The sequence below is a fragment of the Endozoicomonas sp. G2_2 genome (genome assembly GCF_017744135.1).
Taxonomy (GTDB): Bacteria; Pseudomonadota; Gammaproteobacteria; order Nevskiales; family Salinisphaeraceae; genus Salinisphaera.
The window spans coordinates 1-115,343 of sequence record NZ_JAGHQU010000003.1; the positions used below are offsets into that span (position 1 = coordinate 1).

Annotated in this window: 98 protein-coding genes and 1 pseudogene (1 of these 99 running past the window's edge); 60 read left to right on the forward strand and 39 right to left on the reverse strand. The window is 65.3% G+C overall.

The window, feature by feature from the left end; all coding sequences use genetic code 11:
• Positions 1–76: 76 nt before the first annotated feature.
• The 3 genes and pseudogenes from J7355_RS17650 to J7355_RS04100 form a co-directional block, all read right to left on the reverse strand.
• A pseudogene (locus tag J7355_RS17650) lies at positions 77–715 on the reverse strand (SDR family NAD(P)-dependent oxidoreductase).
• Between the two features lie 185 nt (positions 716–900).
• On the reverse strand, positions 901–1,737 hold the full coding sequence (locus J7355_RS04095; protein ID WP_209060181.1) for a methyltransferase domain-containing protein: 837 nt from the start codon (positions 1,735–1,737) through the stop codon (positions 901–903).
• A gap of 13 nt (positions 1,738–1,750) precedes the next feature.
• Entirely contained in the window at positions 1,751–2,614 is an 864-nt protein-coding gene (locus J7355_RS04100; protein ID WP_209060182.1) for a class I SAM-dependent methyltransferase, read from the reverse strand.
• 281 nt (positions 2,615–2,895) lie between these two features.
• On the opposite strand from J7355_RS04100, the gene J7355_RS04105 reads away from it, so the two are divergent.
• The 5 genes from J7355_RS04105 to J7355_RS04125 all read left to right on the forward strand — a co-directional run bounded on the left by J7355_RS04105 (position 2,896) and on the right by J7355_RS04125 (position 9,798).
• A complete protein-coding gene (locus J7355_RS04105) occupies positions 2,896–4,530 on the forward strand; it encodes an ATP-dependent DNA ligase (protein ID WP_209060183.1) in 1,635 nt (544 codons plus the stop codon).
• Positions 4,527–4,850: a hypothetical protein gene (locus J7355_RS04110; protein WP_209060184.1), complete on the forward strand. Its 324-nt coding sequence runs from the start codon at positions 4,527–4,529 to the stop codon at positions 4,848–4,850. The genes J7355_RS04105 and J7355_RS04110 overlap by 4 nt, the downstream gene beginning before the upstream one ends.
• A gap of 25 nt (positions 4,851–4,875) precedes the next feature.
• On the forward strand, positions 4,876–7,401 hold the full coding sequence (locus tag J7355_RS04115; protein WP_209060185.1) for a ligase-associated DNA damage response DEXH box helicase: 2,526 nt from the start codon (positions 4,876–4,878) through the stop codon (positions 7,399–7,401).
• Between the two features lie 340 nt (positions 7,402–7,741).
• Entirely contained in the window at positions 7,742–8,446 is a 705-nt protein-coding gene (gene pdeM / locus J7355_RS04120; protein ID WP_209060186.1) for a ligase-associated DNA damage response endonuclease PdeM, read from the forward strand.
• A complete protein-coding gene (locus J7355_RS04125) occupies positions 8,443–9,798 on the forward strand; it encodes an MATE family efflux transporter (RefSeq protein ID WP_209060187.1) in 1,356 nt (451 codons plus the stop codon). The genes pdeM and J7355_RS04125 overlap by 4 nt, the downstream gene beginning before the upstream one ends.
• 2 nt (positions 9,799–9,800) lie before the next feature.
• Here the strand turns inward: J7355_RS04125 and J7355_RS04130 are convergent, their stop codons facing one another.
• Positions 9,801–10,490: a DUF2057 family protein gene (locus J7355_RS04130; protein WP_209060188.1), complete on the reverse strand. Its 690-nt coding sequence runs from the start codon at positions 10,488–10,490 to the stop codon at positions 9,801–9,803.
• Between the two features lie 176 nt (positions 10,491–10,666).
• On the opposite strand from J7355_RS04130, the gene djlA reads away from it, so the two are divergent.
• Together djlA and J7355_RS04140 are read left to right on the forward strand one after the other, a co-directional pair.
• A complete protein-coding gene (gene djlA / locus J7355_RS04135) occupies positions 10,667–11,464 on the forward strand; it encodes a co-chaperone DjlA (RefSeq protein WP_209060189.1) in 798 nt (265 codons plus the stop codon).
• Between the two features lie 81 nt (positions 11,465–11,545).
• A complete protein-coding gene (locus J7355_RS04140) occupies positions 11,546–11,941 on the forward strand; it encodes an MAPEG family protein (RefSeq protein ID WP_209060190.1) in 396 nt (131 codons plus the stop codon).
• Between the two features lie 15 nt (positions 11,942–11,956).
• On the opposite strand, the gene J7355_RS04145 is transcribed toward J7355_RS04140, so the two are convergent.
• Positions 11,957–12,844: a LysR substrate-binding domain-containing protein gene (locus J7355_RS04145; protein ID WP_209060191.1), complete on the reverse strand. Its 888-nt coding sequence runs from the start codon at positions 12,842–12,844 to the stop codon at positions 11,957–11,959.
• 118 nt (positions 12,845–12,962) lie between these two features.
• Here J7355_RS04145 and J7355_RS04150 point away from each other — a divergent pair, with 118 nt between their 5' ends.
• From J7355_RS04150 to J7355_RS04170, 5 genes are all read left to right on the forward strand, one after another.
• Positions 12,963–13,667, forward strand: a complete 705-nt coding sequence (locus J7355_RS04150; protein ID WP_209060192.1) for a pirin family protein — start codon at positions 12,963–12,965, stop codon at positions 13,665–13,667.
• A gap of 85 nt (positions 13,668–13,752) precedes the next feature.
• Positions 13,753–14,355 carry an NAD(P)H:quinone oxidoreductase gene (gene wrbA, locus J7355_RS04155; RefSeq protein WP_209060193.1) on the forward strand — a complete coding sequence of 201 codons (603 nt, stop codon included), beginning with the start codon at positions 13,753–13,755 and terminating at the stop codon, positions 14,353–14,355.
• Between the two features lie 40 nt (positions 14,356–14,395).
• A complete protein-coding gene (locus tag J7355_RS04160) occupies positions 14,396–14,992 on the forward strand; it encodes a nitroreductase family protein (protein WP_209060195.1) in 597 nt (198 codons plus the stop codon).
• A 113-nt stretch (positions 14,993–15,105) separates the two neighbouring features.
• Positions 15,106–17,100: a choline BCCT transporter BetT gene (gene betT, locus J7355_RS04165; protein WP_209060196.1), complete on the forward strand. Its 1,995-nt coding sequence runs from the start codon at positions 15,106–15,108 to the stop codon at positions 17,098–17,100.
• Between the two features lie 223 nt (positions 17,101–17,323).
• Positions 17,324–17,944: a rhomboid family intramembrane serine protease gene (locus J7355_RS04170; protein ID WP_247739773.1), complete on the forward strand. Its 621-nt coding sequence runs from the start codon at positions 17,324–17,326 to the stop codon at positions 17,942–17,944.
• Between the two features lie 58 nt (positions 17,945–18,002).
• Here the strand turns inward: J7355_RS04170 and J7355_RS04175 are convergent, their stop codons facing one another.
• Positions 18,003–18,431 (reverse strand): organic hydroperoxide resistance protein, encoded by a 429-nt coding sequence (locus tag J7355_RS04175; protein WP_209060198.1) that lies wholly within the window; start codon positions 18,429–18,431, stop codon positions 18,003–18,005.
• A 248-nt stretch (positions 18,432–18,679) separates the two neighbouring features.
• On the opposite strand from J7355_RS04175, the gene dctP reads away from it, so the two are divergent.
• Positions 18,680–19,765 (forward strand): TRAP transporter substrate-binding protein DctP, encoded by a 1,086-nt coding sequence (gene dctP, locus J7355_RS04180; protein ID WP_209060199.1) that lies wholly within the window; start codon positions 18,680–18,682, stop codon positions 19,763–19,765.
• 74 nt (positions 19,766–19,839) lie between these two features.
• Here the strand turns inward: dctP and J7355_RS04185 are convergent, their stop codons facing one another.
• Positions 19,840–21,213, reverse strand: coding sequence for a TRAP transporter large permease subunit (locus tag J7355_RS04185; RefSeq protein WP_348522995.1), 1,374 nt, complete (start codon positions 21,211–21,213; stop codon positions 19,840–19,842).
• A gap of 3 nt (positions 21,214–21,216) precedes the next feature.
• Complete coding sequence (locus J7355_RS04190; protein ID WP_209060200.1) at positions 21,217–21,789, reverse strand: TRAP transporter small permease subunit; 573 nt, start codon at positions 21,787–21,789, stop codon at positions 21,217–21,219.
• Positions 21,790–21,991: 202 nt separating this feature from the next.
• On the opposite strand from J7355_RS04190, the gene J7355_RS04195 reads away from it, so the two are divergent.
• The gene (locus J7355_RS04195) at positions 21,992–23,941 is read left to right on the forward strand and encodes a DUF87 domain-containing protein (RefSeq protein ID WP_209060201.1); all 1,950 of its coding nucleotides are present in this window, start codon (positions 21,992–21,994) and stop codon (positions 23,939–23,941) included.
• Positions 23,942–24,515: 574 nt separating this feature from the next.
• Here the strand turns inward: J7355_RS04195 and J7355_RS04200 are convergent.
• Complete coding sequence (locus tag J7355_RS04200; protein ID WP_209060202.1) at positions 24,516–27,233, reverse strand: penicillin acylase family protein; 2,718 nt, start codon at positions 27,231–27,233, stop codon at positions 24,516–24,518.
• A gap of 201 nt (positions 27,234–27,434) precedes the next feature.
• Between J7355_RS04200 and J7355_RS04205 the strand changes: the two genes are divergently transcribed.
• Positions 27,435–27,932 carry a hypothetical protein gene (locus tag J7355_RS04205; protein ID WP_209060203.1) on the forward strand — a complete coding sequence of 166 codons (498 nt, stop codon included), beginning with the start codon at positions 27,435–27,437 and terminating at the stop codon, positions 27,930–27,932.
• Positions 27,933–28,369: 437 nt separating this feature from the next.
• On the opposite strand, the gene J7355_RS04210 is transcribed toward J7355_RS04205, so the two are convergent.
• From J7355_RS04210 to J7355_RS04225, 4 genes are read right to left on the reverse strand one after another with little or no spacing between them, the layout of a single operon-like run.
• Complete coding sequence (locus tag J7355_RS04210) at positions 28,370–29,254, reverse strand: energy transducer TonB (protein ID WP_209060204.1); 885 nt, start codon at positions 29,252–29,254, stop codon at positions 28,370–28,372.
• Entirely contained in the window at positions 29,251–29,652 is a 402-nt protein-coding gene (locus J7355_RS04215; protein ID WP_209060205.1) for a biopolymer transporter ExbD, read from the reverse strand. The genes J7355_RS04210 and J7355_RS04215 overlap by 4 nt, the downstream gene beginning before the upstream one ends.
• On the reverse strand, positions 29,649–30,059 hold the full coding sequence (locus J7355_RS04220; RefSeq protein ID WP_209060209.1) for a biopolymer transporter ExbD: 411 nt from the start codon (positions 30,057–30,059) through the stop codon (positions 29,649–29,651). The genes J7355_RS04215 and J7355_RS04220 overlap by 4 nt, the downstream gene beginning before the upstream one ends.
• A gap of 35 nt (positions 30,060–30,094) precedes the next feature.
• Positions 30,095–30,817: a MotA/TolQ/ExbB proton channel family protein gene (locus J7355_RS04225; RefSeq protein ID WP_209060212.1), complete on the reverse strand. Its 723-nt coding sequence runs from the start codon at positions 30,815–30,817 to the stop codon at positions 30,095–30,097.
• Positions 30,818–31,064: 247 nt separating this feature from the next.
• Between J7355_RS04225 and acs the strand changes: the two genes are divergently transcribed.
• On the forward strand, positions 31,065–33,020 hold the full coding sequence (gene acs, locus J7355_RS04230; RefSeq protein WP_209060213.1) for an acetate--CoA ligase: 1,956 nt from the start codon (positions 31,065–31,067) through the stop codon (positions 33,018–33,020).
• 237 nt (positions 33,021–33,257) lie between these two features.
• Positions 33,258–34,439, forward strand: coding sequence for an acetyl-CoA C-acetyltransferase (locus J7355_RS04235; protein ID WP_348522996.1), 1,182 nt, complete (start codon positions 33,258–33,260; stop codon positions 34,437–34,439).
• Positions 34,440–34,713: 274 nt separating this feature from the next.
• Here J7355_RS04235 and J7355_RS04240 read toward each other — a convergent pair whose 3' ends face one another.
• Genes J7355_RS04240 through J7355_RS04250 form a run of 3 tightly spaced genes read right to left on the reverse strand, consistent with a single transcriptional unit; the run spans position 34,714 to position 40,651 of the window.
• Positions 34,714–36,369, reverse strand: coding sequence for a TolC family protein (locus J7355_RS04240; protein ID WP_209060215.1), 1,656 nt, complete (start codon positions 36,367–36,369; stop codon positions 34,714–34,716).
• Positions 36,369–39,461, reverse strand: a complete 3,093-nt coding sequence (locus J7355_RS04245) for an efflux RND transporter permease subunit (RefSeq protein WP_209060220.1) — start codon at positions 39,459–39,461, stop codon at positions 36,369–36,371. Before J7355_RS04245 ends, J7355_RS04240 begins: the two co-directional genes overlap by 1 nt.
• Entirely contained in the window at positions 39,458–40,651 is a 1,194-nt protein-coding gene (locus J7355_RS04250; protein WP_209060222.1) for an efflux RND transporter periplasmic adaptor subunit, read from the reverse strand. The genes J7355_RS04245 and J7355_RS04250 overlap by 4 nt, the downstream gene beginning before the upstream one ends.
• A 213-nt stretch (positions 40,652–40,864) precedes the next feature.
• Here J7355_RS04250 and J7355_RS04255 point away from each other — a divergent pair, with 213 nt between their 5' ends.
• On the forward strand, positions 40,865–41,434 hold the full coding sequence (locus tag J7355_RS04255; protein ID WP_209060224.1) for an HNH endonuclease: 570 nt from the start codon (positions 40,865–40,867) through the stop codon (positions 41,432–41,434).
• Between the two features lie 218 nt (positions 41,435–41,652).
• Here J7355_RS04255 and J7355_RS04260 read toward each other — a convergent pair whose 3' ends face one another.
• On the reverse strand, positions 41,653–42,408 hold the full coding sequence (locus tag J7355_RS04260) for a DUF4197 domain-containing protein (RefSeq protein ID WP_209060226.1): 756 nt from the start codon (positions 42,406–42,408) through the stop codon (positions 41,653–41,655).
• A gap of 110 nt (positions 42,409–42,518) precedes the next feature.
• On the opposite strand from J7355_RS04260, the gene mobA reads away from it, so the two are divergent.
• From mobA to J7355_RS04285, 6 genes are all read left to right on the forward strand, one after another.
• A complete protein-coding gene (gene mobA, locus J7355_RS04265) occupies positions 42,519–43,115 on the forward strand; it encodes a molybdenum cofactor guanylyltransferase MobA (protein ID WP_209060229.1) in 597 nt (198 codons plus the stop codon).
• Positions 43,116–43,165: 50 nt separating this feature from the next.
• Positions 43,166–44,449 carry a gephyrin-like molybdotransferase Glp gene (glp, locus tag J7355_RS04270; protein WP_209060230.1) on the forward strand — a complete coding sequence of 428 codons (1,284 nt, stop codon included), beginning with the start codon at positions 43,166–43,168 and terminating at the stop codon, positions 44,447–44,449.
• 139 nt (positions 44,450–44,588) lie between these two features.
• Positions 44,589–45,950, forward strand: coding sequence for an OFA family MFS transporter (locus J7355_RS04275; protein WP_209060232.1), 1,362 nt, complete (start codon positions 44,589–44,591; stop codon positions 45,948–45,950).
• An 85-nt stretch (positions 45,951–46,035) separates the two neighbouring features.
• Positions 46,036–46,170, forward strand: a complete 135-nt coding sequence (locus tag J7355_RS17870; RefSeq protein ID WP_280637565.1) for a hypothetical protein — start codon at positions 46,036–46,038, stop codon at positions 46,168–46,170.
• A gap of 181 nt (positions 46,171–46,351) precedes the next feature.
• A complete protein-coding gene (gene fdhF, locus J7355_RS04280) occupies positions 46,352–49,348 on the forward strand; it encodes a formate dehydrogenase subunit alpha (RefSeq protein WP_209060234.1) in 2,997 nt (998 codons plus the stop codon).
• Positions 49,349–49,380: 32 nt separating this feature from the next.
• Positions 49,381–49,884 carry a hypothetical protein gene (locus tag J7355_RS04285; protein ID WP_209060236.1) on the forward strand — a complete coding sequence of 168 codons (504 nt, stop codon included), beginning with the start codon at positions 49,381–49,383 and terminating at the stop codon, positions 49,882–49,884.
• Between the two features lie 25 nt (positions 49,885–49,909).
• On the opposite strand, the gene J7355_RS04290 is transcribed toward J7355_RS04285, so the two are convergent.
• Positions 49,910–50,857, reverse strand: coding sequence for an AEC family transporter (locus J7355_RS04290; protein WP_209060238.1), 948 nt, complete (start codon positions 50,855–50,857; stop codon positions 49,910–49,912).
• 160 nt (positions 50,858–51,017) lie between these two features.
• On the opposite strand from J7355_RS04290, the gene fdhD reads away from it, so the two are divergent.
• The 6 genes from fdhD (at position 51,018) to J7355_RS04320 (ending at position 57,224) form a co-directional block, all read left to right on the forward strand.
• A complete protein-coding gene (fdhD, locus tag J7355_RS04295) occupies positions 51,018–51,905 on the forward strand; it encodes a formate dehydrogenase accessory sulfurtransferase FdhD (RefSeq protein WP_209060240.1) in 888 nt (295 codons plus the stop codon).
• 146 nt (positions 51,906–52,051) lie between these two features.
• Positions 52,052–53,119: a TAXI family TRAP transporter solute-binding subunit gene (locus J7355_RS04300; protein WP_247739774.1), complete on the forward strand. Its 1,068-nt coding sequence runs from the start codon at positions 52,052–52,054 to the stop codon at positions 53,117–53,119.
• 21 nt (positions 53,120–53,140) lie between these two features.
• Positions 53,141–53,674, forward strand: coding sequence for a DUF1850 domain-containing protein (locus tag J7355_RS04305; RefSeq protein ID WP_209060242.1), 534 nt, complete (start codon positions 53,141–53,143; stop codon positions 53,672–53,674).
• Complete coding sequence (locus tag J7355_RS04310) at positions 53,671–55,866, forward strand: TRAP transporter permease (protein ID WP_209060248.1); 2,196 nt, start codon at positions 53,671–53,673, stop codon at positions 55,864–55,866. Before J7355_RS04305 ends, J7355_RS04310 begins: the two co-directional genes overlap by 4 nt.
• Positions 55,867–55,938: 72 nt before the next feature.
• The gene (locus tag J7355_RS04315) at positions 55,939–56,139 is read left to right on the forward strand and encodes a hypothetical protein (protein WP_209060250.1); all 201 of its coding nucleotides are present in this window, start codon (positions 55,939–55,941) and stop codon (positions 56,137–56,139) included.
• A gap of 194 nt (positions 56,140–56,333) precedes the next feature.
• Entirely contained in the window at positions 56,334–57,224 is an 891-nt protein-coding gene (locus tag J7355_RS04320) for a metal-dependent hydrolase (protein WP_209060252.1), read from the forward strand.
• 815 nt (positions 57,225–58,039) lie between these two features.
• Here J7355_RS04320 and J7355_RS04325 read toward each other — a convergent pair.
• Positions 58,040–59,005 carry a DMT family transporter gene (locus J7355_RS04325; RefSeq protein ID WP_247739775.1) on the reverse strand — a complete coding sequence of 322 codons (966 nt, stop codon included), beginning with the start codon at positions 59,003–59,005 and terminating at the stop codon, positions 58,040–58,042.
• 103 nt (positions 59,006–59,108) lie between these two features.
• Between J7355_RS04325 and J7355_RS04330 the strand changes: the two genes are divergently transcribed.
• Positions 59,109–60,044 (forward strand): LysR substrate-binding domain-containing protein, encoded by a 936-nt coding sequence (locus J7355_RS04330; protein ID WP_209060256.1) that lies wholly within the window; start codon positions 59,109–59,111, stop codon positions 60,042–60,044.
• 130 nt (positions 60,045–60,174) lie between these two features.
• Positions 60,175–60,807: a uracil phosphoribosyltransferase gene (gene upp, locus J7355_RS04335; protein WP_209060258.1), complete on the forward strand. Its 633-nt coding sequence runs from the start codon at positions 60,175–60,177 to the stop codon at positions 60,805–60,807.
• 115 nt (positions 60,808–60,922) lie between these two features.
• Here upp and J7355_RS04340 read toward each other — a convergent pair whose 3' ends face one another.
• A complete protein-coding gene (locus J7355_RS04340) occupies positions 60,923–61,135 on the reverse strand; it encodes a hypothetical protein (RefSeq protein WP_209060259.1) in 213 nt (70 codons plus the stop codon).
• A gap of 228 nt (positions 61,136–61,363) precedes the next feature.
• Between J7355_RS04340 and J7355_RS04345 the strand changes: the two genes are divergently transcribed.
• Both J7355_RS04345 and J7355_RS04350 read left to right on the forward strand, forming a co-directional pair.
• A complete protein-coding gene (locus J7355_RS04345) occupies positions 61,364–62,593 on the forward strand; it encodes a uracil-xanthine permease family protein (RefSeq protein ID WP_209060261.1) in 1,230 nt (409 codons plus the stop codon).
• Positions 62,594–62,675: 82 nt separating this feature from the next.
• Positions 62,676–64,181: an NAD(P)/FAD-dependent oxidoreductase gene (locus J7355_RS04350; RefSeq protein WP_209060264.1), complete on the forward strand. Its 1,506-nt coding sequence runs from the start codon at positions 62,676–62,678 to the stop codon at positions 64,179–64,181.
• Positions 64,182–64,291: 110 nt separating this feature from the next.
• On the opposite strand, the gene J7355_RS04355 is transcribed toward J7355_RS04350, so the two are convergent.
• Both J7355_RS04355 and J7355_RS04360 read right to left on the reverse strand, forming a co-directional pair.
• Positions 64,292–65,482, reverse strand: coding sequence for an amino acid aminotransferase (locus tag J7355_RS04355; RefSeq protein ID WP_209060265.1), 1,191 nt, complete (start codon positions 65,480–65,482; stop codon positions 64,292–64,294).
• Between the two features lie 46 nt (positions 65,483–65,528).
• Positions 65,529–67,226 carry a methyl-accepting chemotaxis protein gene (locus J7355_RS04360; RefSeq protein WP_247739776.1) on the reverse strand — a complete coding sequence of 566 codons (1,698 nt, stop codon included), beginning with the start codon at positions 67,224–67,226 and terminating at the stop codon, positions 65,529–65,531.
• A gap of 157 nt (positions 67,227–67,383) precedes the next feature.
• Between J7355_RS04360 and J7355_RS04365 the strand changes: the two genes are divergently transcribed.
• Positions 67,384–69,468, forward strand: coding sequence for an ATP-dependent helicase (locus J7355_RS04365; protein WP_209060267.1), 2,085 nt, complete (start codon positions 67,384–67,386; stop codon positions 69,466–69,468).
• 10 nt (positions 69,469–69,478) lie between these two features.
• Here the strand turns inward: J7355_RS04365 and J7355_RS04370 are convergent, their stop codons facing one another.
• Together J7355_RS04370 and J7355_RS04375 are read right to left on the reverse strand one after the other, a co-directional pair.
• Entirely contained in the window at positions 69,479–70,486 is a 1,008-nt protein-coding gene (locus J7355_RS04370; RefSeq protein WP_209060269.1) for a glycosyltransferase, read from the reverse strand.
• Positions 70,487–70,706: 220 nt separating this feature from the next.
• Positions 70,707–71,150: a nucleoside deaminase gene (locus J7355_RS04375; RefSeq protein WP_209060271.1), complete on the reverse strand. Its 444-nt coding sequence runs from the start codon at positions 71,148–71,150 to the stop codon at positions 70,707–70,709.
• 182 nt (positions 71,151–71,332) lie between these two features.
• Between J7355_RS04375 and J7355_RS04380 the strand changes: the two genes are divergently transcribed.
• Genes J7355_RS04380 through ligD (J7355_RS04390) form a run of 3 tightly spaced genes read left to right on the forward strand, consistent with a single transcriptional unit; the run spans position 71,333 to position 73,834 of the window.
• Positions 71,333–71,965, forward strand: a complete 633-nt coding sequence (locus tag J7355_RS04380; protein WP_209060272.1) for a DNA polymerase ligase N-terminal domain-containing protein — start codon at positions 71,333–71,335, stop codon at positions 71,963–71,965.
• A complete protein-coding gene (gene ligD, locus J7355_RS04385) occupies positions 71,958–72,965 on the forward strand; it encodes a non-homologous end-joining DNA ligase (RefSeq protein WP_209060279.1) in 1,008 nt (335 codons plus the stop codon). The genes J7355_RS04380 and ligD (J7355_RS04385) overlap by 8 nt, the downstream gene beginning before the upstream one ends.
• Positions 72,962–73,834 (forward strand): non-homologous end-joining DNA ligase, encoded by an 873-nt coding sequence (ligD, locus tag J7355_RS04390; RefSeq protein ID WP_209060281.1) that lies wholly within the window; start codon positions 72,962–72,964, stop codon positions 73,832–73,834. Before ligD (J7355_RS04385) ends, ligD (J7355_RS04390) begins: the two co-directional genes overlap by 4 nt.
• Before the next feature lie 876 nt (positions 73,835–74,710).
• On the opposite strand, the gene J7355_RS04395 is transcribed toward ligD (J7355_RS04390), so the two are convergent.
• The 3 genes from J7355_RS04395 to moaA all read right to left on the reverse strand — a co-directional run bounded on the left by J7355_RS04395 (position 74,711) and on the right by moaA (position 77,915).
• A complete protein-coding gene (locus tag J7355_RS04395) occupies positions 74,711–76,141 on the reverse strand; it encodes a sodium:glutamate symporter (RefSeq protein WP_209060284.1) in 1,431 nt (476 codons plus the stop codon).
• 265 nt (positions 76,142–76,406) lie between these two features.
• Complete coding sequence (ybaK, locus tag J7355_RS04400; protein ID WP_209060286.1) at positions 76,407–76,880, reverse strand: Cys-tRNA(Pro) deacylase; 474 nt, start codon at positions 76,878–76,880, stop codon at positions 76,407–76,409.
• 6 nt (positions 76,881–76,886) lie between these two features.
• Positions 76,887–77,915 (reverse strand): GTP 3',8-cyclase MoaA, encoded by a 1,029-nt coding sequence (gene moaA, locus J7355_RS04405; protein WP_209060287.1) that lies wholly within the window; start codon positions 77,913–77,915, stop codon positions 76,887–76,889.
• A gap of 296 nt (positions 77,916–78,211) precedes the next feature.
• Between moaA and J7355_RS04410 the strand changes: the two genes are divergently transcribed.
• The 4 genes from J7355_RS04410 (at position 78,212) to J7355_RS04425 (ending at position 83,974) form a co-directional block, all read left to right on the forward strand.
• Positions 78,212–79,606, forward strand: coding sequence for a cytochrome ubiquinol oxidase subunit I (locus J7355_RS04410; protein ID WP_209060288.1), 1,395 nt, complete (start codon positions 78,212–78,214; stop codon positions 79,604–79,606).
• Positions 79,603–80,610, forward strand: coding sequence for a cytochrome d ubiquinol oxidase subunit II (cydB, locus tag J7355_RS04415; protein ID WP_280637566.1), 1,008 nt, complete (start codon positions 79,603–79,605; stop codon positions 80,608–80,610). The genes J7355_RS04410 and cydB overlap by 4 nt, the downstream gene beginning before the upstream one ends.
• Before the next feature lie 423 nt (positions 80,611–81,033).
• Positions 81,034–82,479 (forward strand): DUF2868 domain-containing protein, encoded by a 1,446-nt coding sequence (locus J7355_RS04420; RefSeq protein ID WP_209060289.1) that lies wholly within the window; start codon positions 81,034–81,036, stop codon positions 82,477–82,479.
• A 7-nt stretch (positions 82,480–82,486) separates the two neighbouring features.
• Positions 82,487–83,974 (forward strand): GTPase/DUF3482 domain-containing protein, encoded by a 1,488-nt coding sequence (locus tag J7355_RS04425; RefSeq protein WP_209060290.1) that lies wholly within the window; start codon positions 82,487–82,489, stop codon positions 83,972–83,974.
• Positions 83,975–84,270: 296 nt separating this feature from the next.
• Here J7355_RS04425 and J7355_RS04430 read toward each other — a convergent pair whose 3' ends face one another.
• From J7355_RS04430 to J7355_RS04440, 3 genes are all read right to left on the reverse strand, one after another.
• The gene (locus tag J7355_RS04430) at positions 84,271–84,996 is read right to left on the reverse strand and encodes a thioredoxin domain-containing protein (RefSeq protein ID WP_209060291.1); all 726 of its coding nucleotides are present in this window, start codon (positions 84,994–84,996) and stop codon (positions 84,271–84,273) included.
• 186 nt (positions 84,997–85,182) lie between these two features.
• Complete coding sequence (locus J7355_RS04435; protein ID WP_209060292.1) at positions 85,183–85,770, reverse strand: PRC-barrel domain-containing protein; 588 nt, start codon at positions 85,768–85,770, stop codon at positions 85,183–85,185.
• 91 nt (positions 85,771–85,861) lie between these two features.
• Positions 85,862–86,764 (reverse strand): LysR substrate-binding domain-containing protein, encoded by a 903-nt coding sequence (locus tag J7355_RS04440; RefSeq protein ID WP_209060295.1) that lies wholly within the window; start codon positions 86,762–86,764, stop codon positions 85,862–85,864.
• Between the two features lie 103 nt (positions 86,765–86,867).
• Here J7355_RS04440 and J7355_RS04445 point away from each other — a divergent pair, with 103 nt between their 5' ends.
• The 5 genes from J7355_RS04445 (at position 86,868) to cyoD (ending at position 92,317) form a co-directional block, all read left to right on the forward strand.
• Positions 86,868–87,923 (forward strand): YeiH family protein, encoded by a 1,056-nt coding sequence (locus tag J7355_RS04445; RefSeq protein WP_209060297.1) that lies wholly within the window; start codon positions 86,868–86,870, stop codon positions 87,921–87,923.
• A gap of 352 nt (positions 87,924–88,275) precedes the next feature.
• Complete coding sequence (gene cyoA / locus J7355_RS04450; protein WP_209060299.1) at positions 88,276–89,217, forward strand: ubiquinol oxidase subunit II; 942 nt, start codon at positions 88,276–88,278, stop codon at positions 89,215–89,217.
• Between the two features lie 24 nt (positions 89,218–89,241).
• On the forward strand, positions 89,242–91,320 hold the full coding sequence (locus J7355_RS04455; protein WP_209060301.1) for a cbb3-type cytochrome c oxidase subunit I: 2,079 nt from the start codon (positions 89,242–89,244) through the stop codon (positions 91,318–91,320).
• 44 nt (positions 91,321–91,364) lie between these two features.
• On the forward strand, positions 91,365–91,985 hold the full coding sequence (gene cyoC / locus J7355_RS04460) for a cytochrome o ubiquinol oxidase subunit III (protein ID WP_209060303.1): 621 nt from the start codon (positions 91,365–91,367) through the stop codon (positions 91,983–91,985).
• On the forward strand, positions 91,982–92,317 hold the full coding sequence (gene cyoD, locus J7355_RS04465) for a cytochrome o ubiquinol oxidase subunit IV (protein WP_209060305.1): 336 nt from the start codon (positions 91,982–91,984) through the stop codon (positions 92,315–92,317). The genes cyoC and cyoD overlap by 4 nt, the downstream gene beginning before the upstream one ends.
• Before the next feature lie 91 nt (positions 92,318–92,408).
• On the opposite strand, the gene J7355_RS04470 is transcribed toward cyoD, so the two are convergent.
• Complete coding sequence (locus J7355_RS04470) at positions 92,409–92,816, reverse strand: hypothetical protein (RefSeq protein WP_209060307.1); 408 nt, start codon at positions 92,814–92,816, stop codon at positions 92,409–92,411.
• Positions 92,817–92,982: 166 nt separating this feature from the next.
• Here J7355_RS04470 and crcB point away from each other — a divergent pair, with 166 nt between their 5' ends.
• On the forward strand, positions 92,983–93,387 hold the full coding sequence (gene crcB, locus J7355_RS04475) for a fluoride efflux transporter CrcB (RefSeq protein ID WP_247739777.1): 405 nt from the start codon (positions 92,983–92,985) through the stop codon (positions 93,385–93,387).
• A 15-nt stretch (positions 93,388–93,402) separates the two neighbouring features.
• Entirely contained in the window at positions 93,403–93,729 is a 327-nt protein-coding gene (locus J7355_RS04480) for a hypothetical protein (protein WP_209060309.1), read from the forward strand.
• On the opposite strand, the gene arsH is transcribed toward J7355_RS04480, so the two are convergent.
• From arsH to J7355_RS04510, 6 genes are all read right to left on the reverse strand, one after another.
• A complete protein-coding gene (gene arsH / locus J7355_RS04485) occupies positions 93,726–94,418 on the reverse strand; it encodes an arsenical resistance protein ArsH (RefSeq protein WP_209060311.1) in 693 nt (230 codons plus the stop codon). The two genes, J7355_RS04480 and arsH, sit on opposite strands and share 4 nt — an antisense overlap.
• A gap of 19 nt (positions 94,419–94,437) precedes the next feature.
• Positions 94,438–95,730 (reverse strand): arsenic transporter, encoded by a 1,293-nt coding sequence (locus J7355_RS04490; protein WP_209060313.1) that lies wholly within the window; start codon positions 95,728–95,730, stop codon positions 94,438–94,440.
• Positions 95,731–95,786: 56 nt separating this feature from the next.
• The gene (locus tag J7355_RS04495) at positions 95,787–96,212 is read right to left on the reverse strand and encodes an arsenate reductase ArsC (protein ID WP_209060315.1); all 426 of its coding nucleotides are present in this window, start codon (positions 96,210–96,212) and stop codon (positions 95,787–95,789) included.
• Between the two features lie 31 nt (positions 96,213–96,243).
• Positions 96,244–96,624: a metalloregulator ArsR/SmtB family transcription factor gene (locus J7355_RS04500; RefSeq protein ID WP_209060317.1), complete on the reverse strand. Its 381-nt coding sequence runs from the start codon at positions 96,622–96,624 to the stop codon at positions 96,244–96,246.
• Complete coding sequence (locus J7355_RS04505) at positions 96,621–97,151, reverse strand: arsenate reductase ArsC (protein WP_209060319.1); 531 nt, start codon at positions 97,149–97,151, stop codon at positions 96,621–96,623. The genes J7355_RS04500 and J7355_RS04505 overlap by 4 nt, the downstream gene beginning before the upstream one ends.
• 99 nt (positions 97,152–97,250) lie before the next feature.
• Positions 97,251–97,925 carry an HAD-IA family hydrolase gene (locus J7355_RS04510; protein WP_209060321.1) on the reverse strand — a complete coding sequence of 225 codons (675 nt, stop codon included), beginning with the start codon at positions 97,923–97,925 and terminating at the stop codon, positions 97,251–97,253.
• Between the two features lie 212 nt (positions 97,926–98,137).
• On the opposite strand from J7355_RS04510, the gene J7355_RS04515 reads away from it, so the two are divergent.
• The 7 genes from J7355_RS04515 to J7355_RS04545 all read left to right on the forward strand — a co-directional run bounded on the left by J7355_RS04515 (position 98,138) and on the right by J7355_RS04545 (position 108,546).
• Positions 98,138–98,611: a MarR family transcriptional regulator gene (locus J7355_RS04515; protein ID WP_209060323.1), complete on the forward strand. Its 474-nt coding sequence runs from the start codon at positions 98,138–98,140 to the stop codon at positions 98,609–98,611.
• The gene (locus J7355_RS04520) at positions 98,604–99,785 is read left to right on the forward strand and encodes an efflux RND transporter periplasmic adaptor subunit (RefSeq protein WP_209060324.1); all 1,182 of its coding nucleotides are present in this window, start codon (positions 98,604–98,606) and stop codon (positions 99,783–99,785) included. The genes J7355_RS04515 and J7355_RS04520 overlap by 8 nt, the downstream gene beginning before the upstream one ends.
• 13 nt (positions 99,786–99,798) lie before the next feature.
• Complete coding sequence (locus tag J7355_RS04525) at positions 99,799–102,924, forward strand: efflux RND transporter permease subunit (RefSeq protein WP_209060326.1); 3,126 nt, start codon at positions 99,799–99,801, stop codon at positions 102,922–102,924.
• A complete protein-coding gene (locus J7355_RS04530; protein ID WP_209060327.1) occupies positions 102,921–104,348 on the forward strand; it encodes a TolC family outer membrane protein in 1,428 nt (475 codons plus the stop codon). Before J7355_RS04525 ends, J7355_RS04530 begins: the two co-directional genes overlap by 4 nt.
• Before the next feature lie 152 nt (positions 104,349–104,500).
• A complete protein-coding gene (locus J7355_RS04535) occupies positions 104,501–105,790 on the forward strand; it encodes a DUF445 family protein (protein WP_348522997.1) in 1,290 nt (429 codons plus the stop codon).
• A 90-nt stretch (positions 105,791–105,880) separates the two neighbouring features.
• Positions 105,881–106,633 (forward strand): hypothetical protein, encoded by a 753-nt coding sequence (locus J7355_RS04540; protein WP_209060328.1) that lies wholly within the window; start codon positions 105,881–105,883, stop codon positions 106,631–106,633.
• Between the two features lie 89 nt (positions 106,634–106,722).
• On the forward strand, positions 106,723–108,546 hold the full coding sequence (locus J7355_RS04545; RefSeq protein WP_209060330.1) for a long-chain-acyl-CoA synthetase: 1,824 nt from the start codon (positions 106,723–106,725) through the stop codon (positions 108,544–108,546).
• A gap of 51 nt (positions 108,547–108,597) precedes the next feature.
• Here J7355_RS04545 and J7355_RS04550 read toward each other — a convergent pair whose 3' ends face one another.
• The gene (locus J7355_RS04550) at positions 108,598–109,320 is read right to left on the reverse strand and encodes a TetR/AcrR family transcriptional regulator (protein ID WP_209060331.1); all 723 of its coding nucleotides are present in this window, start codon (positions 109,318–109,320) and stop codon (positions 108,598–108,600) included.
• A gap of 139 nt (positions 109,321–109,459) precedes the next feature.
• Here J7355_RS04550 and J7355_RS04555 point away from each other — a divergent pair, with 139 nt between their 5' ends.
• Genes J7355_RS04555 through J7355_RS04570 form a run of 4 tightly spaced genes read left to right on the forward strand, consistent with a single transcriptional unit; the run spans position 109,460 to position 114,847 of the window.
• Positions 109,460–111,958, forward strand: coding sequence for an acyl-CoA dehydrogenase (locus tag J7355_RS04555; RefSeq protein ID WP_209060332.1), 2,499 nt, complete (start codon positions 109,460–109,462; stop codon positions 111,956–111,958).
• Positions 111,955–113,217 carry a serine hydrolase domain-containing protein gene (locus J7355_RS04560; protein WP_209060333.1) on the forward strand — a complete coding sequence of 421 codons (1,263 nt, stop codon included), beginning with the start codon at positions 111,955–111,957 and terminating at the stop codon, positions 113,215–113,217. The genes J7355_RS04555 and J7355_RS04560 overlap by 4 nt, the downstream gene beginning before the upstream one ends.
• A 4-nt stretch (positions 113,218–113,221) precedes the next feature.
• Positions 113,222–114,523 carry an alpha/beta fold hydrolase gene (locus J7355_RS04565; RefSeq protein ID WP_209060334.1) on the forward strand — a complete coding sequence of 434 codons (1,302 nt, stop codon included), beginning with the start codon at positions 113,222–113,224 and terminating at the stop codon, positions 114,521–114,523.
• Positions 114,524–114,568: 45 nt separating this feature from the next.
• The gene (locus J7355_RS04570) at positions 114,569–114,847 is read left to right on the forward strand and encodes an acyl-CoA-binding protein (RefSeq protein WP_209060338.1); all 279 of its coding nucleotides are present in this window, start codon (positions 114,569–114,571) and stop codon (positions 114,845–114,847) included.
• Between the two features lie 57 nt (positions 114,848–114,904).
• On the opposite strand, the gene J7355_RS04575 is transcribed toward J7355_RS04570, so the two are convergent.
• Positions 114,905–115,343 carry the final stretch of a hypothetical protein gene (locus J7355_RS04575; RefSeq protein WP_209060343.1) on the reverse strand. 686 nt of this gene lie beyond the right edge of the window, so only the last 439 of its 1,125 coding nucleotides appear in the window; the start codon falls outside the window, past its right edge; the stop codon is at positions 114,905–114,907.

Consider the following 115,343-nt stretch of genomic DNA (forward strand, 5'->3'; position numbering starts at 1 on the left):
AAGAACGACCGAAGAAAGAACTCAGCGGGCTGACGCCCGCTGACTACGCTGCGCGGATGGCCGCAGAAGCGGCCATTTAAACCCTGGGGCTCTGGATCGAAACGCTACTGAAACCGGGGTATGGTCGCAGATGCGGCAGGGCGGCGCGGCAGCAGTAGAACACGCCGTCGACGTTGATGCGCATGACGCGCGACCAGTCGTCGTCGCTGGCGTCCGGAATGCGCTTCTGCACCGCCACGCCGGCATTGTTGACCAACACGTCGATCTGGCCGAAGCGCTCGACCGTGGCGTCCATGAGAGCGCGGACCTAGGCGTCGTCGGACACATCGGCCGGGTGAACCAGCACCTTGTCCTTGTTCGGCAGCTGGGCGGCGAGCTGCTCCAGCTTGTCCTGGGTGCGGCCAACGAGCACGACGTTGGCCTGTTCGGGGGCGAAGCGTTTCGCGGTCGCGGCGCCGATACCGGAGCCGGCACCGGTGATGATCACGGCCTTGTCCGTGAAGCGTTCCATGCGTTGTCCCCGGTGGTTGGAATGACCAAAAAAAGCCGCGACGAACGGCCGCGGCGAGGGCGTGTTGTCGTGTGGCGCGGCCCCGCGTTGTGGCCCAAATAGTGCCAGACAAGGCGCGTGGCGCCGGCCCTGGTCATTCCAGGGGCAAGCCGCGCAACGCCATATGGCGCTATTTGGGCCGCAACCCTCGGGGCCAGCGTCCATTTTCCCGCGATACGGCGTTGCAGCACGCTCATGTAGCACAGCTACACAACGCGCACTGCGCCTTGTCTTGCGGAAAAATGGCCGCTGGCGCGGCGTCGGGCCACACGGCAACACGCCCAATGGCTGTTACAACTACCAAGTTGTCGACGGATCGGGCCAAATCAAGCCCGATCCGTCGTGCTGGGCTACTGCTTGTCGAAGATCATGATGCCCCAGGCCAGGTGGCCGGCCTTGCCGGCATCGACCCAGTGTTGCAGGCCCTTCTTCATGTTGGCGATATAGTCGTTTGAAATCGCCGAATCGCGCAGATCGTCCTCCCGCGCTTCTAGCGTTTCACGAATCCCGCCGTAATGACGCGGCACCTGTTCGGTGTGATCCTCGAACTGGCGCAGCGCGAAGCCGAGCCGTTCGAGCTCGCGCCGGTAGAAACCGGGTGAACCCATGGTTTCCAGCTGGATGCGATCCAGCACCGGCCCGAGCACCCCGTCGGGGCAATCGTCCGACTGCATCGGGTCGGTGAAGATGAAGCTGCCGCCGGGTTTGAGCACCCGCGCGACTTCCTCGAGCACGCGGGTGCGGTTACCGGAATGCAGCATCGCGTCCTGCGACCAGACGATATCGAAGGTGTCGTTTTCATACGGCACGTTTTCGAAATCGCCATCGACGATGGTCACGAGCTCGTCCAGGCCGCGCTCGACGTTCTGTTTGCGGCCGCGCTCGTTTTGCACTTCCGACAGGTTCAGCGACACCACTTCGGCGCCGTAATGCTCGGCCATGTAGCGTGCCGAGCCGCCATAGCCGCCGCCGATGTCGAGCACTTTCGCGTCCTTGAGCTTGTCGCCGAGCTTGTCGCACATGCGTGCGACGGTCCGGTGGCTGGCGTCCACCACCGGCTCCTCGTCAGACTGGTACAGCCCGATGTGGATATCCTCGCCGCCCCAAAGACGGGAGTAGAAGTTCTCGGCGTCGTCGCTGTTGTAGTACGCCTGGGCGGTTTGTACTGCCTCGGAATACTGCGTCATGTTGCCTCCGCGATTACTTGGATGCCTTGGCTTCGTCTGCGTCCTCGTCCTGAGGCCGATAGGCCTTTTCGGCCACGTGGATGAAGAAGTCCGGATCCTCTTCGCGGTAGCTGCTCTGGAAGTCCCCGTAGGTGGTCACCGACTGGAAGCCCACCTGGTGCATCAGATCGTGCACATAGTTCTTGCGCAGCGGAAACATGTTGAGGTGGTAGACCGAGCCGTCGTCCGAGAACTCGTAGCGAAAGCGCGCCAGGCCTTCGTCGATGTGCTCGGGCGCGGCGGATACGCCTTCGCCGCAGTAGTAGTACTTGTGGCCGGGCTTGGATTTGCCTTCGAGCAGCGCGTCGTAGTTGCGCTGGTCGAGGATCAGAATCCCGTCGTGCTTGAGCATGGAATAGAACTCGGCCAGCGTGCGACGCCGATCGTGTTCGTTGAAAATATGGGTGAAGGAATTGCCCAGACAGATGATGGCGTCGTAGCGCCCCACCACGTCGCGCGACATCCAGCGCCAGTCGCTGTGCACCGTGGACAGGATCATGCCGCGGTCGCGGGCGTTGTCGAACGCCTTGGCGAGCATTTGCGGGCTGCCGTCGACGCTGGCGACCTCGAAACCGGCCTTCAGTAGTTGCACGGAGTGAAATCCGGTGCCTGTTGCTGCATCAATAACGGAAGTGCAGCCGTACTTCTTCAGAACGTCGATGAAGAAGCTGCCTTCGCTGGCGGCCCGACCGTCCCAGTCGATGAGGTCGTCCCAGCGTTCCACGAAGTCGTGGACATATTCGTGTTGATAGTGGTCGGTTTCGCGCACTTCGGTTGGCTGCTGGCCGAACTCCTGAGTGCGTTTGAACATCACGTTGTCGGTTGCTGCGTTTGTCATACACGAAATTCCCCGTCGCGGTGCGGTCGCGCCTCGACCCCTTGCCGCAATCTTTCAAATGGTCACTACTACCGTATGCAACCGATGCGCCAGACTTCAATTCAGTTCGGCCATGTCGCTGTTCGGTCACGAGAACAGCCTGCCGGACGGTTGTGATCGGGACATGACCCGATCGGCTCATGAGCGCATTCGGGCGCCTTCGGTGCACGCATACCGTGCAATGCCAACGTTTTTGGGACGTCGTGGTGCAAAGCGGTCACAGGGCTCGGGGCTGCGCTGATATGCGATCGTTCACTGCGCTCTACACACGTCTGGATGCCAGCACGGCGACCAACGACAAGGTCGCGGCCATGCGCGATTACTTCGCGAGCGCCCCGGCGGCGGATGCGGCCTGGGCCGTGTCGTTCTTGTGCGGCCGGCGTATCAAGCGCCTCATTCCGTCGGCACGACTGCGTGAATGGACGGCCGAAGCCATCGACATGCCGCTCTGGCTGGTCGAGGAAAGCTATTCGGCGGTCGGGGACCTCGCTGAAACCGTGACCCTGCTGCTCGACGAGATCGAAACCGGCAGCGCGGGCCTGGATATCGCCCTGCATGACTGGGTGGAGCAGCGCATCCTGCCGCTGCGTAACATGGACGACGATGCCCGTCAGGCGCATATCGTCGACTACTGGCGCGAGCTGCCCACCGATGCGCGCTTCACCCTCAACAAACTGCTGACCGGCGCCTTTCGGGTCGGCGTATCGCGGCGTCTGGTCACGCGTGCGCTCGCCGAGACCGCTAATATCGAGCCGGCGCGTATCGCCCATCGGCTAATGGGCCGCTGGCAGCCCACGCCGGACTTCTTCGAGCGGCTCGTTGATCCCGAAGACCGCGGCGAGGATGCCGCTCAGCCCTATCCCTTCTTCCTCGCCTCGCCGATCGAACAGGCGCCCATCGCAACGATGGCCGACCTCGGCGAACCCGCCGACTGGCATGCGGAATGGAAATGGGACGGTATCCGTGCCCAGCTCATTCGTCGCCAGGGCCAGTGCCATATCTGGTCGCGCGGCGAGGACCTGATGGAAGGCCGCTTTCCCGAGATCGAACAGGCAGCCGCCGAGCTGCCGGACGGCTGCGTGCTCGACGGCGAGATTCTGGCCTGGGTCGCGGGCGAACCACGGGCGCTGCCGTTCGCGCGCCTGCAGCGGCGCATCGGCCGGCTCAAGCCGTCGGCGAAGATGCAGGCCAATCATCCGGTACGGTTTCTGGCCTACGACCTCATGGAAGCCGGCGGGCACGATATTCGCGATACGCCGATCGAAGCGCGCCGCTCGCGGTTGCGCGACATTGTGGGCGAGCACGACGACAACGCGCGGATCACCCTGTCGGCGGACGTGGCGGCGGCAAGCTGGGACGAGCTCGCCGAACTGCGCGAACGCAGCCGTGAGTTCGCCACCGAGGGCTTCGTGCTCAAGCGCGCCGGCTCGCCTTACCGCGTGGGGCGTACCCGCGGCGACTGGTGGAAATGGAAGGTCGACCCGTATTCCGTCGACGCGGTGCTGCTCTATGCCCAGCCGGGCAGCGGTCGGCGTTCGAATCTGTTGACCGACTATACGTTCGCGGTTTGGGACGGCGACGATCTGGTGCCCTTCGCCAAGGCCTATTCGGGGCTCACCGACGAGGAAATCGGCCAGGTCGACCACTGGATCCGTCGGCATACGAAGGAACGCTTCGGGCCGGTCCGCTCGGTCGAACCGACCCACGTTTTCGAACTGCACTTCGAGGGTATTCAGGCGTCCAACCGGCACAAGTCCGGCATCGCGGTACGCTTTCCGCGCATCGCACGCTGGCGTCACGACAAGCGTATTCAGGACGCCGACAGTCTCGACGGCGTAAAAGCGCTGCTTCCGGCCGAGGAAAAGGTAACGCCATGAACGCCCACAGCGAACACGATCAAACCGCGCCGCACGCCGCCACGCGGCGCCACGTACGCTGGCAGGACATGACCTGGAAGGATTATGTTCGCATCGCGGCGGGCGTCGTGATGTTCGTGCTCGGCATCGTCGGCCTGGTGCTGCCGGTGCTTCAGGGCGTGCTGTTCTTGATCATCTCGGCGATTCTGCTCGCGCCATACTCGCGCTGGGTGTCCAAACAGCTGGACCGCGGCGAGCGGCGCTTTCCCTGGGTCGCCGCCAAGGCGCGTTCGATCACCCAGCGCTGGCGACGCAAGGCCGATCGGCATGATCCGTCCTGACGCTGCACTCTGATGATCGGCTCGGATGAATAGGCTGGCGCGGCAGCCGGCTGCGCCGTCGGCCACCACCCGAATCGAAGACTGGTTCGCCGCGCGCGATTGGCAGGTCTTCGACTTCCAGCGCGAGGCCTGGGCAGCCTACGCGAACGGCGAATCGGGCCTGATCCATGCGCCGACCGGCACCGGCAAGACGCTGGCCGCCTGGTTTGGCGCGCTCGACCACTGGCTCACGACAACCGATGACGTCGACGCCACGCCGGGCCTGACCGTGCTCTGGATCACGCCGCTCCGGGCGCTGGCCGCCGATACCACGGCGCATCTGGAAGCCAGTGCCGCCGAACTGGGGCTGAACTGGACCGTGGAGCGGCGCACCGGCGATACCAAGAGCCATATCAAGGCACGCCAGCGCAAGAAGCTGCCGAGCGCGCTGGTCACCACGCCGGAAAGCCTGTGCCTGCTGCTGTCCTATGCCGAGCACGAAAAGCTGTTCGCTACCCTGGAAGTCGTGGTCGTCGACGAATGGCATGAGCTGCTCTCGACCAAGCGCGGGGTGCAGCTGGAGCTGGCGCTTGCGCGTCTGCGGGGTTTACGGCCGGCGCTGCGCACCTGGGGGCTGTCGGCCACGCTGGCCAATCTCGACGAAGCCGCGGATGCGCTGACCGGCGGCGCGACGGCACGCTCGATTCGCGGCCTGGTTCCAGCCGAGACCCGGATCGAGGCGCTCGTTCCCGAGACCATCGAGCGCTTTCCCTGGGCCGGGCATCTGGGCACGCGCCTGGTCGAGCCGGTGATCGCCGCGCTCGAAGCCGCCGAGACCACGCTGTTGTTCACCAACACCCGGTCGCAGGCCGAGCTCTGGCATCAGGCGCTGCTGCGCGCGCGACCCGACTGGCTCGAATACATCGCGCTGCATCACGGTTCGCTGGATCGCGACCTGCGCGATCGGGTGGAAGCGATGATCGCCGACGGGCGGCTGCGTTGCGTGGTGGCCACGAGCAGCCTCGATCTGGGCGTGGATTTCTCGCCGGTCGACCAGGTGATCCAGATCGGCAGCCCCAAGGGTGTGGCGCGCCTGCTCCAGCGCGCCGGGCGTTCCGGCCATCGGCCCGGTGTGGCCAGCCGGATTCTGTGTGTGCCGACCCATGCCTTCGAGCTGGTCGAGATCGCGGCCGCGCGGCGCAAGGCGCTGGCCGGCGAGGTCGAGGCGCGCGAGCCGCTGGCCGGCGCGCTGGACGTGCTCGCCCAGCATATCGTCACCCGCGCGCTGGGCAGCACGCGCGACGGCGGGGTGGACCAGACCTCTCTGCTTGCCGAGGTGCGCAGCAGCCGCGCCTACCGCGACTTGAGCGATGCCGAGTGGCGCTGGACGCTGGATTTCGTCACCCGCGGCGGCGCGGCGCTTTCGGCCTATCCGGAGTTCCGGCGCGTCGAGGAGAACGACGGCCGCCTGCGGGTCACCGATCGGCGTATCGCCCGTCGGCATCGCATGACCATGGGCACGATCACCTCCGACGCGGCGATGAGCGTGCAGTTCGTTAAGGGCGGGCGGCTCGGCACGGTGGAGGAGCGCTTCATCGCCCAGCTCAAGCCCGGTGACGTATTCCTGTTCTCCGGGCGGCTGCTGGAACTCGCGCGTGTGCGTGATCTGACCGCCTATGTGAAAACCGCCACGCGCAAGAACCGCCAGGTACCGCGCTGGGCCGGTGGACGCATGGCGATATCGGGCACGCTGGCGGACGCGATCCGCGCGCTGCTCGAAGCAGCCCGCGATAACGACTACCGCGAACCCGAGCTGGCCGCGATTCGTGATCTGCTGGAAATCCAGCGTCGCTGGTCGGCGCTGCCGGCCGCGCATGAGCTGCTCGTCGAGCACGTCACCAGCCGCGAGGGCCGGCACTGGTTCTTCTATCCGTTTGCGGGCCGGCTCGCCCATGAGGGGCTGTCGGCGTTGGTGGCCTGGCGGCTGGCGCGTATCCACAAGGCGTCGTTCCGGTTCTCGGTGAACGACTACGGCTTCGAACTGGTCACCCGTAATAAGGTCGACTTCAGCGAAACCGAGTTAAGGGCCGCGCTATCGCCGGACAATCTCGTCGAAGACCTCATGGCCTGTCTGAACGCCGCCGAGCTGTCCAAGCGGGCGTTTCGCGATATCGCGCGCATTGCCGGTCTGGTATTTTCCGGCTACCCCGGCGCGCACAAGAGCGCACGCCAGGTCCAGGCCTCCAGCGGACTGGTGTTCGACGTGCTCACCCGCTACGACGCCGACAACCTGCTGCTCGACCAGGCCCGGCGCGAAGTGCTCGAACGCGAACTGGAGTTCAACCGCGTGCATGCCGCGCTCGAACGCATCGCGCAGCAGTCGTTATGCGTCGCGAACCCGCCGCGGCTCACGCCGCTGGGTTTTCCGCTCTGGGTCGAGCGCGTGGCCAGCCAGGTATCGAACGAGTCCTGGCGTGACCGCGTCGAGCGCATGACGGTGCAGCTGGAAAAAGCCGCGGACAAAAAGCCGCGTAAGTCGACCGCAAGCGAACGCAAATGGGAAGGCAGATAGAAGACAGGTTGTTGGCAGCGCGGGTTAGCGGCGTTGCCCACTTTCAACCGATGTGGCGTTAATCGAGTGGGGCCCCGAGTACGTATGGGTTCAGCCAGCGCGTGCATTCGGTCGAAAGCACGTTTGCCTCACGCAAAGGCGCGAAGACGCAAAGAACGACAGCCGGCTTTTCGATCGCGCGGGTCTGACTTGTTTTGGTGTCTTCGCGGCTTTGCGTGAAACCATCGCAAGCGCACGCATACCGGTGGAGTGGCCCGTCTAACCGGGGCGTCGGGCAACATCACGATCCTTTCTTTTTTATTTGCGCTCTTCGCGTTCAGTTGCGGACTATCAAAAAGCAATGACTCTCAGCGCGGAACACATTTCAAGCACGAGCCACGCAGCGCTGGAACTCGCCGGCGAGCGCTTGCTGCTGCGCGCGGATCACAGCGTCTACTGGCCGGCCGCACGCACGCTGTTGGTCGCCGATACCCATTTCGGCAAGGCCGGCGTGTTTCGACAACAAGGCCTGGGGGTGCCGCGCGGCACGACCGATGCGGACCTGAACCGGCTGGGTGCTGCGTTGACCGAGACCGGCGCCGCGCGGCTGATCGTTCTCGGCGATTTCGTCCATGCGCCGCCGAGCGCTGATGCGCCCTGGCTGGCGCGCTTCGCGGCCTGGCGCGAGCGTTTTGCGGCTGTCGAGATGATCGTCACCCGCGGCAACCACGATCGCGCCGATCGACTGCCGATTGACTGCGATATCGGCTGGCATGCCGGCAGCCTGCTGGAAGCGCCGTTCGTGTTGCGCCACGAACCCGCGGCAGATGCCCGCGGGCCGGTACTCGCCGGGCATGTCCATCCGGTCGTGCGCCTGGGCGATGGCAGCGAAAGCCTGCGCGTGCCGGTGTTCTGGCGTCATGCCGACGGGCTGATGCTGCCGGCGTTCTGCAGCTTTGCCGGTGGCGGGCGGGTGTCGCCGCGTGCAGGCGATCGCGTGTTCGTGGTCGGCGAGGGCGAGGTCGTGGAAGCGATGACGCCGGGCGGCCGGACGCGCGCTCAGTGAGCCGGGCCGCAGCCGCACGCGGCGGCGCCAGACTGGATGAAGGCCCGATCGCGCGCCACCTGATCGCGCTGTCGCTGCCCATGGTCTGGGGCATTCTCGCGATGATCGCCTTCAACGTGGCGGATACCTTCTTCGTCGCGCGGCTGGGCACCGCGCCGCTGGCCGCGCTGTCGTTCACTTTTCCCGTGGTGATGACGGTTTTCTCACTCGCGCTGGGGCTGGGCATCGGCGCGGCATCGGTGATCTCGCGCACGGTCGGCCGCGGCGATCACGACGAGGTGCGGCGTCTGACCACCGACAGCATGTGGCTCGCGATGGCCATCGTGCTGGTGTTCATGGCCGCCGGGCTTGCAACCATCGAGCCCCTGTTTTCGCTGCTCGGCGCCGGCCCCGAGACGCTGCCGCTGATCGTGGCGTATATGCAGATCTGGTATCTCGGCGCGCCGTTCGTGATCGTGCCCATGATCGCCAACAACGCCATGCGCGCCTGCGGCAATGCCCGTCTGCCGAGCGCGATCATGGTGGGCAGCGCGGCGCTGAATTTCGTGCTCGATCCGCTGCTGATCTTCGGACTCGGACCGGTGCCCGCGCTCGGCCTCCAGGGCGCGGCGATCGCGTCGCTGGCCGCCCGCGCGGCGGCTTTTGTATTGGCGGTTGCGGCGTTGCACTACCGCATGCGGCTCATCGTCTGGGCGCTGCCGCGCTGGCAGCACCTGCGCGTGTCGGCGCGGCGCGTTGCCGTTATCGCGCTGCCGGCCGCCGCGACCAACATGGTCAACCCGATCGCGGTGGCTGTCGTGACCGCCGTGGTGGCGAGCTTCGGCCCGGCCGCGGTGGCCGGCTTCGGCGTGGCCACCCGCATCGAGGCGATCGCGGTGGTGCCGCTGCTCGCGCTCACGGCCGGCCTCGGCCCGTTGATAGGCCAGAACTGGGGCGCGTCCGAAGCCGGGCGCGTGCGCGCGGCGATGCGTATCAGCGCGCTGTTCTGCCTTGCCTGGGGGTTGGCGATCGCCGTGCTGCTGTTCGTGTTCGCCCCGCAGATCGCCGGCCTGTTCGAGGCGGATGCCGAAACCCGCGCCGCGGCGGTGACCTATCTGCGCTGGGTGCCGCCCACCTTTGCCGCCTACGGCGTGCTGATCTGCGTGAATGCGGCGTTCAATGCGGTGGGCCAGCCCATGCGGGCAACCGCGCTCATGCTCGGACGCACCTTCGGGTTGTTCGTGCCGCTGGCCGCACTTGGCGGCTGGCTGATCGGCCTTTGGGCGGTGTTTGCGGCCGCGGCCGTGGCCAACCTCGCGATGGGGCTCGTCGGCTACGCGCTGGCGCGTCGCCGACTCACCGCATCGGTCTGACGCTACGGTGCGTCCTGTCCGCGCCAGGCCTCGAAACGATCGCGCTCGTCCTGGCTGGCGCTATTCCACCAGTACTTGAGCATCTGCAGCGACTGCGGCGGGGCGTTGTCCGGCGCCGGCTGCGGCCCGGGCGCCGCGCTGGCGTTGGCCGCCCCTTGTGCGACCGGCGCATACACCGTATTGCCGCGGCGGATGGTTTCGACTTCCGGCTCGGCCACGCTGACCTGGCCGCTGACCGTTTCGCCGTTGCCGCGATTCTCGATCGCGAGCGTGGGCTCGGCCGCGAACGCTTCGCCGGCGGCCGGTGTTTCCGGGCGCTCGCCGACGACCGCGTAACGGCTGTTCGCGCTGGCCTGGAACGTCACCGTAATGGGTTCGGAGAGCACGCGCGTGTAGTCGTCCGTGCGGTCTGTGGTGTTTTCGATGAGATCGAAGTAGCGCAGGACCAACTCGTGCTTGCCGGGGGCCACCCGCAGGTTCTGGTCGCGCCCATCGAAGCTGTTGAAGCTGTCGCGCAGCACCGTGCCGTCGATCGCCTGGACCTGGAACTGATAGGGCACGAACAGTTCGGCGCTGGCCTGGTCGGCGCGCGCGCCGCTGTCGAGTTGCCGTACGCTGGCGCAACCGCTGGCCAGTAGAAGCAGAGCGCCGAACAGCAGGCAGGCAGACAGGCGTGAATCGATACGTGGCATGGCCGGTTCCCGAGAAGAGCGTGAATCGTGGCAGGCCGGCGCGTGTCGCAACGCGCGGCTGATGCACACGATGCGCACGCAACATGACATTTGCATGACAGTTGCGTGACGCGGGACACGGCCGCGCTCGTCGCCTGGCTCGGCAGCCTTCGCACGCGGCAGGTAGAATCCCGCGCATGCTTATCGCCATCGTTATCGGCGCCATTGCCGGCGCTACGTTCATGGGTCTGCCGGGCGCACTGCTCGGCGGCGTTCTCGGTTACTGGGCCGCGCAACTGATCGCCATGACCCTGCTCAAGGGCGCGCTCGGCACGATCCGCACCCAGTTCCTGAATTCGACGTTCGCCGTTATGGGCGCGCTGTGCAAGGCCGACGGCCAGGTCACGCGCGACGAGATTCGTGTCGCCGAGGAGCTGTTTTCCAAGCTGCGTCTGTCCGACGACCAGAAGGCGCAGGCCCGGGCGTCGTTCAATCGCGGCAAGGCCGCAGAGTTCGATCTCGACGCCGAAGTCGAGCGTTTCCGCAAGGTCGCGCGAGGCCAGCGCGCGCTGCACCAGATGTTCCTGCAGGTGCAGATCGCGGCGATCGCCGCCGACGGCAAGATCAGCAGCGCCGAGCACGACATGATCCTGCGGGTAGCGCGCGGGCTGGGTCTGTCGGATATGGAAATCCGCCAGCTCGAGGCGATGCTGTCCGGTCGCGGCGCGAGTGGGGCGTCTGGCGACGGCATGGGGTCCAAGGCCGGTGTCGATCCCAAGGAACAACTCGAGCAGGCCTATGCGGTGCTCGGCGTGGAATCGTCGGCCAGCGACGGCGAGGTGAAGAAAGCCTATCGTCGCCAGATGAGTCAGAACCATCCCGACAAGCTGGCATCCAAGGGCATGCCGGAAAGCATGCGCGAGATGGCCGAAGAGAAGACCCGTGAGATCGGCGCCGCCTACGAGCGCATCTGCGAGGCACGCGGCATCAACTGAACCGGGCGGCTCGCCCGGGTGATCGGCGGTATACGAGAACAATAACGAAGGAGAAAAGATATGGGTCCATCGCTATGGGCATTGACCGGCTTTGCCGGCTGGACGCTGTTGCTGATCGGCGCCATGATCGCTTACCGCATCCCGCTCGTGCTGTCGATGCGCAAGCGGGCCGACGCCTGGACGCGCGGTCGCGAGGTCGATCAAGCGGCGGTCATGACGCGCCTCGAGGGCGCGTATGCCAATTGCCTGGAAATGCTGCCGATATTCGCGTCGGTCGTGCTCGTGGCCGCGGTCGCGGACGCCGAGGCGATTACTGCCGGCCTGGCAGGCTGGTTTCTCGCAGCCCGCATCGGCCAGTCCGTCGCGCACATTATTTCCGTGCATCACCTGGTGATCTTTTTCGCTCGATTTCCATTCTTTCTGGTCCAGGTGCTGATCCTAGCCTACTGGATCATCGCGCTCCTTCAACTGGGCTGACCGACCGGCGCAGGCTCAGGTTGCCGTAGACTCCAGCCGCTCGAGAAACCATTGCAGTGCGCGGCCCGGCGCCGCGGTGCGCCAGAGCAGATGGGTACGCTGGCTATCGCGCGGTGTGGCCAACGGGCGTTCGACCAGGCGGCCCGCGGCAAGCGCTGTCTGGACCCAGGCCGCGGGGCAGTGGCCGATGCCCAGTCCCTGTTCGATCGCCTCGATCTTGCTGTGCATGGTGGTCACCGTCAGGCGCGGCTGGCCGTCGAGCAGTCCGGCGCTGCGTGCGGACAGATGGCGCGCGCTGTCGGCGACGACGACCGCCCGCCAGGCCCGCAGTTCGTCTTCGGTGAGCGGGTGTTCGATGGCGGCCAGAGGATGATCGGGCGCGCAGCAGAACAAGAACGTCACCTGCGTGAATGGCGCCCGGCGGATACCGGCGCCGGCCGGGGGTTCGGCCACGCCAATCGCCAGATCCACGCGGTCCTCGATCAACGCCTCCCAGGTGCCGCCGAGCACTTCGCCGCAAACGCGCAGGTTGATGGCCGGGTGCGCACGCTGCAAGGCGCCGATTGCGGGCCATAGCTGTTGCGGTGCGATCAACCCGTCCACGGCGAGTCGCAGTTCCGGTTCCCAGTGGTCCGCCAAGCGTTGTGCCGCGGCGCCCAGTTCGCGGCTTGCGGTGAGAATACGACGGCCTTCGTCGAGCAGCAGTCGTCCGGCCGGTGTGAGCACCGCGCGATGGCCGCTGCGGTCGAACACCGCGATGCCGAGATCGGATTCAAGCTGGCTGACCGTGTAGGAGACTGCCGAAGGCACGCGGTAGAGCGCGGCCGCCGCGGCGGCGAAGCTGCCGTGGCGTTCGATGGCGTCCAGCGTTTCCAGTGCTTCGAGTCTGACGGGATCGTTCATGGGAAAGCGCCGGGGGTTTAGGGTTCAATTAATTTGAATGAGTATGCCAAAACGCTTCGCTTTTCTCGGTCGCGAGGGCGTCGTAACGTTTCGGTATTGGGTTATCGAGGTATAGATCATGATTCAGGTCAGACCCGCAGAAGAACGTGGCCGCATCGACGCCGGCTGGCTGAAGGGGCGCTACAGCTTTTCCTTCGGCGATTATCACGACCCGGCGCATATGGGCGTATCCGATCTGCGTGTGATCAACGATGATCATGTCGCGGCGAACGCGGGTTTTCCGACCCACGGCCATCGCGACATGGAGATCGTCACCGTGGTGCTCGACGGCGAAATGGCACACGAGGATTCGATGGGCAACGGGTCGACCATTCGTGCCGGCGACGTGCAGGTGATGAGCGCCGGGCGCGGCGTGCGGCACAGCGAGTTCAATGCATCCGGCGAGCGCGAATCACATTCGCTACAGATTTGGCTGTTTCCGCGCGAGCGCGGTATCGAACCGCGCTACGACCAGGCCCGGTTCGACGGCGAGCGCCTGCACAATCGCCTGCAACCGGTGGTATCCGGCGACGGCCACGACGGGTCGCTGAGCATCTGCCAGGACGCGATCATCTACCGCTGCCAGCTCGACGCCGGCGCACAGGTGGGCCATGCGGTCGATGCACCTCGCCAGTTCTGGGTCCAGGTCACGCGCGGTTCGGTGGAGGTGGCCGGCACGCAGCTGCACGAAGGCGACGGCGCGCGAATCGAGGGCGAGTTCAATCTCGTGTTCGACGGGTTGTCGGACGCCGATTTCCTACTGTTCGATCTGCGCGATATCTAGTTCCCGGGCCGGGGCGGCAAGCTCTTGGTTCGATTTCATGTCCACGGTGGCCCGATCGGGGCCGCTCGTTACAACGGAGCATTCCATGAAGAAGATTCTCGTTCTCTATTATTCGATGTACGGCCATATCGAGACGCTGGCCAACGCGGTCGTCGAAGGCGCTCGGAGCGTCGACGGCGTGGAAGTCACGCTCAAGCGCGTGCCCGAGACCATGAGCGCCGAAGCGCTGAAGGCGGCCGGCGCCAAGACCGATCAGACCGCGGCCGTGGCCGAGCCGGGCGAGATCGCCGAGTACGACGCGATCGTATTCGGCACGCCCACCCGCTTCGGCAACATGGCGGGCCAGATGCGCACCTTCCTCGACCAGACCGGCGGGCTGTGGGCCAACGGCAAGCTGGTCAACAAGATCGGCAGCGTTTTCACCTCCAGCGCTACCGGTGCCGGCAACGAAACCACCATCACGTCGTTCTGGAACACGCTGGCACATCACGGCATGCTGATCGCGCCGGTCGACTATGCGGGCGCACAGGCGTTGTTCGACATCTCCGAACTGCGGGGCGGTTCGCCCTACGGCGCATCGACCTACGCCGGTGGCGACGGCTCCCGTCAGCCGAGTGACAAGGAGCTTTCCATCGCCCGTTATCAAGGCGAAAAGGTCGCAACCCTGGCCACCGCCCTGAACCTCTGACACAGTTCGACGAGCCGAGACAGCGTCAAGCGGAGCGACCATGAGCAAGAATGCGGCGACCGATCACCGGATCCACAACACGCTGGCGGTGCGCTGGAGCCCCTACGCGTTCAGCGACCGGCCGGTGCCGGCGGCGGATCTCGCCTCCCTGTTCGAGGCCGCCCGCTGGGCGCCTTCGTCCTATAACGAACAGCCGTGGCGCTATATCGTCGGGGTGAAGGGCGCCGGCAGTACCCACGAGCGCATCGTGGAATGTCTGGCCGAAGGCAACCGGGCGTGGGCGCAGAATGCGCCTGTTCTGGCGCTCGGCGTGGTGGTTCGCAACTTCGTGAAGAACGGCAAGCCCAACAAGGCGGCCGAGCACGATCTGGGGCTTGCCTCGGCCAACCTGGTCACGGAAGCGACGACCCGCAAGCTGCACGTGCACCAGATGATCGGCCTCGATCCCGAGGCTGCGCGTGCGGCCTTCGGCGTACCGGAAGAAGCCGAGGTATTCACGGCACTTGCGATCGGTTACCGGGAAATTTCGGCGCAGATGAACGAGGCGCTGACGGAACGCGATACCAAGCCACGCAGCCGCCGTCCGCTGGACGAGTTCGTCTTTACAGAACACTTCGGTACGCCGCTCCGATTCTAGTCGCGCATACCAGATAAAACCGTTCCGGCACGCGCTGTCGGGGTCTGCGGCTGTCGTTAATAAGCGACAGCCATGTTACAGATAAAAAGGGAATTCAAGATCAAAGCAACCGCATGAGCGATAGCGAACCGGTAAAGGCGGGTATTAATCCGCCTGTGTTCTTTCCATCCGTCGTCCTGATCGGAGTGCTCGTCGTGTTCGGCGCGCTGTTTCCGGACATGGCGAATTCCTTCTTCAGCGGCATGCAGAGCTGGCTGATTGATACCTTCGGATGGCTCTATCTCGGCGCGGTCGGTGTATACCTGATCTTCTGCATCATGCTGGGGGTCTCCCGGTACGGGCAGTTTCGACTGGGGCCGGATCACAGCGAGCCGGATTTCAGCTATATCTCTTGGTTCGCGATGCTGTTCTCGGCGGGCATGGGCATCGGCCTGATGTTCTATGGTGTCGCCGAGCCGGTGCTGCACTACGCCAATCCGCCGCAGGGCACGGGCGAGACGGCAGAAGCCGCGCGCGAGTCCATGCGGATCACCTTTTTCCACTGGGGCATGCACGCCTGGGCGATTTATGCGGTCGTCGGTCTGTGCCTGGCCTACTTCAGCTTTCGTCGCAATCTGCCGCTGCGCCTGAGTTCGGCGCTGTACCCGCTGATCGGCAAGCGTATCTCCGGGCCGATTGGTAATGCGGTGGATATTCTGGCCGTGTTCGGCACGCTCTTCGGCGTGGCGACCTCGCTCGGTTTCGGTGCTCAGCAAGTCAATTCGGGTCTGAATTTCCTGTTCGACGTACCGGAAGGCCTGGGCACGCAGATCGTGCTCATCAGCATCATTACCGTCATGGCCACCACGTCCGTGGTGCTTGGTCTCGATGGCGGTATCCGTCGCGTGTCGGAGCTCAACCTGTGGCTGGCTGCGGCGCTGCTGCTGTTCGTGATCGTGATGGGCCCGACGCTGTTCATCTTTGAGTCGCTGACCCAGAACATCGGCAACTACATGTCCTCGATCGTGGACATGACGTTCAATTCCTACGTCTACACCGGAGACGAGGGCACCGACGGCTTCATGAGCGGCTGGACGCTGTTCTACTGGGCCTGGTGGATTTCCTGGTCGCCGTTCGTGGGCATGTTCGTTGCCCGTGTCTCGCGCGGTCGCACGATCCGCGAGTTCGTAATGGGGGTTCTGCTGGTGCCGGTGGGCGCCACCTTCCTGTGGCTGACCGCCTTCGGCGACGGCGCGCTGAACATGATCATGAACGAGGGCGCGAGCAACCTGCTCGAGGCCGTGAACGCAAATACGTCCACGGCGCTGTTCGTCTTTCTCGAGCAGTTCCCGTTCACCTGGGTGACCTCGATCATCGGCACGCTGTTGGTTATCACCTTCTTCGTAACCTCATCGGACTCCGGTTCGCTGGTCATCGATATCCTCACCGCCAAGGATGGGGACGAGCCGCCGGTGTGGCAGCGCATTTTCTGGGCTGTGCTCGAAGGTGTGGTCGCAATCGTGCTGCTGGCCGCCGGTGGCATCGGCGCCCTGCAAGCTGCGTCGCTTGCATCGGCCTTGCCGATCACGGTGCTTCTGCTGGTGATGGCGTACTGCCTGTACAAGTCGCTGAGCATCGAGGCGGTCAAGCAGGAGAGCATGCGCCACATGATGAACACGCCGTCCAACGTGGCCGGCTTCGGTGGCGGCAGCTGGCAAACCCGGCTGCAGACACTGGTGACGTCGCCGCGGCGCAAGCAGATCGACGCGTTCCTCGTCGACGTGGTCAAGCCGGCAATGGATGCGGTCTCGAAGCAGTTCGAAGACAGCGGCATGAGCACCAAGATCAGCGTGGAGGATGACCGCTGCTATCTGGACGTCGACCACGGCGCCGAGATCGACTTCGTCTACGGCGTGCGTGCCCGCCGCTTCACAGCGCCGTCGTTCTACATGGGCGCGTTTGGCCGCAGCGAAGAGCAGGGCAAGAACCGCGAGCACTACCGTGCCGAGGTCTTCCTGCGCGAAGGCGGCCAGCAGTACAACGTCGTGGGCTACACGAAGGATCAGCTCATCGGCGATATTCTCGACCAGTACGAAAAGCATCTGCATTTCCTGTATCTGGTCCGCTAGACCGCGCGAATTCATTTGCGCAGATTGGCCCGGCGTTGCACGCAACGCCGGGCTTTTTCATGCGCGCCATGCAGCCTTCGAGGGCCGGTCGATCCCTGTCGGCGATGCGACGCCTGCGTGTCGGCGCTGCGGACAGGCGATGGGTTATGCTGGGCGCTTATTTGCCCGCGAGCTCTGCCTGCCGATGAGACAGGATCCGTTTGCCGTGTCCAGCGTGCCGCCCATGATCAAGTGGCTCTTGATCGCCAACGGCCTGGGTTTTCTGTTCCTGCTGTATGCCCAGGAACCGGCCATGCAGTACTTCGCGCTGTGGCCGTTCGGGGATTATCCGGTACGCACGTCCGCGGGTACCGGCAGCGTGGGGTTCGAGGTCTGGCAGCTGCTTTCCTACGGCTTTCTGCACGGCAGTTTCGGCCATCTGTTCTTCAACATGTTCGGTTTGTGGATGTTCGGCCGGGTGATCGAACAGGTCTGGGGCGGGCAGCGTTTTCTGCTGTTCTATCTCGTCTGTGTCGTGGGTGCGGGGATCACTCAGGTTTTAACGCTCGCGCTGTTGTCGCCGGGTGAAGTGGTGCCGACCGTGGGCGCCTCCGGCGGCCTGTTCGGGGTACTGCTGGCGTTCGGTATGATGTTCCCCAACGCGCGCGTGATGCTTCTCATTCCGCCGATACCGATGACAGCCAAGTGGCTGGTCATCGGCTACGGCGCGCTGGAGCTGTTCTTCGGTGTGACCGGCACCCAGGCTGGCGTGGCGCATTTCGCCCACCTGGGCGGTATGGCGTTTGGCTTCGGCCTGATCATGTACTGGCGCAAGCAGGGCGGCGGCCGCGGGCCGATGGCCTGAACGAAAAACGCCCGCTGACCCATCGGCCAGCGGGCGTGCCGTCGCCTGTCCGAAGGCGCTAGACCTCGACGTTGAGCGTGACGTCGATATTGCCGCGGGTCGCGTTGGAATAAGGGCACACCTGGTGCGCCTTGGCGACGAGGTCGTCGGCTTCGCTCTGCTTCATGCCGGGCAGAGCGATGTTGAGTGTCACCTCGATACCGAACGCGTCGCCCATCGGGCCGATGCCGACTTCGCCGTCGATCTTCGTGTCTTGCGGAAGCTGGATCTTCTCGTGACCGGCGACGACGGTCATGGCGCCGAGAAAGCATGCCGAGTAACCGGCGGCGAACAGCTGTTCCGGATTGGTGCCATCGCCACCTGCGCCACCCAGCGCCTTCGGGGCGCTCAGCGAAACGTCGAGTGCCTTGTCCGACGAGGTGGCGCGGCCATCGCGCCCGCCGGTCGCGGTGGCTTTCGCGGTATAGAGGACTTTATCCACGGACATCGTGTGCTCCTGATCGGTTGGGTTCTGGCTCACTATGGATCGCCAATTGATTGCGCGCAATCTAAAAGCGCGGCAGGTGTTGGCGCGCCGGTGACGGCGACCTTGGCATTACAGACCCCATCCGCCCGACGTGGTAGAAAGGCCGGTGCGTCCGATGCGTTCGGGGCCGCGATAGAGGAACAACGATTCGACAGGGAGAGGGCCGATGCCGCGCCGGCGTCGCGCCGATCATCAGGAGTGAATAACGCATGAAACGACGTCAATTCTTGGCCGGGGCTGCGGGGGCGGCTGCAGCCGCCAGCACCGTGTTTTCGCCGATGACCATCGCGCGCAACAAGAAATACAAGCTGGGCATGGTCACGTCCTGGCCGTCATCGATCGACACGCTGTTCGGTACCGCCGAGTTCATCGGCCGTTCGATCGAATACGCCACCGATGGCGATGTCGAGGTCGAGGTGTTCGCCGCCGGCGAACAGGTTGGCGGGCTGGAGGTGTACGACACGGTCTCCAGCGGCGCCTTTGCGATGGGACATACCGCCTCGTACTACTACATCGGCCAGGATCCGACCCATGCCTTCTTCACCGCCATGCCGTTCGGTCTCACCGGGCAGCAGCAGAACGCCTGGATCGAAGAAGGCGGTGGCGGCGATCTCTGGAACGAGCTCAACGGCCGCAGCAACCTCGTCGCCTTCCTGGCCGGTAATACGGGCGGCCAGACCGGCGGCTGGTTCAACAAGGAGATCAACTCGCCCGACGATCTCAAGGGCCTCAAGATGCGCTTCCCCGGCGTGGGCGGCCAGGTCATGGCGCGCGCCGGCGTGAACATTCAGAACCTGCCCGGCGGCCAGGTCTATTTCGCGCTGGAGCGTGGCGTGATCGACGCGGCGGACTGGGTCAGCCCCTACGACGACGAGATCCTGCAGCTGCACAAGGCCGCGAAGTACTACTACATGCCCAGCTGGGCCGAGCCGGGCGCCACCCTGGGGCTGTACGTCAACAACGACATCTTCAAGGATCTGCCCAAGGACATTCGGGAGACGATTCCGGTCGCCGCCAAGGCCGCGAACGAGCGCATGTTCGCGCAGTACATGGCGCGCAACGGCCCGGCGCTCAAGCGTCTGATCGACGGCGGCGCCCAGGTGCGTACCTTCCCGTCGGAAGTGCTCGACCTGCTCAAGCGCTATACCGACGAGATCCAGCAGGAACACGCGGACAAGAACAAGCTCTACGCCAAGGTCTACGAGCAGTGGCAGGGTTTTCGCGACGACGTCCGGGCATGGACCGACGTGAGCGAATACAACTTCCTGCGCTATATCAATGGCGATCTGAGTTAGAGCCGGTCGCGATCCGGGCGAACGGCTCGCGCGATCAAGCCGCGGTCATGTCAGTGGCCGCGGCTTTTTCGTGTCTATTGCTGTACGGCGTCGCTGAGATGCGGCAGCCACAGCACGAGCTGCGGGAACTGCCAGAGCAGAATCAGCGCGAACAACTGCAGGCCGATGAAAGGCACCACGCCGCGATAGATGTCGGCCGTGCGAACCGACGGCGGCGCGACCCCCTTGAGATAGAACAGCGCGAAGCCGAACGGCGGGGTCAGGAACGACGCCTGCAGATTGACCGCGATCAGTACCGCGAACCAGAGCGGATCGACCCCCAGCTGGATCGCGATCGGCGTGATGACCGGCACCACGATGAAGCTGATCTCGATGAAATCGACGAAAAATCCGAGCACGAAGATCGTGAGCATCGTGAAGAACAGGAACGCCAGGGTGCCGCCCGGCAGGTTCAGCAGGATCTCCTCGACCAGCTGCGGGCCGCCGAGCGAGGCGAACACCATGGTGAAGGCGGTGGCGCCGAGCAGGATGACGAACACCATGGCGGTGAGCTTGACGGTCTGGTCCATCACCGCGCGCAGTGCATCCCAGTCGAGGCGCCGGTTGATGATGGCAAGCAGGGTGGCGCCCAGGGCGCCCATGGCGCCGGCCTCGGTCGGCGTGGCGATGCCGGCGAAGATGGTGCCGAGCACGATCAGGATCAGCGCCAGTGGCGGCGCCATCGTCCCCAGCACCCGCAGCAGCAGGCGCCCGCGGCTGATATCGCGTTCGCTGGCCGGCAGCGCCGGCGCGCGTTCGGGATGGCGCAGCGCGACGTAGACGATCCACAGCACGAACAGGCCCGACAGCATCACGCCCGGGATGAAGGCGCCGAGAAACAGGTCGCCCACTGAAACCTGCATCTGATCGCCGAGGATGATGAGCACGATGCTCGGCGGCACGATCTGGCCGAGCGTGCCGGATGCCGCGACGGTACCCGAGGCCAGGCCCTTGTCGTAGTTGTATTTCAGCATCACCGGCAGCGCAAGAACGCCCATGGTGACCACCGAGGCCCCGACCACGCCGGTGGAGGCGGCCAGCAGGGTGCCCACGACCACCACCGAGATCGCCAGGCCGCCGCGTACGCGCCCGAACAGCAGGCCCATGGTCTGAAGCAGGTCGGAGGCCAGGCGCGACTTCTCCAGCATCACGCCCATGAACACGAAGAACGGCACGGCGACCAGTTCGTAGTTGTCCATGATGTTGCCGAAGATGCGCCCCGGCAAGATGTTGAGCCGCGCCATGCGGAACGCGGGTTCCCAGGGCAGGGCGATGCCCATGTCCGGGAGCATGTCGCTGCCGATGAGCGTGAACAGCACCGCCGTGCCGCCGAGCGTGAAGGCGACCGGGTAGCCGATCAGCAACATGCCGATCGCGGCCGCGAACATCCATAGCGCGAGGTAATCCACGGCCTACAAGCCTTCCGTTTCCTGGGTGGCGCGATGGGCTTCGTTATCGGTGAAACCCGGCTCCTGGACCAGATAGGCCACGTTCTTGATGATCTCGCTGATGCCCTGGAGAATGAGCATGGCGAACGCCACCAGCATCACGGTCTTGATCGGATAGCGCGGCAGTCCGCCGGGGTTCGGGCTCTGCTCCATCACCGCCCACGAGCGCTCGACGTAGCCGATGCAGAAATACAGCCCGAAGATGCAGAAGGGCACCAGAAACACCAGCGTGCCGAAGATATCGATCCAGGCCCGGGTGCGCGGGCCCAGCCGGCTGTAGATGATGTCCACGCGCACATGCCCGTCGGCGCGCAGCAGATATGCGGCACCGAGCAGAAAGATCAGGTCGAAGGCGTAGGTCTGCAGCTCGAGATAGACGTTGGCCGACAGCTGCACGCCGAGATACTGGCCCAGGTAACGGGTGATTACGTTGTAGGCGCCGATCAGCACCATGGCCACGGTGAGCCACCACATCGTGCGGCCCACCAGGGTCGACAGGCCGTCGATCGCGCGCGCCGCGCCCAGCAGAATATTCATCAATTTCCTCCGGGCGCGTCGTCGGGCCGAGGGGCAGCCAGGCTGCACAAGCCGGCGATTCTAGCTGACCGCGCGGCGCGACCCCAAGCTGGCGGCTCGGCGCCGTGTCCGATTGATGCGGCCCCGGCGACGCGCGCTGCGGTCATCGCCGACGATCTGCGGCATATTGGACAGCGCAAGTGAACCGGCAGGGGATGCAGCGGTGCAGGACTACGAAAAACTCGGGGCCTTCTATCTGGGCCGGGAGCACGATCTCGCCTCGGGAAAAACCGGCACGGCGCCACTGCTCTACGACGCCAAGGATCTGACCACCCACGCCGTGATCATCGGCATGACGGGCAGCGGCAAGACTGGCCTCGGCGTCGGTTTGATCGAGGAGGCCGCGATCGACGGCGTGCCCGTCATCGCGATCGACCCGAAAGGCGATCTTGGCAATCTGTTGCTCACGTTTCCCGATCTCGCGGCGGCGGATTTCGAACCCTGGGTCGATCCGGCTGCCGCCAGCACTCGCGGCAAAACGATCGCGGCTCACGCCAGCGCACAGGCCGAACTTTGGCGAAAAGGGCTGGCGAGCTGGAATCAGGACGGTGCACGGATCCGCCGGCTCAAGGAGGCGGCGGAGTTCGGCATCTTCACGCCGGGTAGCACCGCGGGTATTCCCATTTCGGTGCTCAGTTCCTTCGATGCGCCGAGCGCCGCGCTACGCGACGACGCGGAAGCCTTTGCCGAGCGGATCCAGGCGACCGCGATCTCGATTCTCACCCTGCTGGGTATCGATGCCGACCCGCTGTCGAGCCGCGAATACATCCTCATCTCCAATATCCTGCAGCACAGCTGGCAGGCAGGGCGCTCGCTCGACTTGCCGGGCCTGATCGGCGCGATTCAGTCGCCGCCGATTAAGCGTATCGGGGTGATGGACCTGGAAGCCATGTTTCCCGCCCAGGATCGCTTCGCGCTGGCCATGCAGCTGAACAACCTGCTCGCTTCGCCGGGGTTCGCAACCTGGATGCAGGGCCAGGCGCTGTCCGCACGCTCGCTGTTCTATACCGATGAAGGTCGGCCGCGCGTTTCGGTGCTGTCGATCGCGCATCTCACCGACGCGGAGCGCATGTTCTTCGTCACGCTGCTGCTCGGCGAGATCATCGCCTGGATGCGCGCCCAGCCGGGCACATCGAGCCTGCGGGCCGTGCTCTACATGGACGAGCTGTTCGGTTACATGCCGCCGACCGCCAATCCGCCGTCCAAGACCCTGTTCCTGACGCTGCTCAAGCAGGCGCGGGCCTACGGGCTGGGGCTGGTGCTGTCGACCCAGAACCCGGTCGATCTCGACTACAAGGGCCTGTCCAATACCGGGACCTGGTTCATTGGCCGGCTGCAGACCGAGCGCGACAAGAACCGCGTGCTCGATGGCCTGGAAGGTGCAGGCGCGGGCGGCGGACCGTTCGACCGCGGCGCCATGGCGCAGACGCTTGCCGGCCTCGGCAAGCGCGTGTTCCTGCTGCACAACGTGCACGAGACCGAGCCGGTGGTCTTTCATACCCGCTGGGCGCTGTCGTATCTGCCGGGTCCGCTCACGCGCGAGCAGATTCGCCGGCTGACCCGGGCGAGCGCTCCGGCCGTGCCGGTCGAGCCGCCGCCAGCCGCCGCCAGCCGCCGATCCGACGCCCCGGGCCGCTGTCGACCAGGCGGCGACGACCACCACGGCGCGCCCGGTACTCGACCCCGGTATCCGCCAGTATTTTCTGCCGGTCACCACGCCGGGCGACGGGCCGCTGACCTATTACGCGCAGGTGGTTGGAGCCGCCGAGGTCTTCTTTGTCAGCCGTACCCACGATATCGACGTGCAGCGGGCTTTCGTGTTCGGCGCGGAGCCTGTCGACGGGCCGGTGGCACTCGACTGGGATTGGGCGGAGCCGATCGCCATCGATATCGCCGCTCTCGAGGATCAGCCACCGGCGGATGCGGCATTCGGGCCGCTTGCTGCGCCGGCGCGCCGAGCGTCCGCCTATCGTGGCTGGGTGCGCGACTACAAGACCTGGCTGCGCACCGCTCAGGCGCTCACGCTCTATCGCAGCAAGACATTCAAACAGGTCTCTGCGCCCGGCGAGAGCGAAGCGGATTTTCGCATCCGGCTGCAGCAGTTCGCGCGTGAGCGCCGGGACCTGGAAGTCGGCAAGCTGCGGGCCCGCTACGAGAAGAGCGCCGGCCGGCTGCGCGAGCGCCTGCGCGCGGCCGAGCGCGACGTCGAGGAACAGAAAGCCCAGGCCAATCAGAAGAAGATCGAGAGCGCGCTGTCGATCGGCGGCGCGCTGCTGGGCGCCTTTCTCGGGCGAAAGCGCTTGAGCAGCCGCACGGTCAGCCGGGTGGGCACTGCCGCACGGCGTGCCGGCTATGCCGCTAGAGAGATGCGCGACGTGCGCGAAGCACAAGCCGAGGCGGCCGAACTGCAGGCCCGGCTCGACGCCGAGGGCGAGGCGTTCGCCGCGGACGTGGCGCGCCTGGAGGGCGAGATCGACGCCCAGGCCGAGGCGCTCGATACGGTGCAGGTGCGCGCCCGCAGCAGCGATATCGATATTCGTTTCGTCGCGCTGCTGTGGTCGCCCTATCGGCGCGCGGCTGACGGGCGCACGCGTCCCGCCTGATCGGGGGCGCTACGCGCGGACATACCGCGGACATAAAAAAGCCCGATGCGCCGAGGGCGCACCGGGCACGTCGTGATGCCGTTGTTATTCGGCTTCGTCTTCGGTTTCGGCCGCCACCGAGGCCTCGATGGTCTCGACCTGCAGCGCCTCGTCGTCGGTGATATCGGCCTGCGTATAGAGCAGCTTGCGATAGTTCTTGGCCGAGTAGCGCAGATCCTGATCCTGGAAATTCGCGGAACTCGGATCGTCCGACTGGCCGTAGCTGATCAGCCCGTAACCCTGCGGGCCTTCGTCGGTGAAGCTCAGGCCGAAGTGCCAACTGGTGCCGTAGGCAATCCGCCAGCCTTCGTTGTCGGCGCTCGACAGGCTGCCCGTGTTCGGGATGGTGCCGGCGGGCGCGACGCGCGGATAGCGGGTGCCATCCTCCACGCGACCCGTATCTGGACGCACGATGTTGAAGCCGCCTTCCAGGTTCTGGTTGCCGTGCCATTCGATCGGGCTGCCGGACGGCGCCGGCGTGCCGCCGGGCGGGGTGCCGGCCGACTGCTGCTGGCGTTGCACATCGCCCAGACGCGCGTCGTAGGCGATGTTCACCTGGTCCAGTCGGTTCAGGCCGCGAGCCAGCGAGGCCAGCATCGGATCCTGGGCAACATCGGCCGGCGCTTCGTTCGGCGTGCTCGGCGTGGTTGCCGGGTTGGTCGGGTCGAACGCCACCGAGAACTCGCTCGGGAAGGCCGGGTCGTAGTCGCCGATGAATACACGGAAAACGTGGGCACCCCGGCTGTCCACGTCGTATATGCCGTCCCAGTTGGCCAGTGCGGTGCAGCCCTCGGCCACGGAACGGCTGCTGCTGTCGTCGGTAGCAATCGGCGTGGTGCCGGCCGCGTCACACCGGGTCAGCAGTTCGTCGAGCAGCGTCTCGGCGTAGTAGGCGCGGTTGGAATAGAGCGCCTTGATGATCTCCTCGCCGGTGAACTTGCCGTCGCTGCCGGCCGGCGCCACCGTGGACAGGCCGGTATCGGTCGGGTTCTCCAGCATCGCCAGGCCCATACGGGTACGCGGCGAGAGAATGCTTTCGGTCGGCCCGAAGAGCGGCGAGAACCCGGTCAGGAAGGCGTCCGGGTTGGTCGCCCAGTAGCTGTCGTTCGAGTTCTGGACATAATCGCGGCGTTCGAGCTTGGGCATGCCGTCATAGGCGATACGCCCGCCGCAATCGCCCTCGACCCAGTCGTTCAACCCGCGGCTGCCGTCGAGAAGCGTCACACCGTTGGCGAACAGGCCGCCGACCACCGGGTTCGTGTTCGCCCGTGCCTGGAACGCCTGCAGCGCGCCGCCGGACAGGTTGGGTACCGACGTGCCGTCGATATAGAAGGCCTGGCCGGAATCGTCGGCGTACATCGTGTTGACCCAGAGCACGCTGCCGCAGCTTTCGAACGGCTGCTGGAACTGGTCCACGTTGCGCGCGCGGCCCATGTTCAGCCACTGATCCACGACCAGACGCGCGGTATCGGCGTTCGCATCGCGATAGGTGAACGCCGTGGGACGACCGGCGAAGGTATTGCCCCACGCCGGAAGATTGCCGTTGATGACGTTGCCGGCCAGCATCGGCCCGTGTTCCGAGTAGTAGAAATCACGCTCGAAGGTCGCCGTCTGGCCGCCGCCGACATTGACCTGGATGGAAATCGTCTTTTGCGTGATGGGCTTTTCTTCGCCGTCCTTGATATAGGTCAGATTGTCGCCGGACTTCAGCGTGAGGTCGTAGAGCGTGAAATGCTGGGCCGTGGACACGGTATGCGTCCAGGCGATGTTTTCGTTGAAGCCGATCAGCGGAATCACGACGCCGATCAGGCCGGCGCCATTGACGTCGTAGACGCCCGGCACCGTGATCTGCATCTGATAGAGCCGGCGGTTACCGGTATACGGAAAGTGCGGGTTGGCCAGCAGGGCGCCCTTGCCGTTCTCGGTCAGCTCCGAGCCAATGCCCCAGCCGTTGCTGCCCATGCCGCGGTCGTTGTAATTGGTCTTGAGCCCGAGTGCTTGCGGCGTTAGACGTGCGACGCTGGCCGCCAGCCGGTTTGCCTCGGCGGGATTGGCGCTTGCGCTCGCTGCCGGCATGGCCATCGTGGGCGCTGGACTCGTGCCGGGCGGTACCGCAGCAAAAAGAGGCCCCTGAACGAAGTTGTCGCCGCTCGCGTAGAGCGCGACCAGCTGATAGTAGGCATAGACGTCTTCGGCGCTGATCGGCCGTACCCAGGGCGCCTGATTGCACTTGGCGGGCAGATCGGCCGGCGCGGTCTCGTCGACGTACTTGTTATAGCCGGCGGCGAAGCCGCGAAGCATGGCCTGCGAAGGCGCCGAGATTTCATCGAACTCGGCCTGCGCTTTTTCGAGCAGGCCCAGCGCCTTGTAACTGAAATCCGTGACGATGTTGATGCCGACGGGCAGCGCGGCGGCGACGTCCGGGCCCGGGCCGTAGAACATGGCCCGCTCGCCGCGCGCACGGATGATCGAGTCGGCGATCAGGCAGACATTGTCGCGTGCCTGCACATAGCCGGAGCCGAACGCCGCGGATTCGAGGTTGTCGGCGGTGATATGCGGCACGCTGCCGGTGGTGGTCTGAATACGCGCACTCAGCGCGCCGTCCGGTGCATTGATCTGGCTGTCGCTCAGCGCCGGCAGGCCGTTGCCGCTGCCACCGCCCGAGTCGCTGTCGCTATCCGATGAGCAGCCGATCAGGCCGGCCGACAGACACAGCGAAATGCCGGCCACCAGCACCGGCCGCTTCCAGTGAATTGTTTTCATTTTCTCCCCCGTTATATGTCCCGAGTTGGACGGCTCGATATTAGCCAAGTCGAACGGGATTTGCACGCGCCATGCATCGGCAGGTCGATACGACGCTTTGCGGGCCAAAACATGCCGTTAGCGCGCGTGGGAGGCGTGCCGCCGCAACTATATTTGCGCGCGTTTGCATCCATGATCGCGTCGCGGCGTTATAGTATTTCCATGAACAGAAAAATCGTCGCTCTCGCAATCTGTGGCGCGCTGCTCAGCGCCTGTGCCAGCGGTCCGGCCTACCGGGCGGCCGTGGAGCCGGACGACTACGGCTATCGCGATACCCTGCTCACGTCGGATCGTTACCGGGTGAGCTTTGCCGGCGATTACGGCATGGCCCGGGAAACGGTCGAGAATTTCGCGCTGTTTCGCGCCGCCGACCTTGCCGTGAACCGGGGTGCCGAGCGGTTTCGCATCAACTCACGCGAGACATCGCCGGTGACCAGCCACTCCGGCGGCGGGCCGAGCACGAGCATCGGCTATGGCTGGGGCTATCCGTTTTGGGGCACCAGTGTCGGCTATTCCACCGGCGGCGCGAGCCGTACGCGCTACGAGACGGTGCTCGAGATCCAGGTCGGTGACGACGTGCCCGAACAAGGGCAGGATGTCTACAACGCGACCGAACTCAAGCGCAATCTTTCGGCGTCTGTCGCGGCCGATGGTGGCTAGCCAATAGCCGCTTGGCGCGCCTGCCTCGCCTGCGAGGCGGGGCGCGCTGGAGGATGTTGGCCAGGGTGTCGAACGGGGTCGCGGACGTAGAGTCGTCGCACACCGACGGTCCGCTGACCGGATCGTACTCGGTGGCATGGCGGCCGCGCGTATGCGCTCAGTAGCGGCGTCCGGATCGTCCGCTTCGATAGAAAGATCCGGTGCCGGCGTGTGTTCGAGCCGCTTTAGCTCGCCACGCTGACCTGTACCCGCGCCTGATCGTGGTTGCCGTAGGTGCGAAGCCCGCCGTGATCGATCAGCGTTTCCAGACCCGGGATGTCGCGATAGAAACGATCCGCTGTCACCGGCGTAGGCGTACGGATATTCGCGGTAATGCGTTGGCCTTCATGGGCTTGGCTCCTGGGGCAGGGTATGCCGAACCTGAACCGAGAGCGTGATCAACGCAGCTGGAAACGTACCGGCACGGTCAACGCCAATCGCTGCATGGAGACGCTGTCGGGCAGCGCGGGCATGGGGTTGGCCTTGCGGATCATGTCGCGCACGGCCTCATCGAGCAGTTCGTGGCCGGAGCTTTCACGAATTTCCCAGTCCAGCACGCGGCCATTGCGGTCCATGACGAAATACAGCAGGACCGTGCCTTCCTGACGCAGGCGGCGGGCGCGGCGTGGATAGTCCTTGTAGCGCTGCAGCCAGGCGCTGAGCTCGCTCTGGTAGTCCGGCGGTGTGTCCGACACGCTGCCGGTGGTGCCCTGTTGCGTGCGTTGCGCGGTCTGTGCCGCCTGCGCCGGGGCGTTGTCCTGATCCTGACCGCCCGCCGGCTCGGCGCTTTGCGAGCGCTGTGCGCTGCGCGTGGGCTCGGGCGGCGCGGGTTCGCGTTTGGGCTGCGGACGCGGCTCCGGTTTCGGCTCCGGTCTGGGCGTCGGCTTCGGTTCGGGCTCTGGCTGTGGTTCGGGTTCCGGCTCGGGCTCCGGCTCGGGCTCCGGCACTGGTTCCGGTTCCGGTACCGGCGTTGGTTCAGGCTCGGGTTCCGGCGTCGGCTCAGGTTCGGGTTCGGGTTCCGGCTCAGGTTCGGGTTCGGGTTCCGGCTCGGGCGGCGGTGCGTCCTCTTCCGGGGGGTCGTTTTCTTCCGCCGGTGCGTCGGCGGCGACCTGCTCGGGTTTTGGTTCGCCCTGTTCCGGCGCGAGCGCGATACGGACACCGCTGGCGCCGCTCTGGGTGGACGACAGGGTGTCCTCCACCTGGAAGCGGATCAGCAGAGCCGCATGGGCGACGAGGGCGATCGCGAGCACGACCAGCCAGTGGCGCAGACCGATACGTTTCATGGGTCCTGGTGACGTGTCAGTAGATCCACCTCGCTGATGCCCGCACGTCGAAGCGCGGTGAACAGGCCAGTGAGCGACTCGGCCTTGATGCCGCCGTCGGCCCGGATCTGCAGCGGCTTGTCGTCGGGCCAGTCGGCGAGCGCGTCGGCCAGGCCATCACGCTCGATCGGTTCACCGGCAAAGGCGAGCCGGCCGTCGGCGGCCACGGCAAGAACCTGGCGCTGAAGTTGGGCCGCCTTCTGTGTTTCGGCCGTGTCCGGCGCGGTCAGTTCGAACGGGGGATTCTGTGCCAGCACGCCCGCCAGCATGAAAAAGATCAACAACAGAAAAACGATGTTGATCAGCGGCAGCACGTTCTCCTCGGTCGAGCGAGGCCGTTTTGGTGGCGGCACGATCATGGTCTGGAACTGTTCGATCCGGTGGCCAGCGACATCGGTGCGACGCCCGCGCCCGAAAGCGCATCGAGCGCGCCGACGGTCACATCCAGTGTGGCCTGGGCGTCGGGCTGCACGATCACGGCCGAAATTTCGTCGTTGTCGCGTGCGCTGTTCAACCGGCGCGCCAGTTCGCGCGGGCTGTCATAGCGGCGACCGTCGTAGTTCAGCCCGCCCTCGGCATCGACGCGCACCACGGCTGGCGGCGTTTCGCTGGCGGGTGCTTCGGTGGTGCCGGTCGCCAGCGTGATCGGGCGCCAGTCGGTGAAGCTCGTCGCCAGCATGAAGAACACCAGCAGAATGAACACCACGTCGATCAGCGGCGTCAGGCTGATCGTGTGCTTGCGTCGTTCGAAGGTCTCGATATGCATGTCGGGCGTCGATCGGCGGACGGGTCGACCGATCTCTAGGCGTGCGCTGCCGACGTTCTGGGCGTGCCCGCACGCTGGGCGTTATCCGCCGGCGCCTGGCTGGACAGCCCTGCAGCCTCGTGACGGGTGAAAAAGCGGGTGAGCGCGTCCTGCATGTCTTCGTGCAGGCGCTCGACCACGCGTTCACACCAGTTCAGTGCGACCACGGCCGGAATCGCCACGACCAGGCCTACGGCCGTGGTGAGCAACGCTTCCCAGATACCGTTGGACAGTACCGAGGGGTCGACCTGGCTGCCGGCGTTGGCCAACTGCTGGAAGGCCGTGATCATGCCCATGACGGTACCGAGCAGGCCCAGCAGCGGCGCCAGCGAGCCGATCACCTCGAGCGGGCGGAAATAACTGCGCATCTGGCTCAGGTGCCGGGCGCCGACGCGGGCCGCTTCTTCGCGCACGATGCTCACGCTGGCGCCGGAGGAAACACCGCGCATGGCCACAGCCAGGGCATCGGCGATGGGGTTGCGTTCGTCGGCGAGCGCGGCGATGGCGCCGTCGCGGTCGCCCGAGCGCCACTGATCCAGCGCCGGCGTGATGAAGCTGCGCTTGCCGACCCGGACGCTGGCGTACTGCCAGCACTTGAGGAGCACGATGGCCAGGCCGACCACCGACATCGCGACGAGCACGGCGACGACCGGGCCGCCCAGACGCAACAGGTCGAACAGACCGGCGAAATCGAAGACCGCGGAACTCTCTGGTGTCATTGCAGCTTTCCCAACTGAGTGGCGTGGCGCGCAGCGCGCGACAACGCCCGGTAGTATGAATCAAACCGCACCTAGATGCGAACGATTATTATTAACGGCTGCCGTTGTGCCGTAGCCCGCGCACTTTGAATCGGCCGGCGCTCCAGGCCGTGTCGGCACTGCAACATGCGCCTTTCGTCTTATGCAGACAGGCTTTTTAAGTGCGTATGCTGATTTCCAAGTTGCAATCGATGCATTTGGAGACTTTATGGCTGACAACAAGATCGAATCGGTGTTGCGGGAGGATCGACAGTTCGATCCACCGCAGGCGTTTGTCGAGAGCGCGACGCTCAAGCCCGCCGACGTCGACGCACTGCGCAAAGCAGCCGCGGACGACCACGAAGGCTTCTGGGCCGAACAGGCACGCGAGAAGATCGATTGGCACAAGCCATTCACGCAGGTTCTGGATGAGTCTGACGCCCCGTTCTTCAAATGGTTCGCCGACGGCGAACTGAACGTCTCCTACAACTGCCTCGACCGGCACCTGGATACCAAGGGCGACAAGACCGCGATCATCTTCGAAAGTGACGACGGCGAGGTCGAGCACATCAGCTATCGCGAGCTGCATGCGCGCGTCTGCCGCTTTGCCAACGCGCTCAAGTCCAAGGGGCTGGGCAAGGGCGATCGTGCGGTCATCTATCTGCCCAACATCCCGCAGGCCGCGGTCGCGATGCTGGCCTGTGCGCGTATCGGCGCGATCCATTCCGTGGTGTTCGGCGGCTTCTCGGCGGTGTCGCTGCGTGATCGTATCGACGATGCCGAGGCGAAGATGCTGATCACCGCCGACGGCAACTATCGCGGCGGCAAGCTGATCCCGCTAAAGGAAACCGCCGACAAGGCGCTCTCCGAAGGCTGCAAGACGATCGAAACGGTCATGGTCTACAAGCGCTCGGGCGCCGACGTGACCATGGCCGACGGCCGCGATGTCTGGTGGCACGATGCCGTCGACGGCGAATCCGATCAGTGCGAGCCGGAATGGGTGGACGCGGAGCATCCGCTGTTCATCCTCTATACCTCCGGCTCGACCGGCAAACCCAAGGGCATCCAGCATTCCTCCGGCGGTTATCTACTGGGCGCGATCTGCACCTGCCGCTGGGTGTTCGACTACGGTGACGACGACGTGTTCTGGTGCACGGCCGATGTCGGCTGGGTCACCGGCCATACCTACATCACCTATGGCCCGACCGCCTGTGGCGGTACCCAGGTGATGTTCGAAGGCGTGCCGACCTACCCGGAGCCCGATCGATTCTGGAAGATGGTCGATACCCATCAGGTCACCGTCTTCTACACCGCGCCGACCGCCATTCGTGCGCTGATGAAGCACGGCGACGAATACCCGCAGCGCCATGCGCTGGACAGCCTGCGCGTGCTCGGCACGGTCGGTGAGCCGATCAACCCGGAAGCCTGGATGTGGTATCGCGAGGTCATCGGCCAGGAGCGCTGCCCGATCGTGGATACGTGGTGGCAGACCGAAACCGGCGGGCACATGATTACGCCGATCGCGTCCGCCACACCCACCAAGCCGGGCTCCGTGGCGCACCCGTTGCCCGGCATCGCGGCCGATATTCTCGACGAGTCCGGCGATCGGGTCACCGATGCCAATGCCGGCGGCATTCTGGTGGTCACCAAGCCGTGGCCGTACATGCTGCGCACCATCTGGGGCGACCCGGATCGCTACAAGGAAACGTACTTCGGCATGTTCGACGCGCATACCTATGTGGCCGGCGACTCGGCCCAGCGCGACGAACAGGGCAATTTCCGCATTCTCGGTCGTATCGACGACGTGGTGAACATCTCCGGCCACCGCATGGGCACGATGGAGGTGGAATCCGCGCTGGTGTCGCACAAGGCGGTGGCCGAAGCCGCGGTCGTAAGCCGTCCGCACGAGATCAAGGGCGAATGCATCGTGGCCTTCGTGATTCTCAAGAACGACGACGGCAGCGACGAGCTGGCTGGTGAACTGCGCGACTGGGTCTCCGAACAGCTGGGCGCGATCGCCAAGCCGGAAGAGATCCGTTTCGCGGACGGTCTGCCCAAGACCCGCTCCGGCAAGATCATGCGGCGCTTGCTGCGCACCGTGGCGCGCGACGAGGAGATCACCTCGGACGTGTCCACGCTGGAGAACCCGCAGATCATCGACCAGCTGCAGGCCAAGGGCAGCTAGCGTCGAGGCGATCTGCAGCGGCGGCGCCACCCGGCGCTGCCGCCCAAGATCACAGGGGGTGGCCGGCCCGGTGTTGCGCATTGCGCACGCCGGCGCCGGCCTTTTTTATGCGCGCCAGTGCCCGGCATGCGAGGCCCGTCGGCCTGCGTGTTGTCCCGCCCGCGACGATTTTTCGTAACATGGCGAGCCTCATGCCGCCTCGCGGCCATCGACTCTGCATCCCAGGAGTACTCGCAAGTGAAGGACAACATCGTCATCGCCGCCGCCGGGCGTACCGCCATCGGCCGTTTCGGCGGCACCCTGGCCGGCATCCCCGCGACCGAACTCGGCGCCCACGCCATCCGCGCGCTGCTGGCGCGTCACGACATTCCGGTCGATGCGGTCGATGAAGTGATCATGGGCCAGGTGCTCGCGGCCGGTGCCGGTCAGAACCCAGCTCGCCAAGCCTCGATCCGGGCCGGTCTCGGCGATGCCACGCCGGCGATGACCATTAACAAGGTCTGCGGCAGCGGTTTGAAAGCGGTGATGCTGGCTGCCCAGGCCGTCGCCATGGGCGATGCCGAGCTGATCGTGGCCGGCGGGCAGGAGAACATGAGTTCGGCACCGCATGTGCTGCCGAACTCGCGTAACGGCAAGCGCATGGGCGACTGGGAACTGGTCGACACCATGATTCGCGATGGCCTCTGGGACGCCTTCAACGGCTATCACATGGGCCAGACCGCCGAGAACGTGGCCGACAAATACCGGGTCTCGCGCGAAGAGCAGGACGAATTCGCCGCGCGTTCGCAGCAGCTGGCCGAGGAAGCGCTCAAGCACGGGCGTTTCGAGGACGAAGTGCTGCCGATCGAGGTGCCGCAGAAGAAGGGCGATGCCATCCAGTTCGCGCGCGACGAGGGCCCGCGGCCGGGCGTGACCGCCGAAGGTCTGAGCGGCCTCAAGCCGGCCTTTACGCGTAACGGCACGGTCACGGCCGGCAATGCCTCGGGCCTCAACGACGGCGCCGCGGCGGTAGTCGTCACCACGCGCAAGAAGTGCGAAGCGCTGGGCCTCACGCCGCTGGCATCCATCGCCGGCTATGCCAATGCCGGTGTCGATCCCGCACTGATGGGTATCGCGCCGGTGTCGGCCACCCAGCGTTGTCTCAAGCGTGTGGGTTGGGACGTGGCCGATCTCGACCTGATCGAAGCCAACGAGGCGTTTGCCGCCCAGTCCGTGGCCGTCGGCCGTCAGCTGGAATGGGATCTCGCCAAGGTCAACGTCAACGGCGGCGCGATCGCCTTGGGGCACCCCATTGGTGCATCGGGCTGTCGCGTGCTGGTGACGCTGATCCACGAAATGATGCGTCGCGATGTGCAAAAGGGCCTGGCGACGCTGTGTATCGGCGGCGGACAGGGTGTCGCGCTCGCGCTCGAGCGCTGATCCGGCGTCGGGGCGAAAAGTTCGATACGCCCTAAATAATTGTTATCGCAATTATTTAGGGCCGCCGGCTGGCGTGGCTGCCGGCCGCTAGCGCATGGGTCGCTGATTCTGGCCCTGCTTTTGCATTAACGCAGGCGTACAGCGATCCTTGCGCCGTGTTGTTCTCCTCCAATACGTCTGCGCCCAAGTTTTTCTGCTTAGTCGCTGTGCAATCGCGGCTTCCGGCCGGCGCGTCGCGCCGGCCGGTTTTCTTTTTTGCGGTCGGGGTGACGCGCTACTTCTGCCACGACAGAGTCGGTGGCTGCTCGCCCGGCGCATCGATGAGCCGGCGTGTGAGCAGGCTGCCGTTGGCTACATGCAAATCGATCAAGGCCTGCCGATAGGCGATGAAGGCATTGATCCGGTCCAGCCGCGCGCTCAGAAGATCACGTTGCGCCTGGGCCACAAGCAGCCCGGTCGAGCGGCCGACATCGAAGCGCGCCTGTTCGGCGTCCAGCGTTTCCTGCTGCAGGCGCACGGTCGCCGCGGTGGCTTCGATCTGGGCGGCGGCGCGCTCGGCCTCGATCACCGCATAGCGGACCTCCGCATCGATCACCCGTTCCAGGTTCTCCAGGCTGGCCTCGGCCTGGCGCACGCCCGCCCGTGCGCCGCGATCGAGCGCGCGGCCTGCGCGATTGCCGAGCGGATATTCGAATTCCAGCGCGCCGGACAGGTCGTAGGTGTCGCCGCCGTCGAGTTCGTCGTAGGCGCCACCGTAATTACGGGCGAAGCCCGTCTGGCCGAGCGTGACGAACAGATCGAGGCGTGGCAGCAGCCCGTTACGGGTCGCCACCACTTCCAGTTCGTTGCGGGCCACGTCGAGGCGCGCCTGATTGAGTTCCGGCCGGCGCCGCTCGGCGAGCGCAACGTAGTCGGCCGGCGCATCCAGCGGCGCCGCGTCGGTCACCACGTCGGTGGTTGGCGTCAGCGCGCGCTGATAGCGGATCTCGTCGGGAATGCTGATCAGCTGGAGCAGGCGAATGCGCAGGCGCTCGGCCTCCGCGCGGCCGTCGATGAGGTCCTGTTGCCGGCGCGCGGCTTCGGCGGCAAACGCGGCCTGTTCGACCCGCGCCACCGTGCCGGCCTCGATGCGCAGGCGTGCTTCGCGCGACTGCTGCTCGGCTACCGCCAGCGCGTTCTGCAGGATATCGATTCGCCGGCGCGCGCCGAGATAATCCCAGTAGGTGGTCTCCACATCCGCGACCAGGGCGGTGACGAAACCGCGCAGCTCATAGGCCGAGGCCAGCGTGTCGGTACGCGCCTGACGCAGGGCGACTAGGTTGCTGCGGATGCCGAAACCCCGCAACAGCGCCTGGGTGAGCGTGAGCCCCAGACGGGTGCCGGCCTGTTGCGGCGAACGGTTGGATGTGGACAGGTCCTGTTCGAGGCTGAGTTCCAGTTCGGTGCCGGTGGGCAGGGTCTGACGCACGCCCACGCGCGCGAGTTCGTCGTCGCTGCGCACGTCGAAGTTCTGCTGGATATCCTCCGACACCCGCTGGGCGACCTCGCGCGAGGTCTCGACGCGCGCGAAAACGCTCGGGTCGAACACGGCCCGCTCGACCGCGGCGAACGTGCCCGTGATCAACGGCTGCAGGCGCTGGGCCGTCAACGACGGGTTGTGTTCGAGCGCAAGCGCCACGGCCTGCTCGACGCTCAGATCCAGCGAATTGCGGCCGCCCGTGCGGGCCCGCCTCGCCATATCGGCCATATCGGCGAGATTCGGGCTGGCCGCGGCCTGGTTTTCTGCGGGCGCCGGGCTGGTTTGCGCTGTCGGCTCGCCCGGCAGCGGCTTCTCCGGCCAGACGAGCGCCTGCGGGTTCAGCACCGCGAGTGCGGGCGGGGCCGCGACGGCGAGCAGTACCGCGACCAGCGCTTGTCGATGAACACGCATCAGGCGGCGCTTGCCCGACGGGCCGGCCAAGCGCGATGCACGCCGGTATAGACCACCGGAATCACCACCAGGGTGATCAGCGTGGCCGTGGTCATGCCGCCGACCACCGCCCGTGCCAGCGGCGCCTGCGACTCCGAGCCTTCACCGGCGCCGATTGCCAGCGGCACGAGGGCGAACACGGTCGTTGCCGCGGTCATGAGGATCGGGCGCAGGCGTCGACGCCCGGCTTCGCGTACGGCCGCCGTGGCATCCATGCCCTCGCGCTGCAGCAGGTTCGCCTGATCGACGATGAGAATGGCGTTGTTGACCACGATGCCGATCAGCATCAGACAGCCGAGCATCGATTGCGAGTTGAGCGTGGTATTCGTGAGCATGAGCATGGCGACCACGCCGATCAGCGCCAGCGGCACCGTGACCATCACGATCAGCGGGTCGACGAGCGATTCGTACAGACAGGCCATGACCATATAGACCAGCAGCAGGGCCAGGGCGACGTTCACGCCGATTTCGCGAAACGCGGCGACCTGGGCCTCGTATTCGCCGACCAGTTGCAGATCGTAGTTGGCCGGAATCGCGATCTCGTCGAGCGCGACCTGCACATCGGCCACCACCGAACCCAGATCCCGGCCGGCGATGTTGGCATCCACGCTCACGATACGCTGCTGGTTGCGCCGATCGATTTCGACCGGGCCCTCGGAGGCCACGACCCGGGCCACGTCATCGAGCTTGACCCGCGTACCGTTCACGCCCGGCACTGGCAGATCCAGAATCTGGTTGGCGCTCACCTGCATCGGGTTGGCCAGCTGGACGCGCACCCGGACCTCGTCGCCGTCGTCGAGAAAGTAACCCGCGTTGGTACCCGCGATCGCGGTTTCGACGGTCTGGCCGATGGCCGCAACCGTCACGCCGAGATCGGCCGCCGCGCTGCGGTCGATGACGATCTCGCGCTGCGGCGCGGCGCCTTCACGCGAGGCGCGCAGATCGGTGATGCCCGGAATCGACAGGATGCGTTCCTGCACGCGGGCGACCAGATTCTGCAACACGTCGAAATCGTAGCCGCGCACTTCAATTTCCAGGCTGCCGCCGTCGCTGCCGATATCCAGCATGCGAAAGAAAAACGGCTGACGAATGCCCACGCGCACGTCGGTATCCGCCAGCTTGCCGATGGCGCCGCGCAGATCGGCCGCCACCTGCTGGCTGGTTCGGCTGCGCGCCGATGCCGACGGTAGTTCGATGCGGATATCGGCCTCGGCGCCGCCGTCGGCGCGATAGCCGCCGGACCCCACGCTGGTCACCACCGACACGGCCTCGGGCACCACGCGGCGTACGATCGCCTCGGCTTTTCGTGTCTGCGCGTCGAGCAGGCCCAGCCGGGTGCCGGCGGGCATCTGCAGGCTCACGCGTACTTCGCCTTCGTCGGTGGCGGGCATGAATTCGCTGCCCAGCTGGGTAAAGCCGATCAGCGCCGCCAGGGTGGCGACCACGGCCGCGCCGACCACGCGCCGCGGCGCGGCCAGGGCGCTTTCGAGCAGGCGCCGGTAGGCGCTGTCTATGCGTGCATACAGCTGGCTGCCGGTGCTCGCGACCCGTTGCATGGCCACCCGCTGCGGCGCACGCCGGGCGCCCACGAAACGGGCGGTGAGCATGGGCATGGCGGTGAGCGCAACGATCAGCGAACAGGTCAGCGCCAGCGCGACCACGATTGCCAGTTCGCGGAACAGCTGGCCGGCCAGTTCGCGGGCGAACAGCATGGGAATGAAGATCGCCAGGGTGGTCAGCGTGCTGGCCACGATCGGCCCGATGATCTCGTTGCTGCCCGCCACCGCGGCCACGTGTGCGGATTCGCCCAGTTCGGCGCGCCGGCGCTGTATGTTTTCGAGTACCACGATGGCCGAATCCACCATCATGCCGACGCCGAGCGCGAGGCCGCCGAGCGTCATCAGGTTGATGGTGTAGCCGAAGCCGTACATGAGCGCGAATGTGGCGATCAGCGACACCGGGATCGCCACCGACACGGCAAGTGCGGCGCGCAGATGGCCCAGAAACACCAGCAACACCACAAAGGCCAGCACGCTGCCGTAGACCAGTGCGCGCGAGACGTTGGCGATCGAGCGGTTGATGTAGTCCGCGGTATTGAAAAACGGCGTGATCCGCACCTGCGGGAATTCGCGGTTGAGGCGTTCAACCTCTCGCGTGATGCGTTCGGCGACCTCCACCGTGTTCGCGCCCGACTGCTTGCGTACCCCCATGCGCACGCCGCGTTCGCCGTTGATGCGGATCAGGCGGGTCTCGCGTTGCTGGGTGTCGCGCACCTGCGCAATGTCGCCGAGCGTGATCGGCGTGCCTTCGCGCACGAGCACGACCGCACGGCGCAGATCGTCGAGATTCTTGAACCGGCCGGGCGTACGCAGCGCCAGCTCTTGGTTGCCGATCTCGATCGAGCCGGCGGGCAGGTTGCGGTTGGCGGCATCCAGCGTGTCGCGGATATCGGTGAGCGACAGGCCCAGGGCGCGTACGCGGTCGATATCCAGATTGACCTGGATCTCGCGTTCGGGCTCACCCCAAACCTCGACCGCGGCCACGCCCGGAATCTGCTGCAGGCGATAGGAGAGCTGGTTGTCGATCAGCCGGCGCAGCTCGATCGGGTCGATACCGCTGGCCAGACCCAGCCCCATGACCGGCAGATCGGAGGTATCGAACTTGCGGATACGCGGGCGGCCGGCGTCGTCGGGCAGTTCGTCGAGCTCCGAGAACAGGCGATCGCGCACATCGTTGGCGGCGGCATCGATATCGGTGCCCCAGCCGAAGCGCAGGGTTACATCGGCGGTGCCCTCGACCGAGGTCGACTCCATGTCTTCGAGCCCGGGCGTGGCGCCCACGGCCTGTTCCACACGCCGGGTGACCAGCTCCTCCATGGTTTCGGGGCTGGCGTTCTCGTAGTCGACCGAGACCGTGAGCGTCGGCGTTTCGATGTTGGGCAACAAATCGACCGGCAGTCGGCTCAGGGCCACCCCGCCCAGCAGCAGGGCGATGGCCATGACCATCGAGGTCGCGACCGGCCGCGCGACCGAAAACGCCGGCAGGGTTCTCATGCGTCGCCGGGCGCGTCGGCCGCGCTATCCGCGCTGGCATCCAGCGCCACGCCGATGCCGTCCTCGAGCTGGGCCTGGCCGAGTGTCACCACCGGGCCGTCGAGCGTGGTCGGGGCACGCAGCGCGATCCGGTCATCCTGGGTGAAGGCGACGTCGACCGGCACGAACCGCGCCGTGGTATGGGCCGTGTCGACGACGAACACGCCGTCGCGTCCGTCGCGACGTACCAGCGCGGCACGCGGGACGACGAGTGCGTCGTCGAGCCGATCGGCCACGAGGCCGACCTGCACGAACATGCCGGGGGCGAGACGGCCCGACGTGTTGGGCACGCTCAGTTCGACACGCGCGCGCCGGGTTTCCGGATCGAAGACGGGCGCGATGCGGGTGATCTCGGCGTCGTAGCTCGCGCTTGCCGCACCCGCGATGCGCAGGCGCGCGCGCTGGCCAGCCGCCAGAAGCGGGTAGACGGCTTCTGGCACCTGGATGACCGCGGTCAGCGGGCGTACCGACACGATGCGCAGCAGCGGCGTGTTGGCGGCCACTGTGTCGCCGGGTTCGACCATGCGCTCGCCCACCCGACGGCGGCTGTCGGCTTCCGGCCAGTTGGCGCGAATTTCGGTATAGCCGAGACGAATCCGCGCGGTTTCCACCTGCGCTTTCGCCTCGGCTATCGAGGCCCGCGCGACCGACCGGGCGGCATCGGCGTTGGCCGCTTCGGCATCGGCGGCATCCAGTTCGGCGGTGGCAGCAATGCCCTTGGCGTTGAGCGCGCGGACGCGTTCGCGAGTGCGTCCGGCCGTGCGGGCGTCGCTGCGGGCCTGCTCGTACTGCGCTCGGGCGACCTGCAGCCGCGCCTCGGCCTCGGCCAACGCCTGGCGATATTCCTGATCGTCGAGAGTGACCAGCGTATCGCCGCTGGCCACGGCATCGCCGATATCCACCGCCACCGATTCGATCCGCCCGGCGATCTTGGGGGCGACGGTGAGCTGGGCACTGGGCTCGAGGCTGCCCGAGTATTCGCGAATATCTTCGACATCCGCCTGCTGTGCCGGGCTGGTTTCGACCGCGACCCGGCCGGCCGGCGTTTCGGTTCCGAGGCCGGTTTCGGTCGGCATGCCGTAGACCGTGATCACGAGCAGTGCGATCACGATGCATGCGCCCGCGGCCAGCAGCGCGCCGCGGCGCGTCATGCGCCGGGTTCCGCGGTCAGGGCCACAGGCGGCATCCAGTGTTTCATCGACACAGTATCGTGCAGAACGGGCGGCGCGCTGCAGCGTTGCGCGGCGCGATATTTATCCGGTAAAACAAGTGCAGCGTGTTTCAACGTGCGGTCATCAGGCCGTGTCATGCTGGCTTCTGCAGCGAAACGATGCGAAGCGCGAAACAGGAGTGAACGGTTCGTGATGACGATTCCACGCATACTAAAGCTCGATGCGGGCGGTTTGCCCGTGGAATGGGTGGACTGGCGCGAGGCGGTCAGTCTTTATTTCACGGACAAGATTGCATGGGAAGCCGGCAGCGAGAAAATCCGGCTGCGCGGCGGACGTTCCCGCGATACCGGTATTCGCAGCCATCTGGAGATCGATTCCATCATCGCGGTACGCGATCGTTCGCATCGATTTGCCCGTAACCTGGTGCCGGCGTTGACGCGGCGCGAACTGTTCCATCGCGACGGCGGCCTGTGTCTGTATTGCGGTACCCGCCTGAGCTTTTCGCAGATGCAGATCGAGCATGTCGTGCCGCGCTCCAAGGGCGGCGAACATGCCTGGACCAACGTCGTGTCCACCTGCGAAGGCTGCAACCGGTTCAAGGACGACCGCACCCCGGAACAGGCCGGCATGAGCCTGCTCGCCTTGCCCTACGAGCCCAACCTCGCGGAATGGCTGATCCTGGCCAACCGGCGCATCCTTGCCGACCAGCAGGCCTTTCTGGAACGGCTCGCGCCCAAGCGCAAGGCGCGCTTCGACGGCTGATTTGCGGCGGAACAAGTCCGCTACAAGCTATGACGATTGAGATGCCGGCGGACGCGCCGTATCCGAATATGCGTGCGCGGCCCATATCTGCTCGCCTAATTCACTTGGCCTCACGCGAAGCCGCAAAGACGCGAAGACAAACACGTTCTTGATCTTTGCGCCTTGGCACCTTTGCGTGAGCCATAGTGCTGCGGAGTGGGGCCTGCCACCGCAGCAGACTACCGGGACACCGTCGAAAACACTTTCTTCACGATCGCGGAGCCGGTCTGTGCGGGGTTGGCACGGATCTTTTGCTCCTGCTGGCCGATCACCGCGAACAGGCCGTCCAGCGCCTGCTGGGTGACATAGTCGTTGACGTCCAGATTCATGCCCGGCACGAACTGCAGCATGGGCTTGGCCTTGGAGGTCAGCGACTCGTAGCGCGATACCGCCTGCGATTGGGCCGTGGTATTCGCGATGATCGGCTCGAACTTCGCCGCCAGGTCGTCGCCGGCCTTGTCGCGCAGGTATTCGGTGGCCGCAGTGTTCGAGCCCTGCAGGATGTCGTAGGCATCGGCCACGCTCATGTTGTTGATCGTTTCCCGCACGATCGGCCCCGCTTCGGCGGTCGCCTGCTCGGCGGCGCGATTCATCGACAGCTGGAAGCTGTCCATCTGGTTGCCGAAACCGGCGCCGCGCAGCATGGTCGAGGTCTTGTCCATCCAGCCGGGCAAGGGAATACGGCGGGCGGCATCGCCCCAGAAGCCGTCGGTCTGGCCGAGCTGGGTGACCGCGGCCGATGCGCCGTCGGCCAGCGCGGCACGCAGGCCCGACACGACCTCGCTCTCGGGCAACTGCTGTGCGCTGCTGTTGCCGTTGGCGCCCTCCATGCTGCCCATGAACTGCTTGAACCGATCGCCCAGGCTCTGGGCGCCGACTGCCGAGGAGGCCGCCAGCGCGCCGCTGGCGATGAGGCCGATGAGTGCACGTCGCATAGTCGCGTAGTCCGTTGTTTCGTCTTGCGGCAGCGATCATACCGCGAGGTCGCGCACGGCAAGCGAACACGCTGCGGCGAACGTTGTCGATGCGCGACGGCAGGCAGACAATGCAGGCCATGACACCCACACGCGAACAGATCACGGCCGGCATCCTCGCCGGCGGCGCCGGGCGCCGGCTCGGCGGTATCGACAAGGGGTGGTATGTGGTGGGCGAGCGCCCGCTGATCGAACACACGATCGCGCGGGTGGAGCCGCAGGCCGCGCATGTCGTCATCAGTGCCAATCGCTCGCGGCGGCGGTACGGCGCGCTCGGCTGGCCGGTGGTCGGCGATGCCGACGACAGCTATCGCGGTCCGCTCGCGGGTATCGCGCAGCTGTTGCAGGCCGCGCCCACGCCCTACCTGCTCGTGGTGCCGGTGGACACGCCGCAACTGCCGGGTGATCTGGCCGACCGGCTGGCCGCCGCGATGGCTGTAAATATCGATCTGTGCGTGGCCCGCTGCGGCGGTCGTCGGCAGCCACTGCATGCACTGATCCGGTGTGAACGTGCTGCCGGCCTGCGCGAGGCGCTCGCGGCGGGCGTCGCGCGGGTGGTCGACTGGCAGGACGGATTGCGGACCCGCGTGGTGGATTGGCCGGACTGCCAGGCCTTTGCCAATATCAACGCGCCGGTGGATGCGCGGCAACTCGCCGGCCTGCGCTGACTGCAGCGCATATTCCCCCGTCGCAGCGTCTATCCATCACGAGTCGTGACATGCCCCAGTCTTCCGAACAGTCTGCCTTTCGCCCGTCGCCGGAAAACACGCCCATGCCGCTCGCCCAGGCGCGGGCGCGCATCGTCGACGCGATTACCCCGATCGCCGACACCGAGCGGGTGGCGCTGCAAAACGCGTTGCACCGGGTGCTGGCGGAGCGGGTGATCGCCGGCGTCAACGTGCCGGGCGCGGACAATTCCTCCATGGACGGTTACGGCTATCGCGCCGGTGATGTCGACGTCGATGGCGCGGCGCTCGATGTCGTCGGCGAAAGCCTTGCCGGACATCCCTTCGCCGGGCGGGTCGGCGCGGGCCAATGTGTGCGCATCATGACCGGCGCCGTCGTGCCGGACGGCGTGGATACGGTGGTCATGCAAGAGAACACCCGCGCCACAGGCGAGCGCGTGGTGATCGAAAAGCGCCCCGCCTCGGGCAGCAACATCCGCGCGGCCGGCGAGGATCTGCGCGCCGGCACGACCGTACTTGCGCCAGGCCATTATCTGCGGCCTGCGGATATCGCCGTGCTCGCGTCGGTGGGCGTGGCCGAGGTGTCGGTGGTGCGTCGGCCGCGGGTCGCCTTCTTTTCGACCGGCGACGAGCTGCGCCCGGTCGACGGGCCGGCCGGCCAATCGCTGGCGCCCGGCGAGATCTACGACAGCAACCGCTACGGGCTGGCGGCACTGATTTCGGAACTGGGCATGGAGGGCGTCGATCTCGGTGTGGTCGGCGATTCGCCGGCCGCGCTGCGCGAGGCGTTTCGGAAGGCGGCGGTCTGCGATGCCGTGGTGACCAGCGGCGGTGTGTCCGTGGGCGCCGCAGATTTCGTGCTCGACGTGCTCGGCGAGCAGGGAACCGTCGACTTCTGGCGGGTAGCGATCAAGCCCGGTAAACCGCTGGCCTTCGGCACCCTCGGCCATGCGCGGTTTTTTGGCCTGCCCGGCAACCCGGTATCTACCGCGGTGACTTTCATCCAGATGGTGCGCCCGGCGCTGGTCCGCATGGCTGGCGCGACGCCGGCCGAGCCGATTCGCCTGGCGTTGCCGACGCTGGCGGATCTGCGCAAGAGTCCCGGTCGCGAGAATTTCCTGCGTGCGCGGCTCGTCAACCGCGACGGGCGCGCGGCCGTGGAGCCGGTCGATCACCAGGGCTCCGGCGTGATGCGCTCGATGAGCCGGGCCGACTGTTTCATCGTGTTGCCGGCCGCGCAGAACGACGTGCCCGCCGGCGAGATCGTGCCGGTCGAGCCGTTCGCGCAGACGATCTGGGGCCAGCCGGAGAGCTGAGCGTTATCGGGTTTCGCCGCCTGCCCGGACCGGCGCCCCAACTTTGGTCGCATAAATGCTTGGGTGCGCCATACAGCTGCTAGGGTAACTCCCCTAACTCGTACGCGTTGCGCCGCGACGCTCGCTGGCAGGGGGATGAATGGCCGGTTTCTTCGACAAGTCCAATACGGTGGCAAAGCCCGGTTTCAACCGATGGATGGTGCCGCCCGCCGCACTGTGCATTCATCTGTGTATCGGTCAGGTTTATGCCTTTTCGGTATTCAAGATTCCGCTGACCCAGGTTATCGGCGTAACCGAGTCCGCCAACGGCGACTGGTCGCAGGCCACGCTCGCCTGGATCTTTTCCCTCGCGATCGCCGCGCTCGGTCTGGCGGCGGCCTTTGGTGGCCAGTGGCTGGAGCGGGTCGGCCCGCGCAAGGCCATGGCGCTTGCAGCCGCCTGTTTCGGCGGTGGCTTCATCATCTCGGCTTTCGGCGTGTGGACGCACCAGATCTGGCTGATCTACCTCGGCTACGGCGTGATCGGCGGCATCGGGCTGGGCATCGGTTATATCTCGCCGGTATCGACGCTGATCAAGTGGTTTCCCGACCGGCCCGGTCTGGCGACCGGCATGGCGATCATGGGCTTCGGCGGGGGTGCGATGATCGGCTCGCCGCTGGCGACGTCGCTGATGGCGTTCTTCTCGGGCCCGGAATCGGTCGGCGTCGGTTCGACGTTCGTTGCCATGGGCATCATCTACTTTGTATTCATGATGATCGGCGCGCTGATCGTGCGTATCCCCGCGAAGGACTGGAAGCCGGAAGGTTTCGATCCCGAGCGTGACGGCAAGCAGGACAAGATGATCACTAATCATCATGTCCACGTGAACCAGGCGATGAAGACGCCGCAGTTCTATTTCATCTGGCTGGTGCTGTTCATGAACGTCACCGCCGGCATTGCGCTGCTCGAGCAGGCGTCGCCGATGGCCCAAGAGATGGTGGGCACGAGTGCGGCGGCCGCGGCCGGTTTCGTGGGTGTGCTGTCGATCTTCAACATGGCCGGACGCTTCTTCTGGGCGTCCACGTCCGATTACATCGGCCGCAAGATGACCTATGTCATCTTCTTTGTGCTCGGCATGCTGCTCTATGCCGCGGTGCCCACGGTCGCGGCCAGCGGCAACATCGTGCTGTTCGTGCTCGCCTGCTGCATCATCGTGTCGATGTACGGTGGCGGTTTCGCCACCGTGCCGGCCTATCTGCGCGATATCTTCGGCACCATGCACGTGGGCGCGATTCACGGCCGCCTGCTCACGGCCTGGGCGGCTGCGGGTGTCGTCGGCCCGGTGCTGCTCAATCAGCTGCGCGAGGGTCGCATCGAGGCCGGCGTGGCGCCGGCGGATGCCTACACCACGACGCTCTACATCATGGTGCTGCTGCTGGCCGCGGGGCTGGTGTCCAACCTACTCGTGCGTCCGGTGGCGGACAAACATCATTACCGGGGTGATCCGAGCAATCCCGAGTAGCGCTGGGCGGCGGGCGCGGCCAATTCGTGCCCGCCCGCTCCATGAAACTACGGATTGATCAATCTGCATAATGCAGGAGACAATAATGAATACTGAAGCCACCTCAGCCGCCACCACGCCGACATGGCAGATCGCCGCCCTCTGGGCCATGGTCACGATTCCTGCGCTCTGGGGGTTCTGCGAGACGCTGGTCAAGGCGCTGCGCCTGTTCACGGGTTGAACGATCGCTCGGCCGGCGTTACCGGCTGACGGCCCGTCGTGTTCGGCACGGCGGGCTTTTTTCGTCTGCTGGATGCAGCGCTGAAACGGGCCGACACGAATCGTGCGTACGTCGATGGGCGATCAGGTTGAGCACAGGCACGGGCCGGTACGCCGGCCATGGGACCCACAGGAGACCCCGCATGGATGACGTTGCAGAGCAGATCGAGATCACCGTCGACGGCCAGGCCGTGCGCGCCCGGCCCGGCCAGTTGCTGCCCGAGGCGCTGGAGGGCACCGGTATCTATCTGCCGCATGTCTGCTATCACCCGAGCCTCGGGCCGCTGCAGACCTGCGATACCTGTTTCGTGGAAATCGACGGCAATCTGGTGCGCGGCTGCAGCGTGGCGGTCAAGCCGGGCCTGGATGTCACCATCGAAAGCGACACCGCGCATGCCGCGCGGCATGAAGGCATTGATCGCATCGCCTCCAATCACGATCTGTACTGCTCGGTTTGCGACAACAACAACGGCAACTGCGACGTGCACAACGCCGTGCGCGACATGGCCGTGCCGGGCCAGCACTACGAATACCGCGGCAAGCCGTACGAGAAGGACTATTCGAACCCCTTCTATATCTACGACCCGGACCAGTGCATCCTCTGCGGGCGCTGTGTCGAGGCCTGTCAGAACCTGCAGGTCAACGAAACGCTGTCCATCGATTGGTCGCGCGATCGCCCGCGGGTGATCTGGGACGACGACGTGCCCATCGAGGATTCGTCGTGTGTTTCCTGCGGCCACTGCGTGACCGTATGCCCCTGCAACGCGCTGATGGAAACCTCGATGATCGGCAACGCCGGGCCCATGACCGGGCTGTCGCCGCAGGCACGCGGGCGCTTCCAGCAGCTCGGCCGCTCGGCGATCGATCTGGTGAAGGCGGCCGAACACACCACCGGCTTCGGGCCGATCTTCGCGGTGTCGGAAGTCGATGCTGCCATGCGCGAGACCGAGCTCAAGCGCACCAAGACGGTCTGCACCTATTGCGGTGTGGGCTGCTCGTTCGAGATGTGGACCCGCGATCGTGAGCTGCTCAAGGTTCAGCCGCAGCCCGAAGCGCCGGCCAACGGCATCTCCACCTGTATCAAGGGCAAGTTCGGCTGGGGCCATATCAACAGCGAACATCGCCTGACCAAGCCGCTGATCCGCGACAACGGTGCCTTTCGTGAAGCCGAGTGGGACGAGGCGTACGCTTTGATCGCGCGCCGCTTCAACGAGATTCGCGACGCCCATGGCGCCGACGCGCTGGCGTTCATCGCCTCCTCGAAATGCAGTAACGAGGAAGGCTATCTCATGCAGAAGTTCGCCCGCGCGGTGATGGGCACGAACAATATCGACAATTGCTCGCGCTACTGCCAGGCGCCGGCCACCGAAAGCCTGTGGCGCACCGTGGGTTACGGCGCGGATACCGGCTCGATTGCCGATCTGGAAGCCGCCGAGCTGTTGATCATCGTCGGATCCAACACTGCCGAGAGCCATCCCGTGATCGCCACGCGGCTCAAGCGCGCCAAGAAACTGCGCGGTCAGACGCATCTCGTCGCCGATCTGCGCAAGAACGAAATGGCTCAGCGTGCCGACATGTTCGTCAAACCCGAGCCGGGCACCGACATGATCTGGCTCAACGCCGTGGCCAAGACCATCATCGAGATGGGCCGCGCGGACGATGCGTTCATTCAGAAGAACGTCGAGCACTACGACGACTATGTGAAAAGCCTCGAGCCGTTCACCATGGAATTCGCCGAGCAACGCTGCGGGCTGTCGCGCGACGAGCTCGATCGCATGGTCGACATGGTTCTGGAAGCCAATACCATCTGCGGCATCTGGGCCATGGGCGTGACCCAGCACACTATGGGTGCGGACACCGCCACTGCGCTGTGCAACCTGCTGCTGGTGACCGGCAACTTTGGCAAGTTCGGCACCGGCGGCTATCCCATGCGCGGCCACAACAACGTGCAGGGCGCGAGCGACATGGGCTGCATGCCCGATCGTTTCCCCGGCTACGATTTCATCAGCGACGACACCGTGCGCGTGCGCTACGAAGACGCCTGGGGCGTTGAGCTGCCCACCGGCAAGGGCCTGAACAACCACGAGATGGTCACCACCATCCACGATGGCGATCTGAAGTCGCTGTATGTGGTCGGCGAGGACATGGGCATCGTCGATTCGGACGCGCTGCACGTGCAGTCGGCGTTCGAGAAGCTCGACTTCATGGTCGTGCAGGACATGTTCTTTTCGCGCACCTGCGAGTACGCGGATGTCGTGTTGCCGGCCAGCCCCTCGGTCGAGAAGGAAGGCACCTTCATCAACACCGAGCGGCGTATCCAGCGGCTCTACGAGGTGTTTCCGCCGCTCGGCGACTCGCGTCCGGACTGGCGTATCCATACCGAGCTGGCCCGCGCCATGGGCGCGGACTGGCAGTACAGTCATCCGTCCGAGATCTTTCACGAGATGGCGTCGCTCGCCGACATGTTCGCGGGCGCACACTACGACGCGCTCCAGGGCTTCAACTCCCAGCAGTGGCCGGTCGCGGCAGACGGCACGAGCCAGGCGAATCTGTACTCCGACGGCCAGTTCCATTTCGACAGCGGGCGGGCGCGTTTTCACCCGGTGCACTGGAACGAGCCCACCGACCAGCCCGACGACGAGTTCGATCTGCACCTGAACAACGGCCGCCTGCTGGAACATTTCCACGAAGGCAATCTCACCGACGAGACGGCGGGCATCGTGTTCAAGATCGAGCGCAGCTTCGTGGAGGTGTCGCCCGAACTGGCCGCCGAGCGCGGCGTGAAGGCCGGCAGCATCGTGCGCCTGGTCTCGCGGCGCGGCGCGATCAAGGTCAGCGTTGAGGTCACCGACCGTGTGCAGGGCAAGCAGATGTACATGCCCATGCACGGCAAGAAGAACATCGAGGCGATCAACGTGCTCACCAGCTTCGAGTCGGACAAGGACACCGATACGCCGGCCTACAAGGAGCTGGCGGTGAAGATGGAAGTGCTCAGCGTCGACGGTCATCCGCCGCTCAAGGCGAACAACCAGCGCAACGCCACGCCGAACCCGGTCAGCGGCGTTCAGGTCAATCAGAAATGGCAGCGTGACGACTACAAGCGCCCGCCGAAGGCGCGCCCGGTCGACAGCGGGCTGTAAGCGCTTTCATTCACGGACTTCAGGACTTTGCCATGGCAGAACAGATTCACTATCGCCCCGCCGAGGCCAAACGGTTTCGCGAGGAAACGCTTGACGAGTTCGAGCGCCTGCAAGGGCGCGTCGCCGAGATCAATGGTCTGCTGGATGAGCTTTACGACTCCGGTCTGATCCGCTGGATCAAGGATTTTGCCGGTGCCTTCCCGCAGATATCGAGCATCGCCGTGGAGGGCATGAACACGCCCGAGGGCCATGCGGGCATGCGCAATCTGCTGGTGGTCGCCAAGCAGCTCGGCAAGATCGATCCGGACCAGCTCGAGCGCACCTTCGAAGCCGCGAACGCCGGGCTGGCCAAGGCCGGCGAGCCCGCTAGCGAGGACACGCCCTACAACCCGCCCGGCATGACCGGCGTGTTCAAGCTCCTGCACGACAAGGAACTCTGGGCCACGCTGTCGCCGCTGATTGCGGGCGCGAAAGCGTATTCCGAAGCCCAGCGGCGTCAGCAGAGCGAAGACAAGTCGGACAGCGAAAAGAGCTGAGGCCGCGGGCGCGCCGCGGCTGGGGTCAGATCACGCCCAGAGCTGTCAGCGTGAATACGCCGGCCGTGATGGTCGCGCTCGCGGCCAGCGTGGTCACGGCGACGATGTTCGCGGCCAGGCGCGCATTGCCGCCCATCGCCTGCACCATGATGAAGCTGGCCGCGGCCGACGGCGTGGCGAAGAACAGATAAAGCAGGCCCAGCTCGCGGCCGGCGAAGCCGCACAGCCAGGCCGCGAGCGTGGCGCCGGCGGGAAAGATCACCATCTTGATCAGCGACGCCGAAAAGGCGATCCCGCGTGCCTCGTAGAGCGCGCCCAGCGAGAGCGTGCCGCCAATACAGATCAGCGCCAGCGGCAGGGTGAGGCGGGCGAAATACTCGCCGGATGTCATCAGCCACTCCGGGATCGGCGCGCCGATCGCCGCGACCGGAATCGCAACCACGGTGCCGATGATCAACGGATTGGTGGCAATGCCGCGGCTGATGCTGCGCCAGTCCGCCTGCTGGTCCGGCTGATACCAGGTGAGGATGAGCACCGACAGCGTGTTGTAGAGCAGGATGACGAGGCCGACGAGAATGCCGCCCGCCGACAGGCCAAAATCGCCGTACATGCTCGCCGCCAGCGCCAGGCCGACGATGCCGCAGTTGCCGCGAAACGCGCCCTGGACATAGACGCCGCGTTCGATCCGTTCCACGCGCCAGATCGCCCAGAGCCAGGTCAGGCCGAAGCAGGCGAAGGTCGCCACGGTGAAAAACGCCATGAGCCCGGGCAGCAGCGCCTGCGACAGATCTGCTTTCACGATGCTGATGAATACCAGCGTCGGCATGCTGCCCTTGAACACCAGCGTCGAGGCGGTATCGATGAAGCGATCGTCGATCCAGCCGGCTTTCTTGAGCCCGATGCCGAGGAAGACCATCGAAAACACCGGCAGGGTGACGTTGAGCGTCTGCAGAAAGACAGCGAAAAGATCCATGACGAGATCGCGCGGGTGAGGAACGGGAGAATGGAAAATGCGTTGCACGCGGCGTGCCGGATTGCCGGTGGGCCCGGCATGGTCGGCGCGGCGCTGCGATGCGCGTGCAGAATACACGGGTCCATACCACACGCCCCGCAATCAACGCCCGCAGTACGGGTTGATCGGTTACCGTAAGCGCATGAAATCCAGCGACAGCGCCGACTCCCGAACCACGTCCGAGCCCCCGCGCGCCACCGCGCAGGCGCGCCAGGTCGTGCGTATCCGCGCCTATGGTCGCGATGGGTTTGGCGCACGTGACGACACGCTGGCGGTCGAACGCGCGCTGGAGATCCACGTTGCCGGCGCCGATCCGCTGATCACCATGCGCACGCCCGGCGCCGACGCCGAGCTCGCCGCCGGGCTCATGCACGGCGAGGGCGTGATCCGCTCGCGCGACGACATCGTCTACCTGCGGCCCGCGCCGGGCGAGGACGACGTGATGCGGCTCATGCTCAAGCCCGAGGCCCGCGCGCGCCTCGACCGGGTCGAGCGCAACACGCTGGCCACCAGCGCCTGTGGCGTCTGTGGCAAACCGAGTTTTTCGCCGCCCACGCCCGGCAACGACGGTTCGGCTGCGAGCGGGCCGGGGCAGGTCACGCCTGAGCTGTTGCTTTCGCTGCCCGAGCGCATGCGTGCGGACCAGGGCGTGTTCGACGCCACCGGCGGGCTGCATGCGGCGGGGCTGTTCGATGTCCGGGGCACGCTACTGTCGATTCGTGAGGACGTGGGCCGCCACAACGCCCTCGACAAACTCATCGGCGCGGCGCTGCTCGAAAACCGTCTGCCGTTGTCCGACGGCATCGTCATGCTGTCTGGGCGCGCCAGCTACGAGCTGTTGCAGAAGAGCGTGATGGCGGGCGTGCCGATCGTGTGCGCGGTGTCCGCACCCAGCAGCTATGCGGTGGCGTTGGCTGAACAGTTCGGCGTGACGCTGGTGGGTTTTCTGCGCGGACACCGCTTCAACGTATATACCCATCCGCAGCGTCTGGCCGGCGTCGACGACTGATCCGTGCCGCGTTGGCGTGCCCTGTGCGGCCTCGATCGCATCGTGCCACTTTCGCCGCATTGCTGCCTGTTGCAGCGGTCTGGTATTTCTGGCGGTTGAACCGTCGCGTTCGCGCGGCTCGCGCTTTTCAACGATGAGGTGAACAAATGGCCAGAAATATGGCGAGCAAGGCCAGTCTCTGGGTGGCGACCGTCGCCTGCGCCGGACTGCTGCTGGCAGGCTGCGGCAGCGGCGACGACGCGGATCAGGTCGATGCCAAGAGCTCGGCCGAAGGCCAGAGCAGCGAGCCGGTAAGCCTGATCTTCGGTACCGGCGGCACCTCGGGCAGCTACTACCCGATCGGCGGTGCGCTCAAGCGCGTGTTCGAGCAAAGCGAGCAGATTGCCGGCGTTCAGGTCGTGTCCACCGGCGCGTCGGTGCAGAACATCAACAACATCGAGGACGGCACCAACCAAATGGCGCTGGTGATGAGCGACGTGGCCTACGACGCCATCAACGGCCAGGGCCAGTTCGCCGATCGCAAGGCCGACATCCAGACCGTTGCCGGGCTGTATCCGAACGTGGTGCAGATCGTGGCGACCGCCAACAGCGGCATCGATAGCGTGGCCGACATGAAAGGCAAGCGCATCGGCGTCGGCAAGGTGGGCTCCGGCGTCGAGCAGAGCGCCAAGAAAGTGCTGGAAGCGGCCGGCATGACCTATGACGATCTCGCCCGCGTGAGCCATACCGGCTATGCCGACAGCGTGACGGAAATGAGCAACGGCAATCTGGACGCTGCGTTCTTCACCTCGGGCGTGCCCAATTCCAGCATCACGGGGCTCATGCAGAACACCGACGTGAACTTCGTCAACGTCGACGGCGAGACCGCCAAGAAACTGCTGCAGGATTACCCCTACTACGAGAAATACGAGATTCCGGCCAACGCCCCCGAGCGCTATGACCTCGACGGCGCCGTGAACACGGTGGCGATCCGCAACCTGCTGATCGTACCCGCGTCGATGTCGGATCAGGTCACCCGCGAGCTGGCCAAGCGTTTTTACGAGTATCTCGGCACCGACAAGGTTTCCGTCGGCGCGCTCAAGCAGTTCGACCGCGAACGCATGGACGAGGACGTCGTGGTGCCGGTCGCCGCCGGCGCGCAGGCGTTCTACGACTCGATCTCGGAAGGTGGCGACAGCGGCGAGTCTGAGGCCAGCGAGGACAACGCCGGCTGACGTGCCGGGTAGCGCGCGCCGATGACGGCAGGTCGCCGGCGGGTCCTCGTCGGCGCCAGCGTCGCGTCGGCGCTCGTCGTGCTGGCGCTCGCCGCGAGCCTGTGGCCCGTTCACTGGCTCGTGGTGCGCGACGACGCCGGCCTGCGGTTCGCCTTTCAGGCCGATGACGGCTCGCGTTTTTCGCTCGCCTGGCGCCATTCGGTCGAACAGGAAGACTGGATCGAGACCTTCGCCGTGCGCGACAGCGCCATCGTGCTCGTCGCTACGCGCTTCAAGACCTTCGGGGCCGGCGTGCCCGCCGCTGCCGGTCGCCGCACGAGGCTCGAAAACGGCTGGGTGGTCATGGACGGTATCGATCGTGTGGTCGACCCCTACGCCGTCCAGGCGGCGGCCGCCGAAAGCTACCGTGTGCGCTGGGACGAGGGCCGCTGGTTCGCGCTTTCGCGGGCTTCGACTTCGCCCATACTTCGTTTCGCCGTGATTCGCGCGCCGCTGACCGCGGTGATCGGCGGTTTGCTGCGCGTCTGGCGCGCCCCTGCAGCAGGATTGCCATGAGTTCAGATACCCGCCACGCCGAGCCGGTCGAACCGGAAGTGGCCGACCCGGAAACCCTGGAGAAGTACGACCGAGAAAGCCGGGTGCGCCATGCGCTGCCACGGCGGGTGATGCAGTTCGTCGTGGCGGTGTGCGTGATGCTGGCGCTGTTTCATCTCTACACGTCGTTTTCCGGGCCGCTGGTGGACGTCGTTCAGCGCAGCATCCATCTGTACACGCTGCTCGGGCTGACCTTCGTGATCTATCCCTGGGCGATGCGCGGATCGCGCGAGCGCGTGGCCATCGGCGACGCGATACTGGCGGTGGCCGCGTTCGCGATCGGCATCTACATGGTGTTTGCTGCCGATCGGGTGATCGCCTCGGCGGGGCGGATCAACACGCTGGATATGGTCGTCGGGCTGGCCGCGCTCGCGCTCGTGGTCGACGGTGCGCGGCGAGTGACCGGCTGGGGGTTGCCGGGCCTGGCCGTGCTGTTTCTGGCTTACGGCTTCTACGCCAAGCTGTCGTTCTATCCTCAGCTCAACGGCGATATCGTGCTGGCGACCACGCGCCAGATCGTGTCGCATCTGGTGTATATCACCGAAGGCCTGCTGGGGACGGCAATCGCGGTGTCGGCCAGCTATATCATTCTGTTCATTCTATTTGGCGCCTTCCTGGTCAAGTCCGGGCTGGGGCGGCTGTTCAACGATCTGGCCCTGGCGCTGGCCGGGCCGTCGAAGGGCGGACCGGCCAAGGTGGCCGTGGTGGCCAGCGGCTTTCTCGGTTCGATCAACGGGTCGGCGATCGCCAATGTGGTAACGACCGGTGCGTTCACCATTCCGCTGATGAAACGCACGGGCTACAAGGCCAATTTCGCCGGCGCGGTCGAGGCGGCTGCCAGTGTGGGTGGCCAGATTCTGCCGCCGATCATGGGCGCGGCGGCTTTCATCATGGCCGAGGTGTTGGGCGTGCCCTACACGCAGATCATGCTCGCCGGCATCATCCCGGCGCTGCTGTTCTATCTGGGTATCCTGTTTCAGGTGCACTTGCGGGCCTCGCGCAACGGTCTGCAGGGCATCCCGCGTGCGCAACTCACGCCGCTGAAAACCGTGCTGCTCGAGCGCGGGCATCTGCTGCTGCCGATGGTCGTGCTGCTGTGGCTGATCTTCGACGGCCGCGCGCCGTTTTTTGCCGCGTTCTGGTCGGTCGCGGCGACGGTTCTCATCTGCGGCACGCGGAGGGTCGTGGTGGGCCTGACGCTCGTGCTCGTCGCACTGGTCTTTGAGCCACAGATCTGGGCGTTGGTCGATGGTCGCCCGCTGCCGGGGCTGCCGACGGACCGGCTCTGGCTGTTCGCCATCATCGCCGTGCCGGTGGCGATCAATGCGATCCGCACGCGCATGGGGTTGCAGTCCGAAGTCATGGATATCGCCGAGTGTCGCGACGCGATGACCGAAGGCGTGCGCAACTCGATCCCGGTAGCGATCGCCTGCGCCGCGGTGGGTATCGTGGTGGGCATCGCGACGCTGACCGGCATCGCGCTCGACGCCGCCGATGCCGTGGTCAACCTCGGCCAGGCCATTCCATCCGAAATGCTGCGTCTGCTGGTCACGCTCGCGCTCACCATGGGCGCGTCGATCGTGCTCGGCATGGGGCTGCCGAGCATTCCCTGCTACATCATCACCTCGACCATGGCCGCGCCGATATTGCTGCAGCTGCCGCTGTTTCGTGAGCTGGCCGGCTCCGGCGATACCGCGATCTTTGTGGCGCACATGTTTGTGTTCTACTTCGGCATCTTCGCCAATCTCACGCCGCCGGTCGCGCTGGCCGCCTATGCCGGGGCGGGCATTTCGGGCGGTTCGCCGAACGCCACCGGCGTCCAGGCCATGAAGCTGGCGATCGCGGGTTTTGTGGTGCCGTACATGTTCGTGTTCGCCCACAGCATGCTCATGATCGACGCGACCTGGCTCAACGTTGCCACCGTCGCGGCGACCGGCATCGTCGGGGTGCTGCTGTTGGCCGTAGCGGTCGAGGGCTATTTGCGGCGCGAGCTCAGTGCCGTCTGGCGTGTGCTGGCGCTGGCCGGGGCGCTCGCGCTGATCTATCCGGGCTGGCTCAGCGATGGCTTCGGTGCCGCGGTCGCCGTGGCGCTGTTCGCGATGGGCAGCGCCGGCAGCGGTCGATCCGGAACGCTATCGATGGCGCGTGGCTGACTACGGGCCAAGCCGGCGATCGCCCGGGCCTGTTAGGATTTGCGCGTTCATTCAACACGGCAGTAGCAAGCCATGACCAAGAATCTCACCGACTGGGAAACGCTGGAACGAGACGAAACCCGCGGTTTCGAGACGATCGGCATCGAAAACGAGGACGGCTGGGAAATCGAAGTCCGCTTCGATGACAACACCGAGTCCCGTCGCACCGATCGCAGGCCCAAAACGCGCGAGGAAGCCATTCAGACAGGCCAGGAACTGGCCAAGATGGGCTAGTACGCCTGTTTTGACGCGCGCCCGGCCCCTCGTCGTCGCACCGATGACGAGCGGCCGGGCTTTTTTATGCCTGGCGCAAGGCAGAACGCTGCGCGTTCCAGTTCGGCGCGACGACGTTCCGGATTTGACTTGTGATTGGAAAAGTATGATTTTCTAAAGTCCAGGTTTCATCACCCATGTCATCCGGAGCCGTCATGTCCACAGCCGCCGAAAACATCAAGCACACCGACGATGGCAAGCCCGACGTCGTACCCGAACGGCGCGACCTGCATTTCCTGCCGCCGGAAGACCGTATTCACGACTGGCACAAGCTCGGTGCGCACATGACCCAGTTCATGAACGCGCTGTCGCTGTTCTTTCCCGCCGGTGAGCGCATGTTCATCGATGCCGTGCGCGACTACCGCGAAGAGATTCCGGACCCGGATCTGAAAAAGGCCGCCACGGCATTCATCGGCCAGGAAGCGATCCACAGTCGCGAGCACAAGGAATACAACGAGCTCATGGCGCGCCAAGGCCTGCCGGCCGAGCAGCTGGACGCGTTCGTTTGGTCGTTTCTGGATTTCATCAAGAAGCGCACGCCGCGCTCGTTCCCGCTGTCGGCCACGATCGCGCTCGAGCATTTCACTGCGCTCATGGGTAACTCGATTCTCGACAACCCGGATGCCATTGTCGGCTCGCAGGAGGACTACACGCGCATGTGGCAGTGGCATGCGCTTGAAGAGATCGAGCACAAGTCGGTCGCCTTCGATGTCTACGACCGCTGCGTGGGGCGCGGCCCGATCGCCTATGCCGAGCGCGCCGTCGGCATGGTCGCCGCGACAACGATCTTCTGGCCGCTGGTCGCGTATTTCTATTACCGCATGACGCAGGCCAGCGAGGCGTGCCGCAAGGAAGGCTGGCGTGGCCATCTGCGCGTGTTCAACACGCTGTTTGGCCGGCCCGGCGTGCTGCGGCGTCAGCTGCCCGAGTGGGCATCGTACTTTCGCTACGGTTTTCACCCGTGGCAGCAGAACAACAGCCATCATCTGAAGATGATCGATGCACTGGTCGAAGAGACCGAGGGCGCTTACGCCACGAAGCACTAGCGATGAGCAGTCGGTGGGCTCGAGTGTGTGCCTTGTCCGCGAGTGCAATATTGCGGGTGATCTTGTGCAGGCAGGATCGTGGTTCTCGCGGGCGCGTTTGGATGAACTGCGCTGGTTGATTTTTACCTGAGGTTTCGCGCTGCTGCGCGAGTCACTTTTATTTGCTTGCCCAAATAAAAGTAACCAAAACAAAGGGCACCCTGTCTTGCGTCGGCGCTACGCGCCGATGCCCTGCGCGGCTTCGTCCGCAAGCGGGCCAGCCGGAAACTCGCTGCGCTCAGACATCCGGCTGTCTTATCCGCTTGTGGCCTCCACTGCTCGGCGCTACGCCCAAGGGGACCGAATACAGACAAAGACAGGCTCGCTATCGCTTCGCCAAGGTCGCGAAGCGATATTCCTCGGAAAAAGCCGAAGGCGAGTCCGACCGGAACGTAGCTAAACACCGCAACTTCGACTTGGCAGCTGTTTCAACTCGGTTGCTGAGTAGGCCGCGCTGTATTCGGGTCCCGTTTGGCGCGACGAGAAGCACAGGGCCGAAGGGTGTCCGGCGCATGCGCCGGTGCGGCCAGCATGTTTGAGGATCGCCAAAGCGATCCGAGTTCTGGCCGCATCCCTTCGGACCGAGCATCGCAGTGAACCGGCGCGCTGCGCGCCGGCGCGTAATCCGGGTGTCTTTTTCCTTTGCTTACTTTCTTTTGGACAAGCAAAAGAAAGTGAGTCGCACAGCAGTGCGAAACAAAAGGTTCGACAAACTCGTGAGTACTACGCCACCGAGTCCAGGTAGCCGCAGCGGGGGCGGCCTGGCAGCGCGAACGCTATCGCACCGGCTCGCGCCGTTTCGCTGGCGCACTCACCACGATCACGCCACTGATGATCGCGATACCCCCCACGATGAAGTTCCACGTCAGCGCCTCGTCGAGCAGGAGCGCGCCGAACAGCACGCCGAAAACGGGCGACAGAAATGAGAACACGCCCAGCCGCGAGGCGAGATAACGTCGTAACAGCGCGAACCACAGCAGCAGCACGCCGAAGGCGATACCCAGGGTCTGGAAGGTCATGCTGGCGAGCACGGGGTCGGTGACGTGAATATCCGACAGGTCGCCCATGACCGCGGCGAACGGCAGCAACAGCAGCCCCGCGATCACGAGTTGGTAGGACAACGTCAGCGTGGGCGGCTGCTCGGACAGCTTCGTGGTGCGGATGACCACCGTGGTGGCCGCCCAGCCCATGCCCGCCATCGTGCCGAGAATGTCGCCGATGATCAGCGACGACACGGCGGGCCCGTCTGCGCTGCTGCCGGCGCCGGTCGGCGCCATGGCCAGCACGATGCCGGTAAAGGCGACCGCAATGCCCACCCAGTGCCGTACCCCGAGCTGCTCGCCGGGCACGAGAAAATGCAGGCCGAGCGCGGCAAACACCGGCGCGGTGTAGAGGAAAACGGACATATGCGAAGCCGTGGTATAGCCCAGCCCGAGCGCGACGAAGCAGAATTCGCTGGCAAATCCGAGGCCCACGGCCACGCCCGGCCAGAACACCGCGCGTGCATCGGCGACGCGCACGCCGCGTGCATAGGCCACGGCCATGACCAGAAACGCCGCCAGCGTTGAGCGAATTGCAATCTGCGCCAGCGGCGCGATATCCGCGGCCACCCATTTGATGGCGACCTGCTGCAGGCCCAGCGCCAGACAGAACACCAGCATCAGCAGGCTGCCCTGCATATCGAGCGCGCGCCGCGTCGCCTGCGGGGAAAAGGTTTTAAAAGTGTCTGCGCGCGTGCTCATGGCAATACGGTCGGCCCCGGGGAACAGGCGCACAGCTAAGCACCGGGCAAACAGCTGTGCAAACCATTAAACTGCAAGACCAGGCTCAGGAAAATTCAATCGCATGATCGAGCGGCTGCCGTTAAACGCTCTGCGCGCCTTCGTGTTCGCGGCGCGCCATGAAAGCTTCAAGGCGGCAGCCCTCGATCTGCATGTCACGCCGGGTGCGATCAGCCGCCATATCAAGCAGTTGGAAGGCGCGCTCGGGGTCGATCTGTTTATGCGCCATCCGCACGGTGTGAGCCTGACCACGCGCGGTGCACGGCTTGCCGATGAAGCAGGCGACGCCCTTGCCGCGTTGTCGCGCAGCGTAGAGGTGGCCTGCGCCAGGCCGCGCTCGGCACCGCCGCTTACGGTCAGCGCATCGCCGTCGCTTATCCAGCACTGGCTGTTGCCGCGTCTTGCCGACTTCGAAAATCGCCATCCCGGCGTCGATCTCGCGCTCGAGGCGAGTGCCAATCTCGTCGAGCCGGCCTGGCGCGCGGATCGTGCGCAGGTCAGCATTCGCTACGGGCAGGGGCCGTGGCCCGGGGTGCGGTGTACGCCGTTGATGGACGAAACCCTCTTTCCGGTATGTTCGCCTGCGCTGCTCGAGCGTGGCCCGCCCCTGGAGACCCCGGCGGATCTCGCGCGGCACACGCTGCTGCACGTGACCTGGTTGTCGAATCAGGCCGAGCTGTTCCCCGGTTGGCGCGCCTGGCTGGACGCTGCCGGGGCCCCGGACGTGGCGGTGCCGGTGCATCGGCGCTATTCGCTGTTCGGACTGGCCCTCGACCAGGCAATTGCGGGGCGCGGCGTGGCGCTGACATCGAGCGTGCTGGCGGCAGACCGGTTGGCCAGCGGCGTACTGGTGCGCCCGTTCGGTGATCGCTTCGCGCTGGCCTCGCCGTTTTCCTACGATCTGCTCATGCCTGCGCACGGCGAGGCCCCGCCCGCGGTGGCCGCGTTCACCGAATGGCTGGTGGCGCAGGCCGCGCATTTTCGCGGTGACGCGCGCTAGGCACGGGCCGGAAATGGCGCGCTCCTGGCGCGGTCAAAACCGGTGGCGCGCAAGCGAGGGTTCAGATCGGGCGCCGTATCAGGTCTAATGCGCGCGTATTCAACGTTGCCGGCCGTACAAGGAAGCTGCCATGGACGAGAACGTCACCGTCATCAACCACCCACTGATCGCGCACAAGCTCACGCTGATGCGCCGCAAGAACTCGTCCACCCAGAAATTCCGCAGTCTGCTGCGCGAAGTCGCCCATCTGCTGACCTACGAGATCACCCGCGATCTCGAACTCACCACCGAGCTCATCGAGACCCCGCTGCAGGAAATGGACGCGCCCACGCTGGCCGGCAAGAAGCTGTGCTTCGTGTCGATCCTGCGGGCGGGCAACGGCCTGCTCGAAGGCATGGTCGAACTCATGCCCTCGGCGCGGGTCGGGCATATCGGCATGTTCCGCGATCCGGATTCGCTGCAGGCCGTGGAGTACTACTGCAAAGTACCCCAGGATATCGGCGAGCGCCGCGTGATCGTGGTGGACCCGATGCTGGCCACCGGCAATTCGGCGATCGCCGCCATCACGCATCTCAAGAAGCAGGGCGCACAGAACATGAAGTTCCTGTGCCTTCTGGCCGCGCCGGAAGGTGTGAAGGCCTTGCGCGAGGCACATCCGGACGTGCCGGTGTTCACCGCGGCCATCGACGACCGCCTGGACGAGCACGGTTATATCCGCCCGGGGCTGGGTGACGCGGGCGATCGGATGTACGGCACGAAATAGCCGCTTGGGGGTGGATTGCGATTGCCAGCGGGCTACTCGCAGCCTTCGCTGGCAACGGATCTTGCCGACGTGGTGTCGCCGCGCCCGGGCCGTGGGCCGGGCGCGGCGCGCTGGCCTATCGCGCCCCCGCGCCTTGGCCCATTCTCACGTGCTGCGTGGTGCAGTCCTTGTTGGAAACGGTGCCCATGAACGCGTTCATTTGCACGCTGCATTTGTCGACGTTCATACCCCCGGCGCCGTCACTCGAAATATTGGTCACGAACGGCCCGGCGGTGGTGCAACCGGTGATCGCGAGCGCGGCGACGGCAATCAGACTCAGACGTTTCATATTTCCCCAGGTTTTTGTGTTTTCAGCTAACGAACGGATCGATTCCTGCAGCGAGCTTGTGCTGCCGATTGGGATCGATCACCGGTATCGTGCGGCATGCGAGAATGCCGCGTCGATACGCGGTCTATATCGGCACGGTTGCGCGCCGATAAAGCGCGGTATAACCAACCAAAACCGTGGAGCGATCTGCGACTGATGTCTGATCCAGCAGCCCCTGATTCCGCTTCTATGGCCTATCGTTTTCGGGTCCGCGACGGCCTTCTCGGGGCGCAGATGCTGTTCGTGGCTTTTGGGTCGCTGGTGCTGGTGCCACTGCTCACCGGGCTGGATCCGAACGTGGCGCTGTTCACGGCCGGGCTCGGCACGCTGATCTTCCAGATCGTCACCCGTGGGCGCGTGCCGGTGTTTCTCGCGTCGTCTTTCGCCTTCATCGCGCCGATCATCTACGGCGTGGAAACCTGGGGGATTCCCGGCACGCTGTGCGGGTTGATCGCGGCAGGCGGCGTCTACATGCTGCTGAGCCTGGTCATTCGTCTGCGTGGCGTGGGCGTGGTTACGCGGCTGCTGCCCGCGATCGTGACCGGGCCGGTGATCATGGTGATCGGCCTGGTGCTCGCGCCGGTGGCGGTCAACCTCGCCATGGGGCTGGACGGCAACGGCAACGAGCAGCTGGTCGCCGCCGGCCCGGCGATGACGGTTTCGTTCATCGCGCTCGCGGTGACGGTGGCCGTTTCCATGCTCGCGCGCGGATTCCTGTCGCTGGTGCCGATTCTCTGCGGCGTCGTGGCGGGGTATCTCGCCAGCCTGCCGTTCGGGCTGGTCGATTTCGCGCCGGTTGCCGATGCGCCGTGGTTCGCGGTGCCCAACTTCGTGGCGCCTGAGTGGAACTGGCAGGCGGTGCTGTTCATGATTCCGGTCGCGATCGCGCCGGCGATCGAGCACTTCGGCGATATCGTGGCCATCCGCTCGGTAACCGGGCGCGATTACCTTAAAGATCCCGGCATCGACCGCACCATGCTCGGCGACGGCCTGGCGACATCATTGGCCGCCTCGCTCGGCGGGCCGCCCAATACCACCTATTCAGAAGTCACCGGCGCCGTCACCCTTACAAAAGCCTACAACCCGGCTTTGATGACCTGGGCCGCGGGCTTCGCCATCGTCTTCGCCTTCGTCGGCAAGCTCGGGGCGTTGCTTGCCAGCATTCCCACGCCGGTGATGGGCGGCATCATCGTGCTGCTGTTCGGCGCGATCATTGTGGTTGGCATGAACAGCCTGGCGAAGTCCGGCGAGGAACTCACCGAGCCGCGCAATCTGGCGGTCGTGGGCATCATTCTGGTCACCGGCGTCGGCGGACTGAGCTTCTCGGCTGGGGAATTCACGCTCGAAGGTATCGCCCTTGCCGGGGTGCTCGGCGTCGCCCTCAACTTTGTGCTGCCGAGAACGCGCGCCGCGCGCTAGAGAGCCGCGGCTGCCGCCGCAATATTGACAGCGTGCGATGTAACGGTATTAACTGCGGCGTTGCAACAGACCGGAGGAGTCCATGCCGCAGCAGTCCGCACGCACGTCCGAGGCCGTCGACCGGGATGCTCTGCACCGCGACGTTATCGTCATCGGCGCCGGGTTTTCGGGTATCAACGCGGGGATCCGTCTCAAGGCCGAGGGCATTACCGATTTCATCATCCTCGAGCGGGCAGACGATGTCGGCGGCACTTGGCGTGACAACACCTACCCGGGTTGTGCCTGCGACGTGCCCTCGCATCTGTATTCCTACTCCTTCGAGCAGAACCCGGACTGGTCGACGACCTATTCCGGTTCGGCGGAAATCCAGGCCTATATCCAGCACTGTGCCGAGAAATACGGCCTGCACGAACACCTGTATTTCGGCGTGGGCATCGCGCACGCCGCCTTCGACGACGACCGTGGGCTCTGGCATCTAACGGCCGACGACGGGGCCGTATACACCGCGCGCGCAGTGATTTCGGCGGTGGGCGGGCTCGTCGAGCCGTCCACGCCGAACTTCGCTGGCATGGACGCATTCACCGGCGAGATCATGCACACCGCGCGCTGGAAGCACGATGTATCGCTGGCCGGCAAGAAGGTCGTGATCATCGGCACCGGCGCCAGCGGTATTCAGGTGATTCCGTCGATCGCACCGGAGGTCGATCGGCTGACCGTCATTCAGCGCAGCGCGCCCTACGTACTGCCCAAGGCCGACAAGGCCCTGCCGGAACTGATGAAGAAAACGTTTCGGCGTCTGCCGTTTGCGCAAACCGCCTTCCGACGCGCGATCCTGGCGATCACGGAAGGGCTGGTCGGCCCGGCCGTGATTCTCGACTCGCCGCTGGCCACCGGCATGAAGAAGCTCGCCCTCTGGAACATGCGCTCGGCGGTCAAGGATCCGGTGCTGCGCGAAGAACTCACGCCGGACTACGAAATCGGCTGCAAGCGGGTGCTGTTCGCCAGCAACTACTATCCCGCGCTCACCCGGGACAATGTGTCGGTGGAGACCGAAGGCGTGGATCGTTTCACCGCCAACGGCGTACGTCTCGCCGACGGGCGCGAGCTCGAAGCCGACGTCGTGATCACCGCGACCGGCTTCAAGATCAATATCGCCGAGCCGCCGTTTCCCATTTTCGGTAACAACGGTGAATCGCTGGCAGACAAATGGGCCGGGCCGGGCGGCAAGGCCTACAAGGGCGTGGCCACGGCCGGCGTGCCCAACTGGTTCTTCATGCTTGGGCCGAACACCGGGCCCGGTCACACCTCGGTGCTTATTTATACCGAAGCCCAGGCGCGCTATATCACCCAGGCGATCCGTACCCTGCTGAAGCAGGATCTCACCGCCATCGCGGTCAAACCGAAAGTGATGCGTCGCTACCACGAGAAACTGCAGAACCGGATGCGCTATACCTCGTGGACCTCCGGCTGCCAGAGCTGGTATCTCGACGAACACGGCGAAAACCACACGCTGTTTCCCGGGCTGGCCACCGAATACGCGCTGTCCATGCGCCGCTTCAAGCTCGGCGAGTACGAGGTGGCCCGTTAGGGGGTGTTGTCTGCCGCTTGCTTGCGTAAAGCTCAGCCATAAAAAAGGCCCGCTCCGGTTGGAGACGGGCCTTTTTCGCTGCCGCCGAATCCCGAGGGCGGATCGCTGGTTTACTTCACCACGTCCGCGATGGCGTTGCAGACATAGTCGAGGTTGTCGCCGCTCAGGCCGGCGACGTTGGCGCGGCCCGACTTGACCATGTAGATGCTGTGCTTGTCGCGCAGGGCTTCGACGTGTTCCGGCTTGAGGCCGGTGAACGAGAACATGCCGCGCTGCTCGGCGACATGGGCGAAGCGCTCGTCGAGCCCGTGCGGGGCCAGCGCCTTGACGAAGTCGCTGCGCAGGCCGTTGATGCGCCCGCGCATCTCGTCGAGCTCTTTGTGCCACAGGGCGGTGAGTTCGTCGGAGTTGAAGATGGTGGCGACGATGGCGCTGCCGTGGGCCGGCGGGTTGGAATAGTTCTCGCGCGCGGTGATCGCCAGCTGCGAGCGCACGTCTTCCATGTCGTCGGCGTCCTTGGCAACGGCGATGAAGCAGCCGGTGCGTTCGCGATAGATGCCGAAGTTTTTCGAGCAGGACTGAGTGACGATCATCTCGTCGAGCGTGTTCGCCAGCAGACGCACGCCATAGGCGTCTTCGTCGAGGCCGTCGCCGAAGCCCTGGTAGGCGAAGTCCACGAGCGGCAGCAGCTGGCGTTCCTGGACCACGGCCAGCACCTGCTGCCACTGGTCCTTGGACAGATCGAAGCCGGTGGGATTGTGACAGCAGGCGTGCAGCAGCACGACGTCACCTTCCGGAATCTGCTTGAGCGCGCCGAGCATGCCGTCGAAGTCGAGCCGGTTGTCGGCATCGACATAGGGATACTTTTCGATATTCAGCCCGGCCGCACCGAACACGCCGAGATGGTTCGGCCAGGTCGGGTCGGACAGCCAGATCGACTTGCCGGGCAGGTTGGACTTGATGAAGTCCGCGGCCAGACGCAGCGCGCCGGTGCCGCCCGGCGACTGGGTCGCGCTCGCGCGGTTATCGGCCAGCACCTGGCTGTCGGCGCCGAACACCGTGCGCAGGACGTGGCTGCCGTATTCCGGATCGCCGTGCGAGCCGATATAGGCCTTGGTCTTTTCGTTCTCGATGAGCAGCTTCTCGGCTTCCTTGACCGCGCGCATGACCGGCGTGATGCCGGCTTCGTCGCGATAGACGCCGACGCCGAGATCGACCTTGTTCGGGTTGCTGTCGTTCTTGAAGGCCTCGATCAGCCCGAGAATGGCATCGCCGGGGACTCGCTCAATCGATTCGAACATCCTGTCGCATTCCTCGTGTTTCGCCGCGCCCGCGGGACACGGGCGCTTACTTCGTGGCGTAGTTTAACCCCTGCGACAGGGCGCTGCCGAATGCCGGAACGGGCGCCGCGGCTGGCGCTTCGGCCGACGTCTGCGGTGCGGCATCGGCGGGTGCCGCCACGTGCTCGGGTTTGTAACCGATGCGCACCCCGCCCCAGTGGCGCCCGCCAATGAAGATCGGCACCGACAGGTCGTGCATCACTTCGCCGGTATCGCGCTTGTAGGTCTGCACGAGCAGCGCCTGGGTATGCGCGCCGCAACGCGAGCCGGTGGCGTCGTCGAAGATCCGCTTGTGGCGACTGTGCTTGAGATCGGTTTCGTAGTCGCCGGTTAACGTCTGGCTGCAGTGCCGGTTGTGGGTCGGGATATAGCCGCGCTGGTCGCAGGCCATCACGTACGCCGCCTGAAGTGTTTCGAGGATCGGCTCCTGAATCGCCGGCAGATGGCGATCGGTGAAGCTGTCGTAGGCGGTGCGGTATTTGGGTGGATTGGTGCCGTCGATGGGTTCGTAACGGCCGTCGAACAGGCCGGATTCGGTCAATTCGCCGTTCTTGATCGCGCGCTCGAACAGCTTGCCGATCGCATCCGCGGCCTGGCGGGCCTGGATATAGACCTGCTGGTGGCGGCTGTCGAGGCGCTGCTGGGCGAGTTCGCCCTCGACCGCTTCTGCTGCGCCCATGAGCGACTGTGCCTGCTCGGCCAGCGCGTGCATGTCGCGATTGCCGTCGACGATATGCGCCTGCAGCGTGCCCAGCGTCTGGACAACCTGCCGGCCGTGGCCGCGGGTGTCGTGCATGGCATCGGCGATGCCGGCGATCTCGGTATCGACGGTGTCGAAGTCCTCACTCATGGTGGTGAGCTGCGCGCCGACCGATTCCACCTCGCTTGCGCGTTCGCTCACCCGGCGCATGAGATGACCGATGTTGTCGACCACCTTCTGGCTGCTGGCGCCAATTTCCTCGACGAGGGATTCGACCTGCTTTGTGGCATCGGCGGTGCGCCGCGCCAGCCCCCGCACTTCGCCGGCCACCACCGCGAAGCCGCGGCCGTGTTCGCCGGCGCGTGCCGCCTCGATGGAGGCGTTGAGCGACAGCAGGTTGGTCTGTTCGGCGATTTCCTCGATCAATCCCGTGACGCTGCGCACGCTGTCGGTCTTTTTGCTCAGCGTTTCCAGCATTTCGAGGGCTTCTTCGGACCGCTGGGCCAGTGCCGACATCTCGACGATCACGTGCTCGAGGGCGTCGCGGCTGTTCTGACTGGCGCCGCGCGAGCGGCTGGCCAGTTCCGAGACCTGGCTCGCGCTGGCCGATACCTGTTCGATCGCCGCGGTGATCGATTCCATGCGCGAGACCGCATCGCGCACGATTGCGTCCTGTTCCGTCAGCCGGCCGGCAAGGCGGTCCGCATGTTGGGAGACCTCCGCCGAGGCAATGGCCGTGTGCCCGCCGCGTCGCACCAGCCGATGCGCCATGCGCCGCAGCGAGAGATAGTCCCGGGCCGACGCCGAGAGGCCGAATGTGCCGATTCGCGCAAGACCGGATTCGTCGCTGGCGTGGATACGCCCGAGGCGGTCGAAACTCAGCCCCGCCAGCAGGCCGAGCGCGATAACCGCATAGATCGCCCATGCGTTATCGACATAACGCGCGACGGCGAGTGCGGCGAGCACGAAAACAAGCGACAGCAGCAGTCCGATCCAGCGTTGCATGACGAATCCTCCCGACGGATACGGCAACCATCGGCGGTGGCAGCGCGGAACTTGAGCAACGACGACATGGCCAGACGCGGCCTGGGCGACGCGGCTCGCGCCCACGATTCGGTGGCCGGGTCACGATCTGACCCACCGGGGCGGCTAGGCTCGCGCCATGTCCGACGCCGCCTACCTCGAAGATCTCAACGAAGCCCAGCGCGAAGCCGTGACCCACGGGGTGACCATCGACGGGCGTTTCGATGCCGACCCGCTACTGGTGATCGCGGGCGCGGGCAGCGGTAAGACCCAGGCCCTGTCGCATCGCGCCGCGCATCTGATCCTGTCCGGCGTGGATCCGCGCCGGATTCTGCTGCTGACCTTTTCGCGGCGCGCCGCCGACGAGATGAGCCGGCGCGCGAACGGCGTGGTGGAAGCAGCAATGACGGCACGCGCGGGCGCGGGCAAAGGCCAGCGCCACGGTGTGACGCTGCCCTGGGCCGGTACGTTTCACGCCATTGGCGCGCGGCTGCTGCGCGAGCATGCCGAACAGGTGGGGCTCGACAGTCAGTTCTCGATCCTGGATCGCGGCGATGCCGCCGACCTGCTCGACGTCTGCCGCCAGGCGCTGGATCTCGGCCGCGGCAAGACCCGCTTTCCGCGCAAGGACACCTGTCTGGGCATCTACTCGCAGGTGGTCAATCGGCGCGACACGCTCGCGCGCGTTCTGGCGACGCGTTATCCCTGGTGCGAGCCGCATCACGACGCGCTCAAGCAGCTGTTCGCGGCCTATACCGAACGCAAGCTGGCGCAAAGCGCGCTAGACTACGACGACCTGTTGCTGTTCTGGGCGATGATGCTGGAAAGCAACGCGCTGGCCGAGCAGGTCGCGGGCCGGTTCGACCAGGTTCTGGTCGACGAGTACCAGGACACGAATCTGTTACAGGCCGCCATTCTCAAGCGCCTCTGCCCGGAAGGACGCGGCCTGTGCGTGGTGGGGGACGACGCCCAGGCGATCTACGGTTTCCGGGCGGCCGAGGTGGCCAACATCCTTGGTTTCGCCAACGATTACCCGGGGTGTCGTACCGTCACGCTGGCGCGGAATTACCGATCCACGAACGCGATTCTGGATGCGGCCAATGCCCTGATCGGCGAGGCGAGTGCGGGGTATCGCAAGGATCTGTTCGGCACCCGCGGCACGGGCATCAGGCCGCGCCATGTCACCGTGCGCGACAGCGTCGACGAGGCCCGCTACGTCGTCGAACAGGTGCTCGAACGGCGCGAAACCGGGGTCGAGCTCAAGCAGCAGGCCGTATTGTTTCGCAACGCCCACCACGCCAACGACGTCGAGATCGAGCTGATCCGTCGCGATATCCCGTTTCGCAAGTATGGCGGCCTGAAGTTTCTCGAAGCCGCCCATGTGAAGGATCTGCTGGCGCTGCTGCGCCTGGCCGAGAATCCGCGCAACGAGATCGCCGCGCACCGCGTTTTCCAGCTCGTGCCGGGGATCGGGCCGGGCACCGCCCGCCAGGCGTTCGAACACCTGCAGGCGCATAACGATTCGCTGTCCGCACTGGCGACGTTTAGGCCCGGTCGCGGCGATCGCACCATGTGGCAGGCGCTCGCCGGGCAGCTGGCGGAGGCCGCCGCGGCGGATTGGCCGGCCGGAATCGAACCGCTGGCGCGCTGGTACAAGACGACACTGGACGAACGCTTCGAGCCGCCGACCACGGCGCGCGCCGGCGATATCGACGACCTCGTGCGCATGGGCGGCCAGCACGCCGACCGTGCTGCATTTCTCACCGACCTGACGCTGGACCCGCCGTCCGCGACCGGCGATCACAACGACGACGCCGAGCTCGACGAGGATTATCTCGTGCTCTCGACAGTGCACAGTGCGAAGGGGCGCGAATGGGACAGCGTCTATCTATTGCACGTGGCCGACGGCACCTTCCCCAGCGAATACTCGGCGGACAGCGACGCCGCGCTCGATGAGGAGCGCCGGCTGATGTATGTGGCCTTCACGCGCGCGAAGAACGCGCTCGATGTGGTCTCGCCGCTGCGCTACTACGTGACCGAACAGCACCGCCACGGCGACCGCCATGTCTACGGTGCGACGAGCCGCTTTCTGACCCCGGCCGTGATGCGATGTTTCGACGCGGTCACCGACGCCAGCGTGCCGGCGCGCGCGTGCGCGTCCGGGGTGCTCGCCGCCGGCCCGCGTGTCGATCTCGCGGCCGGTGCCCGCGCGCTCTGGCAGTAGGGGCGGCGGTTCAGGCCGGTCGCGCCGCCCAGCGACCGCCGCCGGTCTTGCGGCTGTCGTGGCCTCCTACGGGCCGGGCGACCGGGTTCTGGGTTGCGCCGGGATTCATGCGCTCGGCCAGCCCCAGCTGCGCTCGTCGGTCCCGGGTCTCGTGGCGCAATGGGCTGTGCAGATAGCTGGCGCGATTGCGCTGGTAGTCCGGCATGTCGAGACGCGGATTCAGGTGAATGCCCACCGCGCTGCGCACGAGGCTTGTGGGCCGCCCGCCGTAGCGGTTGAGGCGATTGCGCAGGTTCGAATCCTCGCCGCCGGTGCCGGCAAAGCGCTCGTCGAACCCGTTCACGCCGAACAGCAGACCGCGGTCGACGGAGAAGTTGCCGCCGAGCAGGCGCGGGCGGGTCGGCTTGCGGCAGGCGATATGAAAGCAGGCCTTGCTGTGGCGCCAGAAAAGCCGGCGCGTGTGCTCGGCGGCAAAGGCTTCGACCGCGGCCCGGCATCGCAGGCTCTGGCGACGCATGGCGAATAGCGTGCGACTCTGTGCCGTGGTCAGGCGGGCGTAGTCGCCTACGGCATAGCCCATCGGGCGGTAGGCCTGGCGGTGTCGCGCAACCCAGTCGGGCGGCGGCATCACGTCGCCGTCCAGAAACAGCAGCTGCTGGCCGCGGCTGGCGAGAATGGCACTGTTGAGCGCAACCGTCTTGCGGAATCCGCGATCGGCCTGGGTATGCACGCGGATTGGTGGCAGGCCCTCGAGTCGGCCCATGGCGTCGATGAGCGCGAAGGTATCGTCGGTCGAGCCGTCGTCGGCGATCAGCATCTCGTCGGGCCGTACCGTCTGCTCGGCAATCGCGCGCAGCGTGAGTTCGAGCGCGCGCGGCTGGTTGTAGGACGACACGATGAGGCTGATCGACTCCGGCGCCTGCCATGTGCGCTGGAACAGGCCGGCGCTTGTCGTATTTTCGTTGTCGGGCACGGGGTTTTCCTTGAACACGTCTGTCTTGTCAGACCACGGGTTCAAGAATGTGTTCCCTTTCTTAAAGGACGATGACGAAAATGCATCGATTCGCGAAGATTTCGTCTTCGGAAACGATTGTTACCCCTCCGTCGTTCGACTTGCCGTATTTGCAAGTTGCTGAAATGGAATGCGGTCCGCGCGCTAACGAATCATGACGATGGTTTTAACGTAAATTTTATGCGGCGACCAATAAATCATGCGCGATTTTGTGATCGTCGTCTTTTCAACGCCCGATATCTTCATGCCAGAGATCCGGGCGCTCGGCGACGAATGTCTCCATCAGCGTCCGACAGGCCGGGTCGTCGAGTACGCGAACGCTGACGCCGCGCTCGGCGAGCAGCGCTTCCTCGCCCATGAAGCTCGCGTTCTCTCCGATCACCACGTGGGGTATGCCATAGAGGAGGATCGCGCCGCTGCACATCGCGCAGGGCGAGAGCGTGGTGTAGAGCGTCACGTCCTTGTAGAAGGCGCCGGGCCGACGACCCGTGGTCTCGAGCGCATCCATCTCGGCATGCAGGATCGCGCTGTCGTTCTGGACGCGGCGGTTGTGGCCCGCGCCGACGATCGCGCCGTCCTTGACCAGTACGCAGCCAATGGGCACGCCGCCTTCGTCGCGCCCTTTGCGGGCCTGGGCCACGGCCTCGGCCATGAATCGTTCGTCGTCCATCGATATTCCCGCGATATAAAAGCCCGAGTCTAAGGCGTTCGCGCCCGCATCGACATATTGGCCGGTGCATATGTCGTGCCGCCTCGGTAGTTATCCGGGGTAGGCATTGCGGTCGCGATCGGGCTACAAAGACACGAGCGATATTCAGACAGCGCGTGGCCGTACGCCGGAGCCCACAAGCCATGACCCGCGACGACAAGCTCAAACGCTATCGCGCCCGGCGCAACAGCGATCGCAGCCCGGAGCCGAGCGGCCGCCAGACAGCGCGTCGCGGCGGCCGCGCGCCGATCTTCGTGATCCAGAAACACGATGCGTCGACGCTGCACTACGATTTCCGGTTGGAGATCGACGGCGTGCTCAAATCATGGGCGGTGCCGAAGGGGCCTTCCACCGACCCGCGCGAAAAGCGCCTCGCCGTCGAAACCGAGGATCACCCGCTCGACTATGCGGATTTCGAGGGCCGGATTCCCGACGACCAGTACGGCGGCGGCACGGTGCTGGTCTGGGACAAGGGCACTTTCGAAAACGCCGGGCGCGACGACAACGGCGCCATCGAGAAAAGCCTCGCCGCCTGTTTCGAGGACGGCCACATAAGCGTCGTGCTGAAGGGCGAGAAACTCGCCGGCGGCTATTCGTTGACCCATTTCCGCAGCGAACGCGGCAAACGCCAATGGCTGCTGGTCAAGATGGACGACGCGGCGGCCGACGCGCGCCGCAATCCGGTCAACACCGAGCCCGATTCCGTGCTCAGTGGCCGCAGCGTGGCACAGATTGCCCGCGACGATTCCGGCGAGGGCGGGCGCGACGATGGCTGACTGGCTGTCATCGCTGCCCGAGCACGTGATCGATGCCGCGCGTGAAACGCGCATGCCGCAGCATTTCGAGCCCATGCTGGCGACTCTGGCCGACACACCGTTCAACGATGACGCCTGGATCTTCGAGCGAAAGCTCGACGGCATTCGCCTGTTGGTCTTTCGCGACGGCGATCATGTCGAATTGCTGACCCGCAATGGCCGGGCCCGGACCGATCATTTTCCGGAACTGGTCGAGCATCTCACTGCCCAGCCGCACCGCCGTTTCGTGGCGGACGGCGAGGTGGTCGCCTTCGATGGACAGGTGACCAGTTTTGCGCGCCTGCAGCAGCGTTCGGGCATCAGTGATCCGGATGAAGCGCGGGCGAGTGGCGTCGCAATCCATTTGTACATCTTCGACTGCCCCTGGCTGGACGGGCTCGATCTGCGGCGCGTGCCGCTGCGCGAACGCAAACAGCTGCTGCAGCGGGAATTCGTTTTCCGCGACCCCTTGCGCTACACCACGCACCGCAACGCTTGCGGCGAGGACTGTCTCGACCGGGCGCGCCGCAAGGGTTGGGAGGGGATTCTCGCGAAGCAGGCCGACAGCCCGTATCGCAGCGGGCGCTCGAAGCGCTGGCTCAAGCTTAAATGCAGTCAGGGTCAGGAACTGGTCATCGGAGGGTTCACCGATCCCCAAGGCGATCGCAAAGGCTTTGGCGCGCTGCTTGTGGGCTACTACGAAAACGATGTGCTGCGCTACGCCGGGCGCGTGGGCACCGGCTTCGACGACACAGAACTCACCCGGCTGCACCACGTGCTCAAGCGCATCGAACGCAAGACGCCGCCGTTCGTCGATCCGCCTTCCGACACACGCGGCGTCCACTGGGTCACGCCCGAACGGGTCGGCGAATTCGCCTTTACAGAATGGACTGCCGACGGGCGCTTGCGTCATCCCAGCTATCTCGGCGAGCGCGACGACAAGAATGCCGAGGATGTGGTTCGCGAGGAGCCCGGGGCATGAGCATCGAGATCGATAACGCCGACAAGGTCTTCTTTCCCGATGCCGGCTACACTAAAGCCGATCTGGTGGCTTACTACCGCCGCGTCGCGCCGCAGATGCTGCCCCACGTCGAGAACCGGCCACTGACCCTGCACCGTTTTCCCGACGGTATCGACGGCGTGAACTTCATCCAGAAAAGCGTCGCGGAGCATTATCCCGACTGGGTCGAGCGCGTGACCGTGGACAAGGAGGACGGCCGTATCACCCACGCGCTGGCGGCCGATGCCGACACCGTGGCCTGGTTGGTCGACCAGGGCACGGTCGCCTTCCATGTCTGGCTGTCGCGCGCCGACAAGCCGTATCGCCCCGACCGGCTGATCTTCGATCTCGACCCGCCGGGCGACGATTTCGCCGTGGTGGTGCGGGCCGCGCGCGCTGTGCGCGCCCATCTCGGCCAGCTCGGATTGGAAGCATTCGTGATGACAACCGGCTCGTCCGGCCTCCATGTCACCGTTCCGCTGGAACGTCGGCACGATTTCGAGTGCGTGCGCGACTTCGCCGCGCGCGTCGCCGAACAGCTTGTCGCGCAGCACCCCCGCGATTTCACCACCGCGCATCGCAAGGACAAGCGGCGTGGGCGGTTGTATCTGGATATTCGTCGCAATGCTTATGCGCAGACCGGCATCGCGCCGTATTCGCTGCGCGCAAAGCCCGGTGCACCGGTCGCAACGCCGCTGGATTGGGATGAACTCGGTGATGCGAAGATCGGCCCGCGGCGGTTTCATCTGGGCAATATCTTTCGCCGGCTGGCCCAGCGCGAGTGTCCCTGGGCCGATATCGATAGGCATCGGCAGAGTCTGGCGGCGGCTATTCGGCGGCTGGATGAATAGCGGCCGGTTTTGGGGTGGCCGTCGGCTCGCGCAACGAGCGACGTCTTTGCTCCGGAGGTGTTGATTCAAGGGCCTCGGTGGTTTGCGCTTGAGTCTTTTGTACGCTCGCGAGTTCGGGTGGACTCACGAGTTTGTCGGACCTTTGGTTTCGCACTGCTGTGCGACTGACTTTCTTTGGCTTGTCCAAAAGAAAGTAAGCAAAGAAAAAGACACCCGGGCACAGCGCCGGCGCTTCGCGCCGGTTTACTCCGACACGCAGCGGCGACGGGATGCGTACAGAACTCGGATCGCTTTGGCGATCCTCAGACATGCTGTACGCACCGGCGCAGTGCGCCGGACACCCGTCGCCACTCCGTGTCTCCGTCGCCGTGCAACGGGCCTGAATACAAACGCCAGGCCTATAGGGAGAGTTACTTCACCTGGCTAGTGGCCACGTAGCGTCCGGCTCTGTTCTCGTCGGATTAGGCGCACGCCTAATTCGGCACAAAAAGCGCGACCTTGCGCGAGCGACAGCGAGCTTGCCTGTATTGGGTCCCCTTGGGCGCAGCGCGGCGAGTTTTCGGCTGTCCTCTTTCGGCCGGAGCCGCGCAGGGCACCGATGCGCAGTGTCGGCGCAAGACAGGGCGCCTTTTGTTTTGGCTACTTTTATTTGGGCGAGCAAATAAAAGTGGCTCGCACATCAGTGCGAAACCCCAAGCTGGGGAGGCCTTTATCGTTGATTCAGAAATCGTGATTTCAGCCGGTAGTCGTCAGACACGCGGGTTTTGAGCGCACGCTGGCCAACGACTCTTGACTAGGATCCCGTATCAGGAATCGACGTTTGCCAACATCGCGCGGAGCGCGGCGACACCATGCCGCCGCGCCCGCCTGTGGCCGTCAGTACTCCTGTTTCAACCGCCCGAAGTAGAACAGCCCGGAACCAATACCCAGCACCATGAGTGCCAGCATCACGCCGAACAGCGGCCATGGCCCGAAGTTGTAGATCACGGGTAGCGCAAGGCCGGTGATGAGCCCGCCGCCGAAGAACGGCTCGAACACCATCTGCTTGTAGCCGAAGGCCTCGTAGGCAGGGGTCTTGTTGTCCGGGTCGGCGATCTTCATGAGGATGAGCCCGGTCGCGGTCACGCCCATGGACTGGCCGATATCGCCAATGCCGCGCTCGAACCAGTATTTGGGGATGATGCGCGGCGCCAGCCACAGGAACATGCCCACGTTCCAGGCGATACCCGCAACGCCCAGCAGCAGGAAGGGCACGAAGTTGTCGGCGATCACGGTCAGCGACAGGCTGGCGATCGCCGCGCCGATGAGCAGGTCCAGCGCAAAGCCCTGGATACGGACCATCAGTTCGCGATCGAGCAGGTTGTGCTTGTCGAAGCGCGTGAGAATCTGCTGCACGATCAGGCCGCCGATCATCGCCAGCGGAAACAGCGGCACCGCGCCGAGCAGTTCGATGCCGTCGTCGCCCGCGCCCCAGGTCACGCTCTCGATCCAGGTCATGGCTTCGAGAATGCCGATACCCACGAGAATCGCCATGGCGATGAAGGCGAAATGCAGCGTCAGCGGTTCGATCGACTCCGAACGGACCGTCATGCTGCCGGCCGACATCGGGCGCTCGTCTTCGGCCACGAGGCCGCGACGCTGGTGGTGCGGGATGCTGTCCACGCTTTTATCCAGCACGGCGCTCTTGCCCGAGCGTACACCCCAGTTGATCAGGATGATGCCGAACACGATGCCCGAGATCACGCCCACGGTCGCCATGCCGACCGCCAGATCCGCACCGTCTTCGAAGCCCAGATCCGCGAAGGTGCCCTGCAGGCCGGCTGCCGTACCGTGGCCGCCCTCGAAGCCGATCTCGATCAGCGCGCCTGCCATCAGCGGCACACCGAAGAACGGCGCGAGGATCAGCGCGGCGATGAGGATGCCGATCACGTACTGGCCGGCGCCCAGCGTCACGCCAAAAGCCAGCTGCGGCCCGGCAAGGCTCCATACACGCTTCCATTTCGGCAGCGGCACGCCGAGCAGCAGGGTGGCGAATACCACATTGATCAGAAGGCCGGGCAGCTCGCTCCAGATATCCAGCATGGATTCCGGAATAGCGCCTTGTGCCATGGGCGCGTTGTCGCCGCCGACAAGGCGCATGACCGCGCCGAGTACGCCGGGGCCCAGGATCAGGCCGATGCCGCCGGCAAGGATCGATGCCGGCAGGAACAATTGCTGCGCGGGTCGCCAGTTCATGCGGACCCATTTGCCGGCGTACAGCAGTACGGCCAGCATGAGCAGGGAAAAACCAATCTGGTCGGCGCTCATAATCTACCCCAATTCGGTGTCTCGGCCGCCCGGGACGAGATCCGTCGTGTGACAAGCCGCCGATCCAGCATCGAGGGCTGTTCGACGGGCGTTATAACGACCCGACTATTGTTCGTCGTATGCGATCCCCCCGCGTACCCCTACAGTAAGCCTGTTCTGAGTGCGATTGAGAACCCCGACAGCAATTGGCTGCCCGAGCGTGGGGTGTTCAGGGGTTACGCATTTTCCATGCCGCGGGCGCGATGCCGCGGCCGCGTTGCATCGATCAGGCGTGCTCGCCGAGGTTGGCGAAACGGGCGCTGGTCAGCGCAGACAGATCATCCGGCCCCAGCTCGATTTCCAGGCCGCGCCGGCCGCCGCTGACGAAGATCGTGTCGAATGCCTGCGCGGATTTGTCGATGAACGTGGGCAGCGCCTTTTTCTGGCCCAGCGGGCTGACGCCGCCAAGCACATAGCCCGTGGTCTTTTCGACCCGCGCACGATCCGCCATGAACGCCTTCTTGGCGCCCGCCGCATTCGCCAGGCTTTTCATGTGCAGCCGCGAAGACACCGGCACGATCGCCACCACCAGCGCGTGGCTGTCCAGCTCGGCGACCAGCGTCTTGAACACCTGCTCGGGCGCGACACCGAGCTGTTCCGAGGCATCGATGCCGTAATCGCTATTCGCGGTGGTGTGTTCGTAGGAGTGCAGGCGATAGTCGACGGCGTGCTGGTCGAGCAGGCGGGTTGCGGGGGTCACGTTCCGCTAACCACCGATATACGACATCTCGACCTTGCCGTCGGCGTCGCCGTTGCGGCGGGCGGTTTCCTCGCCGCGGCGTTCGGAGTAGCGGTCGTCGCGTGCCTGCCAGATGCCGGCGAGCAGGTCGCGCAGTTCATCGTCGGTGGCCCCTTCGCGCAGTGGCGTGCGCAGGTCACGGCCGTGGACGCCGAACAGGCAGGTGTAGAGCTCGCCGATGGCGGAAAGCCGCGCGCGGCTGCAGCCGCCGCAGAAGGGTTGGGAAACAGAGGCGATAATGCCGATCTCGCCGGCGCCGTCGGCGAAGGTCCAGCGGTTGGCAGTTTCGCCGGCCACGGTCGCCGGCAGGCGGCTGATGGCGTGGCGTGTGCGCACGGTCTCGACGATCTCGCGCGCGGTGACCACTTCTTCCATGCGCCAGCCGTTGGAGGTGCCCACGTCCATGAACTCGATGAAGCGCAGCACCACGTCCGAATGGCGGAAATGCTCGACCATCGGCAGGATCTGGTCTTCGTTGACGCCGCGCTGAATCACGCAGTTGACCTTCACGGGCGTCAGCCCGGCAGCCTTGGCGTTGTCGATGGCGGTAAGCACTTTCGACGCCGGGTAGCCGACATCGTTGATCGCCTTGAATACGTCGTCGTCGATGGCGTCCAGGCTGAGCGTCACGCGGTTCACGCCGGCGGCCTTGAGTTCGCGGGCGCGTTTTTCGGTGAGCAGCGAGCCGTTCGTGGTCAGGCAGATATCGTCGATGCCGTCGATCGCGGCCAGGCGCGCGATGAGCACGTCGATATCGCGGCGCAGCAGCGGCTCGCCGCCGGTCAGGCGCAGTTTGCGCACGCCCAGGCTCGCGGCGATGCGCGCCAGGCGCTCGATCTCGTCGAAGTCCAGCAGTTCGCGGCGCGGCAGGAACAGGTGTTCGCTGCCGAACAGCTCCCGCGGCATGCAGTAGGTGCAGCGGAAGTTGCAGCGGTCCGTTAGCGAGATCCGCAGATCCTGCAGCGGGCGCGCGAAGGTGTCGGTGACGGCGGTCATCGGTCGATCGGGTTCGCGGGTCGCGAAAGCAATAGCATCATAATCGGGGTTACGCGCGAGAGTCTCAAGCCGAGGCGCGTCTGCGGGCGCTGCGAGCCGGGTCGGCGGTAAGCGGTCTTGTTCGCGCGCGCCGATTCCCGGTGCCAGAATGCGGCCCGGTTGTCGTGGTTCCGGAGAGCGCCGCGACGTGTTGCCGACTGCAACGAAAGACATGCTACTTTCGTATAAGACGCGGCCGCGCGACGCTCGTCGGCGTTGCCGCTCATTGCCCGGTGCGGGCGCTGCAGGAGTCGTCGATGGTGCTAGATGCGGAAATCCTGTCGCGAATACAGTTCGCGTTCGTGGTGTCGTTTCATATCCTGTTCCCGGCTTTCACCATCGGTCTGGCGAGCTGGCTGGCGATGTGTGAGGGCATGCACCTGTTCACCGGGCGCGATGTCTTTCGCCGGCTTTACCAGTTCTGGGTGAAGATCTTCGCCGTGTCGTTCGGCATGGGCGTGGTCTCCGGGATCGTGATGAGCTTCCAGTTCGGCACCAACTGGTCGGTGTTCGCCGAAGCCACGGCGCCGGTGCTCGGCCCGCTGTTCTCCTACGAGGTGCTCACCGCCTTCTTCCTGGAGGCGACCTTCCTCGGCATCATGCTGTTCGGCTGGAACAAGGTCGGGCCCAGGCTGCATTTCTTTGCGACCGCGATGGTGGCGATCGGCACCATGCTGTCGGCGTTCTGGATTCTTTCCGCGAATTCGTGGATGCATACGCCCGACGGCTTCGAACTGCGCGACGGCATCTTCTACCCGGTGGACTGGTGGAAGATCGTATTCAACCCGTCGTTTCCGTACCGGCTGGTGCATATGGTGCTGGCGGCCTATCTGACCACCGCATTCGTGATTCTCGGCGTCGGGGCCTGGTATCGGTTGAAGGGCACGGCGCACGAAGCGTCTCGCGTGATGCTCGTCATGGGGGTGGCGTTCGTGTCGATCGTCACGCCGCTGCAGATCGTCGCCGGTGATTTCCACGGCCTGAAGACGCTGGAATACCAGCCGGCGAAGATCGCGGCCATGGAAGCCCATTGGGACACAGAAGAAGGCGCAGCGCTGGCGCTGTTCGCCTGGCCGGATGCCGCCAACGAAACCAACCACTACGAGATCGCGGTGCCGAACCTAGCCAGTCTCATTCTGACTCATGAATGGAACGGCGAGTTGGTCGGCTTGAAGGACTTCCCGGAAAGTGAGCGCCCGCCGGTCGCGCCGATTTTCTTCTCGTTCCGCATCATGGTGGGGCTGGGCATCCTCATGCTTATTGCCGGCCTGCTCGGGCTGTGGCTGGCGTTTCGCGGGCGGCTGTTCGATGCGCGCGCCTATCACCGCTATCTGGTGGCGATGATTCCCTCGGGCTTCATCGCGGTGCTGGCCGGGTGGATCACCACCGAGATCGGCCGCCAGCCCTATACCGTCTATGGCCTGCTGCGCACGTCGGACTCGCTGTCGCCGGTGGCGGCTCCCAGTGTGGCGGCGACGCTGATCACCTTCGTAATCGTCTACGGCATCGTCTTCGGCGCGGGGCTCTACTACATCGTGCGCGTGGTGCGTACCGGGCCGGAAAAGGCGCCGGCACATCCGGTGCCCGATCCCTATGCGACGCCGGCCCGGCCGTTGTCGTATCCGAACGAGCCGGTGGGAGAGAAGCGATGAGTATGGTCGAGATCCTGCCGCTGATCTGGTTCGGCATCATCGGCTTCGGCGTGATCATGTACGTGCTGCTGGACGGCTTCGTGCTGGGCATCGGCATCCTGTCCGGCGTGGCCTATGGCGAGGCCGAGCGCGACATCATGATGAACTCGGTCGCGCCGATCTGGGACGGTAACGAGACCTGGCTGGTGCTCGGCGGCGTGGCATTGCTCGCCGCGTTTCCCCCGGCCTATACCGTGCTGCTCCCGGCGCTCTATCTGCCGCTCACCGGCATGTTGATGGCGCTGATCTTTCGCGGCGTGGCGTTCGAGTTCCGGTTCAAGGCACGGCGCAAGTTCGGCTGGAACACGGCGTTCTTTCTCGGCTCGGTGATCGCGACTTTCTTCCAGGGCGTGACCCTGGGCGCGATCGTGCAGGGTATCGACGCCGACGGCGCCCAGTACGTCGGCGGCGCCTTCGACTGGTTCTCGCCGTTCACCATGCTCACTGGCGCGGCACTGATCGCCGGCTATGCGCTGCTCGGCGCCACCTGGGTGGTGATGAAGACCACCGGACTGCTACAGCAGCGTGCCTATGGCTGGAGCCGGATGCTGCTCACGGCGGTGATCGTGTTCATGGCGCTGGTCAGCGTCTATGTGCCATTTCTGGACGGTAACTATGCCGAGCGCTGGTTCGGCTTTCCGCATGCCTTGTTGCTGGTGCCGTTCCCGATCGCGGCGATCGTGGTCTCGTATTTCCTGTACTGGAGCGTGATCAAGCGCCATGAGTACTGGCCGTTTCTGCTGTCGCTGGCGATGTTCGTGGTCGGCTACGGCGGGCTGGCCGCGAGCTTCTGGCCGCATATCATCCCGCCGCATCTGACCATCTGGAACGCGGCCTCGCCGCCGGAGACCCAGACGTTTCTGATCGTCGGCCTGGCATTTCTCATGCCCTTCATCCTGTTCTATACCGCCTGGTCGTACTGGATCTTTCGCGGCAAGGTGGCCCGCGATATGGGCTATCACTAGCTGCGGGGGACGTAATGCGGGAAACCGGACGCCGTCTGCTGTGGTTCGTGGGGCTCGGGGTTGCCAGCCTGCTGGTCTGTGCCAGCGCCGCCTTTGTCTTTCGCGAGGTGATCTTCTTCGTGCTCGAGCACTAGGTTCTCTGGCAGCCAAACGGGTGCAGGGCAATCGATCGACTTCCTCGTCGGTAGACCAAGCCCATAACGGTTTCACGCGAAGGCGCAAAGGCGCGAAGAAAAGGAAAGCGATGTGGCCGGCGCTGCGTTGTCCTTGATTTGCGTCTTGGCGGCTTTGCGTGAGGCACGTCTTATCCGGATATCTGGCAAGCAACCTGACCACGCAGAATTCGCTGAGTTGTTCAGCAGGCCGAGCCAGACCTGGAAGTGATCGCATCCAGCAGCCGCGGCACGATGTTCTAATAGGCGCATGAACTCTGCCCGCCGCGCGGGCCAGCGCTGGACGCTGGCCGATCTGATCGATTTCGAGACCATGCTGGCCCGCGTGGACGACGACACGCTGGCCGGCGATCGGCTCGTGTTCGCTCGCGATATCCGTCCCGGGCTGGCGCGCGGCGACGAATCGTCGCGCCGGCGGGCCGGCCTGCGTGCCTGGCTTGCGCATCGTCGTGCCCACGCGGGGTTGGATACGGGGCGCGTCTGGACGCAGGGGCTGGCGCTGCTGCGTCTGGGCCTGTTCGCCGCGATGGCGCTTGCAGGCATGGCGCTGGTCGCGGGGCTGTGTGCCGGGCCGTCCCAGAGCGTGCATGTGGTGGTGTTCTTCGCGCTCACGCTGCTGTTGCCCTGGGGCGTGTTTCTGTTCTGGCTCGGTCTGCGGGCGATCGGTGGAGCACGCACGAAGACGTTGCTGCCGGTGGTTAACGCCGTCGAGCGCCTGGGTCGTCGGTTGCGCGGCGCCGGTAGTGGGCATTCGCCCGACGGCGTTACCCGGTCGGATGGCTGGCAGAACCGGTTGGCAGACAGCCGCCAGCCGCGACGCGCCCTGCAGGCCGCCCTGGGCGCCACACTGCAATGGGGCGCGCTGGGTTTCAATCTCGGTCTCCTGCTGGCCTTTGTCGGCTCGCTGCTGATCTTCGACGTGCGCTTCTATTGGGAGGCCACGCCACAGACCGGGTCGCTGGTGCAATCGTCGGTCGCGCTGATCGCCACGCCCTGGCGCACGGTCTGGCCGGCAGCCGTTCCCGACGCAAGCCAGATCGAGGCCAGCCGCGCGCGCTATATCGACGGCGAACGCCGGGTGGCGACCACGCCGGCCAGCACTGCGGCGTGGTGGCGGTTTCTGCTGATGTCGTTGCTGGTGTGGGGCGTGTTGCCGCGCCTGCTGCTGATGGGCGGGTATGCGCTTGCCGAGCGGCGGGCGCTGGCACGGCTGGATTTCCAGGCGCCGCGGCATCGCGATCTCTGGCGGCGACTGGCGCACGTCGAGCGCGGCGCGGTGGCCGCGCCGGTCACCGATAGCGCGCTGATACTGGATGTCGGTGGCAGCGGGGTTCATGCTGGCGATATCCGGGGTTTCCTGCTGCGTGCGCTGCGGGTCAATCCTGCGGCCGAGGCGCGTATCGGCGTGCTCGACGACAGTGCCGAACAGGCCGCCGATGCCGCTTTGGCGGCGTCGCCCGCGCATGTCGTGCTCCTGGTTGAGGACTGGGGATTGTCGCCACGTCAGGCCGGCGCACTGCAGGCGCGCGTGCGTGCGGCAGCGGGCAACGTGACGCCGATCACCTGGCTGGTGTTCGCCCGTGACGACGGCTTGCCGACGGCGCCGGATGCCGCGCATCTGCGCCGCTGGACCCGGTTCATCGACGGCCTGCGCGATCCGGCGACCGAGATCGTCGGCTACGCGCCGGATATCTGAGATGGCGATGCGTCCCACCAACGACGCGGCCTCCCCGGGTGCCTGGGTCACCGACGCCGTGCCGTGTTTTGCGGTGGTCGGGAAGGTGAATATGGGCAAGTCCGCGGTGTTGGCGACCCTGCTCGAGGAGGACGACGACCGCATCATTCGCATTTCGCCCGAGCCCGGCGAAACGACGCGGTGTCAGCGTCTGTCGCTCGTGCTCGACGGCGACGAACGACTGCGCTTCATCGATACGCCGGGTTTTCAGCAGCCGATCGAAGCGCTGCGCGCGATCCGTATCCTGCACGGCGATGGCCACGGCACGCCGGGGCTGGACACGCTGCGGGCCTTCGTTGCCCAGTCGCGCAAGGCGAAGATGTTCGAAGACGAATGCCGGCTGCTCGAACCGCTGCTGGAAGGGGCAGGCATTCTTTACGTGGTCGATCCGGGCGTGCCGGTCTACGACAGCTTTCTGGCCGAGATCGAGATCCTGCGCTTCACGGGCCGGGCGCGGCTGGCGCTGCTGAACCAGCGCGGCACGGGCAAGCCGGCTCACGAGCCTGCCTGGCGCGAACATCTCGGCAAGGCGTTCAACCTAGTGCGCGCCTTCGATGCGCACCGGGCACGCTTTGCCGCGCGGCGCGATCTGCTGGCCGCGCTCAATCAGATCGACGAGCGGGATCGCGACCATCTGGACGCGACGATGGCGCTGCTCGACGCGGAATGGCAACAGCGCCGCGAACAGGCCGCCGAACATATCCAGTCGTTCCTTCGTGCCGCGCTGCGCCTGCGCGAGCACGCCCACTACGCCGAAGACGGGCCGGCGCCCGCCAGTGCCCGCCGCGAAGCGGTGCAGCAGGCCAGCCGGCGCTATTTCGAGCGCATCAGCGCGATGGAGCGTGAAACTGCCGATGCGTTGCTCGGCATCTATCGCCACACCGCTGTCCAGGCGCAGGCGATGGCGGGCTTTGGCGAAGATCTGGATCTCGCCAGCGACGAAACTTGGCGCCGGCTCGGGCTTACACGTCAGCAGCTGACCTGGGTCGGCGCCGCCGTCGGTGCGGGCGCGGGTATCGGCCTGGATGCCGCCACGCTCGGCCATTCTCTCGGCATCGGCGCATTGATTGGCGGGCTAAGCGGCGGTGCGCTGGCCTTCTTCAAGGGCGATGTGATACCGACCTTGAAGCTCGATATGGCCCGGCTCGGCCCCCTCGGCGGGCGCCGGGTCACGCTCGGGCCGCCGCGCAATGCCAACTTCGCCTGGGTGCTGCTGGACTCGGTGCTGATTCGCTATCGCCAGATCCTGTCGCGTGCGCATGCACGGCGCGGCGACGGCGCTCTGGCCGGCGAAGTGGCTACGGAAAGCATCGCACGACGACTGCCGGGCGATCGCCAGAAAGCGCTGGCGCGCTGGTTTCGGGGCGTGGCGCGCGATCGCGACGACGAAGAACGCAGCAGCGCCGGCTGGGCGGCGCTGGTAGAAACGCTGGAAGCGATCGAGCGCGATCTATAGGGCCTGCTGCCGTTTCATCCGAGTCCGCGCCAAGCGCTGTTTTTCGGCAAAACGAGGCGTAGTGCGCGCCGCGCAGTCATTCTGCGCAAGCGGGCTATAACAATGGATTGCCGAAAAACAGCGCTTGTCCCGCAGGGTTGGGCCGCAAATCGTGCCCTGCGGCGTTGCAAGTCTTGATCGTGGCGCGCCACGACCGGCGACTCGCGCCTTGCAGAACACGATTTGCGGTCTCCAACGCGGCGCTCGTATGAAACGGCAACAGGCCCTGGCCGCGCTCGATCGGGTTAGTCAGCGTTTTATTCGCCGCCGTCCGTCTGTTCGTCGATCGCCTGTTGAATACGGTCATAACCGACGACGCCGGAAAACATCTGGTTGCCAACGATGACGGTGGGCGTGGCGCGCAGGCTGATGGCCTTGCCGGCCTCCTGGTTGCGGGCGATCACGTCGTCCGGTCCGCCCTGGGTCACGCACTGTTCGAGACGATCGGCATTCACACCGGTTTCCACGGCCATGTCGAGGAACATCGAGGTCGGGTCATCCGACTGGGCCCAGTCGCGCTGGGTGTCGAACAGACGGTCGTGATACGTCCAGAACTTGTCCTGGCGCGCGGCGCAGCGCGCGGCGACGGCGGCCTGCTGCGCGTGGGCATGCATGGGCAGGGGAAAGTCGAAGAACACGAAGCGCGCGTCGCCGGATTCGACCAGTTCCTCGCGGATGCGCTTGGCGGTGGGCGCGAACGCGCCGCAGGCCGGACACTGGTAGTCGGCGAACTCGCGGATCGTGATGGGTGCATCGGCGCTGCCCACGGATTCGCCGATCGCATCGAACTCGTTTTCGAAGCGCGTCATCGTGCTGGCATCGAGTGTGCGCACGTTGTCGCCGCTGGCCGAGCGCGAGGGGCTGCTGTCGCCGCCGCTGAAGGTCATCACGAGAATGGCGAGAATGATCAGGCCGCCCAGGATCAGGGCAGGGACGAACAGCGCGCCGAACAGGCTGGAACGGCCGTTATTCTGTGGGCTCATGCAGCGACTCCTTGGGCCGGCAGGGAATTTTTCGAAGCAGGGCGCGATCATACCGCGCGCCGGGCCTGCGGGTCAGTGTTTTACCAGCGGGCGCCGATGTGTGCGCGTCGCGCGACTCGCCGGTTGTAGCGTGCAAAAAAAGAGGGGCCCGCAGGCCCCTCGGTATCACTCGTCGCCGCTCGGCGATCAGTTGGTCGCGTCGTCTGCGGCGTCTTCGGTTTCGTCGGCCGCGTTCTCGGCAGCATCGCCGGTGTCGTCCGCGGCATCGCTGGTGGCATCACGCGTGCTGTCGATCAGATCGCTGGTGCCTTCCTTGATCCGCGTCCAGGCGTTGCTGGCCGATTCCTTGGTCTGCTCCCAGGCGTCGGACGCCTGCGTCTGGGCGGTGTTCCACCAAGTGTCGTTGTAGACCGGGTAGCCGCCGAGCTCCTGGCCTTCCGCGTTGAGCGTGATGCGGTATTCCGGCTCGGTGGCCTTGTCGCCCTGCAGGGTTTCGACGCTGAGCTGGTTGGGCTGCACCACGTAGGACTGGCCGTCGAGGCCGAAGTCGTTCTCGGTTTCGACCACGAACGACTTGATGCTCATGTTGTTGTCGAGAATCACGTCGTCGATTTCGCCGACGCTCTTGTCGGAGCCCTGCATGTAGACCTCGGCATCGAGCAGCTGGTCGGCCGAGTAGAGGCCGTCCGGCTGCTGCTGGGCGAGCGCGAAGCTGCTGGTCGCCGCAAGGGTGATGCCGGTCAGTGCGATAGCGCTTGTCTTCCGAATCGCCATGGTTTGATCCTTTCTTTCTCAGAAACTTGGCGCCGATGGTAGGCCCCGAGGCTGAATGAAAGCTTAAAAGAGCGATTGTCGGATAACCGTTTCAGGCCAGTGCTGCGTCGAGGGCGGTGCAGAAACGGTCGATCACCGGTGTGTTGGCCGCGGTGTCGCGGCGCAGCCGCCACAGCGGGCGAGTCAGGGACAGCGACGGCAGTTCGACGAACTCGACAGGGTTGGCGGCACTCGCCTGGTACGCGGCGTGCCGGCTTACGCAGGCCAGGCCGGCGCCCTGGGCCACCGCGCGCACGATCGCGCCGCTGTCGTCGATCACGAGCGCCGCGTGCGGTGTCGGATAACCGGCCAGCGCGAGGCTCTGCTCGAACACGGCGCGCGTGCCCGAGCCCTGCTCGCGGGCCACCCAGGCGTGCGCGCCCAGCTTGTCGACCCTGATGCTTTCAACGGCGTAGTCCGGCGGCGCGATGATCTGGAGGGTGTCGGTGCGCCAGGCATGCACTGCGAGGTCCTCCCGCTGTGCGGGCCCTTCAATGAAGCCGACATCGGCCTGCAGGTCGGCGACCTGGCGCTCGACCTGCGCGCTGTTGCCCGACAGAACGGTGATCTCGAGGGCGGGGTGGTCGCGTCGCAGCCGCGCCAGTCCGGCGGGCAAAACATAGCGCGCGATGGTGCTGGAGGCGGCAAGCCGGATCGAGCCGCTCAGTGCCCGCAAGGAACCCGCGTTCGGTGCGAGTTCGTCCGGCAGCCGCGCCAGAGCCGCCATCGGCTCGGTGGCATGGGCCAGCAGTTGCCGGGCGCTCGCGGTCGGCACGATCTCGCGGCCGCGGCGCTCGAACAGGGACAGGCCGAAGGCATCGGCGAGTTCGGTCAGGGCCTGGCTGACGGCGGCCTGGCTCAGGTGCAACGTCTGCGCTGCGCGCTTGACCTGCCCCGTGCGCACCACGGTCGAAAAAATCTCGAGTTGGCGCAGCGTGAATCGGACGGGTGGCACAGCATTCAGTTCAAAAAAACCGAATTGTTATATTGATATAAATCGATTTTAAATGACAGTGCGGCGGCGGAGGCTTTCGGCATCGGTTTTTTCGGAGAGCGACATGCTGAATGTCCGCGCGATTTCGACCACCGCAACGATGCCGGCCGACGCGCCCGGCCGGCAGCAGTGGGGGCGGGTCGTGCCCGGCCTTGCACTGTGTGTCGTGCTGGCGGCGCTGTCTTACGCGGTGGCGGCATGGCCGGTGCTGAATGAAGTGGTGCCCTTGAGTGCACTGACCGTCGGCATCCTGCTCGGGGTGCTGTTGCGCCTGTGCGTGCCGTTGCCTGCGCGGGTCGAGCCGGGTATTCGCTGGACGCTTCACTATCTGCTTCGGGCTGGGATCGTGCTGCTCGGTTTTCGGCTGTTGCTTCAGGACATGGTGTCGGTCGGTTTTGCCGGTCTGGCCCTGGTCGCGCTGGCGGTGGCGAGCACCATCATCCTGTCCGTGGTCTGCGGTCGGCTGCTCGCGCTGCCGGACACGCTGAGCGTGCTGGTTGGCTGCGGCACCGGTATCTGTGGGGCATCCGCGGTAGTCGCGGTCGATGGCGTGATCAAGGCGCGCGAACAGGACGTGGCCTGTGCCATCGCGATGGTGACTGTTTTCGGCTCCGTGGCCATGTTCGGTTACCCGGCGATCGCCCACGCGCTGGGGCTGTCCACGCCGGCCTATTCGATCTGGGCCGGCAGTTCGATCCACGAAGTGGCGCAGGCGGTCGCGGCCGGCTTCGCCTTCGACGACGCCGCGGGTGTTCAGGCCAGTCTCTACAAGCTCTCTCGCGTGGCCATGCTGGTGCCCGTTTGTGCAGTGCTGGCGCTGTGGTGGCGTCGGCGTGCCGGCTCGGGAGACGACGCGGGGCGGCGCGCGCCGTTTCCGCTGTTCGTGCTGCTGTTCGTGCTTATGGTGGTCGTAAATTCGTTCGTGGCCATGCCGCCCGGCGTGCACGATGCGCTGGTCGGCCTGGATTCCGGCCTGCTGGCCGCGGCGATGGTGGCGATGGGGTTGCAGACACGGCTCGTGTCGGTGGTGCGCCTTGGCTGGCGCCCGCTGGTGCTGGGGCTCGCGGTGGCGCTGTGGATCAGCGTGCTCACGCTCGGTGGCGCGCTGCTGATCGGCTGATCGGCTGAGCGATGCGGTAGCGCGTGTCGGGTGCCAGGTGCCCTGATTTGCGCCGGGGCTTGAACCTTGAAACGCTTTGTCGGTCGACGATGTGCGCCGGGTTTCGATGCGGTGTGACTATCGCGACCGACGGGGCGATTGTTAGATCGCGCCCTGTCGTAATTTCGCGTTAAGGTTTAAGCTTAGCTGCATTGCACAATAGCCCTCGGTCGCCGCTTGTGTGCGGGCCTTTCGTGGCTATGTCGCAACGAATCCGCCGCGAACGACGTAGGTAGGCCAAGCGGTTAGCCTTGTCGGGTGCGGTCACCCGTTGGAACGCCATCTGATGTCTATCGAAACGCCTGGAAACACGATGCGCCGCCTTCGCGTGCCGCTGATTGTCGTGCTGCCGCTGCTGTTGTCTGCCTGCAGCGCTCAGTGGTTCATCGACACTTTCTATCTCAACGAGCTGGTGACCTTCTTCACCGCCGGGCCGATCGCGGCCTATCAGCGCAACGTGATGCTGTTCACCTTCACGGTGATGCTGTTCGTGCTGGTGCCGGTGGTCGGGTTCACGCTGTGGTTCGCCTGGCATTATCGCGCGGCCAATCAGAAGAACACCTACACGCCGAACTGGCACCATTCGACCCTGCTCGAGGTGTTTCTGTGGGGCGGCCCGGTGGCCATCATCATCATTCTGGCGCTGATGACCGTGGTCTCCACCTACGATCTCGACCCCTACAAGCCGATCGAATCCGAGAACGAGCCGATCCGCGTCCAGGCGATCGCCATGGACTGGAAATGGCTGTTCATCTATCCCGATTACGACGTGGCGGTGGTCAGCGAACTGGCCATGCCGGTGGATACGCCACTGCAGATCGATCTGACCTCGGCGAGCGTGATGAACGCGTTCATGATTCCGCGCCTGGGCAGCCAGATCATGGCGATGTCGGGCATGCGCACGCGCCTGCATCTCATGGCGTCCGAGCGCGGCGAATTCTTCGGCAAGAACTACCAGTACAGCGGTGATGGCTTCGCCAACATGCGCTTCCAGGCACTGTCGCTGTCCCAGCAGGATTTCGACGCCTGGCTGGCCAAGGTGCGTGGATCCGGACGCGCGCTGGACCTCGACGCCTATCGCGCGCTGGTCGAGCCGAGCAAGAAGGTCGACCCCATCTATTATTCCTCGGTACCCGACGGCCTGTTCGGTTATGTGATGCACCGCTTCCAGGTCGGTGACGGCAAGGTGCCGCCCGACGCCGTACCCAGCGATCTGACAGCGGACGACGTGGCCCAGCACGGGCATGCCCACTAGCGCGCAGCGCTCCGGGAGCACAGCATGTTTGGAAAACTGACCCTAGACGCCCTCTACCACTACGACCCGATCATCGTTTTCGCGAACGTGATCATGGTTGGCGCCGGTGTGCTGGTGGTGGCCCTGCTCACCTATTTCCGCAAGTGGGGCTATCTCTACCGCGAATGGTTCACCACCGTGGACCACAAGAAGATCGGGGTGGTCTATATCGTGATCGCGCTGATCTTTCTGCTGCGCGGTTTCATCGATGCGGCGATGGTGCGTGGCCAGCAGGCCACGGTCGGCGCCGGCGGCGAGGGCTATCTGAGCGCGGCCCATTTTGCCGAGCTGTTCACCGGCCACGGCACCATGATGATCTTCTTCATGGCCATGCCGTTTCTGGTGGGCCTGATGAATATCGCCATCCCGCTGCAGATCGGCGCGCGCGACGTGTCGTTTCCGTTGCTCAACGCGGTCAGCGTGTGGCTGACGGCGGCCGCCGGCGCGTTGGTGATGATCTCGCTGCTGATCGGCAGCTTCTCCGAGGCCGGCTGGTCCGGGTACACGCCGTTTTCCGGGCTCGAGCACAGCCCCGGTCCGGGTGTGGACTACTGGATCTGGGCGTTACAGATATCGGGTATCAGTACCACGCTGACCGGCGTGAATTTCGTGACCACCATCCTCAAGAAGCGCGCCCCGGGCATGACGCTCATGCGCATGCCGATGTTCACCTGGACGGTGCTGTGCACGAGCATCCTCATCGTGGTGTCGTTTCCGGCCCTGACCGTCGCCTTGGCGCTGCTCGCGCTCGATCGCTCTGTGGGAACGCACTTCTTCACGAGCATCATGGGCGGCGACCAGATGATGTACATCAACATGTTCTGGCTCTGGGGCCATCCCGAGGTGTATATCCTCGTGCTGCCGGCCTTTGGCATCTTCTCCGAAGTGGTGACGACCTATTGCAACAAGCGTCTGTTCGGCTATACCTCGATGGTGTGGGCGACCATGGCGATCGCGTTCCTGTCGTTCGGCGTGTGGGTGCATCACTTCTACACGATGGGTCAGGATCCGCTGCGCAACTCGATCTTCGGTATCGCGACGATGGTCATCGCCATTCCCACCGGCGTGAAGATCTACGACTGGATCTGGACCATGTTCCGCGGGCGCATCGAGTACAAGCTGCCCATGCTGTGGACGCTGGGCTTTCTCATCACCTTCGTGATGGGCGGCATGTCCGGCGTGCTGCTCGCGATTCCGGGCGCCGACTACAAGATGCACAACAGCCTGTTCCTGGTGGCGCATTTTCATAACGTGCTGATTCCGGGAACGATGTTCGGCCTGCTGGCCGGCTTCTACTACTGGTGGCCGAAGGTGTTCGGCTTCCGGCTGGACGAGAAGTGGGGCCGGCATTCCTTCTGGGGCTGGCTCGTGGGCTTCTACGTGGCCTTCGTGCCGCTGTACATGCTCGGCATCATGGGCATGCCGCGGCGCATGGTGACCTACGACAACCCCACCTGGCAGTTCTGGCTGGTAATCGCGGCGATTGGCGCGATCATCGTGGCCTACGGCATCTTCGCCATGTTCATGCAGATCTACGTGAGCTGGCGCGACCGCGAGAAGAACGCCGACCTGACGGGTGACCCGTGGGGCGGTCGTACCCTGGAGTGGGCGATCCCGTCGCCGCCGCCGGAGTACAACTTCGCGGTGGTCCCGGAAGTGCGCGATCGCGACGCCTTCATGGAGATGAAGGTCAATAATCGGGCCTACGAGCGGCCGGCGAAGTACGAGGACATTCACATGCCCAAGTCCACGCCGTTGCCCATCGTGGTCGCCGCGCTGTCGTTCTTCTTCGGCTTTGCCTATGTCTGGCACATCTGGTGGCTGGCCGGCCTGTGCGTTCTGGGCACCGTGGCCGCGGTGATCGCGCGCAGCTTCAACGACGAAACCGAGTTCGTGATTCCGGCGTCGGAGGTTCAGGCCGACGAGGACGCGTTCCACGCACGGCTGAAGCAGGCGGATGTGTTCACCCACATCGACGGTATCCAGGAGTTCGGCGACGAGCGGACGCCGGCCGGCGCGTTCGTCGAGCCGACGACCCGGGCCACGTCCGGCGCACCGAGCTGATGGCTGCGCGACGCTTACCGACACGTATTCGAGAGGCATAGTTCATGGCGTCAAGCCCTTCGTACGATCTAAACCGCGTTCGCGCTGCGGCTCGGGCGGATACCGAAGTCAACTTCGGTTTCTGGGCCTATCTGATGAGCGACGTGGTCCTGTTCTCGATGCTGTTTCTGGCGTACGTCAATCTGTCGCAGCGATTTGCCGGCGGGCCGACGCCCGCGGATATCTTCTCGCTGCACGGCGTATTCCTGGAAACCATGGCGCTGCTGGCGTCCAGCCTCACGTTCGGGCTCGCGATGGTGAGCCTGCATCAGGGCCGCAAAAACCACATCATCGGCTGGCTGCTGGCCACCGCCGTGCTGGGTATCTACTTCCTCTGGCATGAAGTCAGCGAGTTCGTGCATATCATCCACGAGGGGGCGTCGTTCACGCGCAGCGGTTTTCTGTCCGCCTATTTCGGGCTCGTGGGCACCCACGGGGCGCATGTGTTCTTCGGCCTGATCTGGATCGCGACCATGGTTGCGCAACTCGCCATCAAGGGGCTCACGCCGCCGATCGCATCGCGGCTGGCGCGGCTGAGCCTGTTCTGGCATTTCCTCGATCTCGTGTGGATCTGCGTGTTCTCGACCGTCTATCTGCCCGGAATCCTTGCAGGAGGCAGCTCATGAGCCATTCCGACGACGCCACCCCCGGTCACGCGCCGACCGCGCGCGGCTATGTCATGGGGTACCTGGCCGCGCTGGTGCTGACGCTGATTCCGTTCGGCGCGGTTTACTACGACCTCATGTCGCAGGGCGCGATCCTTCTGGTGATCGCGATCACGGCGGTGCTGCAGCTGGGTGTGCATCTGCGATTCTTCCTGCATCTGGACATGTCGCAGGAGCAGCGCTGGAATACGATTTCCGTGCTGTTTTCGGTGTTCACGATGTTCGTCATGGTCGGCGGTACGCTGTGGCTGTTTTACAGCCTGTACGCGCGACACATGATGATCGGCTACTGACCGCAGGGCCGCACCCGAACAGGCCCTGCACGCATAAAAAAACCCCGCGCCGATCGGCGCGGGGTTTTTTGTTGGCCGACAGGCCGACGATCTATTCGTCGGCGCCGACCTTGCCGTTGGCGTTGCCCTGGGCATTGGCGTCAACGTCCGCCGCGTTGTCCGACGACATGCTGCTTTCGCTTTCCATGTCCGACTCGGCGTCGTGGTCCATGCCGCCCTGGGCATTGGAGTCGACGTCTGCCGAGGTATCGACGTCCGCATCTGCGCCGGCGCCAACCGAGCTGTCGCTCTCGGCGTGGCCCTCGGCGTGATCCATGCCGGTTTCGCTGGTGGTCGAGGTATCGGCCTGGGTGTCCACGTCCGCGCCGACACCGACGCCCGTGTTCACGCCGGCCTCTGCGCCGGTCGCGGTATCGGTGCCCACGGCCGTATCGGCCAGCGCGGCGCCGCTGGTCAGGGCCAGTGCGGTGGCGGTTGCAATCGCAAGCTGCTTGTACATGAGATCTCCTCGATCGTTGAAGTACACAGGGCAATCGCTGCCCTTGGCTACGCACCCTCTGCGCCTGCGGCTGAATCGAGAGTTAACAGGCGGCGGGGCCAGGCCGATGCACACGGCATGCGGCGTGCTTGTAACCTGTGCATACGGCCCATGCTTTGTTGAACGGATGTCGATACCCGTTTCCATTCTCGCGATTGCGCTCGGCGCAGCCTGTGGTGCCAACCTGCGCTGGGCTCTGGGGCTAGCGTTGAATGCGCTGTTTCCGGCGTTGCCGCCCGGCACGCTCGCGGCCAATCTGCTCGGGGCCTGGCTCGTCGGCATCGCAATCGCGGTGTTCGCGGCGCTGCCGGAGCTCTCGCCGTTCTGGAAACTGGCGATCATCACCGGCTTCCTCGGCGCGCTGACCACGTTCTCGACCTTTTCGGCCGAGATATTCACCCAGATCCAGGGCGGCCGGTTCGGCTGGGCATTCACCGGAATCGCCGTGCATGTGGCCGGTTCGCTGGCCATGACGGGGCTGGGTATGGGTACGGTGGCGTTGTTACGCCAACTCGTCGGGGCTGCCCGATGAAGGTCAAAGTTTCACATGAAAGGATTTGAAGTGTTGTTCATCGCGCCGCGCTCGCGCCGTTTCGACGGCGAGCCGGTGCTGGATCTGATCGCCGCACTCGCGCGTGACCAGGGCATCGAACGCAGTACGCGGCGTGTCGACGCCGAGGGCACGGGCAGCAGCGGCCACACCCATTCCGCCCATTTCTTCGAGCAGGCCGACGAGCCGGAAGAGCTGATGTTCGTCGTCGACGGCGGCGCCGCCGACAAGCTCATCCGCGCGGTCGAGGATCGCGAGATCCCGGTGTTCTGCCTGCGCCGCGCGATCGACTACTGGCGCTTCGGCGATGACGGCCAGGCCTAGATCGAAGCCTGGTTGACGCGCTTCGACAGCGCCTCGGGGCTTTCGCGGCGCTCGGAGTAGCGCTCGGTGAGATAGTCGCTCTGGCCACGGAGCAGGTAGGTGAACTTCACCAGTTCCTCCATCACGTCCACCACGCGGTCGTAGTAGGGCGAGGCCTTCATGCGCCCGGCCTCGTCGAATTCGTTGAAGGCCTTGGGCACCGACGACTGGTTGGGGATCGTGAACATGCGCATCCAGCGCCCGAGTACGCGCAGCGAGTTCACCACGTTGAACGACTGCGAGCCGCCACAGACCTGCATCACCGCCAGGGTGCGGCCCTGGGTCGGGCGCATGCCGCCGATCGACAGCGGCAGCCAGTCGATCTGGCTCTTGAACACGCCGGTGATGTTGCCGTGGCGTTCCGGGCTGCACCAGACCTGGCCTTCCGACCAGAACGCCAGCTCGCGCAGTTCGGCGACCTTGGGATGGTCGGCATCCGTTTCATCGGGTAGCGGCAGCCCGTGCGGATCGAAGATACGGGTTTCGGCGCCGAAGGCCCGCAGCAGGCGCGCGGCCTCTTCGGTCAGCAGCCGGCTGTAGGAGCGTTCGCGCAACGAGCCGTAGAGCAGCAGGATGCGCGGCGGATGGCCGTCGTCGCTGTCGTCGCGCAGTGTTAGTGCATCGGGGTCGAGATTCGGCAGATCGTGCATGGCAGGGCTCATTTTGAAATCAGTGCAGCACCGCCAGCCAGCCGGCCAATGCGGTGAGGGTGATCAGCAGCACCGGCACGGTCAGCACGATGCCGATACGAAAATACTGGCCCCAGCCGATGGTCAGGCCCTTGCGGGCGAGCACATGCAGCCAGAGCAGGGTCGCAAGGCTGCCGATCGGCGTGATCTTAGGGCCGAGATCGGAGCCCACCACGTTGGCGTAGATCATGGCGTCCTGTACCAGCCCGGAGACCTGGCTGGCGTCGATCGACAGGGCCACGACCAGCACGGTCGGCATGTTGTTCATGATCGACGACAGGAATGCGGCGAGAAAGCCGGTCCCCACGGTCGCCACCCAGAGCGACTGTGTGGACAGTGCATCCAGCATGCCGGCGAGCTGCGCGGTCAGGCCCACGTTCTGCAGGCCGTAGACCACCAGATACATGCCCAGCGAAAAGACCACGATATCCCAGGGCGCGCCGCGAACGACCTTGGCGTTGTCCACCACGTGGCCGCGATGGGCGATGGCGAGCAGCACCGCGGCGCCGATGCCGGCCACCACGCTCACGGGCACTCCGATCATCTCTGCCGCGAACAGGCCGACCAGCAACAGCCCGAGCACCCACCAGCCGGCCACGAACACGGCGCGGTCCCGGATCGCGGTCTCGGGTTCACGCAGCGGCGTCGGGTCGAAGGTGGCCGGGATATCGCGACGGAAATACAGATACACCACCCCGATCGAGGCCAGCACCGAAACGATATAGACCGGCCCCATCACCGCCGCATAGCTGCCGAAGCCGAGTTCGAAGAAATCCGCCGAGACGATATTCACCAGATTCGAGATCACCAGCGGCAGGCTGGCGGTATCGGCAATGAAGCCCGCCGCCATCACGAAGGCCAGCGTCGCACCGGCAGAAAACCCCAGTGCGAGCAGCATCTCGAACACGATCGGGGTGAGAATGAGCGCAGCACCGTCGTTGGCGAACACTGCCGAGACCAGCGCCCCCAGCAGCATCACCAGCACGAGAAGGCGCGGCCCGCGCCCGCCGCCGTAGCGGGCCACGTGCAGCGCGGCCCATTCGAAGAAACCGGCCTCGTCTAGCGTCAGGCTGATCAGAATGATCGCGACGAAGGTGAAGGTCGCGTTCCAGACGATGCTCCACACCGTGGCCACGTCGCCGAAGCCCACCACGCCGGTGGCCAGGGCGACGAGTGCGCCGGCGCTCGCGCTCCAGCCGATACCCAGCCCACGCGGCTGCCAGATCACCAGCGTGAGCGTGGCAACGAAGATCAGAATGGCGATGACGGTCATGAACGATCCTGGAAAAAATACAGGGCCGCCAGGCGGCCCAGCGAGGGGCTATCTGCTTACTGCGCGGCTGTCCGAGAATGGTCGGCAAGCAGGGTGCTGACGTGATCGCGGACAAGGTCGCGGGTGGCGGCGAATATGGCCGCAACCTCGGCGTCGCTACCGGTTGCACCCGCCGGGTCGTCGATCGGCCAGTGCTGCTTGTTCGTGTCGGGCGGCAACAACGGGCAATGCTCGTCGGCATGGCCGCAGACCGTGATCACCAGGTCGGCCCAATCGAGATCTGCGTCGGCGAGGATCGCGGAATGCTGGCTGGTGATATCCACGCCGGCTTCCTGCATGGTTGCGACCGCATTCGGGTTGAGGCCGTGGGCCTCCAGACCGGCCGAACGCACGGCGATATCGGCGCCGCCGAGATGACGGGTCCAGCCCTCGGCCATTTGCGAACGGCAGCTGTTGCCGGTGCATAGATACAGGATGTTCATCGCGAGTCCTTGCAGATCAGTGAGAAGCAGGTCAGCTGTCGCAGCGGCCTTCCGGGCGGTCGGGCATATGCGCCAGGCGGCGGGCGTCGCCGGCAAACGGGGCATCGTGCGCGTGTGCGGCGACGACATCGCCCAGCGTGCGCCGCGCCCATAACGGCAGCGTGTCCGACAGGCGGTAGTGCACCCAGATGCGTTCACGCCGGTCGGCGACCAGGCCGGCCTCGCGTAGCAGCTTGAGATGGCGCGAGATCTTGGGTTGCGAGAGTTCCAGTGCATGCACCAGTTCGCAGACGCACAGCTCGCCGTGGTTCACGATCAGCGCCAGACAGCGCAGACGGGTGCTGTCGGCCAGCGCCTGGAAGATCGCTTCCGGCACGGCCGCGGTAGTCGCATCCGCGGTTGCGGCATTCATGCCGTGGTCTCCCTGTCTTCGGTTGCGTCCAGTCGGCCGATCGAGTCCACCTCCGACTGCAGGCTGAGCCGATCGAGCGAAGCGATCGGCAGATTGGCGAACAACTGGATGCGGCTGCGCATCGCGTAGAAGGCCTTGCGAAACGCCTGCTGGCGGGTCGCATCGTCGCCTTCGACCCGCGATGGATCGTCGATGCCCCAGTGCGCCGTGACCGGGTGGCCGGGCCAGGCGGGGCAGGTCTGATCGCGCGTCTTGTCGCAGACGCTGAACACGAAATCCATCGTCGGCGCGTCGGCGTGCTCGAACGCGCGCCAGTCCTTCGGGTGCAGATCGTCGGTGGGGATCTGCATGGAACGCAGCAGATCGGCGGCGAGCGGATGAATGCGTGCCCCCGGTTCGCTGCCGGCACTGAAACCGCGCAGGTTGGTATGCGAGAGGCTGTTGAGCAGCGCCTCGCCAAAGATGCTCCGTGCGCTGTTGTGGGTGCACAGGAACAGGACGTTGTAGGTTCGCTCGGCGTCGCGCATAAATACGATCCTCCGTATATTCGAAATATAGAATATACGTGAAAGCGTATATTGCAAGCGCTGCCTGGTTTGCCGGGCCGCTGTGCAGCCTGCCGGCGCCTAGCGCTTTTGATTCAGCAGATCGGGCAGGTCGTGAAAATCGGAAAAACGCGTCAACGCGGCGTCGGGATGGTTGCCGATCGCGCCGTGCGGGTCGTAGCCGAATACGCGCATGCCGGCGCGCCGCGCGGCCTCCACGCCCGCGTCGCTGTCCTCGATCACGGCACAGTGGGCCGGGGCGACGCCGAGTGCGGCGGCCGCGGTCAGGAACAAGTCCGGCTCGGGTTTCCAGACGCCAATGGTGTAGGCGCTGAACACGAACTCGCCAAAATAGCGGGCGAGGTCGGTGGTTTCGAGCGCGACCGCGAGTTTCTTCTCCGGGCCGCTGGAAGCCACGCATTTGGGCAGGTCGATGGCCTCGATGGCCTCGCGCACGCCGGGCATGGGTTCGAGCGCGCGGGCGAACAGGCCATACATATGCTCGCGATAGCGCTGGGTGAAATCGCCGGCGACGGTCACCCCGTGGCGCGCAGCCAGGGTGTCGATCATGGCCTCGAACTGGCCGCCGCGGAACTCGCGCTCGATCGCAACGGCATCGAGGTCGAGGCCGTGGTCCGCGGCGAACAGCTCGGCCACGCCGCGGGCGTTGAGCAGTTCGCTGTCCACCAGCGTGCCGTCGCAGTCGAAGATCACCGCCGCGATGGGCGTGTCCGCGGAATCGGTAGTGTCGGTCATCCGTTTTCTCTTGCAAGTACAGGGCGCCGCGGTCGGTCGGGTGCGGCGATCAAGCCCGAACGATGGGGACGGATACGCGCAGCTAAACCGTGGGCGTAGTTCGACCCCGACGGGCGACATGACCGACCGCTGAGAGAGTGCGCTCTCTGAGTCGCATCTTTCGTTACGTTCAGTATTGATTGAATGACGATTTGGGCCTACGCTGCCCGCCCATGAGCGATTCCCACGACGCCGTTACCGCGTTCATCGAACGCATGGGTCTGTCCGCGCAGAACGATGGTCTGCCGCGGATTGCTGGTCGGATGATCGGCTACTTCATCATTCACGGCGGGCCCACGAGCCTGGCGGCGCTGGCCGAATCTCTGCAGGTGTCGCGCGCAAGCGTAAGCACCAACGCGCGTTTTCTGCGCGATCTCGGCATTCTCGAAGCCACGACCGTGCCGGGCGATCGCCAGGATTATTATCGGCTCGCCGAACGCCACTATGTGCGTCTGCTGGAAGGCCACGTCGAGCGCATGGGCACCATGAGCGACTCGCTGGCCCAGGCCGAGCGGGAGCTGCCGGCCGGCATGGACGGTGCCCGTGAACGCCTCGAGGACATGCACGATTTCATCGACATCGCGCGCGATCACACCCGTGACCTGATCGAGCGCCTGGCGGCCCGCGGGAAGAACAACGATGCCTAGAATGCCCGCGATCCGCCCGATTTGGATCGTGCTCGCGATCGTGATCGTACTCGCCGCCTGGCTGGCCTCGGGCATGCTCGGCAGCCCGGCCGATGACGCGGCGGCAGAGAGCGCGCCGGCCGAACAGACGGCGAAGCCGGTAAGCGTGGCCGTGCGCACCTCCATGGCCGCGCCGGTCTGGCGCGAAGTCGAGCTCAACGGGCGTACCGCGCCGGATCGGGCGGTGACCCTGCGTGCCCAGACGGCCGGTCGTATCCGCGCCGTCGAGGCCGAGCGCGGCAGCCGTGTGGCCGAGGGCGATGTGCTCGCGCGTATCGCACTCGACGATCGAAGCGCGTCGCGCAACGAGGCGCGCGCCGTGGTCGAGCAGCGCCGGCTGCAGTACGAAGCCGTGCGCAAGATGTCGGAAAAGGGCTATCAGACCCGTACCGATCTGGCCCAGGCGAAATCCGACCTGGAGGCCGCCCAGGCCCAGCTCGCCGAGATTCAGCAGGATATCGACAACACCGTGATTCGTGCGCCGTTTGCGGGCGTGCTGGAAACCCGGCCGGTGGAAGTCGGCGACTATGTCGGCGTGGGCGACGAGATCGCGCGCGTGATCCAGCAGGACCCGTTCGTGGTCCGCGGCGATCTCGCCGAAAAGGACGTTGCCTTCGTCGAGCCGGGCCAGCCCGGGCATACGCGCCTGATCGACGGGCGTACGGTCGAGGGCAGGGTGCGCTATGTCGCCACCGAAGCGAACGAGGCGACGCGCACCTATCCGGTCGAGCTGGAGGTCGACAACCCGCAGGGTCGGCTGGTCTCGGGCGCCTCGGCCAAGCTGATCCTGCCGCTGGAGCAGGTCCAGGCGCATGAAGTGGCGGCCGACCTGCTCACTCTCGACGAAGGCGGCGACATGGGCATCAAGACCGTGGGCGACGACGGCCGTGTGGCATTCCATCGCGCCGACATCGCCAAGAGCAGCGACGAGCGACTCTGGCTCGACGGGCTGCCGGACACCGTGCGCCTGATCACCACCGGCCAGGGGTTTGTGCGTGCCGGCGACGAGGTCACCATCGTTGGCGATGACGACGAGGCGGCCGGCGGGGGCGCGCAAAAGCCGGCGCCCACCGCCGACGACGCACGGCCGGCACCCCAGGCCGGCGACGCCGAAAGCCCCGACGACGCGGCATGAGCGCGCCGTTCTCATGAATGGTCTGATCGCCGCCGCGTTCTCGCGGCCGCGCACCATCGTGCTCGGTTTGATCGTGATTCTGTTTGCCGGCGCATTGTCGTATCGCGATATCCCCAAGGAATCCTCGCCCGACATCACGATTCCGACCATCTATGTCTCGATGACGCACCAGGGCATTTCGCCCGAGGACGCCGAGCGGCTGCTGGTCAAGCCGATGGAGCAGGAGCTGCGCTCCATCGAAGGCCTGAAGGAGATGAGTGCCACGGCGTCGGAAGGCCATGCCAGCGTGATTCTCGAGTTCGAGGCCGGGTTCGACCCCGACGCGGCGATGGACGACGTGCGCAACCAGGTCGATATCGCCAAGGCCGATCTGCCCGACGAGACCGACGAACCCACCGTCAACGAGGTCAACGTCGCCCTGTTTCCGGTGCTGGTGGTGAATCTCTATGGCGACGTCTCCGAACGGGTGCTGGTCGCGCTCGCCGAGGACGTGAAGGACGAGCTGGAGTCGATTCCCGGCGTGCTCGAGGCCGATGTCGCCGGCGATCGCGACGAGCAGATCGAGATCAATATCGATCCGCTCAAGCTGGAGTCCTACGGGCTGTCGCTGGAAGAGGTGTTCAATTCGGTCCAGCAGAATAACCAGTTGGTGCCCGCGGGCGCGCTGGACACCGGCGCCGGGCGCTTTTCGATCAAGGTGCCGGGCGTGATCGACAATCTCGACGCGCTGCGCAATACCGCGATCAAGCAGGCGGACGACCAGGTCGTGACCGTGGCCGACGTGGCCACCGTGCGCCGTGCCTTCGCCGACCGCGAGAGCTTCGCGCGTCTCAACGGCCAGCCCACGCTGGCGCTGGAAGTCACCAAGCGTATCGGCGCCAACATCATCGACACCAATCAGGCGGTGCGCGATGCGGTGGCGCGCATGCAGCAGGCCTGGCCGGACGCGATCCGGGTGAATTTCTCGCAGGACGAGTCCGAGGATGTCACACGCCTGCTGGGTGATCTGCAGAACAACGTGGTCAGCGGCATCCTGCTGGTGATGATCGTGATCGTGGGTATTCTCGGACTCAGAGCCGGCACCCTGGTCGGCGTGTCGATACCGGGATCCTTTCTGCTCGGCATTCTGGTGCTGGCGGCGATGGGGCTGTCGGTGAACATCGTCGTGCTGTTCGCGCTGATCCTGGCACTCGGGCTGCTCGTCGACGGCGCGATCGTGGTGGTGGAGCTGGCGGATCGTTTTCTCGCCGAGGGCGAAACCCGCACCTTGGCCTATATGCATGCCGCCCAACGCATGGCCTGGCCGATCATCTCCTCCACCGCGACCACGCTGGCCGCGTTCGCGCCGCTGCTGTTCTGGCCCGGCGTGGTCGGCGAGTTCATGCGCTACATGCCCATCACCCTGATCGCGGTGCTGACTGCGTCGCTGTTCATGGCGCTGATCTTCGTGCCCACGCTGGGCGCGACCATCGGCGGTACGGCGCCGGGCGGTGCCGAAGCGGTCTGGCAGCCCGGGCAACCGCTGCGCGGGTTCACGGGGCGCTATGTCGCGGCCCTGACGTTTTTCGCCCGCCATGCCGGCAAGACCGTGATCGGCGCGGTGGTATTGTTTTTCGTCGCCATCTTCGCCTATGGCCAGTTCGGCAAGGGCGTGGAGTTCTTTCCCGACATATCGCCCGACAACGCGGTGATCCAGATTCACGCGCGCGGCCAGCAGTCGGTGGCCGAGTCCGACCGGCTCGTGCGCCAGGTAGAGGATCGCGTGCTCGCCATGCATGGCTTCGAATCCGTCTACACGCGAACCGGCGCCGGCCAGGAGGCCTTTCGCCAGGGCACGGCCGATGACGTGATCGGCCAGATTCAGCTCGAGTTCAAGCCCTGGGGCGTGCGCCGGCCCGCGGACGAGATCATGGCCGACGTGCGCGAGCGCATTGCCGATATTCCCGGCATTCGCACCGAGGTCCGCGAACAGGCGCAGGGCCCGACCCAGGACAAGCCGGTCGAGCTGCAGATTTCCGGGCCGGGCATGGACGCCCTCGACAAGGCCGCGACGTTCGTGCGCCGGGGCATGGAAGCGGTGGGCGGCTTCACCGATATCCAGGACACTCGCGCCACCCAGGGCCTGGAGTGGCGTATCGACGTCGACCGCGCCGAGGCGAGCCGTTACGGCGCGAACATGGCCTCGATCGGTCAGGCTATTCAGCTGGTCACCCAGGGCATCAAGGTGGGTGAATACCGCCCGGACGACGCCACCGAGGAGATGGATATCCGCGTGCGTTTTCCAGAAGATGCCCGCAATCTCGACGCGCTGGACAACCTGCGCCTGCAGACGCCCGACGGCCAGGTGCCGGTATCCAATTTCGTCTCGCGCGTGCCTGCGCCGAAGGTGGAGAACATCGAGCGCACCGGCAGCCAGCGCACGGTTACGGTGGATTCCGGTGTCGCCGAGGGCAAGCTGGTCGCCGATCAGCTGGCCGCGCTGCGTGACTGGATCTCGGCCCATGTCGACGAGGCGGATCTCGATGCCCGCGTGGATATCGCCTTCAAGGGCGAGGACGAAGACCTGCGCGACGCCGAGGCGTTTCTCTCCAAGGCCTTCGGCGTGGCGGTCGCGCTCATCGGTGTGATCCTTTTGACCCAGTTCAACAGCTTCTATCAGTCGTTTCTGATTCTCTCCGCCGTGGTGTTCTCGACCGTCGGCGTGCTGCTGGGTCTGCTCATTGCCGGGCAGCCGTTCGGCGTGGTGATGAGCGGTATCGGGGTGATCGCGCTCGCCGGTATCGTGGTCAACAACAACATCGTGCTCATCGATACCTACAACGTGAACCGTGCCGCGGGGCTGGCCGCCTGGGACGCGGTGATCCAGACCGGCGCCGAGCGCCTGCGTCCGGTCATACTCACCACCGTGACAACCATTCTGGGGCTGTTGCCCATGGTGCTGCAGATGAACGTGGACATCATCGGCCGCGCGATCACCTTCGGCGCGCCGTCGACACAGTGGTGGACCCAGCTGGCCACGGCGATCGTCGGCGGGCTGCTGTTCTCGACGCTGCTTACACTGGTGCTCACGCCCTGCCTGCTGATACTCGGCGCGCGCATGGGCGATGCCTGGCAGCGCCGCCGCGGGGGCGAGGCATGAAGGCGGCAACACGCACCGTCGCCGCGTTCGCGGTCCTTGCGCTGTGGCCCGGCGCGGGTGCATTCGCGGCGCAGAACCTGCTCGATACCTACGACCAGGCGCTACGCAACGACACCGAACTGCTTTCGGCCCGCGCCGAGTCCGGTGCGGCGTCGGCGCGCTATCGCCAGGCCCGTGGCCAATTGTTGCCGCAGCTGTCGGCCACGGCGAACTATTCCCAGGTCACCCAGGACCAGCGTTTCCAAAGCACCGACGGGGACGGCGGCTTTGGCGGGGCGGCCGGGTTCTTCGGCGGCGACAGTGGTGAAAGCACGTCCGATCAGCAGTCCTACTCGCTGGACCTCACTCAGCCGCTGTTCAACTGGACGGCCTGGCAGAACAAGGACGCGGCAGCGGCCCGCAGCGACGAGGCCGCGTTGTCGCTGTCGATGGCCGAACAGCAGCTGATCGTGCGCGTGGCCGAGGCCTACTTCGACGTGCTTGCCGCGCGCGATGCGTTGACCGCCGCGCGCGAACAGCAGCGTTCGATCAACAGCCAACTCGACCGCGCCCAGGCCGCCTTCGAGGCCGGGCTCGATCCGATCACCGATCAGCAGGAAGCCCAGTCGAGCCTCGACAGCGCGATCGTCGACGCCATCGACGCAGAGAACCAGCTCGCGGCATCGCGCGATGCGCTGATCGCGCTGACCGGTCGCGCGCCGGATGCGCTGTCCGGGATCGATGTCGACGAGGATATGCTCGACAAGACCGCCGAGGTGGACCATCGCAACCGCGAGGACTGGCTGGCGGTCGCCCTCGAGCGTTCGCCGCAGGTGGCTGCCTCCCGGGCGGCCTGGCGCGCGGCGCGCGAGGATATCGCGGCCCAGCGGGGCGGCCATCTGCCCACGCTGAATCTGGTGGGCAGCGTGGGTCGCAGCGAGCAGCTGTCGCCTTTCGGCGCGGGTAGCGGGCAGCTCAATATCATCAACGAAACCCAGTCCATCGGCCTGCAGCTGGAGATGCCCCTGTTTTCCGGCGGAGCGACGCGTGCCGCCGTTTCCGAGGCCGAATACAACGCCGAGCAGGCGCGGCTCGACCTGATTGCCGCGCGGCGCCAGCTGCTCATCGACATCAACGAGGCGCATCGCAGCGTTGCGACTACCGCGCGCCGACTGGCGGCGCTGGATCGGGCCATTGCCTCCGGCGAAACGGCGCTCGAAGCGGCGCAGGCGGGTTACCGGCTTGGCAATCGCACGATTCTCGATGTGATCGAGGCCCAGATCACACTGGTCCAGCGGCGCGCCGACCGCAAGCAGGCGTGGTACGACCATGCGCTCGCGCGGCTGCGGCTGCGCCGGGCGGCCGGCGTGCTCGACTTCAACGAACTCGCCCGCATCAACGCCCGGCTGCGTGGCGCGCCGCCGCAGATCGACGCGCGCGGCTGAGCGGCGGTTGGCGTGCGGTGGTCGCGCGGTGGCCCCGGTCGGCTGCTATCATTGACAACGCTTGATGTCAGAGCCGCGTCGCCGCAGCGCTCGGTGCGCGATAATCTTTGCGATAACAACGACGAAAACGTGAGGAGTGCGGGACGCGGCGCGTGCGTGATCCCGGTCGATGCATGGACGGCAGCTTTCTCTATCTGAGCCTGGAGACATGGAAATATATTTCCATGCCGGTGATCAGTGCCGTCGTGGGTTATGTGACCAACGTCGTCGCGATCAAGATGATGTTCCACCCGATCGAGTTCATCGGGGTGTGGAAGCCTTGGCTGGGCTGGCAGGGCATCGTGCCGCGCAAGGCGTCGAAGATGACCGGTATCTCGGTCGACACCATCACCGAATCGCTGATCACCGAGGCCGAGATATTCAATCGCCTCGATCCCGCGCGGGTGGCCGACGAGCTCGAAGAGCCGATGATCGCGCTCACCGACGAGATCACCGATACCGTCATGAAGCGCCACCATCCCACCCTCTGGGAGGCGATGCCGCTGGTGGTGCGCAGCCAGGTCAAGCGCCGTGTGCGTGCCCAGGCGCCGACCATCATCCGCGAATTGATGAACGAGGTGCGCACCAACGTGCGCTACATGTTCGATCTCAAGGGCATGATCACGCGCGTGCTGGTGCGCGAGAAGAATCTGCTCAACCGCATTTTTCTCGAGACGGGCCGCAACGAGTTCATTTTCATCGGCCGTTCGGGCGCCTATTTCGGCTTTGCCTTCGGCATTGTCCAGATGCTGATCTGGGTGTTCTTTCAGGCCTGGTGGCTGCTGCCGCTGTTCGGGCTGCTGGTGGGCTGGGCGACCAACTGGCTGGCGTTGAAGATGATCTTCAATCCCAAGAAGCCTTTACGCATCGGCCGGTTTAAAATCCAGGGGCTGTTTTTCAAGCGTCAGCAGGAGGTCGCGGCCGACTATGGCAGCCTTGTTGCCACCCAGATCCTCACGCCGCAGAACATCCTCGAGGAAATCCTGACCGGCCCTTATGCCGAGAAGCTTTTCGCCCTGGTGCAGACCGAGGTGCAGCGCGCGATCGATTCCAGTGCCAGCGTCGCGCGGCCGTTCGTGACGTGGACGCTCGGCAGCGCCGACTACGAACGCATCAAGGCCGAGGCCGTGCGCGAAGTGGTTGCGCGCATGCCGGAGACGCTGTCGCACATGACCGGCTATGCCGAGGACGCCATGGCGATCCAGGAGACGCTCATCACGCGGCTGCAGAATCTCACCCCGTTGCAGTTCGAGGGCATGCTGCGTCCCGCGTTCGAAGAGGACGAGTGGATACTGATTGCGGTGGGCGCGGCGCTCGGGCTCGCCGTCGGCTGGTTCCAGTTGATCGTGCTGTTCTCGAGCGTGTTCGTCGACCGCTTTGGCGGTATCCCCGGGTTCGGCTGAGGCAGACGCACGCCGGATTGATGCACGATAGACGTATTGGAGGGCGCCACGCCGAGCGCGGCGCCCGGACCGTTTTCTCGGAGATGATCGATGGCCGCGAAGAAGAGTCTCAGAGTGCGCACGCCGCGCGCATTCCAGTTCCTGCGCCAGGCCGCGCGCGCGGCCGAGGAATGGCCGGTGGCCGGGTCGGCCGTTCGGCGCTTTCAGGACGCCGAGACCTGGGCCATGGCCGAGCTCAAGCATCGTCTGGATTCGATGGCCGAGGATGGCGACGAGCCGGCGCGTTCGCGCGAAGCCGCGGCCGAGGGGCCGGCGCCGCGCGACATGCTCGCCCTGCTGCTGGCCCAGTCCCGCGGTGTGGACCCGGACGCGGCGCGCACCCGGCTGTATCGCCAGACGCTGTCGCGGCTGGTGCCCGACCAGGTGGCGATGATGGCGCTGCTTGCAGACCGCGAGATCGCGCCGCTGTGCCACGTCGCGGCGGGGCGTCTGCCGGCCGGGCCGGTGAGCGTCGTCGTGCTGTCGAATGCGAGCTCGCTGGGGCGCGATGCCGGCGTGCTGCTGCGTGACTATGTGCCGCAGTACATGAGCGAGTTGCTCGCGCTGGGCGTGTTCGAGGCCGGGCCGGAGGACGATCGGCTCACGGATCAGTACGAACTGCTCATGGCCGATACCCAGCTGCGCAAGACGATGGACCGCGTTCGCAATGAAATGAAGCTTTACCCGCGTCTTCAGCGTTTTAGCGTGCACATGAGCGATTACGGACAGGCCCTCTGGCAGGACTGCCGGCCACTATCGGGCGCGCTCGAGCACGGCGGGGGCGGCGAAACGCCGGGCCGCTGACTCCCAAGCGGGCGAACGGCCTGCTAGGCTCTCCGGTTTGAAAATTAATCGTTTCGCTATCCAGGGCGAATGCCAACGGAGACTGGCCGATGAGTGAATACGAGCGCGACACGCTCAGTGTCTGGGATGTTCTCAAGCCTACCGCCGACAAGCTGACCGGGGTCGACCGGCTGCTCATGGGCGGCGGCATCCTGCTCAAGTCCAAGTTCAAGGACAACCTCACCATCGCCACGCTGATCGAGGATCACGCCGGCCGCCGACCGCAGCAGGACGCGATCACTTTCGAGAATCAGCGCTATACCTACGCCCAGCTCAACGCCCAGGCGAACCGCTACGCGCGCACGCTCAAGGCGGGCGGCGTCGGGCGCGGCGACGTGGTCGGCGTGCTGCTGGACAACCGGCCCGAGACACTGATCATCGTCGCGGCACTGGCCAAGCTCGGCGCGGCCGCGGCCATGTGCAACACCAAGCAGCGCGGTGACGTGCTCGCCCATAGCCTCGGCACGGTCAAGCCCAAGGCGATGCTCGTCGGCGAAGAGCTGTTCGACGCCTATGCCGAGATCCGCGACGAACCGGCGCTGGCCGACCTGGCGCCGGTCTGGTACGTGGGCCATAGCGCGGTTGGCGCAGCACCGGCCGGCTGCGCGCATTTTCTCGAACAGATCGCGGACCAGCCCAGCGGCAACCTCGACGATGCGCGCCGGGTCTCGAGTAGCGATACCTGCTTCTATATCTTCACGTCCGGCACCACCGGCATGCCCAAGGCGTCGCGCATGAGCCACGTGCGCTGGCTGCGCGGCGGTGCCGGGCTGGGCATGGCCGGCCTGCGCCTGACGCCGAACGACCGGTTCTATTGCCCGTTGCCGCTGTATCACAACAACGCGCTGACCGTGTCGTGGTCGTCGGTGCTGTGCGCGGGCGCCACCTTTGCCCTCGCGCCCAAGTTCAGCGTCACCCGTTTCTGGCCGGACGTACGCCACCACAAGGCGACCGTGTTCTGCTACATCGGCGAGCTGTGCCGCTACCTGCTGCAGGCCGAGCCGCATGAAAACGACCGCAATCACGCGATCCGCGCGGTCATCGGCAACGGCCTGCGTCCGGATATCTGGGACGAGTTCAAGCACCGCTTCGGCATCGATCGCATCTGCGAGTTCTACGGGGCCAGCGAAGGCAACCTGGTGTTCGTCAACGGCTTCAACATGGACCGCACCGCCGGCTTCTGTCCGTTGCCGTTCGCGGTGGTCGAGTACGATCCGGAGACCGAGGAACCGGTCACCGACGACAAGGGCCGAATGAAAGAGGTCGCCAAGGGTGAAACCGGGCTGCTTCTGAACAAGGTCACCGATTTCGCCCCGTTCGAGGGCTATACCGACCCCGAGGCGAGCGAGAGGAAACTGTTTCGCGGCGTGTTCAAGGCCGACGACTGCTACTTCAACACCGGTGATCTGGTGCGTCGCCAGGGGATGCGTCATATCGCCTTTGTCGACCGGCTGGGCGACACCTTCCGCTGGAAGGGCGAGAACGTGGCCACGACCCAGGTCGAGAATGCGCTGAACGCCTTTCCCGAGATCGAGGAGTCCGTGGTCTACGGTGTGGAGGTGCCGCACGCCGATGGACGCGCCGGCATGGCCGCGATCACGCCGGTCAACAAGCTCGCCGATATCGATTGGGGCGCGCTGGTGGCGCATCTGCGCAATGAACTGCCGGCCTATGCCGTGCCCGTGTTCATCCGGCTGCGCCCGGAGCAGGAAATCACCGGCACGATGAAGTATCGCAAGGTCGATCTGAAGAAACAGGGCTATTCGCCGGAAGGCGACGAGCCGGTGTTCATGCTTGCCGCCCGCGGCGAGCGCTACGAGCCGATCGACGACGATACCCGCGCCGCCCTCGCAGACGGCGATATTTCGCTCTAGAAGAACAGGCCCGGCCGGCCCGCTCGACGCGGGTCGGCTCGACGGGCGCTGTCAGGAGACGCTTTCGTCCGGCGGATCGAGAGGGTCGTGGTCGGCGGAGGAATCGGTCGGCTCGTAGTGCTGGGCGCCGAAGATCATCGCCCGGAACATGATCTTGGCCTCGCGTGCCATTTCCATGGCGGTGAGGCCGGTGTCCTCGGTCAGCCATTCCGCGATCAGTTCGTTGAACATGCCCACCAGGGCGACCGACGGCAGGTGGTAGTCACGGCTGGGCAACATGCCGCTTTCGGCCATGAGCGTGGCGTAGCGGCGGATGATCTCGGCCAGTTCGTGCGTGGTCTGGCGGCGTTTCTTCTCCATGGTTTCGGAGACGCCCACCGCTTCGATGCACAGGATGCGGCCGCGCCGCGGGTCGTCGAGCAGAAAGAAGACCGCTGCCTCGATGGTATCGGCCACCCGCTGGGTCAGCGGCGTGCGTGATTCGGTCAGCGACGTCCGCACGATCTCTTCCATGTGCGTGACGAGCTCGGCGTGCACGGCGTGGAGAATTGATTCGCGCCCCTCGAACTGCTCGTAGAAATGGCGCGTCGAGACCTTGGCATGCGAGCACACGGCCTCGATCGGTGTGGCCGCGTAACCGCGCTCGCCGAACAGCTCGGTACCTGCGGCGATCAGCCGCTGATATCGCTGTTTTCTAAGCTCTTCTGCACTGAGGCCCCGGTATCCGCGGCGTCTGCCACCGGCCCCCGGGGACTTGGATGCTGTGTCTTTCACTGTTTCATCCTGCTTGACGACTAAGCGCGTCTTGCTATTATCTGAAAACTATTCTTTTTCGAAACGTGTTCGCATTGCAAGCGTCCGACATGAGGGCAGGTCTTGCGATGACAACCCATCAGCAGGCGGAATCACGGTCATGACAGGAATAATTGTCGCACTGGTCCTCATCGGACTGTATTGGACATTGCTCTACCGCGGCGTGTCGCTCGCGGTGTTCACCGGCGTCACCGCGGCCGCGGTGGTCGCGCTCTGGGCCATTGGCATCCTCGGGCCGGTCGGCTTCGTGATCACGGCGGTCGTGCTCGGCGTGCCGCTGGCGGTGTTCAACACCGTGCCGCTGCGGCGCTCGCTGCTCACCAAGCGTCTCTACGGCGTGTTTCGCAAGATCCTTCCCGAGATGGGGTCGACCGAAAAGGAAGCCCTGGAAGCCGGCGATGTCTGGTGGGAAGCCGAGATGTTTCGCGGCCGCCCGGACTGGAAACAGCTGCTGGACTTCAATCTGACCCGGCTCACCGACGCCGAGCAGGCCTTTCTCGACAACGAGACCGAGCAGCTGTGCGCGATGATCGACGACTGGCAGGTCAACTTCGAGCTCAAGGACCTGCCCGAGGACGTCTGGGATTACATCCGCAACAATGGCTTCTTCGCCATGCTCATCCCCCAGGAGCACGGTGGCCTGGGCTTTTCCGCCTACGGTCAGTCCTGCGTGGTGGCCAAGATCGCGACCCGGTCGCTTACCGCGGCGGTGACGGTGATGGTGCCGAACTCTCTCGGCCCCGGCGAACTGTTGACCCATTACGGCACGAAAGAGCAGCAGGACAAGTGGCTGCCCGGCCTGGCCAGCGGCAAGGAACTGCCGTGTTTCGCGCTGACCGGCGTGGAAGTCGGCTCCGACGCCACCAAGATGCCGGATACGGGTGTGGTCTGTAAGCGCACCGTCGACGGCAAGGAAGTGCTCGGCCTGAGCCTGTCGTTCAACAAGCGCTACATCACCCTCGCGCCCGTGGCGACGATGATGGGCCTGGCTTTCAAGCTCAAGGATCCGAACGGCCTGCTCGGCGATCCCGATACCGTCGACTACGGCATCACCTGTGCGCTGCTGGCCACCGACACGCCGGGCGTGAAGATCGGCCGCCGGCATTTCCCGGGCGCGACGTTCATGAACGGCCCGATCCAGGGCGAGGACGTCTTCGTGCCCATCGATGCGATCATCGGCGGCCCGGAACAGGCCGGCAAGGGCTGGCGCATGCTGGTCGAATGCCTTTCGGCGGGGCGCGGCATCTCGCTGCCGGCGCTGTCCACGGCCACCGGCAAGGGCATGTATGGCATCACCTCGGCCTACAGCCGTATCCGTCGCCAGTTTGGTACCGAGATCGGCAACTTCGAGGGCGTCCAGGAAGGCCTGGGCGTGATTGGCGGTTATGCCTACATCCTCGAGAACGTACGCAACCTGACCGCCTCGGGCGTGGATCACTGCACGCCCAGCGTGGTCACCGCGATGGTCAAGTACCACGCCACCGAAATGATGCGTACGGTCATCAATCACTCGATGGATATCCATTCCGGTCGCGGCATCATCATGGGCCCGCGCAACTACCTCGCCGCGGCCTATCAGGCGCTGCCGGTGGCGATCACCGTGGAAGGCGCGAACGTGATGACGCGCAGCCTCATGGTGTTCGGCCAGGGGGCGATTCGTTGCCATCCATTCGTTTACAGCGAGATGGAAGCGGCCCACAACCCCGATTTCGAGGCCGGTCTCGCCGAGTTCGATCGGCTGCTGTACTCGCATATCGGCTATTCCATCAACCGCATGGTGCGTGGCTTCACGCTCGGCCTGACCGGTGCGCGCCTGGCTTCGGCGCCGGTGGACAACGAGATGGCTGTCTACTACCGGCACATGGAGCGTTTCTCGGCCGCGCTGGCGTTCAGCGCCGACGTGGCCATGGGCACGCTGGGCGGCGCGCTCAAACTCAAGGAATCCACCTCGGCGCGTCTCGGCGACGTGCTTTCGCATCTCTACATGGCGTCGGCCACGCTCAAGGGGTTCGAGGTCAACGGCGGCACCGACGAGGACAAGGTTCACGCGACCTGGGCGCTGGAATATCACCTGCACGAGATCGAGAACGCGCTACACGAGTTCGTGCGCAACTACCCGATCAAGGCGGTCCGGCCGCTGCTCAAGCTGGTGGCGTTGCCGCGTGGCCGCAAGTTCAACGGCCCGACGGATCGCATGAACAGTGCGCTGTGCGACATGATGCTCGGCATGAAGCTCGATTCGGCCTTCGGTCAGCGCATGACCTACGACATCTACATCGGCAAGGGCGAGAACGACCCGACCGGTCGTCTGATGGAGGCCTACAAGAAGTTGCAGGAAGTGGACAGCTTCTACAGCGAGTTCCTGCGCGCCGCCAAGCACGGCGAAATCGAAGGCGAGTCCGTCGAGGAACAGCTCAAGAGCGCGCTTGATCGCCGTATTCTCACCGCTGAGCAGGTGGACGCGATCCGCGAATACGATCGGCTGCGCTACGACGTGCTGCTTACCGACGACTTCAGCAAGGAATACCTGCTGAACCCGTTATCGGACGACGCGCGCAAGGCCGAAGGGCGGCCCGTGAATCTGCGCAAGGCTTCATGACACGCAATCTGCTCGGTTCACGCCTCGTCACGGTCGGTGACGGCAGCCTCGCTGGCGTCACCGGCATCGATACGGCTGCAGAACGCCGGCCCGCCGAGGCAGGCCTGTCCGCGGCGGCCGTCGACGCCATCTGGGGCGGTGTCGAGGGGCTCTATCGTAGCGGTGCCTATCCGGCGGTGAGCTTCTGCCTGCGCCGCCGCGGCGCGATCGTGCTCAACCGTTCGATCGGTTACGCGCGGGGCGGGGGCCCCGGCGAGCCGCGTAGTGCCGGGGCCCGTTTGGCGGAGCCGGATACGCCCATCTGTCTGTTTTCGGCCAGCAAGGCGATCACCGCAATCCTTGTGCACAAGCTCGCCGAGGAAGGCGGCGTCGATCTCGACGCGCGGGTATCGCACTACCTGCCCGAGTTCACCGGCGGTGGCAAGGACCGCACCACCATCGCCCAGGTGCTGTCGCATCGCGGCGGCTTTCCCATGTTCAACGTCGAAGGCACGGATTCCGGCCCGGAGACGCTGCTCGACTGGGATCGATGCATTCGTCTGATCTGCGAGGCACCCGCCGAGAAGGGCGGCAAGCGGCTCGCGTACCACGCCATTACGGGCGGCTTCATCCTCGCCGAGGTGATCCAGCGCGTGACCGGCATGTCGTTTCGCGATTATCTCGACACGCGGCTGCGCAAGCCGCTGGGCATGCGCTATTTCACCTACGGGCTCGATCGGCGGTCGCGCGGGCGGGTGGCACATAACTATGTGGCCGGCCAGCCAGTGCGTTTCCCGATCTCGGTGCTGGCCAAGAAAGCGCTCTCCGCCGATTTCGCCGAAGTGGTCGACGTATCCAATCGTGACTACTTCATGGACGCGGTGGTGCCGGCGGGCAATCTCTATTCCACTGCCGAGGAGCTGTCGCGCTTCTACCAGATGATGCTCGACGGCGGCATGTACGAAGGCCGCCAGATCCTGGCGCCCGAAACCATCCGCCGCGCGATCAAGCCGGCGCAGCGTCTGCGCTTCGATCACACGCTCAAGATCCCCATGCGCTACAGCGAAGGGCTGATGCTGGGCGTCAATCCGTTCGGTCTGTACGGGCCGATGACCGGCGCCGCCTACGGGCATCTGGGCTTCATGAACATTCTCGGCTGGGCCGACCCGTCGCGTGACCTGTCCGCCTCGCTGCTGGTGACCGGGAAGGCCATTCTCGGCGGTCACCTGCTGGCACTCGGGCAACTGCTCAGCACCATTTCCTGGCAATGCCGGGGCTGACACCATGACTTCGTTCGATTCGTCGCATCACGATCCCGCGCGCGGCCAAACCGACCGCGCCAACGTGCCCATGGCCGACCGCAAGGTCTGGTTGCGCGGCGGCATGTCGATGGCGTCCGACGCCTTCGTGGGCACCGTCAACATCGTCAACGGCGTCCACCAGGCGGTGACCCGAACCGTGTCGCGACTGGCGCCGCCGGCCCGCCCCATCGGGCGCGGCAGCGATTTCGTCTACGGTCGGGTACGTGATATCGGCCGGTTGAGCTTCTTTGGCGCAAGCCAGTTCGCGGGCCTGGCCGAGACGCTGATCCCGGCGCGCAAGCGTGATATTCCGCAGCGCCTGTCGCTGGGGCTGCACAGCGCGCTCAACGGCGCCTTCGGCGACTATCTGGAGCGCAACGGCAACGAACTCGCCATGCCGATGACGCTGATCGGCGACGACGGTAGGCCGATCGCACTTACGCGCCACGGTCTGGGCGTCGCCATCAAGGCGCCGAGCGCGCGCGTGGTGGTGCTCGTGCACGGGCTGGGCATGAACGACCAGCAGTGGCGCCAGGGCGATCGCCCCGGCTTCGGCGAGCGACTCGCCGAGGATTTCGGCTATACGGCGCTGCGGCTGCGCTACAACAGCGGCCGACATATCTCCGAGAACGGGCGTGATTTCGCCGCGCTCATGCAGGCGTTCGTGGCGGCCTATCCGGTCGACATCGAGCGACTGACGCTGGTCGGCCACAGCATGGGCGGCCTCGTCGCGCGCAGCGCCTGTCACTATGCCGAACAGGCCGGCCATACCTGGCACAAGCCGCTGTCGGACCTCGTTTTTCTGGGGTCGCCGCATCTCGGCGCGCCGCTCGAACGTCTGGGCAATCACGTGATCCAGGCGTTGACGCGTCTGCCTTACACGCAGCCGCTGTCGGCGATCGGCGAGATTCGCAGCGCCGGCGTCAAGGATCTCAGCCACGGCTACCTGCGCGACGAGGACTGGCAAAAGGATGCGCATCGAACGCAGCCCACGCCCTCTGCCGCGTTGCCGGCTCTGGATCATGTCGGCCATTTTCTCGTCGCGGCCACCCTGGGCCGGCGCCGGGATGATCCGCTCGGCCGCTGGCTCGGCGATCTGCTGGTGCCCGTGACCAGCGCCGTGGGCCATTCGAACGTGCCCAGCCGGCGCTTCCCCGCGCGCGATCAGGACGGGCGCATTTTCTACGGCATGAATCATTTCGCGCTCATGCATCACCGCGATGTCTACGGCGCGATTCGCGAATGGCTGGCGCCGCGGCTTGCGGCTACGCAGTCCGTGCACTGAATCCCGGCGCACTGAACCGTTTTTCAATCCAAGGAACCGTAATCCATGTCTGATCTGGAAAGCCGCTTCAACGAGGCTGTCGACAAGGTGCGCAATGCGCCGGAAGACGGCGATTTCAAGCCCTCGAACGAGTACAAGCTCAAGATGTATGCGCTCTATCGCCAGGCGGTCGACGGCGATGTCCAAGGCAAGAAACCGGGCATGCTCAATCCCATCGCGCGCTACAAGTGGCAGGCCTGGAACGACGTCAAGGGCATGAACGCGCAGGACGCGATGCAGGCCTATATCGACGAAGTCGAAAAGGTCGAGGCCGAGTACGGTTGAGCCAGGACGCCGGGTTCCCGTCGGGCCCGGCTGCGGGTTCGTCCTCGCTTTGGGCGCCTAGTTGACGCCCGCCAGCGCCGAGGCGAGATGGCCGTTGTCGCAGGCAGCGCTTGCGCGCTTGCGCGTGTCCGTATCCAGTTCGCGCACGGCACGGCGCAGGGCTTCGACATCGGCGTCGTCGCCCGCCAGGCGTTTGTCGAGTTCCCACAGGAACGGCCCGCGCTCGGCGGCGGCCACCTCGATCAGGCGCGCGACGCGATCGGTGCCCATCGCCGTGAGCTGGCCGCGAAAACGCGCCCACAGATCGTTGGCCACAATCGAGTCGATGACGCTGCGAATGACGTTCGCCTCGCCGAACGCCGGCTGCTCGGCCAGCCTGCCGATCGCGCTTTCCGGTATCTCGTCGGCCATGGTCAGCAGCGCAGGCCAGAGATCCTCCGCGGCCGCAGCGCGAATCAGCGAATCGAGGATGGCCGCATCCTGGGCCATGGCCAGT

Excerpts from the sequence above, each read along its gene's own strand:
- J7355_RS04095 (WP_209060181.1), bottom strand. The coding sequence starts at position 1,737 with ATGACGCAGTATTCCGAGGCAGTACAAACCGCCCAGGCGTACTACAAC.
- J7355_RS04100 (WP_209060182.1), bottom strand. The coding sequence starts at position 2,614 with ATGACAAACGCAGCAACCGACAACGTGATGTTCAAACGCACTCAGGAG.
- J7355_RS04105 (WP_209060183.1), top strand. The coding sequence starts at position 2,896 with ATGCGATCGTTCACTGCGCTCTACACACGTCTGGATGCCAGCACGGCG.
- J7355_RS04110 (WP_209060184.1), top strand. The coding sequence starts at position 4,527 with ATGAACGCCCACAGCGAACACGATCAAACCGCGCCGCACGCCGCCACG.
- J7355_RS04115 (WP_209060185.1), top strand. The coding sequence starts at position 4,876 with ATGAATAGGCTGGCGCGGCAGCCGGCTGCGCCGTCGGCCACCACCCGA.
- pdeM (WP_209060186.1), top strand. The coding sequence starts at position 7,742 with ATGACTCTCAGCGCGGAACACATTTCAAGCACGAGCCACGCAGCGCTG.
- J7355_RS04130 (WP_209060188.1), bottom strand. The coding sequence starts at position 10,490 with ATGCCACGTATCGATTCACGCCTGTCTGCCTGCCTGCTGTTCGGCGCT.
- djlA (WP_209060189.1), top strand. The coding sequence starts at position 10,667 with ATGCTTATCGCCATCGTTATCGGCGCCATTGCCGGCGCTACGTTCATG.
- J7355_RS04145 (WP_209060191.1), bottom strand. The coding sequence starts at position 12,844 with ATGAACGATCCCGTCAGACTCGAAGCACTGGAAACGCTGGACGCCATC.
- J7355_RS04150 (WP_209060192.1), top strand. The coding sequence starts at position 12,963 with ATGATTCAGGTCAGACCCGCAGAAGAACGTGGCCGCATCGACGCCGGC.
- wrbA (WP_209060193.1), top strand. The coding sequence starts at position 13,753 with ATGAAGAAGATTCTCGTTCTCTATTATTCGATGTACGGCCATATCGAG.
- J7355_RS04160 (WP_209060195.1), top strand. The coding sequence starts at position 14,396 with ATGAGCAAGAATGCGGCGACCGATCACCGGATCCACAACACGCTGGCG.
- betT (WP_209060196.1), top strand. The coding sequence starts at position 15,106 with ATGAGCGATAGCGAACCGGTAAAGGCGGGTATTAATCCGCCTGTGTTC.
- J7355_RS04170 (WP_247739773.1), top strand. The coding sequence starts at position 17,324 with ATGATCAAGTGGCTCTTGATCGCCAACGGCCTGGGTTTTCTGTTCCTG.
- J7355_RS04175 (WP_209060198.1), bottom strand. The coding sequence starts at position 18,431 with ATGTCCGTGGATAAAGTCCTCTATACCGCGAAAGCCACCGCGACCGGC.
- dctP (WP_209060199.1), top strand. The coding sequence starts at position 18,680 with ATGAAACGACGTCAATTCTTGGCCGGGGCTGCGGGGGCGGCTGCAGCC.
- J7355_RS04190 (WP_209060200.1), bottom strand. The coding sequence starts at position 21,789 with ATGAATATTCTGCTGGGCGCGGCGCGCGCGATCGACGGCCTGTCGACC.
- J7355_RS04200 (WP_209060202.1), bottom strand. The coding sequence starts at position 27,233 with ATGAAAACAATTCACTGGAAGCGGCCGGTGCTGGTGGCCGGCATTTCG.
- J7355_RS04205 (WP_209060203.1), top strand. The coding sequence starts at position 27,435 with ATGAACAGAAAAATCGTCGCTCTCGCAATCTGTGGCGCGCTGCTCAGC.
- J7355_RS04210 (WP_209060204.1), bottom strand. The coding sequence starts at position 29,254 with ATGAAACGTATCGGTCTGCGCCACTGGCTGGTCGTGCTCGCGATCGCC.
- J7355_RS04215 (WP_209060205.1), bottom strand. The coding sequence starts at position 29,652 with ATGATCGTGCCGCCACCAAAACGGCCTCGCTCGACCGAGGAGAACGTG.
- J7355_RS04220 (WP_209060209.1), bottom strand. The coding sequence starts at position 30,059 with ATGCATATCGAGACCTTCGAACGACGCAAGCACACGATCAGCCTGACG.
- J7355_RS04225 (WP_209060212.1), bottom strand. The coding sequence starts at position 30,817 with ATGACACCAGAGAGTTCCGCGGTCTTCGATTTCGCCGGTCTGTTCGAC.
- acs (WP_209060213.1), top strand. The coding sequence starts at position 31,065 with ATGGCTGACAACAAGATCGAATCGGTGTTGCGGGAGGATCGACAGTTC.
- J7355_RS04240 (WP_209060215.1), bottom strand. The coding sequence starts at position 36,369 with ATGCGTGTTCATCGACAAGCGCTGGTCGCGGTACTGCTCGCCGTCGCG.
- J7355_RS04245 (WP_209060220.1), bottom strand. The coding sequence starts at position 39,461 with ATGAGAACCCTGCCGGCGTTTTCGGTCGCGCGGCCGGTCGCGACCTCG.
- J7355_RS04250 (WP_209060222.1), bottom strand. The coding sequence starts at position 40,651 with ATGACGCGCCGCGGCGCGCTGCTGGCCGCGGGCGCATGCATCGTGATC.
- J7355_RS04255 (WP_209060224.1), top strand. The coding sequence starts at position 40,865 with ATGACGATTCCACGCATACTAAAGCTCGATGCGGGCGGTTTGCCCGTG.
- J7355_RS04260 (WP_209060226.1), bottom strand. The coding sequence starts at position 42,408 with ATGCGACGTGCACTCATCGGCCTCATCGCCAGCGGCGCGCTGGCGGCC.
- mobA (WP_209060229.1), top strand. The coding sequence starts at position 42,519 with ATGCAGGCCATGACACCCACACGCGAACAGATCACGGCCGGCATCCTC.
- glp (WP_209060230.1), top strand. The coding sequence starts at position 43,166 with ATGCCCCAGTCTTCCGAACAGTCTGCCTTTCGCCCGTCGCCGGAAAAC.
- J7355_RS04275 (WP_209060232.1), top strand. The coding sequence starts at position 44,589 with ATGGCCGGTTTCTTCGACAAGTCCAATACGGTGGCAAAGCCCGGTTTC.
- J7355_RS17870 (WP_280637565.1), top strand. The coding sequence starts at position 46,036 with ATGAATACTGAAGCCACCTCAGCCGCCACCACGCCGACATGGCAGATC.
- fdhF (WP_209060234.1), top strand. The coding sequence starts at position 46,352 with ATGGATGACGTTGCAGAGCAGATCGAGATCACCGTCGACGGCCAGGCC.
- J7355_RS04285 (WP_209060236.1), top strand. The coding sequence starts at position 49,381 with ATGGCAGAACAGATTCACTATCGCCCCGCCGAGGCCAAACGGTTTCGC.
- J7355_RS04290 (WP_209060238.1), bottom strand. The coding sequence starts at position 50,857 with ATGGATCTTTTCGCTGTCTTTCTGCAGACGCTCAACGTCACCCTGCCG.
- J7355_RS04300 (WP_247739774.1), top strand. The coding sequence starts at position 52,052 with ATGGCCAGAAATATGGCGAGCAAGGCCAGTCTCTGGGTGGCGACCGTC.
- J7355_RS04305 (WP_209060242.1), top strand. The coding sequence starts at position 53,141 with ATGACGGCAGGTCGCCGGCGGGTCCTCGTCGGCGCCAGCGTCGCGTCG.
- J7355_RS04310 (WP_209060248.1), top strand. The coding sequence starts at position 53,671 with ATGAGTTCAGATACCCGCCACGCCGAGCCGGTCGAACCGGAAGTGGCC.
- J7355_RS04315 (WP_209060250.1), top strand. The coding sequence starts at position 55,939 with ATGACCAAGAATCTCACCGACTGGGAAACGCTGGAACGAGACGAAACC.
- J7355_RS04320 (WP_209060252.1), top strand. The coding sequence starts at position 56,334 with ATGTCCACAGCCGCCGAAAACATCAAGCACACCGACGATGGCAAGCCC.
- J7355_RS04325 (WP_247739775.1), bottom strand. The coding sequence starts at position 59,005 with ATGAGCACGCGCGCAGACACTTTTAAAACCTTTTCCCCGCAGGCGACG.
- J7355_RS04330 (WP_209060256.1), top strand. The coding sequence starts at position 59,109 with ATGATCGAGCGGCTGCCGTTAAACGCTCTGCGCGCCTTCGTGTTCGCG.
- upp (WP_209060258.1), top strand. The coding sequence starts at position 60,175 with ATGGACGAGAACGTCACCGTCATCAACCACCCACTGATCGCGCACAAG.
- J7355_RS04340 (WP_209060259.1), bottom strand. The coding sequence starts at position 61,135 with ATGAAACGTCTGAGTCTGATTGCCGTCGCCGCGCTCGCGATCACCGGT.
- J7355_RS04345 (WP_209060261.1), top strand. The coding sequence starts at position 61,364 with ATGGCCTATCGTTTTCGGGTCCGCGACGGCCTTCTCGGGGCGCAGATG.
- J7355_RS04350 (WP_209060264.1), top strand. The coding sequence starts at position 62,676 with ATGCCGCAGCAGTCCGCACGCACGTCCGAGGCCGTCGACCGGGATGCT.
- J7355_RS04355 (WP_209060265.1), bottom strand. The coding sequence starts at position 65,482 with ATGTTCGAATCGATTGAGCGAGTCCCCGGCGATGCCATTCTCGGGCTG.
- J7355_RS04360 (WP_247739776.1), bottom strand. The coding sequence starts at position 67,226 with ATGCAACGCTGGATCGGACTGCTGCTGTCGCTTGTTTTCGTGCTCGCC.
- J7355_RS04365 (WP_209060267.1), top strand. The coding sequence starts at position 67,384 with ATGTCCGACGCCGCCTACCTCGAAGATCTCAACGAAGCCCAGCGCGAA.
- J7355_RS04375 (WP_209060271.1), bottom strand. The coding sequence starts at position 71,150 with ATGGACGACGAACGATTCATGGCCGAGGCCGTGGCCCAGGCCCGCAAA.
- J7355_RS04380 (WP_209060272.1), top strand. The coding sequence starts at position 71,333 with ATGACCCGCGACGACAAGCTCAAACGCTATCGCGCCCGGCGCAACAGC.
- ligD (WP_209060279.1), top strand. The coding sequence starts at position 71,958 with ATGGCTGACTGGCTGTCATCGCTGCCCGAGCACGTGATCGATGCCGCG.
- ligD (WP_209060281.1), top strand. The coding sequence starts at position 72,962 with ATGAGCATCGAGATCGATAACGCCGACAAGGTCTTCTTTCCCGATGCC.
- J7355_RS04395 (WP_209060284.1), bottom strand. The coding sequence starts at position 76,141 with ATGAGCGCCGACCAGATTGGTTTTTCCCTGCTCATGCTGGCCGTACTG.
- moaA (WP_209060287.1), bottom strand. The coding sequence starts at position 77,915 with ATGACCGCCGTCACCGACACCTTCGCGCGCCCGCTGCAGGATCTGCGG.
- J7355_RS04410 (WP_209060288.1), top strand. The coding sequence starts at position 78,212 with ATGGTGCTAGATGCGGAAATCCTGTCGCGAATACAGTTCGCGTTCGTG.
- cydB (WP_280637566.1), top strand. The coding sequence starts at position 79,603 with ATGAGTATGGTCGAGATCCTGCCGCTGATCTGGTTCGGCATCATCGGC.
- J7355_RS04420 (WP_209060289.1), top strand. The coding sequence starts at position 81,034 with ATGAACTCTGCCCGCCGCGCGGGCCAGCGCTGGACGCTGGCCGATCTG.
- J7355_RS04425 (WP_209060290.1), top strand. The coding sequence starts at position 82,487 with ATGCGTCCCACCAACGACGCGGCCTCCCCGGGTGCCTGGGTCACCGAC.
- J7355_RS04430 (WP_209060291.1), bottom strand. The coding sequence starts at position 84,996 with ATGAGCCCACAGAATAACGGCCGTTCCAGCCTGTTCGGCGCGCTGTTC.
- J7355_RS04435 (WP_209060292.1), bottom strand. The coding sequence starts at position 85,770 with ATGGCGATTCGGAAGACAAGCGCTATCGCACTGACCGGCATCACCCTT.
- J7355_RS04445 (WP_209060297.1), top strand. The coding sequence starts at position 86,868 with ATGCTGAATGTCCGCGCGATTTCGACCACCGCAACGATGCCGGCCGAC.
- cyoA (WP_209060299.1), top strand. The coding sequence starts at position 88,276 with ATGCGCCGCCTTCGCGTGCCGCTGATTGTCGTGCTGCCGCTGCTGTTG.
- J7355_RS04455 (WP_209060301.1), top strand. The coding sequence starts at position 89,242 with ATGTTTGGAAAACTGACCCTAGACGCCCTCTACCACTACGACCCGATC.
- cyoC (WP_209060303.1), top strand. The coding sequence starts at position 91,365 with ATGGCGTCAAGCCCTTCGTACGATCTAAACCGCGTTCGCGCTGCGGCT.
- cyoD (WP_209060305.1), top strand. The coding sequence starts at position 91,982 with ATGAGCCATTCCGACGACGCCACCCCCGGTCACGCGCCGACCGCGCGC.
- J7355_RS04470 (WP_209060307.1), bottom strand. The coding sequence starts at position 92,816 with ATGTACAAGCAGCTTGCGATTGCAACCGCCACCGCACTGGCCCTGACC.
- crcB (WP_247739777.1), top strand. The coding sequence starts at position 92,983 with ATGTCGATACCCGTTTCCATTCTCGCGATTGCGCTCGGCGCAGCCTGT.
- J7355_RS04480 (WP_209060309.1), top strand. The coding sequence starts at position 93,403 with ATGAAAGGATTTGAAGTGTTGTTCATCGCGCCGCGCTCGCGCCGTTTC.
- arsH (WP_209060311.1), bottom strand. The coding sequence starts at position 94,418 with ATGCACGATCTGCCGAATCTCGACCCCGATGCACTAACACTGCGCGAC.
- J7355_RS04490 (WP_209060313.1), bottom strand. The coding sequence starts at position 95,730 with ATGACCGTCATCGCCATTCTGATCTTCGTTGCCACGCTCACGCTGGTG.
- J7355_RS04495 (WP_209060315.1), bottom strand. The coding sequence starts at position 96,212 with ATGAACATCCTGTATCTATGCACCGGCAACAGCTGCCGTTCGCAAATG.
- J7355_RS04500 (WP_209060317.1), bottom strand. The coding sequence starts at position 96,624 with ATGAATGCCGCAACCGCGGATGCGACTACCGCGGCCGTGCCGGAAGCG.
- J7355_RS04505 (WP_209060319.1), bottom strand. The coding sequence starts at position 97,151 with ATGCGCGACGCCGAGCGAACCTACAACGTCCTGTTCCTGTGCACCCAC.
- J7355_RS04510 (WP_209060321.1), bottom strand. The coding sequence starts at position 97,925 with ATGACCGACACTACCGATTCCGCGGACACGCCCATCGCGGCGGTGATC.
- J7355_RS04515 (WP_209060323.1), top strand. The coding sequence starts at position 98,138 with ATGAGCGATTCCCACGACGCCGTTACCGCGTTCATCGAACGCATGGGT.
- J7355_RS04520 (WP_209060324.1), top strand. The coding sequence starts at position 98,604 with ATGCCTAGAATGCCCGCGATCCGCCCGATTTGGATCGTGCTCGCGATC.
- J7355_RS04525 (WP_209060326.1), top strand. The coding sequence starts at position 99,799 with ATGAATGGTCTGATCGCCGCCGCGTTCTCGCGGCCGCGCACCATCGTG.
- J7355_RS04530 (WP_209060327.1), top strand. The coding sequence starts at position 102,921 with ATGAAGGCGGCAACACGCACCGTCGCCGCGTTCGCGGTCCTTGCGCTG.
- J7355_RS04540 (WP_209060328.1), top strand. The coding sequence starts at position 105,881 with ATGGCCGCGAAGAAGAGTCTCAGAGTGCGCACGCCGCGCGCATTCCAG.
- J7355_RS04545 (WP_209060330.1), top strand. The coding sequence starts at position 106,723 with ATGAGTGAATACGAGCGCGACACGCTCAGTGTCTGGGATGTTCTCAAG.
- J7355_RS04555 (WP_209060332.1), top strand. The coding sequence starts at position 109,460 with ATGACAGGAATAATTGTCGCACTGGTCCTCATCGGACTGTATTGGACA.
- J7355_RS04560 (WP_209060333.1), top strand. The coding sequence starts at position 111,955 with ATGACACGCAATCTGCTCGGTTCACGCCTCGTCACGGTCGGTGACGGC.
- J7355_RS04565 (WP_209060334.1), top strand. The coding sequence starts at position 113,222 with ATGACTTCGTTCGATTCGTCGCATCACGATCCCGCGCGCGGCCAAACC.
- J7355_RS04570 (WP_209060338.1), top strand. The coding sequence starts at position 114,569 with ATGTCTGATCTGGAAAGCCGCTTCAACGAGGCTGTCGACAAGGTGCGC.